Below are 108,048 nucleotides of genomic sequence, written 5' to 3'. Positions count from 1 at the left end.
TGGGCCGAGGCGGGCGCGGCGCGCGAGCTGATGGCGCGGCCCGCGCGCCTGCTGTTTCGACTCACCTCGGACATCGATGCACTGGAGTCGCTCTACCTGCGGTTGATCGTGCCGGCGCTTGCCGCGCTGGGCGCCGCATTGCTGGCGGGTGTCGTGCTCGGGTTCCTGCATGTCGGGCTCGGTCTGGTGTTCGCGTCGTGGCTTGCCCTCAGCGGTTTCGGCGCGGCCGTGGTCGTCGCGCGCCGCGCGGTGCGACCGGCCGCACAGCGCGGCCAGGCGATCGAAACACTGCGTTCGGGCGCGATCGATCTTGTCGCCGGCCAGGCCGATCTGGTGATGGCCGGGCGCATCGCTGCGCAGTGCGATGCAATGGCTGCAGCCGACAGCCGACTCGCCCGCGCCGACCTCGCATTGAACCGGCTCGAAACAGCATCCGGCGCTGCCTATGGTGTCATCGGCAGCCTGAGCCTGGCCGGCGTGTTGCTCGCCGTCGGCGCATTGGCAGGCGAGGGCGCGATCGGTGCCCCTGCCGCCGCGCTGGGACTGCTGATCGCGCTGACCGCCGTCGAGCCCTTCGCCGCCCTGCGCCGCGGCGCGCTCGACGCCGGTCGCACGTGGCTGGCGATTCGCCGCCTGGCACCGCGCATGCGCGACGACGAAGCGGTCGCGCCGAATGTGGCCCCACCCGTCGATCCCGACCTGGCATTGCAACTGCGCGATGTCGTTGCCAGTCACGGTGGCGCAGTGGCGGTGCTGCACGGCATTTCCCTGACGCTGCGCCGCGGCGAACGCGTCGCCGTGATCGGCGCCAGCGGCGCCGGCAAGTCGACGCTGCTCGCACTCGCAGCCGGCGAGCTCACCCCGATGTCCGGCGGGCTGCGCGCCGCGGCATCGTGCCTGCTCACCCAGCGCACCGAGCTGTTCCAGGACACGCTGCGCGACAACCTGCGGCTGGCCGATCCCACCGCGAGCGACGCCGCGCTCTGGCGTGCGTTGCAGCAAGCCGGGCTGGACACCGACGTCAGCGCGCTCGCAAGCGGGCTCGACACGCGGCTCAGCGAGGGCGGGCTCGGGTTGTCGGGCGGCCAGTCGCGCCGACTCGCGCTCGCGCGCTTGTTGCTGCGCCCGACCCCGCTCTGGCTGCTCGACGAGCCCACCGAATCGCTCGACGCCGCGGTCGCGCACGACGTGTTGCACCGGCTCGCCGCCGAGGCCGGCGATCGCACCGTGCTGATCGCCACCCATTTGCAGCGCGAGGCCGCGCTGGCCGACAGGCTCGTCTGTCTCGCTCACGGCCGCGTCGTCGCCGAGCTCGCGCGCGGCACCGAGCCGTTCGATGCGGCCCTGCGCGCCTTGCGCCCCGACTGATTTCAAGAAAGAAAAAGAGGAACCCCCATGGACCTGGACATCGTCGCGCTCTCCCGATTGCAGTTCGCGATCACAGCGCTCTATCACTTCCTGTTCGTGCCGCTCACGCTCGGACTGTCGATCCTGCTCGCCATCATGGAGACCGTCTACGTGATGACGGGCCGCGTGATCTGGCGCGACATGACCAAGTTCTGGGGCGTGCTCTTCGGCATCAACTTCGCGATGGGCGTCGCGACCGGCGTGGTGATGGAGTTCCAGTTCGGCATGAACTGGAGTTATTACAGCCACTACGTCGGCGACATCTTCGGCGCGCCGCTGGCGATCGAAGGGCTCATGGCCTTCTTCCTCGAAGCCACGTTCGTCGGGCTGTTCTTCTTCGGCTGGGACAAGCTCTCGAAGGTCGGTCACCTCGTCACGACCTGGGCGGTGGCGATCGGCTCGAACTTCTCGGCGCTGTGGATTTTGATCGCCAACGGCTGGATGCAGAACCCGGTGGGCTCGGCCTTCAATCCGCAGACGATGCGCATGGAGGTCACCGACTTCTTCGCAGTGCTCACCAACCCGGTGGCGCAGGCCAAGTTCGTCCACACCGTGTCGGCGGGCTATGTGTGCGCGGCGGTGTTCGTGCTCGGCGTGTCGGCCTGGTATCTGCTGAAGGGCCGCCATGTCGAACTGGCCAAGCGCTCGATGACGGTGGCGGCCTCGTTCGGACTTGCAGCGACGCTGTCGGTCGCGGTGCTCGGCGACGAGAGCGGTTATCTCTCGAGCGAGCACCAGAAGATGAAGCTCGCGGCCATCGAAGGCATGTGGGAGACCAAGCCGGCGCCCGCCGCGTTCACCGTGGTCGGCTTTCCCGACCAGGCCGCGCGCGAGACGCACTACGCGATCCACATCCCCGCGATCATGGGCCTCATCGGCACGCGCTCGCTCGACACCGTGATCCCCGGCATCGACGAACTCGTGAAGCGCGCCGAGGTGCGGATTCGCCTGGGCATCCAGGCCTATGACGCGCTGCAGCAGATCCGCGCTGCGGGCAGCACGCAGACCGTGACGCAGGGCGTGCGCGACAGCTTCGAGAACAACGGGCCCGACCTCGGCTATGCGTTGCTGCTCAAGCGCTACGTCGACGATCCGCGCCAGGCGACCGATGAACAAATTGCCAAGGCGGCGTGGGACACGGTGCCGCAGGTGGCGCCACTCTTCTGGCTGTTTCGCGTGATGGTCGGTATCGGCATGATTCTGATCCTGCTCACCGGCATCTTCTTCGTGCTGTCGGCGCGGCGCCGGCTCGACCGCCACCGCTGGCTGCTGAAGGCCGCCGTGTGGGCGATCCCGTTGCCGTGGATTGCCATCGAGGCCGGCTGGCTGGTGGCCGAGTTCGGCCGGCAGCCCTGGGTCATCGAAGGCGTGCTGCCGACGGCGGTGGCCGTGTCGGACCTCGGCGTGACGACGCTGCTCATCACGCTGGCCGGCTTCATCGCGATCTACACGGTGTTGTTCGTGATCGAGATGAAGCTGCTGCTCAAGGTGATCCGGAAGGGACCGGAACTGGAGCATTCACCCGAGGTCGGCGCGACCTCTCCACGACGTGTGCCCGCGGCACATCTCCCCCTCGCCGCAACGGAGTGACCCATGGTCCTGCATCAACTTCTCGACTACGACACCCTGCGCCTGATCTGGTGGGTGCTCATCGGCGTGCTGCTGGTGGGCTACGCCGTCACCGACGGCTTCGATCTCGGCAGCGGCATCCTGCTGCCGTTCGCGGCCCGCAACGACGTGGAGCGCCGCGTCGTCATCAACAGCGTGGGCCCGGTGTGGGAGGGCAACCAGGTGTGGCTCATCCTCGGCGGTGGTGCCATCTTCGCGGCCTGGCCGCAGCTCTACGCGGTGTCGTTCTCTGGCTTCTATCTCGCGATGTTCGTGATCCTCACCGCGCTGATCCTGCGGCCCGTCGCGTTCAAGTTCCGCAGCAAACGCGAAGAGCCTTCATGGCGCGCGCGCTGGGATTGGGTGCTGTTCTTCAGCGGACTGGTGCCGGCATTGATCTTCGGGGTGGCCATCGGCAACGTGCTGCAGGGCGTGCCGTTTCGCTTCGATGCGGACATGCACATCTTCTACGACGGCAGCTTCTTCGGCTTGCTCAACCCGTTCGCGCTGCTGTGCGGGCTGGTGTCGGTCGCGATGCTCGTGATGCACGGCGCCGCGTGGCTGGTGCTCAAGACGGCCGGGCCGGTGGCGGAGCGCGCACGTACCTTCGGCATGGTGGCCGCGGTGCTCACGATCGCGCTCTACGCGCTGGCCGGCGTGTTGCTGGCGTCGTTCATCGGCGGGTACCGCATCAGCAGCGTGGTCGATGCGATCGGACCTTCGAACCCGATGCTCAAAACCGCAGAGCTGCACGCCGGTGCCTGGATGGTCAACTACGCAGCGCATCCGTGGACGATGGCTGCGCCCGCGTGTGGATTCATCGGCGCGCTGGGTGCGCTGGCCGGGCTCGCGGCGCGGCGCGGTGGCCTCGCGCTGGTCGCCGCGGCACTCGGCATCGCCGGCATCATCCTGAGCGTGGGTGCGTCGATGTTCCCGTTCATCCTGCCGTCGTCGATCGACCCGCGCGCCAGCCTCACCGTGTGGGATTCGTCGTCGAGCCACCTCACGCTGTTCATCATGCTGGTGGTCACGGCCTTCTTCATCCCGATCATCCTGGCGTACACGACGTGGGTCTATCACGTGCTGTGGGGCAAGGTCGACGAACAAGCGATTCGCGACGAGACCTCGCACGCCTACTGATCAAGGAACAAACGCTATGTGGTACTTCTCCTGGATTCTTGGACTGCCGCTGGCAGCCGCTTTCGCCGTGCTCAACGCCATGTGGTACGAGCTGATGGACGACGACGCCGTGCGGGAAGACAAGCTGGAAAAGCCTTGATGCTCCGGTGCTTGCTGTTTGCGTCGCCACGCCCTGTCCACTCAAAGGTCGACACCGGTGAAGACCGATCTACCGGATGCCCGCCAAGGCAACCGTCCCCGTCGCACGCTGCAATATCTCCGATGCATCGGCTTCACTGAGCGCCATCTCGTCACCCGACCAGGCCACGAAGTGATCGGGCCGCACGAGCACGACTGCAGCATCGTAGCGAGCCGCCTCGCCGGCGGCCGGCTCGGCCACCACGCGCAGCGGCACTGACAACGCAGCGGCCGCACGCCTGAATGCATCGACTGCTTCCGCAGCCGCACCCATGTCCAGCAGCGTGAATTCAGCGCCCAACTCATCGAAGACGTTGCGTCCCGAATCGAGCAGTGCGGGCGCCAGGTGGTGCCCCGGTCGCGCTTCGAAGCGATGCGCACCGACCGCACTGGGCGTCGACTCGGGCACCTCGCCCTGCATCGACAGCGGCGAGCCTTCGTAGTGGGGTTCGAAGGCGAGCACCTCGCCCACCGCGCCCTTCGCACGAGCCTGCCACGAGCTTTCGAAGCCGGCCGGATCGCGCCCCGGATCATGGCTCTCGAGAAAAGCGCGATCAACTTCAATCGAACGGGCGATGAAGTCGCGCATCGTGGACGCGAACACAGGTCGTCGCTCGGCATCGTAGGAGTCGAGCAGTGCATCGCCGCCCCAACCCTGCAGCGTCGCGGCCAGCTTCCAGCCCAGGTTTCGCGCGTCTTCCAGCCCCGAGTTGACACCGTAGCCGCCGTAGGGCGGATGGCTGTGCGCCGCATCGCCCGCGATGAAGACGCGATCTTTCCGGTACGCGTCCGCCATCATGAAGCGAAGGTCCCAGAAGCCGATGTGTTCGAACTCGATGTCGAAGAGCGCGCCCACCGCATCCTGCAGATAGGCGCGAAAGTCGAAGTTGTCCTTCGTGGTCCCCGGCGGCACCGGTGCGTGGAAGAACCAGGTGCTGCCCAGGTCGACGCGCCCGAAGAACTTCCAGTAGCCCTTGAGCTCGGGATGCAGCACGTTGTAGTACGACTTGCCGGGATAGCGCGCCAGCAGGCGATGAAGCTCGTGCGAGCGGAACACCAGCAGGACCATCATGCGGTCGTGATCGGTTTTGGTCTGGGTCATGCCCACCTGCTCGCGCACGACCGAGCGGCTGCCGTCGCACCCGACGAGATAGTCCGCGCGCAGTACGCGGCGCTGGCCGCTTTCACGATCCTCGACCTCGATCGTGACGCCATCGGCGTCTTGCGTCACGGCTTGCGCGGCATAGCCGTAGAGCGTTTGCACTTCAGGCAGTTCTGCCACGCGCGCGCGCAGCACGGCCTCGGTGGCGTATTGCGGCAGGCGTTCGTTGGCGGTGAAGTAATACGGCTTCACCAGGTCGCGCTGCAGCCAGTCGTAGGTGTGCGGCCCGAGCAGCGTGCCGTAGGCCGTCAGGCCGCCGATGCCGTACTCGGGCGGAATGGTCCGCGCCGCGCGCAACTGCTTTTCCGCGCCCCAGAAATGAAAGTGCTCCATCGTCCGTTGCGTGAGGTTCTGCCCCTTGGGAATGGGCTGCGGTTCGCGGTAGCGCTCCACCACGATCGTGCGCACGCCGCGCTGTCCCAACTCGATGGCCAGGCCCATGCCGACCGGGCCACCGCCCACGACGACGACTTGCGCATCTGCCTCGCGTTCGCTGTCGCCAACCTTCGTTCGACCGTTCATTGCGCTGTGATTCCTTGTGCCTTGATCAGCTCGGCCCAACGCTTCGCGTCGGCTGCCATGAGTCGTCCGAATTCGTCAGGTGTGTCGTGGGCAGGCGTCATGCCCTGCACCTCGAAAGCCGTCTTGATGGCGGGGTCCTTGAGGATTTCATCGAGCGCCTTGTTGAGCCGATCGATGACGGGCTTCGGTGTCCCCGCAGGGGCCAGCACGCCGTACCACATGTCGACGTTCAGGTTGCCGACGTTCAGCGTGCTCAGAGGCGGCACATCCGGCAACAAGGGGTTCGCCTTGTCCGAACTGATCGCCAGTGCCTTCAGCTTGCCGGCCTTGACCTGCTGCAGCGCGACATGGATCGGCAGGAACATCACGTCGATCTGGCCGCCGAGCATGTCGGTGACGGCGGGTGCGGTGCCTCTATAGCTGATGTGCGTCAGAGAAACATGGGCGCGGTTCTTCAGCAGTTCCATGGCCAGGTGATGCGGTGTGCCGGCACCGGGGGAGCCGTAGTTGAGCGCCCCGGGTTCTTTCTTCGCGCGTGCGATCAAGCCCTGCAGCGAATCGATCTTCGACTTGAGACTGGCCACCAGAATGAGCTGGCCCCAACTGGTCAAGCTCACCGGTGCCAGGTCGGTCATCGGATTGAAGGGCAAGCCTGGATAAAGCGCGGCGTTCATCACCAGCGTGTTCACGCTGACCAGCAGCGTGCTGCCATCAGGCGTGGCGCGGGCCACTTCCTGTGTGCCGATGTTGCCGGAGGCGCCGGGCTTGTTGTCGACGAACACGGGGCGGTTCAGGCGCGACGTCAAACCCGGTCCGATCTGGCGGGCGATCATGTCGATGCCGGTTCCGGGCGTGAAGGGCACGACCAGCCTGATCGGCGCGTCGCCCTGCGCGCGTACCCACGGTGCGGCCACGGCGGCCAGGCCGCCGAGCACGATCTGGCGTCGTCGCAAGGCGGGGGAACGAGGAAGAAGAGGGATGGTCATTTTTGTCTCGGTGGTGCTTTGCATGAGAATGTCCGCCAATCCTTGACCTGAATCAAACGGAACATTCTGAACAATTCGTCAAACAAACTGATGAATATCGGCGCGCGGCAGTTGCATGCCTTTCTGGAGGTCTGCAGACTGCAAAGCTTTGCGCGAGCGGCCGAGCAAATTCATCTTTCTCCCTCCGGAATGAGCATGCTGGTGAAGGAGCTGGAGGAGCAAGTCGGCGCACGCCTGTTCGACCGCACGACGCGCACCGTGACACTGACCGATGCCGGCAAGCGGATGCAGCCGGTGGCCGAGCGCATCCTCGGCGAAGTGCACGCGCTCGGTGACGCGATCGAAGGTTCCGAAGCGGCCATTCGGCAGCGTCTGGAAATCGCCGCCACGCCGATGGTTTCCGCCAGCCTGATTCCGTCGGTGATGCATGACTTCGCCCGCTCGAGGCCCGACGTTCGCATCCGGCTGGCCGATGTCGACGTGAACCAGGTTCGCCGCAGGGTGCTCGAGGGCGAAGCGGACATCGGGTTGGGCTTCTTCGTCAAGCCGGCGGCGGGGTTGGTGCGGCGGCCGCTTTGCAACTTCCGCCTCATGTTCCTCAGCCCGCCCGGCAAGGGCAAAGCCCGCGGCGGACTTCAGGCAAGCCGAAGCTGGGCCAGCATTGCCGGGATGCCACTGGTCAGCCTGCCCGCCGACAACCCGATTCAGGCAGTGGTGGAAAAGCAGTTGGCGCAGTTCGGCCAGCGCCAGGGCGAGCGGCTGCGCGTCAACTTGATCGGGACCGTGCTGGCGATGGTGCGCGCAGGCCACGGGCACGCGGTGGTGCCGTCGTTCGTGCGCGACGCCTGCCTGCAACTCGGGCTCGGCGTCTCGATGCTGAGCAACCCGTCGACCCACATTGCGCTGTACCTCGTCTCCCAGCGCGGCAAGCGGCCGACGCCGGCCGCGCAGGAATTCGCTGCCGAACTCATCCGGGCGGCGGAGCGCCTGACGGACTAGCAGGCTTGGCCCGCTTCGGGCGGGTCGGTGAAGGGCCCGAAGCGTCCGTCGCCTCGTTCGCAAAGCGCGCCTTCAGGTCGTCGACGAGCCACCTGGCCGCGGGCCCGGGCGGCTCCGAGGCGCGACGGAACGCCGCCATCGTCAGTGAAAAGCCGGCAGGCAGCATGTCCTCGACATCGAGCGAAACCAGCGCGCCGTTCGCGAGGTCGCTCTGCACCATGTGCATCGGCATGTTGCCCCAGCCCACGCCGTCCCGGAGGAACGCGTGCTTGGTGGACAGGTCGGCCAATCGCCAGGTCGAAGCCGACTTGACGCCGAAGTCCCGGCCCGCGCTCAGCTCCGAACGGTCGGTGAGCACGAGTTGGACGTGCCGGGCCAATGCGGCCTTTGGAATTGTTCGCCTGAAGCTGGCCAGCGGGTGGTCGGGTGCGGCCACGGTGACCAAGACCACTTGGCCGATGCTCTCGCTGCTCAGCGACGGAAATTCGACCGCCAGCGGCGCCAGGATTCCCAGGCTGCAGCGTCCATCCAGCACCGGCTCGTAACCCGCCCCCAGCCCCTCCACGAACAACCTCAGCGGCGTGAGCGGAAAGCGGCTCACGAACGCCTTCGCGGCCGCGCTGACGAGCGCCGTGGGGAAGAACACGTCCACCACGACGGAGAGCTCTGCTTCCAGCCCGGCAGACATCAACCTTGCGCGGGCCTTCAGCGTGTCGACGCCCGACACGACGTTGCGTGCGTCCGCCAGCAAGAGAACGCCCTCGGGCGTCAGCTTCGGATACCGGCCCGACCTGTCGAACAGCACGACGCCGATTTGCCCCTCTAGGCTGCTGACCCACCCGCTCACCGCGGACTGAACGCGGTTCAGCCGCCGGGCCGCCGCCGAGAAGCTGCCTTCATCCACGGCGCGATGAAGGTTCGCAGTTGGTCCAGGGACACGCCATCGAGCATTTGAAACTCCTTCCATCTCCAGGGCAGATGGATTGAATCTCAATATACCGGCTTCTCAGAATGATGCCGCGTCTCCACCATTCAAGCCACGGGAAAAGACTTCCCGAGGCCCTGTGCGCCGAAGCGGGCAGGTCGGACTTCTTCATCAATCTTTCGAGGCTCTCATGCAACTCCTTCATCTCGACTCCAGTGTGCTCGGCGGCGCGTCCGTCAGCAGGCAACTTTCCGCTGAACTCGTCGCGCGCCACCGTGTCCTGCACCCCGGCATCCAGGTCGTGTCCCGCGACCTGGCGGCCGACCCGGCGCTGCACCTCTCCGGCGCCCACATGGCCGCCTTCAACGGTGCAGCCATCGAAGACGCGACCATCACAGCGGATCTGGTCAAGGGCAACGCGTACATGGACGAACTCTTCGCGTCGGACATCCTGGTCATCGGCGCGCCCATGTACAACTTGTCGATTCCGACGCCGCTCAAGGCCTGGATCGACCGCATCGCGGTCGCCGGCAAGACCTTCCGCTACACCGCCACCGGCCCCGAAGGCCTGCTGAAGGGCAAGAAGGCCTTCATCGCCTCGGCGCGGGGGGCGTGTATTCGGCTGGCAGCCCGGCGGCGGGTCTCGAACACCAGGAGAGCTACCTCATCGGCTTGCTCGCCTTTCTGGGAATCACCGACGTGACCGTCGTGCGCGCCGAAGGCATCGCCATGGGCCCCGAGGCCAAAAAGGCTGCCGTCGCAGAGGCGCTCGCCGACATCGCAGCCATCTCGGCCTGAAGGCCCCCGACGTTCAATCAATCATCAATCAATCAAGGATTCTTCATGACTTACTCCATCATCGGCTCGGGCAACGTCGGCTCGGCGCTCGCCCGTCAGTTCGCGCGCAGCGGCATCGCTGTCGGCGTCGCCAACACGCGTGGACCCGACACCCTCGAAACCCTCGAAAAGGAACTCGCTGGCTACGTCACGGCATTGACATTGCAGGACGCGGTCAAGGCAGACGTGGTCATTCTCGCGGTGCCGTTCAGCGCACACGTCGATGTCGCACGCGCGGCAGGGCAGTGGACCGACAAGATCGTGGTCGACGCCATGAACACCTACGGCGTTCCGCCGGAAGCACTCAAAGGTCAGCCGTCCACGGTCGTGGTGGCGTCCGCCTTCGCTGGTGCACGCGTGGTCAAGACGTTCAATCAACTCCCGGCCAGGCTGCTGGCAACGAATCCGGTCGAGCACGGCGGACGGCGGGTCATGTTCCTGGCCGGCGACGATGCGCAGGCCACCGCCGCCATCTCGAAGCTGGTCGGCGACCTGGGCTTCGCGCCGATCGTCCTCGGGACACTCGCGGAAGCCGGCACGTTGATGGACAAGGGTGGGGCGCTGGTTCTGCAGAACCTCATCAAGCAGGGCTAACCGTTGTTCGGTCCGGTGCGAGGTCGAGCGTTTCCCCCGACTCACTCGGCCCCATCGGCCTTCTTCCTGTCCTTGCCCGCACCCGTCAACCGGTCCTTCAGCCCGAGCACCTTGGTGACGGTGGCGCCCATGCCCATCAGCTTCATGGCGGTCTCGGGCGACAGGCGCTGCACGTCGTCGAACCACTTCATCAGGCGGTCGATCAGTTCGTGCATCTCGCGCATGCGCTCCTGCGCGTGGCGTTCGGCCTGACTGCCGGGTTTTTCGAGCAGGGCGTTGCGCAGCATCGAGAGCGTCGGTTCGATCTCGCGGCGACGCCGTTCTTCGGCCAGTACCCGGAAGATCTCCCACACATCGGACGGTGCCTCGAAATACTCGCGCCGGTCGCCGGCCTGATGCCGGAGGCGCACGAGGCGCCAGGCCTGCAGTTCCTTCAAGCCCATGCTCACGTTGGAGCGCGAGAACTGCAGCTGCTCGGCGATTTCGTCGGCGTTGAGCGCGCGCTCCGAAATGAAGATCAGCGCGTACATCTGCCCGACCGTGCGGTTGATGCCCCACTTGCTGCCCATCTCGCCGAAGTGGGCGACGAACTGGCGATTGAGGGGAGGGAGTTCGGAAAGATTCGGCATGCGCCATTGTCGCGCGGCGTGCTGTCATTTCAAGAACTTCTGAAAACTGGACAGCGTCGATACAGGCCCGCTTAAACTGAAACATGCCTTCCGCCAACGCCGCACCCGCCACGGATTTCGAGTTGCCTGCGGCGTTGCAGCCGGCCGACATCGCTGCCGCGCCACCTGCAGATCCGGCAGTGCGGGGCCGCCTGTTGCGCCAGTTGTTCGTGCTGGGGCGGAGCACGCAGGTCTCTGCTTTTCTGGCCGCCGTATTCACCGAAGGCATCTTCTATGCGCTGACCCGCAGTCCGGGCGTGCTCGTGTGGGCCGCGCTCATTCACTTGGCGCAGGGGTTGCGATGGGTCGGCATCCGGACAAACGAACGGATCTACCCGGCACCGGCGTTCGACCTCGGCCAGCCCGCCGGCGCCTGGCGCTACCTCGCGCCGCTGACGGCCGCGGCCTGTGCCTGGGGCGCCGCCGCCTGGCTGCTGTTGCCCGTCGCCGCCGCCGGCACCACCTACAACACCATCCTCGTGGTGCTGGTCTTCGGCATGCTGGCGGGATCGATCCCGGCCATTGCGCCGTCGCCGGCCGCGATAGTGCTTTGGCTCACGCCCGTCACGCTCGGGCTGGCGTCGCGCTTCGCGTGGGCCGGTGGCGTCGAAGGCTGGGTGCTCTGCGTGAGCACCATCCTGTTCGGCACGGCCATGGCGCGCTTCGGCCTGACGCAGCACCGCTTGCTGGCCGCGGGCCTGCGCTCGCAGATCGAGCGGGAGTCGATGGGCGAACAACTCCTTCTCCAGTCGCGCGATTTGCAGCGGCTGAACCGCGAACGCAGCCGCTTCTTCGCGTCGGCCAGCCACGACCTGCGGCAACCGATCCACGCCCTGGCGCTCTTCTCCCGTGCACTGCAGCGCGATCTGCAAGGCCACGCGGCGTTGCCGCTGGCCGACCGTGTGGTCGAGGCGACCGACGCGGTCAGCGCACTGCTCAACGCGATGCTCGACATCTCGAAGATCGAGGCCGGCGCGGTGCAGCCGGTCATCGCGACGGTGGCGATCGACCATGTCTTCCTCCGTCTCGCGCAGATCCACGGCGAGCGGGCCGAGGCGGCCGGTCTGTCGCTGCGCTTTCACACGGTGTCCGAAGTGGTGGCGACCGACGGCGACCTGGTGTTCCGCATCCTGTCGAACTTCACCGACAACGCGCTGAAGTACTGCCAGCGCGGCGGCATCCTCATCAGCGCGCGTCCACGTGGCGATCAGCTGCGCCTGGCCGTGTGGGACACCGGTCGCGGCATTCGTCCCGAGCACATGCCGCTGCTGTTCGACGAGTTCTATCAGGTGGACAACGCCAATCGCGATGCCAGCCAGGGGCTCGGCATCGGACTGGCCATCGTCAAGCGGCTGGCGCCATTGCTCGGCGCGCGGCTCGGCGTCCGTTCGGTTCCGGGACGCGGCAGCGTCTTCTGGATGGACCTGCCGCGGGGCGGACCGATGCTTGCTGCGGCGCCACTGTCGCCGCCGCCGCGGGATGCGGAGGCGCCGATCCGGCCGGCCGCACCCGCGCGGGCGCCCCGGGTGCTGCTGCTGGACGACGAACGCGGGGTGGGCGAGGCGATGCGCGTCTGGTTGCAACCGCACTGCGAACGCATCGACGTGACGCAAACGCTCGAAGCGGCGCTGTCACGGGTCGGCCAGGCGGATGAGGGTTTCGACGTGTTCATCGTCGACTTCCGGCTGGCCGGTGCGACCAATGGCATCGAGGCGACGCGCGCGTTGCGGGCGCGCGCCGGGCGCATGGTGCCGGCGATTCTGGTCACTGGCGACACCGACCCGGCGCGGGTGCGCAGCGCCTACGATAGCGGGCTGGTCGTGTTGTTCAAACCGGTGCAACCCGATCATCTGCTCGACACGCTGCACGCGGCGCTGAACGCCGACCGCGAGCTCACTTCCAGGGCGTAGGCGCCGGCACCTCGGCCGCGGGCTCGCAGTCGATGCTCTTGAAGTCGGCGGGCGAGACGATCTCCAGGTATTCCATGTCGGGCGAATAGTCGAACAGGAAGTGTCGGATGCCCGGCCGCTGGTGCACCACATCGCCAGCTTCCACCAGCGTGACCTGGTCCTCGTACATGAACTTGGCCCAGCCCTTGGTCATGACCACGATCTGGAAATCCGCTTCATGGCGGTGCCAGCCCGTGCCCTCTTCCGGGGGCATGTTCGCCTTGACGAGGTGCGCGATGACCGCGCCGTTGGTCGCTTCGGCCACGCCGAGGTCCTTGTAGAGAAAGAAATCGCGCAAGCCGCCCGGCTTGAACGCGAGGTCGCCGGTCTTGACGTGGGAGAACTTGGTCGCAGTGCGGTCCAGCATGGGGCGCTCCTTCGCAGGGTTGGTAGTGCTGCGCTGCAGCATGCATAAAGCATTCCCGCCCCGGCGCGATAATCCGGCCCATGAGCGGCAACACCTTCGGCACCCTTTTCGCAGTCACCAACTTCGGTGAATCCCATGGCCCGGCGATCGGTTGCGTGATCGATGGCTGCCCGCCCGGCATGGCGCTGTCGGAGGCCGACATCCAGGGCGACCTCGATCGGCGCCGCCCCGGCACCAGCCGCCATGTGACGCAGCGCAACGAGCCCGATGCGGTGCAGATCCTGAGCGGTGTGTACGAAGGCAAGACCACCGGGACCCCGATCGCGCTGTTGATCCACAACACGGATCAGCGCAGCAAAGACTACGGCCAGATCGCGCAGCAATTCCGTCCCGGCCACGCTGACTTCACGTACTGGAAGAAATACGGCATTCGCGATCCGCGCGGTGGCGGTCGCTCGTCGGCCCGGCTCACCGCGCCGATGGTCGCGGCCGGCGCGGTGGCCAAGAAGTGGCTCTTCGAAAAGTACGGCACGGTGTTCCGCGGCTGCATGGTCCAGATTGGCGACATCGTGATTCCCTTCGAGGGCTGGGACCACGTCCACAACAACCCCTTCTTCGCGCCGAAAGCCGATGTGAGCGACCTCGAGGCCTACATGGACGCTTTGCGCAAAGCCGGCGACTCGTGCGGCGCACGCATCCGGGTGACCGCATCGAACGTGCCGGTCGGCCTCGGCGAGCCGCTGTTCGACAAGATGGATTCCGACATCGCCTACGCGATGATGGGCATCAACGCGGTCAAGGGCGTGGAGATCGGCGCCGGCTTCGCGAGCGTCGCGCAGCGCGGCACCTCGCACGGCGACTCGATCACGCCGAGCGGCTTCGTCACCAACAATTCCGGTGGCACGCTCGGCGGCATCACCTCGGGCAAGACCTCGAGGTGAGCATCGCGATCAAGCCGACCAGCTCGATCATCAGTCCGCGCCAGTCGATCGACGTGAACAACCAGCCGGTCGAAGTGATCACCAAGGGCCGGCACGACCCGTGCGTCGGCATCCGCGCGACGCCGATCGCCGAAGCAATGCTGGCGTTGGTGGTGATGGAGCACGCATTGCGCGACCGCGCCCAGAACGGCGATCGCCGGCCGGCCGGCCCAGCCGACGCGTCGCCGTCGGTGCCCGAGGCCTCTTTTCTCTAACGGGATTCGCCGATGTTCCGCATGCCACCCGCCACCCAGGCGTTGATCCTCACCTGCGTGCTCGCGTTCTGCGGCCAGTACTTCCTGGACCTCGACGCCTTCGCGCTCTGGCCGGTCGGATCGGGGCAGTTCATGCCCTGGCAGATGGTGAGCTATGCGTTCCTGCACGGCGGCCTGTCGCACCTGGTCTTCAACATGTTCGGCCTCTACATGTTTGGCGCCGAACTGGAGCGCGTGTGGGGCTCGCCGCGCTTGCTGGCGTTCTATTTCGTGAGCGTGCTGTGCGCCGCGCTGGCGCAACTCGGCGTTGCGGCCTGGAGCGGCAGCGTGGTGCCGACGGTCGGCGCCTCGGGCGGTCTCTTTGGTCTGCTGGTCGGCTTCGCGATGCTTTTTCCGCACCGCAAGATCGTGCCGCTGATCCCGCCGATTCCCATGCCGGCCTGGCTCTTCGTGGTGATCTACGGCGTGATCGAACTCGGCCTCGGCGTGACCGGCAGCATGGCCGGCGTGGCGCACTTCGCGCACCTCGGCGGCCTGGTGGGCGGCTGGCTCACGCTGCGCTATTGGCGCGGGCAAGCGCCGTTCGGCTGGGGCCGGCGCTAGCCCGATACATCATCGTCCGACCCATGAGCATCTTCGAAAGCTTTCTCTCCACGCCCGAGATCCAGGACGCCTTCAGCGACCGCCACTTCGCAGACGCCATGCTGCGCTTCGAAGCCGCGCTGGCCCGCGCGCAAGCGGCCGAGGGGCTGTTCCCCGAGGCCGCGGCCCGGGTGATCGGCGCGCATTGCGAGGTCGATAAATTCGACGTCGGCGCCATCGTGCGCGCGAGTGGCCGTGCCGGCAGCGTCGCGATTCCGCTGGTGAAGGCGTTGCGCGAAGCCGTGGCGCAAGCCGACCCGAGCGCCGCGCCGTTCGTGCACTTCGGCAGCACCAGCCAGGACGTGATCGACAGCGCGATGGCACTCGTCACGCACGACGCGATGACGCTGATCCAAACCGATCTCGCCACCGCCGTCGACGCGCTGCTGCAGCTGGCGACACAGCACGCCGCCACACCGATGCTGGCGCGCACGCTGATGCAGCCGGCCTCGGTCACGAGCTTCGGGTTCAAGTGCGCAGGCTGGGTCGCGCCACTGGTGCGCAGCCGCTCGCGCCTGCATGCCGCGGCGCAGCACGCGCTGCAGTTGCAGCTCGGTGGCGCGGTCGGCACGCTGGCGCAGATGCGCGGGCAGGGCGCTGCCGTGCGCGCACGCATGGCGAAAGACCTCGGGCTCGGCGACCCCGGCGCGACCTGGCACACGCAGCGCGATGAATGGGTCGCGCTCGGCTGCGCGCTCGGCCTCCTCGCAGGCAGCCTCGGCAAGATCGCCGGCGACATCGCGCTGCTCGGCCAATACGAAGTGGCCGAGGTCGCGGAGCCGAGCGAGCCGGGCCGAGGGGGCTCGTCGGCCATGCCGCACAAGCGAAACCCCGTCGCTTCGATGGTCGCCATCGCGGCAGCGCATCGCGCGCCACAACGCGTGGCCGCTTTGCTTGCTGCCATGCCGCAACAACACGAGCGCGCGCTCGGCGCCTGGCAGGCCGAGCTGGCCGAATGGCCGCAACTCCTGAAGTCTGTTCACGGCAGCGTGCGCGCCATGGCGCAGGCGTTGCCCGGCCTGCAGGTCGACGCGACGCGCATGCGCGCCAACATCGACCGGCTGCGTGCCGAGATCCCGCAGGCCGCCGCCGACGAATGGTTCGATTTCGCGCTGGCGCACAACGCCGGCGCCATCGCGCTCGCCGAAGTCGCAGCGATGCGCACCCAACTTTCAACCGAGGATTTTCCCCGATGACCGCAAACGGCGCGACCCCCAAGTCCAGCGACGACTACGAATCCGGACTCGTCCACCGGCGCCGCGTGCTGGGCGATGCGTGGGTCGACAAATCGCTGGCCAACCGCAACGATTTCAACGCCGAGTTCCAGGAACTCATCACGCGCCATGCGTGGAACGACATCTGGGGTCGCCCGGCGCTCGGCGACAAGACGCGCCGCTACATGGTGCTGTCGATGATGCTGGGCATCCACGCGTACGAAGAGTTCGCGATGCATGTGCGCGCCGCGCTCGACGGGCCGCCCGAGTCGCGCCTGACGCCCGAGGAGATCAAGGAGGTGATCATGATGGCCGCCATCTACTGCGGCGTGCCAGTTGCCAACCACGCCTTCGGCATCGCCGCCGGCATCCTGCGCGAAAAGGGCCTGCTGCCGGCCTTGTCGTCCCCACCTGCGAATACCAAATGACCACTGCATCCCCGTCGCTCCATGTCGTTCGCGAAGGCGAAGGCCCCATCGTCGTGCTGAGCCACGCGCTCGGTTGCGACCTCCACATGTGGGATGGCGTGGCCGCGCTGCTCGCCCGCGCCCACACCGTCGTTCGTTACGACCACCGAAACCACGGCGCCTCCGAGGTCGTGCGCGGCGCTTTGCGCATCGAGATGCTGGCCGACGACGCCGCCGCACTCATCCGGCGCGAGGCCGCCGGCGAGCCGGTGCATTTCGTCGGCCTGTCGATGGGCGGCATGACGGCGCAGGCGCTCGCGGTGCGTCACCCCGAGTTGCTGCGCACCGTGGTGATCGCGAACTCGGCTGCGCACTACCCCGACCAGGCGCCTTGGCGCGCACGTGCCGAAACCGTGGCCGCCAGTGGCGTCGAAGCGATCGCGGGAGGCGCCGTGTTGCGCTGGCTCACGCCGGGCTATGTCACCACGGCCGAAGGGAAGGCCGCCGCAGCGGCGTTGCACGACACGCTGGTGTGCACCGACGCACAAGGCTACATCGAGAGCTGCAACGCCGTGGCCGCCATCGACTTTCGCGAGAGCAATCGCCGCATCGCGGTGCCCACGCTGGTGATCGGCGGCCATGCCGACGAAGCCACGCCGCTCGCCATGTCGGAAGCGATGGTCGCTGCGATCCCGAGCGCGCGCCTTGCCACGATCGACGCAGCGCACCTCAGCGCGGTCGAGCGGCCGGTCGAGTTCACCCAGCTGCTGATCGACCACTGGCGCAGCCTTTAGGCGACCGAGAGGCGGTTGCGCTCCTCGAACGAGCGCCGGTTCGGCAGACGGGTCAGCGCCTCTTCCCGGGCCGGTGACCAGGCCGTCGGCGCGCGCAGCGCGACGCCCTGCGCAGCGTCGCGCACGCCCGGCGCTGGACTTGCCACGCAAAAGGCAAGACTGCGGCTCGCCTGAGGCTGAAAGTACTCGTCGCTACAGATTTCGCTGGAAATGCCGAAACTCTGGTGTGATGCCCTGTATGTTCTCGCATGAAGGCCTTGAGATGCCTATCGTTCCCTTATTGAAATGACCACCTATCGCGACGCCGTCCAATGCCTGAAAAGGCTGCGCAGCCGTGCGGGTGTCGGAGTGCTGCCGGGGTGGGTGCTGGCGGCGTTGCTGTGCTGCGGACTGTCGGGTGTTGCGCGTGCGCAGCCGGGGCCGGAGCTGCGACTTCGGGTCGTCGGCGGGTTGGCGGGTGTCAGCCAGTTCACGCGGCACGAGGAGCGGTTCTGGTCGCACGACCTGGCGGCATTGAGCAACGGGCGCTACAGCGCGAGCATCGTGCCCTTCGACCGCGCGGGGGTGCCGGGCGCCGAAATGCTGAACCTGATCCGCCTCGGCGTCATCCCGTTCGGCACCGCCTTGCTGAGCCAGGTCGCGGTCGAGGCGCCGGAGCTGGCGGCGCCCGACCTGGCGGGGCTCAGTCCCGACATGGCGACCTTGCGCAAGGTGGTGTCGTCGTTCCGGCCGCTGCTCGAGAAAACCCTGCACGAGCGCTACGGCGTCGAGGTGCTCGCGCTCTACGTCTATCCGGCTCAGGTGGTCTTCTGCAAAAAGCCGCTCGACCAGTTGTCCGATCTCGCCGGGCGGCGGGTGCGGGTGTCGGGCGCGAGCCAGGCCGACTTCGTCCTCGCATTGAAGGGCGTGCCGGTGGTGACCGAGTTCGCGGAGCTGATGTCCAACATGAATTCGGACAACACGCAGTGCACCATCACCGGGGCGATGTCGGGCAACATGCTCGGCTTGCACAAGATCACGGGCGCGCTGTACACGATGCCGATCACCTGGGGGCTCGCGGTGTTCGGTGCCAACCAGGAGGCCTGGACCCGTCTCCCGCCCCCGTTGAAGACGCTGCTCAAGACCGAGCTGCCCAAGCTGGAAGCCGCGGTCTGGGCAGAGTCGGAGCGCGAGACGCTCGAAGGCGTGGCCTGCAATGCGGGCGCCGACAGCTGCACGCGCGGCAGCAAGGGCGCGATGAGCGTTGTGCGACCTTCCGATGCGGACGACAAGCGACGCCGCGACATCTTCGGTCGGGAAGTGCTCGGCGCCTGGGTGCAACGCTGCGGCGCCGGCTGCGTGCAGGTCTGGGATCAGAGCATCGGTCCGGCCATGGGCCTCAAGGCGCCGGCCGTCAAGTGAGCCCGCTGCTGCCTCGCCGCATCACCGCCGTTGTGTACGGCGTCGCGCTGCTTTTCGTCCTCGCGATCCTCGCCGCGGTCGCTGGCTTCAATTGGCAGACCCGCAACCAGGCGATCCTCGACAGCGAAGGGCAGGCGTCGCGCTTCGTCAGCAGTGCGGAAGGCGCGCTCAACCGCAGCCTGCTCAGCATCGACATGCTGCTGGCCGCCAGCAGCGAGCTCGTCCGTTCATCGACCGCACAAACGGTCGCGGCGAACCTGAATCAGCCCTCGACCCTGCAGCGGTTGCAGGCCGGAGTCCGGCAGAACATGCTCGTGCGCTACATCGCGTTCGTCACGCCGCAGGGCGACGTCATCGGCTCGTCGGACCGGCGCGGCGCGCAGCTCGCCGTGAAACTCCCGCCCGGTCACTTGCGCTGGGTGCTGGACGACGCAGCGCCCAGCTTCGCGGTGAGCGTGCCGTCGGCCAGCGCGCTCACCTCGCATCGGGTCGTTTACTTCACGCGGGTCGCGCGGCTGGCCGACGGCACGCGGATCGTCGCGGTGGCGGAGGTGCAGGTGTCCTTGCTGACCACGATCCTCACGCAGGGCGCGGACATCGGTGGACTCGAAGTCACGCTCGAGCAGAGCGCCGGTCCGATGCTCGCCAGCGTTCCGCCGCGCGACGACCTCTCGGGCAAGGTGATTCTTCCGGTACTGAGCGAAGGCGACGGCAACCCGCATCCCCAACGCTTGCCGGCCCGGCTGACGGCCCAGCCGGCGATCGTGGTCGCGCAACCGACGCTGCACCGCAACCTGCTGATCGTCGCGAGCATCCCCCTGCAAGCCGCGCTGGCCAAGTGGCGCTCGCAGCAGGCGCTGGTGTTCGGCGTGGCAGCCTTGTTGATCCTGATGGTCGGCGTGGTCAGCTTCATCACGCTCCTGCATTTGCGGCGGCAGTGGCGGTCCCGCGCGACGCTGAATCGCGCGCTGGCGTCGATGGTCGATGGCTTCGTGCTGCTCGATGCGCAGGACCGCGTGCTGACGTGGAACAGCCGTTTTGTGGAGATGTTCCCCTGGGCGGGCGACGTGATCGGACCGCTGGTGTCGTTCCAGCGAATCTCCGACCGCGGGGTTCCGCACATCCGGAGCGGCCTCGGGGCGCTGACGGGGCCGGGGGAGACCGAAGACGCTTCACGCTCGCCGCCGCCGGTGCCGGGCGAGACCGAGCTGAAACTTGAAAACGGGCTGGTGATCCTGGCCGTCAAGAGCCGCACGCCGGACGGCGGCATGGTGTGCATCTATCACGACGTCACCGAGAAGCGGCAACGCGTGGCGGACATCGTTTCCGGCCGCGCGCAGTTGCAGGCCACGCTCGATGCGCTGCCGGACGTGATGCTCGAATTGGGCCTCGACGGGATGTGCCACGGCTTCCACTCGCCGCGCACCCCCAGCGCCATGATCGAATGGCCCAATCCGGTCGGGCGCCCGGTGCGCGACGTGCTGGCGCCCGATGCGGCCTCCGAGATCATGGAGGCGGTGCAGGAGACCTACGTGGCAGGATTCGCCAAGGGTCGCCAGTTCCAGCGCCGCGGCGGCGCAGGCATCACCTGGTTCGAGGTGTCGGTCGCGCGCAAATCGATCGGCGAGGGCACGGAGGCGCGCTTCATCGTGCTGCTGCGCGACATCACCGAACGCAAGTCGGCCGCGCGCGAGATCGAGCACCTGGCCTTCTATGACGACCTCACGGGCTTGCCCAACCGGCGCCTCCTGCTGCACCGCCTGAAGCAGACGCTCGAAAACAACGCGCGGCACGGCCGGCTCAGCGCGTTGCTGTTCCTGGACCTTGACGATTTCAAGACGCTCAACGACGCGCGCGGCCACGAGATCGGCGACCAGTTGCTCAAGCTTGTCTCGCTGCGCCTGCTGGGGGTGATGCGCGATGGCGACACGGTCGCTCGCTTTGGCGGCGACGAGTTCGTGGTGCTGCTGGACGGTCTGAACAAGGACGAACTCATCGCGGTGCTGGAGACCAAGGCCCTGGCCGAAACCATCCTGGCCGAAGTGCAGCGGCCGTTCGCGCTGGGCGACCACGCCTACCACGGCACCTGCAGCATCGGCGCGGTGACGTTCGACGGCCATGCGGGCTCGCTCGAAGACCTGCTCAAGCAGGCCGACATCGCGATGTATTCCGTCAAGAGCGCAGGCGGCGGTGCGCTCGGCTTTTTCGAATCCGCGATGCAGACCCAGATCACCGCGCGGGCCACGCTCGAAAGCGAGCTGCATGCAGCGCTCGCCAACCACGAGTTCGTTTTGTTCTACCAGCGCCAGGTCACGTCCAGCGGCGAGGTGGTGGGTGCGGAGGTGCTGATCCGCTGGCAGCATCCGCACCGCGGCTTGCTGCCGCCCGCCGCGTTCATCGATCTCGCGGAAGACACCGGGCTGATCGTGCCGATCGGCCTGTGGGCGCTGGAGCAGGCCTGCCTTCGACTCGATCGCTGGGCGCTCGACCCCCGGCACAGCCCGCTGCAGCTCTCGGTCAACGTCAGTGCGCGACAGTTCCGCGACGATAACTTCGACGAGCAGGTGCGCGCGGTATTGATCCGCACCGGCGCCGACCCGCGCAAGCTCAAGCTCGAACTCACCGAGAGCCTGCTTCAGCACAAGGTGCCGGAAACCATCCGCAAGATGAAGTCGCTCGCCGCCATCGGCATCCAGTTCTCGATGGACGATTTCGGCACCGGCTTTTCGTCGCTGTCGTACATGGCGCAGCTGCCGTTCCACCAGGTCAAGATCGACAAGTTCTTCGTGCAGTCGATCGGTGTCAACGCCAAGGCGGAGCTGTTGATCCAGACCATCATCGGCATGGCCCGCAGCCTCGATCTGCAGGTGGTGGCCGAAGGCGTCGAGACGCCGGCGCAACTGGCGTTCCTCAAGCAGCGCGGCTGCAGGCTGTACCAGGGCTATCTGTTCGGCAAGCCGATGGCGCTCGGAGCCTTCGAAGATGGGCTCGGCGCACCGGCAACCGTGCTGGAGGCGCTGTAACCTCATTCTCGTGCTTGATGACCCGAACGCGGTGCCGGTGCCCGAGGCGGAGAAGGTCAGTGGCGCCGTTCCGCAGCCATCCGGCTGAGCGCGCCGCGGTCGAGGATCACCAGGGTGTTGTAGGTGCATCGCAGGATTCCCGCGGCTTCAAGCCGTCGAAGTTCCTTGTTCACCGTCTGTCGGGACACGGCCAGCATGTCCGCAAGGTCGTCCTGCGACAGACGCAATCGAAGCCGTGTTTCGCGGGCGGCCTGCACGCCGAACAGGTTTCCGAGCCTTTGCAGCGTCGCTGCAATGCGACAGTCTGTGCGGCCGAGGACGGCCTGATTGAGCAAGGTATCGAGGGTATCCACCTGGCGGTCAAGCGCAAAGCGCGTCACCTCTTTCCATCGCAACGGATCGGCGTCGAAGATCGCTACAAGTCCTCGGCAAGGCAGGTGCGCGACCAACGCGGGCTCGCGTGCCACAAAGCCATACGGAAGCAGCGGATCGTCGAAAAGCCGCACCAGGCCCATGAGCTCTCCCGGGCCGAAAATGCCCATCACGAAGCGCCGGCCGCTGGGAATGACCTGGCTCGACTCCAGCACACCCGAGACCGCGAGCGAGGCTTGTCGGCCTCCACCGGTGCTCGTCGGGACCGTGTCACCGCGGCGGTAACGTCGAAGACTGGCGCAAGCGGCGAGGCGATCGAGCTGCTCGCGCGGTGTTCGCGCGAAAAGGGGTGCAGCAGCAAGTGCATTGCGCACCAGGGCGCAGGGATCGGGTTTCCAGGGTGGTGTGTTCATCGTGCGCAGTCCATTCAGGTTCGACGAACACTCATTCGTAGCGCTTGCCCAGCGCCAGCATGTCGGGCGTGCCGATCACGTCGTTGAGCGCGTCGAAGGACAGCATCTGCGGCAGCCACGGCGTGGTGGTGCCGTGGTCGCGCAGGCTCTGCAGGTAGCCCTGCAACGCGAAGCTCAGCGCCCGCACCGTGCCGCCCGGAAAGATGGCGATGCGATAGCCCAGCGACTGCAGCTCGGCCGATGGCAACACCGGCGTCTTGCCACCCTCGACCATGTTGGCCAGCATCGGCGCGCGGTGCGACAGGCGCGCCAGCGCGTCCGCCATGTCCTCCGTGCTGCGCAGCGCCTCGACGAAGAGCACGTCGGCACCAGCCTCGGCATAGCGCTCGGCACGTTCCAATGCGGGTTCGAGCCCTTCGACCGCGACCGCGTCGGTGCGCGCGACGATCAGCGTGTCGGCGTTGCGGCGCGCGTCGACGGCGGCGCGGATCTTGCCGACCATTTCGGCGGCCGGCACGATCGTCTTGCCGTCGAGGTGGCCGCAGCGCTTGGGCAGCGTCTGGTCTTCCAGCTGGATGGCAGAGGCGCCGGCGCGTTCGAGCAGCTGCACCGTGCGGCGCACGTTCAGCGCATTGCCGAAGCCGGTGTCGGCGTCGACGACCAGGTGCAGGTCGGTGCGCTCGCGGATGTGACCGGTCACGGCCACCACGTCGTCCAGCGAAAGCAGGCCGATGTCGGGTCGGCCGAAGCGGGTGTAGGCGATGCTGGCGCCCGAGAGGTAGGCGGCCTCGAAGCCGGCCTGCTCGACCAGCAGGGCCGAGAACGCGTCGTACACCCCTGGGGCGGTGACGATCGCGGGCGATTGGAGGCGGATGCGAAGGGTCATGGCGTGGTGGCTTTCGTTCGTTGGGCGGCGATGTCGCCGCGCGCTAGGCGCTGCTGCAGGTGCGGCACCAGGCCACCGTCGCGCACCATCGCGATCAGATGGGCCGGCACCGCTTCGCAGTGCAGCGTGCGGCCGGATGTGGTGTCGCGCAGTTGCGCGGCGTCGAGGTCGAGCGCGAGCGACGTGCCGTCGGCCACGCTCGGTGCTTCGGCGCACACCAGCAGCGGCAGGCCGAGGTTGAAGCCGTTGCGGTAGTAGAGGCCCGAGTACGACACGGCGACCACGCAGGCCACGCCCAGAAGCCGCAGCACCTCGACCGCCTGCTCGCGCGACGAACCCGCGCCGAAATTGCGTCCGGCCACGACGATGTCGCCTGGCCGCACCGTGGCGGCGAACGCGGGCGAGATCGATTCCAGGCAGTGCTTGGCGATCTCGTCCACGCCGAACTTCATGTAGCGCCCCGGCGCCAGCAGGTCGGTGTTGAGGTCGTCGCCGAAGACCCAGGCGCGGCCACTCGATGGGGTCGTCATGCCAGCATCTCCCGTGCATCGACGATGCGCCCCGCGATGGCCGAGGCGGCCACGGTGAAGGGCGAAGCCAGGTACACCTGCGACGAATCCGCGCCCATGCGCCCCTTGAAGTTGCGCGCCGTCGTGCTGATCGCCACGGTGTTCTCGCCGAAGACGTTGGCGCCGTAGCCGGCGCAGGCGCCGCAGGCGTTGGGCAGCAGCTCGGCGCCGGCGTCCAGCAGCGCACCCAGCGTGCCTTCGGCGGCGGCCTGTGCCTGGTCGGTGGCACTGGCGGGCGCGACCATCAGTCGCACGCCCTTGGCGACGCGCTGGCCGCGCAGTACCTGCGCGGCCATGCGCAGGTCGTCGAGCTTGGCGCCGGTGCAGGCGCCGACGTAGGCGATGTCCACGGCTGTGCCCGCGAACGCGCCCACCGCCTGCGACCGCGCCGGGTTGTGCGGCGCCGCCACCTGCGGCGCGAGCGCGGACGCATCGAGGCGGTGGTCGGCCAGCAGCGGAGCGCCGTCGTCGGTCTGCCAGTGCGCGGTGTCGACGTCGTGCACGCCGACACCGGCGAGCCATTCGGCCGTGACCGCATCGGGCGCGATCAGCCCGGCCTGGCCGCCGAGCTCGGCCGTCATGTTCGACAGCGTCATGCGTTCCTGCATCGACAGCGCGCGCACGGCGGCGCCGGCGTACTCGACCGCCTGGTACTGGCCGCCGTCCATGCCGAAGCGGCCGCACAGGTGCAGCATCATGTCCTTGGCCGACACGCCCGGCGCGAGCCGACCGTCCCACCACATGCGGATCGTGTGCGGCACCTTGAGCCAGATCTCGCCGGTCACCAGCACGCCGAGCATCTCGGTCGCGCCCACGCCGAACATGTAGGCACCGAAGGCGCCGCCGGTGGGCGAATGGCTGTCGCCGCCGACCGCGAACAGGCCGGGCCGCAGATGCCCCTTCTGCGGCAGCACCACATGGCAGATGCCCTGGGTGTCGTGGAAGCGGGTGATGCCCGCGTCCTTCACCCAGTCGCGCGCGATCTGCACGATGGCGCGGCTGTCAGCGTCGTGCGCCGGCACGTAGTGGTCGGTGATGACGACCACCTTGTCCGGGTCCCACACCTTCGCGCCGAGCTTTTCGAGCATCGGCTTCACGCGGCGCGGGCCGCCCGAGTCGTGCATCATGGCCAGGTCGACTTGGCACGTGACGATGTCGCCCGGCGTCACCGCGCCGACACCGGCCGCGCGGGCGACCAGTTTTTGCGCCAGCGTGGCAGGCATCACTGCGGCTCGATCTTGGCGAGCTTGGCTTGTTCGGCCCATTGCTTCACGTCGCCGATCAGGAAGTCACGGAACTCGGTCGGCGTGGTGCCGGACGGTGCACTGCCATCCACGGCCAGTCGCGTCTTGATGCGCGGCGACTGGATGGCCTTGACCACCACTTCGTTGAGCCGCGCGGTCACCTCGGCCGGCAACCTGGCAGGGCCGAGCACACCGAACCAGCCGTAGTTGGTGGTGAACGACGGGACCACTTCCGAAACGGCCGGCACGTCGGGCATCGACGCCAGCCGCTTGGCCGAGGTCACGGCATAGGCCTTGACCTTGCCGCTGTCCAGCAGGGTCCGGGCACCGCCGATCGGCGCGAACATCAGGTCGACCTGGCCGGACATCACATCGACCAGCGCAGGCGAACTGCCTTTGTACGGAATGTCGACGCCCGGCAATTTCGACGTCGAACGAAACTCTGCGGTGTCCATTTGCAGCGAGGAACCGGTGCCGCCGATGGCGAAGCTGTAGCCGTCTTTCTGCTTGGCGGCCGCGAGCAGTTCTTTCAAATCCTTCGCGGGAAGATCGGGCCGGGCGACCAGCACGCTGGCGACCTTGCCGATCAGCGAGATCGGGGTGAAGTCCTTCACCGGGTCGTAGGGGAGCTTCTTGAACAACGCCGCATTCATCGTATGGCTGGTGAAGGCGACCAGCAGGGTGTGCCCGTCGGCCGGCGCGCGCGCCACGAAATCCGCGGCAATGTTGCCGCCAGCGCCAGGCTTGTTGTCGATGATGACCGGCTGCCCCAACGATTTCGACATGTCCTCGGCCAGTTCGCGGGCCAGCGCATCGGTGGTGCCGCCCGGCGACGCACCCACGATGAGCTTGATCGGTTGCGTCGGAAATTTCTGTGCGTGCGCTGCAGGTGCGATGCCGAGCCATGCGGCGGTCGTCATTGCCAGCGAACACAGAGCGATCGTGGTGCGCGAAGTTTTCATGGGAGCCTTCCTGGTTGTGGATCGGGTGGAGTCAGATGTTTCCGATCGCGACACGGACGCGGGTGCGCGACGGGTCGCGAGCGGTGGTGAGGTGGTATCGATAGCCTTCGGGGCGAAACAACCCCTCGAACAGCTCGACAGGCTTGCGGTCCACATCAAGGATCAACCTGCGGACCTTCAGCAGAGCGCTGGCGACCGGCACTTGCAGCGCCTGGGCAGCGTCGATGTCGGCCTGGGTCGCACTGATCACTTCATCGGCGCTGTCGATGCGAACGCCTTGCTTGGCCAGCAGCGCGAGAAGCGGTTGAGTGGCCAGATCGCGGCGATGGATCTGCAAAGCGAGTGGCCGTGGAATGAACGCGGTGGCATACGACACGGGTTGTCCGGCTTGTGATCTCACCCGGACGATCCGCATGACCTGGCTGCGCGGGTCAAGCTGCAGCGCATCGCAGATGTCTGGGGACGCCTCTACCAATCCATAGCTGAGCACCCGGGCTTTGGTCTTGAGGCCCATGTCCATCACACTTGCGAAGAGCTGTTCGAAAGCGTCGCGCGTGGGCACCGCTGCGTCCACGCCCCGTGCGCCGGCCCGCGGCAGCGAAACGGTTCCGCGCCCCTGCCGGCGTGCAACGAGACCGTCGCGCTCCAGCGCGGCCATCGCACTGCGCAGCGTGACGCGTGCAACATCGAATTCTTCGGCGAGCGCGCGTTCGCTTGGCAGCATGCCGCCCTCGCCGTAGTGGCCTTCGAGCAGGCGTTGGCGCAACACCAGGTGAACATGGTGGTAGCGATGCAAAGGCGCCGCGCGCGAGGGCGACGGGCGGGCCGCCTTGCGCGGGAGCCGGTCGGGAAACGCAGTCGGCATCGGGTGTGACATGGACCGGATGCTAAGTGGCAAATTGGTATGGTCAATAGAACCAATTGGTCTGATTGACCAGTCCACAACACGCCGGCAAAGTCTGCCGGATGTCACACATTCTTCCGGCGCATGTCCAGCAGCGCATCGAAAGCAAACGGGGATCGTGCCCGGTCCACGCGCAATTCGCCGCGCGTCACACGGCCGTGCTCGTGATCGACATGCAGTGCTATTACGCGTCGAGGATCGCCGGCATCGACGCGATCGTGCCCCGCATCCAGCAACTTTGCGACACGCTGCGCGGGCGAGGTGCGACGGTCGTCTGGCTGATGAACACGCTGGAGCGTGACGGAGTCGATCTGTGGCCGGCGTATCACGCGGGCTTTTTCGACGCGGCGGCAGCGCTCGAACACCGCCGGGGACTTGCGTCGGGCTCTGCCGGCCATGCGCTCATCGACGGCCTGCAGCGAGATGCACGCGATCCGGTGATCGAGAAAACGCGCTTTTCCGCGTTCGCGCCGGGTTCATCGGTTCTGGCCGATGTCCTCGCGGCGCGTCAGATCGACAACCTGCTCATTACCGGCGTGGCGACCAACGTGTGCTGCGAATCGACAGCCCGCGACGCCATGATGCGGGACTATCGGGTCGCCATAGTGAGCGACGCGACAGCGGCCGTCACGCCGGAAGATCACGTCAACGGACTCTCCACGCTGGCCTCCTGCTTCGCGGACGTGGTGACGTCGACCGAGGTCGTGGCGCGGCTGATCCAGGGCTGAGTCGCGCACGGCCCATTTTCAGATGCGGTCGCTTGTGCGGGCCGGCCGTTTCATGAGCGTCCGGCGCGCCGCCGCCGGCGCATTCGCGAAGCCGTCGAGGTAGCGCTTTTCGACATCGTGCTGCTCGGTACGGAAGAACAAGTGCGCCTGGCCGTGCAGGCTGCGAACGACATGGTGGGTGGTCGGCCCGTCGAGACTGCCGAGCTCGCCCGGCCGAACCCCGAGGCAAAACCCCTGACACAGCAAGGCCGGCGTGGTGGTGAAGAATCGCCCTATGACCACCCAACTCCATATTGATTTCGTTTCCGATGTTTCGTGCCCGTGGTGCGCCGTGGGACTGGGGGCGCTGGAAGCAGCCCTGAAAAACGTGGCACCCGACGTCACGGCCGCGTTGCGCTTCCAGCCTTTCGAGCTGAATCCGCAGATGCCTGCCGAAGGGCAGGACACCTTCGAACACCTCAACCAGAAGTACGGCTCTTCCCGCGAGCAGCAAGCGGAGATGCGCGACATGATTCGCGCGCGCGGCGCGGCGGTGGGCTTTGCGTTCAGCCCCGAGGGCCGGCCGCGCATTTACAACACCTTCGATGCGCATCGGCTGCTGCATTGGGCCGAAATCGAGAGTGTGGAAAAGCAGGTCGCGTTCAAGAAGTCGCTGCTCAAGGCCTACTTCACCGAAGGTCAGAATCCGTCCGACCCCGAGGTCCTGGTGCAGCTGGCAGGCGCAGTCGGTCTGGACACCGCCCGCGCCCGGGAGATTCTGGCGAGCGACGAGTACGCCACCGAAACGCGGTCTCGCGAACGCATGTACACCGAGGCCGGCATCCACTCGGTGCCCGCGATCATCATCAACAACCAGCACCTCATTTCGGGCGGCCAGCCGGTCGAAGTGTTCGAGCGTGCGCTGCGGCAGATCGCCGGCGCCGGCCAGCAACAGCCGGTCGTCGCGGCTTAGGTTTACCCGGCGTTCACGTAAAGGCGTCAACGCAGCAAGGCGCACGGGGGTTGAATGGGGCATGTTCCATTCCCGACCCTGGTGGATTGCAGCGGCCATTGGCCTCTGCCTCGCGGGCTGCGCGTCGGCGCCTGACCTGGCGCCGGCCGATACGGTGGCGCGATTGCGCTGGCTCGACCGGCTGAGCTGGGGAGCGAACCCGAGCACCGAGCGACAGCTCGCGCGCCAAGGCGCTGGCCCATGGCTGCAGGCCCAGCTGCATCCCAAGCCCGCCGTGCTCCCGCCGGCCGCGCAGGCTCAGATCGATGCGATGACGCTCTCGCACACGCCGGTCGACCAGCTCGCGATCTCGCTCGATGCGCAGCGCAAGGCCGCGGACGCACTGCCCGACGAGACGCAGAAGAAGGCCGCGCGGCAGGCGTACCAGCAAGCACTCACGCGACTGGCGCGCGAAGCGCAGCAGCGCTTCGTGTTGCGGGCGCTGTACTCGCCGAACCAGCTGCAAGAGCAGATGACCTGGTTCTGGACCAATCACTTCAACGTCAACGCGCGCAAAGGCAACCTCCGCGCGCTGGTCGGTGACTACGAGGAAACGGCGATCCGTCCGCATGCACTGGGCAAATTCCACGACCTGCTGGGCGCGACGCTGCGGCACCCGGCGATGCTGCGTTATCTGGACAACGCGCAGAACGCTTCCAACCGCATCAACGAGAACTACGCGCGCGAGCTGATGGAGCTGCACACGCTGGGCGTTGGCAGCGGCTACTCGCAGGGCGATGTGCAGGCGCTGGCGCGCGTGCTGACGGGTGTCGGCTTCACGCTTCGCGCAGCTGACGAGCCGCCGCCGCGATTGCGCGCCGAGCGCGCGGGCGACTACCTGCGCCTCGGCCTGTTCGAGTTCAATCCGCAGCGCCACGACTACGGCGCGAAAACGCTGCTCGGCCGGCCGATGACGCAGCGCGGCATGGCCGAGGTCGACGAGGCGATCGACCGCCTGGCGCGCGCGCCAGCAACTGCACGCTTCATCTCGCGCAAGCTGGCGGTGTATTTCGTCTCCGATGCGCCGCCTCCGGCGCTGGTCGACCGCATGGCGGTGACGTTCACGCAGAGCGACGGCGACATCGCCGCGACGCTCGCCACGCTGTTCGCGTCGCCCGAGTTCACCGCGTCGCTCGGCCACAAGTTTCGCGATCCGGTGCACTACGCGATCGGTAGCGTGCGCCTCGCCTACGACGATCGCGTCGTGCGCAACACGAACCCGATCCTCGACTGGATCAACCGCATGGGCGAGCCGCTGTACGGCCACGAGACGCCCGACGGCTATCCGCTCACGCAGGCCGAGTGGGCGAGCGCGGGACAGATGACGACGCGCTTCGAGATCGCGCGCGCGATCGGCGCCAACGGCGCGGTGCTGTTCCGCACCGACGATGCGGGGCCGCTCGAGAAACCCGCGTATCCGTTGCTCGCGGATTCGGCCGCCGTGCGGGTCGCGCTGCCGGGCTTCAGCGCCGACACACGCACGGCGCTCGCGGGTGCGAAGTCGCCGCAGGACTGGAACACCTTTCTGCTCGCCTCGCCCGAGTGGATGAACCGCTGAAGGACTCGCCATGCAACGTCGCGCACTCCTCAAATCCCTCGCTGCCGTGCCACTCGCCACCGGCGTCGGACAACTCATCGCCGCGCCATCGGCCGGCAACGCCAAGCTCCTGGTCGTGTTCTTGCGCGGTGCCTACGACGGCGCCAACCTCTTGGTCCCGGTCTCCGGGGCGGCGAGGGATTTCTACGACGCGTCGCGGCCGAGCCTCGCCATCGCACGTCCCGGGCAACCGGGCGGCGCGTTGCCGCTCGATGCGCAGTGGGGCTTGCATCCCGCGCTGGCCGCGAGCGTGCTGCCGCTGTTCGAGAAGAAGCAGGCCACCTTCATCCCGTTCGCCGGCACCGACGACCTGACGCGCAGCCACTTCGAGACGCAGGACTCGATCGAGCTCGGCCAGGCGCTCGATCGCAGGCGCGATTACCGCTCGGGCTTTCTGAACCGGCTCGCAGGTGTGCTGGGCGGCGGCCCGCTCCCGGCAGTGTCGCCCATCGCCTTCACCGACCAGTTGCCGATCGTGCTGCGGGGCGACGCGCGCGCCGCCAACATGGCGCTCGGCGCAGTCGGCCGGCAGGCGATCGATGCGAAGCAGAGTCAGGTGATCGAAGCGATGTACCGCAACACCGCGCTCGCGCAGTCGGTCGCCGAAGGCTTCGCGGTGCGCGACGAGGTGCAGCGCGCCGTCAAGGCCGAGATGGAAACCGCCAGTCGCAACGCGATGTCGTCCAGGGGCTTCGAGCGGGTGGCGCGCCGCATGGCGGGCCTCATGCGCGAGCGTTTTGACCTCGGTTTCGTCGACGTCGGCGGCTGGGACACGCACGTGGGGCAGGGCGCCGCCACCGGCTACCTGGCCAATCGGCTGGACGAACTGGGGCGCGGCGTCGCGGGCTTTGCCGAGGCGATGGGCGAAGACGCGTGGCGCGACACGGTGGTGGTGGTCATCAGTGAGTTCGGCCGGACCTTTCGCGAGAACGGCAACAAGGGCACCGACCACGGCCACGGCACGGTGTACTGGGTGCTCGGCGGTGGCTTGTCGGCGCGGGCCGGCGGCCGCGTTGTGGGCGAGCAGGTCGTGCTGACGCAGCCGGCCGCGCTGTTCCAGAACCGCGACCACCCCGTGCTCAACGAATACCGCGCGGTGCTCGGCGGCCTGTTCGCGCGCATGTACGGGCTGTCGCCGGCGCAGCTCGAGCACGTCTTCGGCGATGTCGCACCCAAGGACCTCGCGCTGATCTGACGCCGGCGCGCGATTGGCTTCGCGACGGCGCTACCAACTGCCCGACGCACCGCCACCGCTGCTCGACCCACCACCGCCCGAAGAACTGCTGCTGCTGGACGATGAGCTGCTGCTCGATGAACTGCTCGACGAGTCATCGTCGTCATCGTTGCTGCCGCCCCCGCCATTGCCACCCAGCGAGCCTGCGAACACGAACAGCATCGACAGCGCTGCCGCGATGGCGATCGGTATCCACTCGCCTTCGTTGGCGTAAGCGACATAGCCCGTGATGCCGAGCACGATCAGCCACTGCCCCGTGAAGACGGTCCGGCTTCTGCGATAGGCCGCCAGCATGCCGAAGCCGGTGATGCCCAGGATCAACGAACCGAAGACGGCCGCGAAGCCACCGCCAATCACCACCAGGAACGCGCTTTCCCCGTTGCCAACGAGGCGCGACACGCCCCAGATCGCCGCGGCGATGACCGCCAGGCCGGCCGTCACGAAGCGCATGGCGCGCCAGCGGTAGCTGCTGTAGCCGAGCAGGGCGGCGAACGCGGCGAAGAAGACCCAACCGAACGGCGTCACGTGCCGCTCGCGGGGCGCATCGTCCATCGGCGTTTCGGAGGAGATGACAGGCGATTCGTCACCGGCCTCGGTTTGGCCCACCACCGTGCTGCCGCCCAGCCGGTCGATCAGCGCATCGACCGCCGCGTCGATGCCGCCGTAGACATCCGATTGCCGGAAGCGCGGCGTCATCTGCTGGTCGATGATGCGGCCGGCAACGATGTCGGGCACGCGGCTCTCGAGGCCCTGGCCGACTTCGATGCGCATGCGCCGGTCCTCCAGTGCCACGAGCAGCAGCAGGCCGTCATCGTCCTTCGCATTGCCGAGTTTCCAGGCGTCGAACACGCGCGTCGCGTACTGCTCGATCGCGTCGGCGCCCGTGGTGGGCACCAGCAGCACCGCCAGTTGCGGGCCGTGTTGTGTCTGAAAGACGCCAAGCTTTTGCGCCAGGGCTTCACGCTGCGCGGCAGAGAGCGAGCCCGTGAGGTCGGTGACTTGCGCACTGAACGCGGGCACAGGCATCTGCTGGGTGCGCACCTGCGCCATCGCATCGATGGTCAGCAGCAGCCACAGACCGACGCACACCGCAACGGCAAGACGGAGCCACCCGTGGCGGGGCGACGCGAAGGTTCTCTGAGCTCTCATCTTCATGCGGCCGATCGTAGCGAGTCGGCTCCAGGCGCCGAGCGCGCCGGTGCTGCAACGCGGATCATCTTGCCGCCAGCGCCACGCCCGATATGCTGCGCCTGCATCGATGGCCTCACGTTCTTTGCTGGCTGGCGCGCCTTGCAGCGCCCGCTGGTGCGCTCCGTCATGCGGCTCGGCCAGGCGTGGGTGCTCGGGGTGGTGGCGCCGGCTGGCGATGCCGCTGCCGTTCCGGTGCGCGGCGGGCGTGCGGTGATGGACGATGAAGGGCGCTGGCTCGTGCCGGACCGTGCCACCGATCTGGCGGCGCCCCGCTGAGACTCAACCGGGCATGGCCATCACCAGCGCCCGCGCGCTTGTCGCCAGCGCCGCTCCTCGGCGAGTTCCAGCTGTGCAAATTCCACACGGGTGAGCCCGTCGGGAATGGCATTGTTGTTCAGCAGCAGGCGTCGCAGCGCGGGGTCTGCGAGGAGCCGCGCGCAGGCGCGCTGCAGGCCATCGGCAATGCCCGCCGGCGTGCCCTTGGGCGCGTAGAGCCCGCTGTAGTCGTACACCTCGAAGCCCGCGAAGGCGGCCGTGGACTGCAACAGCGGTACCGGTGCGGACGTGCCCAACCGGTCCAGCCCCGGTGACGGAAATTGCGCCCCCGACGTCACCGCGAGCGCACGCAGTTCATGCGAGCGGATGCTCCCACGGGCGGTGTGCAGCGTGGCGAACAGCAGGTCGATGCGCCCTTCGATCACCGCCTCGGCATCCGGCGTCAGGCCCGCGGCCGCGAGGCGTGTGATGTAGCTGCGCGACAGGGTCTTGAACAGCTCCGACGCCTGTTCGCTGGTGCTGCCGTCCACGCCCGACGCCATCGTGAGGCGACCGGGGTGCTGGCGTGCATAGCGCAGCAGGTCGGCCACGCTTGCGATGCCGAGCTCGGCCGCGCGCCGCTCGGCCATCAGCAGCACCATCGGCTCGCGCGCCACCACGGTGATCGGCACCAGGCTGTCGACGACGGCGTTCTCGGCATCCTGAGAAAAAACGCCGCGCCGCGGCAAGCGGACCATGGCCAGCAACAGCGTGCGTCCGTCGGGGGCCGAGTTGGCGAATTCAGCCATTCGGGCCATCACATCACCCGGGCGGTGTTCCACGGTGAGGGTCTCGCCAAGCACGCCATGCAGACCGACGGCCATGCGTCCTGCCAGCCAGCTCGAACGCCCGCCCGGTGCAAACGGTACGACGAGCGTCAACGGCTTGACGGGCGCCGCCGTGGCTGCAGGGTCTGTGGTGTTCTGTGCGACGGCGGGCAGCACGGCCATGGCGGCGAGGGCGGCGGCGCCGCGCAGGAGCGCGCGTCGATGGTGTCGATCGGAACGAGGAAAGTCCGGCGCTGCGGGCATGGCGGTCCTGAAGAGTGACGTGAGGCGCACGCGTCCCGTCGGGACGCGGATTGTTGCAGACCCGCACGGTCCCGCACGCTGCTCAGCCGGGCTCGGGAATCGGTTCGCCCAGGTTCAGCATCAGGCGATGGGCCCAGGCGAAGAGCGCCACGGAGTGCGCCAGGTCGAGCAGCTCGGTGAGGCCCGCGACCCCCTGACGGGACGACCGCGCCGCTTCAGCTGCTCAGCACGACTTCGGTGCCGCCGGCCTGGATGAGCGCGCGCATGCCGGGCCGGTCGCCACGCCGCACGCGGACGCCGACGCCGACGTCGAGCGTTTCGTAGAGCGCAGCCAGTTCGGTGGCCTTTGGATGCACGACTTCGAAGTCGAGCAGTTCGAGGCCGCCCGGCACCGTCACCGACGGATGCTTCGTGTCGAGCCAGTCGATGTAGAACGGCAGGTACAGGCCGAAGGGCGAGCCGCTCGTGTGGCTCAGCGTCCAGTGAATCTTCGTGCCGTCGGGTTGGGCGCGGCTCGAGTCGAACGGGCCCTGGAACGGCAGGTCGGCTTTGGCAGCGGCGGCGGCTAGCGCGTTCATGTCGGTGCAGTGCATCGCGAAGGTCAGGAGGCCCGGGCCCGGGCGCGCGATGATGTCCTGGACGAAGCCACCGGACACGGTGGCGAGGTCTTGCTCCGGATCTGGCCCCAGCAGTTCGATGTACTGGCCGCCGCCGAACGAGAGCAGCGCGTTGCGCGTGCCCTTGCCGGGATGCGAGCCGCCTTCGACGGGGCGCACGCCGGTGAGTTCTTCGAAGTAGTCGATGCCCGCGCGCAGGTCGGGCACGGCCCAGAGGAGGTGGTCGATTTTCAACATGTGGTCAGTCCCAGTGGTGCAGGCCGCCCAATGCGGCTTGCTGGATTTGGATGGCGTGGGTGAGCACGCTGCGTTGCCAGGCGAGCGAGGCCGGCGAGAAGGCGTCGGCCACCTGTTCGCGCATGCGTTCGCGTTCGGCGGGCGACAGGTCGGGCGAGCGCTTGAGATGTCGCTCGATCTGCAGCGCGTGCCGCATCTCGTCGTTCGGCAGCGTGCCGAATTCGATCACCGCGCCGGTGACTTCGGCCTCTGGCGCGAAGCGCTGCACGCCGTCGAACAGCAGGCCGGTGTAGGCCGGGCGATCGACGCCGCCGAAGCCGCCGCGGGTCTCGATGCGGTCCTGGCCCCACCACGCGCAGGCGCGTTGCCAGGCCGCGCCGGCCCGTTCGTTGAAGCACAGGAAGAAGGGCTCGCCGCGTTCGCCGAGGCCGGTGTGCCAGTCGATCAGCGCGATCTTGCGCACGGTCGCGAGATGGCGCTCGACGATGGCCTCGAGCGTGCGGTTCGACCATTCGCGCTGCGTGCCGCCGTAGTGAAAGCCGTCGGGGTGCGTGTACTGGCCCTTGCTGGTGGCGTCCACATAGCGGGCACGGCCGTGGCTTTCAATCCACGCGTCGCAGGCCGCGTTGGTCGCCGCGCTGCCCGCTTCGGGGCGCCAGTCGGGCGGAAACAGCAGCGCGTGCAGCTCGGGATAAAGCGGATTCGCCGGCACGCCTCTCGACCATTCGATGAAGTTCCGGTTCAGGTCGACGCCGTTCTCGGTGGTGCGTACCGTGTGCGCGAAACCCCAGGGGTTGACCGCATGGACCAGCACGACGCGCACGTCGAGCGCTGTCGATGAGGTCGCCAGATGGTCGAGCAGCGCGATCTGCGCCGCCGAACCGACGAAGCCCTCGGGTCCGTGCGTGGCGCTGATGACGAGCAGCGCGCGCGCCGCATCGGCGGGGCCGAGCACCGCGACATCGGTTGTCAGCACGCCCCCATCGGGGCCTTTTACGGCGTCGTTCGTGAAGGTGTCGAGCCGCGCGCCTGCGCGTGCCGCGGCCAGCAGGAAGCGGGCGCGTGCGGTCGCGTAGTCGGGGCTGAAGCAGTCGCCGGCGAGCGCGCCGGAAACGAGTGTTTTCGTGTGCATGAAGTCAGGCTGCCAAGGGCATGAGGGTGTCGCGTGAAGACCAGCTGCGGCCCGGGATGGCCTCGATGAGCTGGCGTGTGTAGGCGTGCTGCGGGTCGGTGAACACGCGGTCGGCCGGACCGGTCTCGACGATGCGGCCCTTGTGCATCACCGCGACCTGGTCGCAAATTTGCGCGGCCACGCGCAGGTCGTGCGTGACGAACACCATCGACAGGCCGAGCCGCACTTTCAGGTCGGCGAGCAGGTCGAGCACCTGGGCCTGCACCGACACGTCGAGCGCCGACACCGGCTCGTCGGCCACGAGGATCTCGGGGTCGAGCGCCAGCGCGCGCGCGAGGCCGATGCGTTGCCGCTGGCCGCCCGAGAACTCGTGCGGATAGCGGTCGATGGCCGCCGGGTCGAGGCCGACCAGCGCGAACAGCGACTGTGCTTTCTTGCGCGCATCGGCCCGGGAAACACCGTGTGCGATCGGCCCCTGCGCCACCAGATCGCCCGCGCGTCGGCGCGGATTCAGCGACGCATACGGGTCCTGGAAAACCATCTGCACGCGGCGCGTGGCCTGGCGCAGTTCGCGGCGCGACATGCTCGCCAGATCGACGTCGCCGATGCGGATCGTGCCGCTCTCGGGGTCGAGCAGCCGCACGATGCAGCGCGCCAGCGTCGACTTGCCCGAACCGGATTCGCCCACCACGCCGAGCGTGGCGCCTTTGGGCAGCACCAGCGAGACGTCATCGAGCGCTTTGGTCACGCGCTTGCCGCGGCCGAAGAAACCGCCGCCGGTGCGATACACCATGGTGAGCTTGTCGACCACCAGCGCGGGCTCGGTGCCGAGCGCGCGGGCCGGTGGCGGGGTGAGCGCCGGCACGGCGGCGATCAGCTTTCGGGTGTAGGGATGCTGCGGCGAATTCAGGATCTGCGCCGCGGGGCCGTGTTCGACGAGCACGCCGTTCTGCATCACCGCCACGCGGTCGGCGATCTCGGCCACCACGCCGAAGTCGTGCGTGATGAAAAGCACCGCGGTGCCCTTTCGCTTTTGCAGGTCGCGAATCAGCACGAGGATCTGCGCTTGCGTGGTCACGTCGAGCGCGGTGGTGGGCTCGTCGGCGATCAGCACGCGCGGTTCGAGCGCGAGCGCCATCGCGATCATGGCGCGCTGGCGCTGGCCGCCCGAGAGCTCGTGCGGGAACGCGCGTGCCGAGGCTTCGGGGTCGGGGATGTGCACCTCGGTGAGCAGCGCGATCACGCGTGCCTTGATCTCGCGCGCATCGAGCGTCGTGTGGACGCGGAACATTTCGCCGATCTGGTCGCCGACGGTGCGCAGCGGGTTGAGCGCGGTCATCGGCTCCTGGAACACCATGGCGATCTTCGCGCCGCGCACCTTGCGCATTTCGGCCTCGCTGAGCGCGAGCAGGTCTTGCCCGTCGAACAGCACCGAGCCGCTGTCGGCCCGCACACCGCTGGGCAGCAAACCCATGATGGCGCCCGCCGTCATCGATTTGCCGGAGCCCGACTCGCCGACCACGCAAAGGATTTCGTTGGGCGAGAGCGAGAGGTCGAGGTCGCGGATCGCATGCGTGCGATCGGCGCCGGGCGGCAGCGCGACGTTCAGCCGCTGAAGTTGGAGGATCGGTTTCATCGCGATTTCACACGGGGATTGAGGGCGTCGTTCAGGCCCTGGCCGACCAGCGAAACGGCCAGCACCACCAGCAGGATCGCCACACCGGGTATGGCCGATACGTACCACTGGGTGCGCAGCACACCGCGGCCCATGCCGATCAGGTTGCCCCACGAGGCGACGTTCGGGTCTGACAAATTGAGGAAGGCGAGGGCGCTCTCCATGAGGATGGCCAGCGCCATCACCACGCTGGCATAGACGATGAGCGGCGGCATCGCGTTGGGCAGGATCTCCCGGAAGATGATCGCGCTGTCGCGCAGCCCGAGCGTGCGGCAGGCCTGCACGAACTCGCGGTTGCGCAGCGTCATGAACTCGGCGCGCGTGAGCCGCGCCGGCGCCGGCCACGACACCACGCCGATCGCCAGCGTGACGGCGGTGAGGTTGGAGCCGAACACCGCGATCAGGATCAGCAGCAGCAGGAAGTTGGGCACCGTCTGAAAGGCCTCGGTGACGCGCATCAGGAACTCGTCCAGCTTGCCGCCGTAGAAGCCGGCGAGCGCGCCAACCACCACGCCGAGCGAGATCGCCACGAAGGTCGCGGCAAAGCCGATCAAGAGCGAGATGCGCGCACCGTGAAACAGCTGGGCCGCAATGTCGCGACCCGAGGCATCGGTCCCGAGCAGGAAGCGCGGGTTCTGCAAAGGCCACATCAGCGGCCGGCCGGCCAACTGCAGCGGATCGCCCGGGTAGAACACGTCGGCGAAGAGCGCCATGAACACCACCGCGGCGAGCAGCACCAGGCCCATCACCGCGGCCGGTCCGCGCAAATAGAGTTTGAGGAATTTCATGGCGTCAGTGGCTCGAGGCGATGCGCGGGTCCAGCTTGGCGTAGGCGATGTCGACCAGGAAATTGATGGAAATCACCACCAGTGCGAGATGAAGGCGATGCCCAGCAGGGTGTTGAGGTCGCGCTGCACCACGGATTCGTAGGCCAGCCGGCCCAAGCCGGGCAGCGCGAACACGCTCTCGACCACCACCGAGCCGCCGAGCATGCCGCCGGCCTGCAAGCCCACGAGCGTGACCATCGGCAGCAACGCGTTGCGCAGCACATGGCGGATCACCACCCAGGTTTCCGACAGGCCCTTGGCGCGCGCGGTGCGCACGAAGTCGAGCGAGAGCACTTCGAGCATCGAGGCCCGCATGATCCGCAGGTAGATCGCGAGGTAGATCATGGCCAGCGTGATGGTCGGCAGCACCAGATGGCGTGCGATGTCCAGCGCGCTGTCCAGGCCGGTGAAGCCCGCGCCGATGGTTTCGAAGCCGCCTGTCGGCAGCCAGCCGAGGTACACGCCGAACACCACGATGCCCATGAGGCCGAACCAGAACGAAGGCGTGGCGTAGAACACGAGGCCCAGCAGCGAGATCGTGGTGTCGGGCCACTTGTTCACGCGGCGCGCGGCGACCACGCCGAGCACGAGGCCGGCGACGAACGACAGCGACAGCGCGGCGCCCATCAGCAGCAGCGTGGCCGGCAGGCGCGCGAGGATCACATCGATCACCGGCTTGCCGTAGATCGCGGAGTAGCCGAGATCGAAGCGCACCAGATGCCACATGTAGCGCGCCAACTGAACGGGCACCGACGCGTCGAGCCCGTAGAAGCGGCGCAGCTGTTCCATCATGGCCGGATCGCCGCCACCCATTTGCGCGACCAGTGCATCGACGGTGTCGCCGGGCGCCAGTTGCAGCAGCAGGAAGAGCCCGGCCAGGATCAGCAGCAGCGTCGGAATGCTCGAGAGCAACCGGCGCAGCGCCAGCGAGAGGATCGCCATGTCAGGCCGTCACCCACAGGTCGGCCCAGCTGCTGGAAATCCAGCGCGGTTGGTTGTGATGGTTCTGCAGCTTGCTGCTCGTCACCGAGATCAGCAAGCGCTCGATCGCCATCCAGAGCGGCAGCTCGGTGTTGACCTGAGAGGCCAGGTCGACGTAGAGCTTGCGGCGCTTGGCCGGGTCGATCTCGAAGGCGGCGGCATCGATGAGCTGGTCGATCGAATCCGACTTCCAGCCCCACTGGTTGGTCCAGGGCGCGCCTGCGGGGCTGCCGGAGCGGTACCACACCGTGGTCGACACGGCGGGGTCGCCGCGGTACTGGTGCCAGCCGGTCGCGAGGTCGAAATTCCAGTCCTTGTAGACGTTGCTGAGGAAGCCCGCGGCGTCGTAGCGCACGATCTCCACACCAATACCCACTTGCTGCAGCGACTGCTGCATGAAGGTCGACCACAGCGTGATGTCCTCGCCCCATGGCGCAGGCACCAGACGCAGCGTGAAGCGCTTGCCGTCGGCCTTCTTCGGGTAGCCGGCGCTGTCGAGCAGCGCCTCGGCCTTCTTGCGATCGAACGGATATTGCGGCGTGTTCTTGTCGTAGAACGCCTTCGACGAGCTCGGGATCATGCCGGTCGCCGGATTGGCGAAGCCGTACAGGAAGTTCTCGCAGAAGAACTTGACGTCGAGCGAGCGGATGATCGCTTCGCGCACGCGCTTGTCGGCGAGTTCCTTGCGGCGGAAGTTGAACTCCACCGTGTTCATGACCGCGTTGCCTTCGTTGCCGCGGCTCCCCACCTCGAACTTGCCGCCCTTTTTCAGGCGCTCGAGGTCGGCCAGCGCCAGGCCGCCTTCGGGGCTGATCTGCACCTGGCCCGATTCGATGGCCGCCGCCGCGGCGGCCTGGTCCGGAATGAAGCGCCAGACGATCTGGTCGAGGTAGGGGAAGCCGGGGCGCCAGTAGGCCTCGTTGCGCACCGCGATGATGTATTGGCCGCGCTCGTATTTCGAGAACTTGAACGGTCCGGTGCCGATCGGCGCGGTGTTGACCGGGTTCTCGATGACGTTGGTGCCGGCGTACAGATGCTTGGGCGCGACATAGCCGAGGTCGGCCAGCGCGCGCAGCAGCAAGCCCATGGGCATCGGCTTGGAATACTTGAAAACCGCCGTGTTGGCGTCGGGCGTGTCGACGGCGTCGAGATAGAGCTGCAGCACGGTGCTGTAGTTCAGGTGCTTCTTCCACATCTCCATCGCCGTGTACTGCACGTCGGCCGAAGTGAAGGGCTTGCCGTCGTGCCACTTGACGTTCTGGCGCAGCTTGAAGGTGATGGTCTTGCCATCGGCACTCGACGACCACGAGGTTGCGAGCACCGGCGTGGGCTCGCCCTTGGCGTCGAGGTCGACCAGCGCTTCCATGATCTTGCCGGCCACCACGTAGACGCCGGTCGACGCGCGCAACGCCGGGTTCAGGATGCGTTGCTCGCCGCTCATGTGAACGGTGATGCTGCCGCCCCGGCGGGGTTGCGTCTGGGCCTGCAGCAGGCCCGGAACGCTGAGGGACAGCGCGAGGGCCGGGGCGGTCATGAGGGCGTTGCGACGTGTGAGTTTCATCCGGATCTCTTCAAGTGGAGGCGTTGGAAAAAGGAAAGGACAGGAAAGGAAAAATACGCTCAGCCCGCGTCGGCGGTCGCGCTCGGGAAGATCGGCTCGCCGAGGTTGAGCATCAGGCGATTGGCCCACGCGAAGAGCGCGACCGAATGCACCAGGTCGAGCACTTCGATGTCGGTCAGGCCGACGGCCTTGAGCGCATGGACGTGCGAGGCCGACAGCGCATCGGGCCGCAGCGTGAGCTCGGCCGAAAACTGCACGATGGCTTTCTCGCGGTCGGTGGTGCCGGCAGTGAGCGGGTCTTCGAAGACCTGCTCGATCACATCGCGGCGCTTGGCGAGTTGTTCGAAGCGCTGCGCGTGCACCGACGTGCAGTACACGCAGCCGTTGATACGCGACTCCACCGTGGCGCCGAGTTCGCGTTCAGCGCGCGGCATGCCGCCCGGCGCGAACATGATCGCGTTGAAGGCGATGGAGCGCTGCAGCAGGATCTCGGGCTGGTGCGCCAGCAACAGGAAGTAGGCCGACTGCTTGGCCGTCGGGCTCATCTCGTCGAGCGCGGCGATCTGCTCGGGCGTGGCGTTGTCGAGCTGCACGGTGTCGAGCCAGGAGGCCCAGTCGAGGACCGCGTTGGTGAAGCCGTTGATGTGGATGACGGCGCTCATGCGGTCACCTCCGCTGCGGCCATCGCCTTCAGGCCAGCGACGACGCGCACCTGGTACGACAGAAAGGCGATGAGCTGGCCGAGCGCGACGATGGCCGGCGTCGTGAGGCCCGCATCGACCAGCGCCTGCACGGCAGCGCGATCGCCCTCAATGGGTCGCTCGATCAGCTTGGTGGTGAAACCCAGGATGGTCGCGATGCGTTCGCTGTCGAACGTGGCGATCGCGCCGGTTTCGACAGCGTCGATGAGCGCTGGATCGGCTTTTTCGACGACGAGGCGGCTGCGGTAATGCGCGGCCAGTGCAGCGTCTTTCGACAGCACTGCGGTGTGGAAGGCGACCAACAGGCGCTCGACGACCGAGATGCCTTCGATGTCGGGCGAGAACATGCCTTCGTAGCTGGCCTGGGTGGCGGCGACCACCTTGGCGCGCTCGTGGCGCGCGGCATGGGTTGGCCTGCCGGGGACCAGCGGGACGATCTGGTCGATCACGTCGATCGGGGATGCAAGGGTTGTCATGTCTGGAGCGGGTTGAGTGAATCCGAATGGGGGTCGGCGAGGATCAAGCGGGCACCCATTCGTTGCCCAGCAACTCGGGGTCGTCGTAGGCTTCGAGCTTCGCGTAGTGGTGCTCGAAGTCTTCGCGGTAGAACGCGCTGGCCAGGCCGGTGGCGAGGCGCCGAGCGCCTTCGCTGATCGCCGGGATGTCGCCCGAGACCGAGCCGTGCGACAAGGTCGCGGGATAGCAAAAGCAATGGATGCGGTCGAGCCCGGGGCATGCGCCCGGTGTCTTTTCCTGCAGCTCGAACAACGGGCCGAGGTCGGGGGAGTCGGCGAGTTCGGTGTCTTCCTGGCCCGGTGCGGGCACGAAACGGTCTTTCCAGGCACGCACGTGCGAGGCGATCGCGGCGTACTCCGGCCGCGCATGCCAGTCGACCTTGAAGCCGGTCGAGACGATGAGGAAATCGAAGGCGAATTCCCGCTTCGGCGTGCTCACGCGCAGCGCGGCGCCGTCCTGCTCGACGGACAGGATCGGGCAGCTGAAATTGAAGCGCGCATTGGCGTGGCGCGACACGCGCAGCGTGCTGCCGTGCGGTGGCGGCACGTTGGCCACGTTGATGTAGTGACGCAATTTCCACTTGAGCGTGTCGGGCAGATCGAAATGGCCGTGGGTCAGCCCCGGCACGCCGGCACCCTTGGATTTGTTGATGCGCGGCAGGTCGTCGCGACGAATCAACAGGTCGACGCTCGCGGCGCCGGCCTCGAGCGCGGTCGCGGCGCTGTCCATCGCCGACGAGCCTGCGCCCACCACGCCCACGCGCAAACCTTTCAGCGTGCGGTAGTCCATCACGTCGGACGAATGCGCCCAGCGTGCGCGGTCGAGCGACTGCATGAAGCCGGGAACCGCCGGCCCGCCGAGGCCGTCGCGGCCGGTCGCGAGCACGACGCGGCGCGCCAGCACGCGGCTCGGGCCGGCCGGCGTGGACAGGTCGAGCTGCACCTTGCCGTCGGCTCGCGGGCGCACCGCGGTCACTGTCGTTTCGTTGCGCACGTCGACGGCCATCACGCGGCGATACCAGCGCAGGTAGTCCATCCACTGCAGGCGTGGGATCTTGTCGAGTCGTGCCCAGTCGTCGGCACCGAATTGCGCCTCGAACCAGGCGCGGAAGGTCAGTGCCGGCAGGCCCAGCGCAGGCCCGGTGAGCTCCTTGGGCGAGCGCAGCGTTTCCATGCGCGCCGTGGTGGCCCAGGGGCCTTCGAAGTCGAAGGTTGCGCGGTCGAGCACCATGGCGTGGATGCCTTGCTGCGCGAGCGCGGCGGCCGCAGCCAGGCCGGCCTGGCCACCGCCGATGACGACCACGTCGTGCTGAGGCATGCCGAGGTCGTCCGGCTGCGGCGGCATCCAGGCGCGGGCCGGCCAGCCGAGACATTCCAGGTCGCGCGCCAGTCGGTGTTCGAGGGCGGCGAGCCCGATGGGCGCGCCGCTGGAAGAGGAGGGGAGTTCCATGGTCATCTGGGGAGCTCGGAGTGCGCGGTCAGTCGAGGCTGATGTTGGCGGCCTTCGCGACCTCTGCCCACTTCATGCGGTTGTCATGCACCGTTTTCTTGAACTGCGCGGGCGACTCGACGCGTACCGTGTTGCCCTGGCTCTCGAATTTTGCGCGCAATTCGGGTTCGGCCATGACCGACTTGATGGCGGCATTGAGCTTGTCGACGATCGTCGGGTCGGTGCCTTTCGGCGCGAAGACCGCGAACCAGATCGAGCTGTCGAAACCGGCCGTGCCGGGCAGCCCGCTGGACGCGATCGTCGGCACTTCTTTCACGGCTGCCACGGGCGCCGCAGTGGTCACGCCCAGCAGGCGCACCTTGCCGGCCTTGTACTGCGGCAGCACCGTCTGCACCTGATTCATGATGCAGCAGGTCTCGCCCTTCACCACCGAACTGATGGCCTCGGGGCCACCCTTGTAGGGCACGTGTGTCATCTGCAGTCCGAGCCGCGAGTTGAACTCGGCAAAGGCCATGTGCGTGCCGGCGCCGTTGCCGGTCGACGCGTAGTTGTACTTTCCGGGATTCGCCTTCACCAGGTCGACGAACTGCTTGAGCGTCGTGACGTTGATGACGTCCGGATTGATGGTGAGCACGTTCGACACATCGAGCACCGGCGACACCGCGATGAAGTCGTTCTCGACATCGAAGGGGAGCTTCTTGTAGAGCGCCGCGTTGCTGCCGTGCGTGGCGGCCGTGCCGAAGACCAGCGTGTAGCCGTCGGGTTTGGCGCGTGCCACGTACTCACTGGCGATGTTGCCGGCGGCACCGGCCTTGTAGTCGATGATGACCGGCTGGCCCAGCTCCTTGCCCAAGGGCTCCTGGATGGCGCGGGCCACCACATCGACCCCGGAGCCGGCCGGGAATCCCATGATCATCATGATGGGCTTGGAGGGCCACTCGTCCGCCGATGCCGGCGTCGAATGCACGACGAGCGACAGGGCAACGGCGAAGAGCGCGGCTGCCGCGCGGCGGGGAAGAGTCGATGGGTCATACGGGTCACGTCGGTGAAAAGTGATCAGGAACTTAGGCAATTAAAGGCAATGTCCATGCCAAGTAGTAATTAATGAGCGATCGAATTCGCTTTGTCGAATAGAAGATTGCGCTATATGCATATAACTTGGAAAAATATTCCAATATCGTTCGTTATTGCGATTGTGCGCGAATGTGGATTTTCTTTCAGCGGCCCCCATGGGGGAAAATATTTCGACCGCTGGAATCGCACCTCGACCGGCGCGCGCGCGCCCAGCCGACCATACGCGCGCCAGGGCGCTTGAAAAGAGTGCGTTGTCGCTTTCGATGCACGTTTCGATGCGCGTGCCCAAACAAAAACGGCCCGCACAAGACGGGCCGTTGACAGGAGAAAGAGCGTTGTGCCCGTTCATGATGGCGTCGCGTGGTCAGGCGTGTCGCTGCATGCGGTCGAGTGCGGATTGCATGTCGAGCATCAGGTCGTTGCACGATTCCAGTCCGGCATGGACGCGGACCATCGGGCCTTCGAGTTTCCAGGGACGAACAGCACGCGCAGGCGCCTCCAGCATCGGCAGCACGAGGCTTTCGTAGCCGCCCCAAGAGAGGCCGATGCCGAACAACTCGAGGCTGTCGAAGAACACGGCGAGCGCGTCGCGGCTCACCGGCTTCAGCGCGATGGCGAAGAGGCCGCTCGCGCCCTTGAAGTCACGCCGCCACAGCGCGTGGCCCGGGTCGCCGGGCAGGGCAGGGTGCAGCACCTGCGCGACCATCGGGTGACGCGCCAGGCTCTCGGCCAGCAGCACGCCGTTTTCCCAATGGCGGTGCAGGCGCACCGACAGGCTGCGCAGGCCGCGCAGCGCGAGGTAGAGGTCGTCGGGACCGGCAGTTTGGCCGAAGTCGTGTGCGGTTCGCTGCAGCAGCGACCATGCGCGCTCGTTCGCCGTCGCGGCGCCGAGCAGTGCGTCGGAGTGGCCAACGATGTACTTCGTCGCGGCCTGGATCGAGATGTCGACACCGTGTTCGAAAGGCTTGAAGAACAAGGGACTGGCCCATGTGTTGTCCATCACCACGAACGCATCCACCTTGTGCGCCTCGCGCGCGATCGCCGGGATGTCCTGCACTTCGAAAGTGGCCGAGCCGGGCGACTCGACGAACACGACGCGCGTGTTGCGACGGATCTGATGCCGGATCTCGCTGCCTGCGAGTGGATCGAAGAACTCGACCTCGATGCCGAAACGCGTGAGCACGCTGAGCGCGAAGTCGCGCGTCGGGCCGTACACGCTGTCGGTCAAGAGCACATGGTCGCCCGGCTTCAACAGGGCCATGAGGCTGTGCGTGCAGGCGGCCAGACCCGAAGGAAAAACGATCGAGCGATGGCCGCCTTCCAGTTCGGCGAGTGCGGTCTCGAGCGCTCGGGTCGTGGGCGTACCGAAGCGTCCGTACGACGCGTACGGATTGCCCGGCAGCTTGCGCGATTCCCATTCGCCGAGCGAGTTCGACAAGATCGTGGAGCCGCGAAAAACCGGCGTGTTGACCATGCCCGCATGGCTCGACGGGTCGCGCCCTGCGCGCACGAGGTGGGTTTCTGATTCGAAGGAAGTCAACGGGCCGGTCTTTCGCAGATGCTGTTGTCGGTGCTCCAGTCTAGGAAGAGCGGCGGGGTTTCTTTTGCTGAAATGTTCCCTGTATTCGACGTATGGCGCAAAATATTGCTCCTGACGCGATGAATATTGGATGTGCCTACTCCCATGGACAAAATCGACAAGTTGATTCTCGAGCTGCTGCAAGTCAATGCGAGCGCGTCGCTGCAGGAAATCAGCGAGCAGGTGAGCCTCTCGGCCACGCCCTGCTGGCGGCGCATCCAGCGGCTGGAGCGTGAGGGCTACATCCGCCAGCGGGTGGCCTTGCTCGACCCCGACAAGCTCAACGTGGGCGTGACGGTGTTCGTGGCGATCCGCACCAGCCAGCACAACGAAAAGTGGTTCAAGCGCTTCAGCGCAGTGGTCGCGGCCATCCCGCAGATCGTCGAGTTCTACCGGATGAGCGGCGACAACGACTACCTGCTTCGAGTGGTCGTGCCCGACATCAAGGCCTACGACGCTGTCTACAAACGCATGATCCGCGAGGTCGAGTTGTCCGACGTGAGCTCCAGCTTCGCGATGGAGCAGATCAAGTACACGACTGCGCTGCCACTCGACTACGCCTGATGCCCGCGCCGGAGACAATCGGCTGCATGAAAGATCTTCTCGGGATTCGATGGCCGGTGATCCAGGCCCCGATGGCCGGCGTGCAGGGCAGTGCGCTCGCCATCGCGGTGAGCAACGCAGGCGGGCTGGGTTCACTGCCCGGCGCGATGCTCACGCCCGATGCGCTGCGCGGCGAGCTCGCGGCGATCCGCGCCGGCACCGACAAGCCCTTCAACGTCAACTTCTTCTGCCACACGCCGCCTGTGCCCGACGCCGCACGCGAAGCCGCCTGGCGCGGTGCGCTGGCGCCTTACTACGCCGAGTACGGCATCGACCCGACCAGCATCGGTGCCGGCCCGGGTCGCCATCCGTTCGACGAAGCCGCGGCCACGCTTCTGGCCGAATTCGCGCCGCCGGTCGTGAGCTTTCATTTCGGCTTGCCGTCGGCCGCGTCGCTGGAACGGGTGCGGGGTTGGGGCGCAAAGGTGCTGGCTTCGGCCACCACGCTCGATGAAGCGCTCTGGCTCGAGGCGCACGGGGCGGACGTGGTGATCGCGCAAGGCCTCGAAGCCGGCGGGCACCGCGGTCATTTTCTCTCGCACGATCTCACGCTGCAACTCGGCACCTTCGCCTTGCTGCCCCAGCTGGTGCGGCGGCTCCGGGTGCCGGTGATCGCAGCGGGCGGCATTGCCGATGCCGAGGGCGTGGCGGCGGCCATGGCGCTCGGCGCGGCCGGTGTGCAGGTCGGCACGGCGTATCTGCTGTGCCCCGAAGCCACGACGTCGAATTTGCATCGCGCGGCGCTGCAGAGCGATGCGGCGCGGCACACGGCGCTGACCAACGTGTTCACCGGCCGGCCGGCACGCGGCGTCGTGAACCGCGTGATGCGGGAGCTCGGGCCGATCGGAAATGCGCCGCCAGCGTTCCCGCTCGCCACGTCGGGCATCGCGCCCTTGCGCGCCAGGGCAGAGGCTCTGGGCAACACTGACTTCACGCCGCTGTGGTCGGGCCAAAATGCGACAGGGTGTCGCGCGGTTCCCGCCGCCGAAGTGACACGTGCGCTGGCCGAAGGAACAGGAAAATGAAAACGATGAATCCGATCGAGCCCCAGCCGCCCACCTTGCACTTGCCGCTCTCGTTCCTGGCGCGCCCCGTCCGCGCGGACATCGCCGAGCCCTGGTTGCTGGTGCTGTTGCACGGTGTCGGCAGCAACGAGGGCGACCTGTTCGGGTTGGCCCACCTGATGCCGCCGCAGTTCCACGTCGTCAGCCTTCGCGCACCCAACGTGATGGCGCCGGATGCCTATGCGTGGTTCGCGTTCCAGGTGGCCGCCGACGGCCGTCGCACCATCGACGAGGGGCAGGAGCGCGAGAGTCGCTTTCTGGTCGGCGAATTGGTCTCGTCGATCGGCGAGCAGCTCGGCATTCCACCGGAGCGCACGGTGGTCGGTGGCTTCAGCCAGGGCGGGATCATGTCGCTCTCGCTGTTGCTGACGCAGCCCGAAAAGTTGCGCGCTGCCATGGTCTGGCACAGCCGGCTGCTGGTGCAGGTGGAGCCGCACGTGGCACCGCGCGAGGCCTTCGAAGGCAAGGCGCTGTGGGTGAGCCACGGCACCGACGACGCCGTGATCCCGCTGGCGGCGGCGGAGCACACGCGCGCGGTGGTCGGCACCTTGCCGATCGCGCTGTCGGGCGCCGACTTTCCGGGCGGGCACGAGATCCGGCCCGGCGAGCTGCAACAGTCGATCGACTGGCTGCAGTCGCTCACCGTCGCCTGATCGGCCCGCTCACATCTCGTCGATCGGTGTGGTCCGCGTTTCGCCCTGCGCGGCGAGCGAGTACCGATCGCGGGTCTTGACATAAAAGCTCGCCCCGAAGCGCCCGACCGGAAAGTAGTGCTGCAGGCGCACGCGCCACGTTTCGGTGTCGATGAGTTCGTCGCGCGCGTGCATCCATCTCACCTGGCCGATGAAGATCTGGCGGCTCTCGGTTTCGAGCGTTTCCCACAGCGTGCACTCGAAAGCCACCGGCGCCTCGGCGATGCGCGGCGGTTTGACGAAGTTGCTCGGCAGCGCGGTGAAGCCGACCACGTCGAGTTCGCTCACATGCGGCGGATGGCGCTCGCCACAGCGATGCATCTGCTCGGCCGTGTCTTCGTCGGCCAGGTGCACCACGAACTCTTTCGTGCGAACGATGTTGGCGGCCGTGTCCTTCAGCGCGCCGTCCTGCAGCCGGTTCACGCTGATCATCACGATCGGTGGCTCCTCACCCATCATGTTGAACATGCTGAAAGGCGCGGCGTTGACCACGCCGTCTGTGCCCAGCGTGGTGACGAGCGCGATCGGCCGCGGCACGATCAGGCTGGCCATCAATTTGTAGCGCTGGTATTCGGTGAGGGTGGCGAAGTCGATGTCCATTGCTGGTGCGGGTTTGTTGCTATCATTTTTGAATGCCTTTGCGGAGCGCTCCGCATTCAGCGAGTCGGTGCAACGATCTTGCCCTTGCGCAGATAGTGCCGCGTGGTGATCGCCACACTCCCATGGCCGAGCAAGTTCGATGCCGTCTGGTCGTCGTGCTCGTCGGCCACATCATCAGCCGCCTTCGCTCTCAGGTCATAGAACCAGAACGCCTCGATTGCCTCGCGCAACTCTGGATTCGCATCTGCCGCCTTCGCGCGCGCAGTCACGAACATCTCCCGCATCGTCTTCTTCGCCAGGCGCAGCCCGCGCAGGTTCACCGTGAGGTTTGCGCTCCAGACCTTGTAGCCTTCCTTGCGCGTCTTGATGCGCTGGATCACGGTCGCCAGCTCGCCTTCGATGCGGATGCGCCGGCGCGTCTTGGTCTTGTGCTGCTTGACCTCCAGCATGCCGTCCACGATGTGCCTCTCGGTCATCTCCAGCACGTCGCCGGGGCGCTGCCCGGTCAAGTAGGCAAGATCCATCGCATCGCGCAGCGGGGCCGTAGCCTGCTCCCACACCGCGCGGAAGATCGCGTCCGTGATGTAGACCTCGCGCTTCGGTGCGGTGAAGCCCTTGATGCCGGCGCAGGGGTTGGCGTTGTTCGTGTAGTCCCACTTGCGCGCCAGGTTGAACATGACCGAGAACAAGCGCTTGAGCCTGGTGGCCGTGGTCGGGTGGTCTTTCTTCCACTGCAGTAGCGCATCGATGTGCTTCGGGCGGATGCTATCCAGCGGCGCAGGCGGATTTCCGAAGAACGCGCGCAGGTGCTTGAGGTCGGCCTTGTAGGTGATCTGGCTGCTCTTCGCCAGGTTGGGCAGGACTTCGCGCTCGTAGCGAGCAGCCAGTTCTGGGAAGGTGGTTACGGCTGCAGCCACTTCGTGCTGGGCCTTCAGCTCGGCCCACTTGCGCACCGCCGAGATGTAGTCGCTGCCGAGCGGGATTTCCTTGCGTGGTTTGCCGCCCGCGTCGAAGTAGTAGTAGACCCGTCCGGACTTCTGAGTCCGCGCGAGGAAGTGCTGCATTGAGGTTTTAGCCATGCGCAAGCCTCGGTTCCCATGACAGGATCGGCGCCGGCTGGGCGCCAGTTCCTTCGATGACGGCGCGCGCGACCACCGGACGGCCCACGGCGTTGACGTAGTGCGGGATCTTCATCTGGCGTAGCGTAGCAATCTGCCGCTCTTCGCGGCTCTTGCCATCCTTGCCGGCCCGGATGCCGGTGAGTTCCGCGATGTCTTCGGCATTGAGGAATAGGCTCATGCTGTCTCCTTCAAGATGCGCCATGCTGTTGCAGCTTCAGTCCGCTTGATGAATTGGCAGTTCATACAGAGAATTTGATAGTCGCCTGGTTGATGCGACGCCTTCGCCCTGCGATAGACGCCACGCTCTCCAAGTTCGGCGCGCTCCACGTTGCCGTTGTTCTTGATGTGATCCAAGGTCAAGGCGCGCTTGTCGGAGAACCCGCAGCGCATGCAGACATGCCCGTACATTTCGAAAAGCTGCTCCCGCTCTCTGGCTTTGGCGGCGACTGATTGCGCGTTGTATTTGTCAGGGTTCTCGGCTCGAAGCCTTTTCATCACTTCGCGCTTCTGCGCGCGGGCCGTCTCTTTGTTGGCTTCGTACCATTTTTTGTACGCTGCTGCCGCCTTTTCAGGGTTGCGGTCTTTCCATTCCTGCCAGCGGTTGGCGGCGCGTTCAGGATTTTTCTCGACCCAAGCCTTGTAGCTATCAGCACTCACTTTCGCTCTCCTGATAGAACAGTCCATGCGACCGCCGCCACTCGGCTAACCTGTCCATTGCCAAGGGCTCTAATGCGGTGTGCCCGATAGGCCAGCCCATCAACCACTCGACCCACTCCGGGTTCAGCTGGCCACCGTCTGAGGCCATGACTGCGTGATCGATCCTGTCGTTCGATCTGTCCTTCCCGCTTTTGCGGGTCAAGGCTCCAGGCGACGAACCTTTGCTCGCGCTGGCGCACGGTGTCGGCCATTTCTTCCCTGCCATCGGGGTCGGCCAAATGAGCGCTGATCCAGATTCGCTCTCGAAGGTGGGGGGCGTCCACGTCGGCAGCAGAAATGACTCCCCAGCGACAGTCATACCCCATCGCGGCCAAGTCTCCGAGAACTCGTCCAAGCCCCGAGAAGTGAGCATTGGTGAGTTTTCCACTTCGACTCGGCTGGGTTGTACTTCGCAAACGACCCGCGCCATTTCGCTCCAGAGACCGGAGCGTTCACCATCAAGTCCTTCGCCACCACCGGCTGCGCTGATGTCTTGGCAGGGGAAGCCGCCAGCCACGACATCAACACGGCCTCGCCAAGGTCGGCCGTCAAAGGTTCGCACGTCATCCCAAATCGGGAAAGGGGGGAAAGTGCCGTCGTTCTGGCGCGCGACGAGGACGGCTTGGGCGTAGGGCTCGTACTCGACGGCACAAACACATCGGCGTCCAAGTAGCTGCCCTGCAAGGATGCCGCCACCAGCGCCTGCGAATAGATGAAGCTCATTCACTGCCACCTCCTGGTGTCTGCCGAGCAGCGTCATCGATCATTTCGTCAAGATCCGAGGACACCAGCATGTCGTCCGGTGCGACGAACATCAGCACAACGCCTTTGTCGCCGAGATCGAGGCTGGCTGGATCGAAGTTAGCGGCGGTGTACGTCTCCTTAAGCCACCGATAGCGCGCAGCGTCCTTCGCCATGCGCTGCACCTGCTCAAGCGGCGTGACGCTGCCACCATCGGGCGGGTCCATGTAGTAAACGCCGGGCAGCACGGAGCACAGCACGTTGTCGATGGCAAGTTCTGCATCCACCTTGTCCGCCTCTGTCGGCAGGCTGGCGCGGTCCATTGCTTCACGCCCTGATACCCAGCCGGCCATGAAGTAGTGCAGTCCAATCTCATTGTGGTCGGCGGGCTTACCCATGCATGCGTCCATGTAGCCCGCCGTCAAGCGTGGCAGTGCGCGCTCATCCAGAGGAGCGGCTCGCCCCGTATCGTCTGGGTTGCTGGTCATGGTTTGGGCTCTTTCTCTGCTTCAACAGTCGGCACATCAACCCAAAGCTGCTTGTTGCCAGACCAAAACATCTGCTGCAGGATCAACCGCTCGGCACGAATCATTCCGCCGCCAATCGTTTGGGCGGGGGCACTTACCGCGCGCCGTTCAAAACGGAAATTGCAAGTTGGCACGAGGTTCATGGCTTGTCCTTGGGTGGCTGGGTTGCAAGGGCTGCGCGGTCAAGGCGCTCGATTTCAGCAATGATCAGCGCGCCAGCCCGAACGAGGTTGCGGCGGGGACCTTTGTCTTTCAACCATTCGGATGCCCAAGGCCAAGAGACGGAGCCATATGTATGGCTCACATCGTTGAGCGCGTAATAGGCAGCAGCCACAGCCAGCGTGCCCCCGTCATGGGCGTCATCATGCTCAGGCGTCCAGCCCTCTGACATGATCTGGCGCTGACGCTCGGCCAGCACATCGCGGGCCGCATCGCTCGGCACTGCCTGCGTCTCCCCTGTGGGTGGAGTGGCCTGAGAGCGGTACAAATGGCGGCACAGATCGACTTCAAGCCTGAGCTTTGCAGCCAATTCAGGGAGGTCGTGGTAGCCGTGCCGGTGTAGCGGCAGTTCGTCGCCTTTGAGCGCAATGGCAACGCCAGCCAGAAGCCGCGCCAGTTTGTCGATCACGGCTGCGTCTTCTTCGGCTTGCTCGCTCGGCTGTGTCGCCCCGGATGCGAGGGCGGCGGTCCAGACTGCGCGGCCATAGGCGAGCATGTCTTGACGATCCTTGCCAGTCAGGAAGTTGAAGCCGAACGGTGCGCCGAGGATGGTCAGGTGTAACTCGTCGCCCGGCACGATCTTGATGGGCTGCGCGGGGAGGGTGGGGGTGCCGCTCATTTCGTCTCTCCTTTGTTGGCTGCGGACAGGTCACCGGTTGTGTAGCGCCGCAACTCAGCCAGTACTTTGGTGCCGTCGCGCTTTTTGTCGATCGCAGAGCACGCTGCGCCAAGCAGGCCACGAGGAACCAACACATGGTCTTCATCACCAAAAATAGCCGGCTTCACCGCATCATCCAGACCTTGCGCAGTGCTCGGTGCGGGGTGGTCGTAGAGCGGCAGCACCTCACACGCGCAGTTCGTCAGTTCGTCTACCGCCTCGTCTAAGTCGTGCACAAGCTCAACGCGTCTCTCGTCGGGAATGATGATCGCGTAGGCGTAGGGTTTGGGCGCCCCCGGTTCCGCTGCTGATGGTGCTGGGTGCAGGGAGAGGACTGCGGCCACCTTGGAGGCGTGCTCGCGCATGGTCTTTCGGCCTTGCTCCGGCATGTGCGCCCACGGGTAGTCCATGCACTCGGCGATGATTTTTGCTGCGGCTTCGATCTGCGCATCGGTAGGTTGTTGGCTCATGTCTTCGACTCCTTGGGTTCAACCGCGAGGGGAGCAGCGGGGGTGGTTTTCGGTGGCGGTGGCAGAGGCATCCAGCGGTCGGGGCTTGCGAAAGCGTGATCTACCTCGTCAATGCTGGCCCAATGCATGTCATCGATCCATGCGACCACGCTGTAGCAATCTCGGTTTAGGTCCATGTGAGGGAATCGCGTCCACAAAGCAAGGATCGCAGTCCCATTCTTCGGCGCCGTTTCAATCGGCTGCCATCCCTCCGGTGGCGCTGCGATTGCCTGAAGGGCGTCAAATGCGACTCGTGCGCGGCTGGCGGCATAGGCCCTTACCTCGCTGTCTTCAGTCATGAACTCGCCCCGGCCTGCTTGAACGCTGATCGTTTGCAGGGATTTCGCGGCATCAAGCAGAGCTTTGCGCAACTCCGGCAGGCTCTGATTCGTCTCTTTGTTCATTGCGGGCTCCCGGTGGGGGTGGTAGCAGGACTCCAAGCGCCACCCCATTCCGAAATGGTCAATCGGTCCGTGTGCATCGTTTCGTCAGGTCTGCTCGCCCTCAGTCGCGCCGGCATGTAGTCCGTAGGGCGGTCTCCGTGGCCCTTTGGGAAAGCCCAGTTCACGTAGGACACGCGCATTAGGCGGCGGCCAAACTGCTGACTGTCATGCCAGTACAGCCCAGGCGTTTGCACGTCCGCAGTGCCAATGCCTTCGTCTTTGTGGGGATGGGAGTTCATGCGGGAACTTTCGAGTCAGCCGTTGCCAGGCGCTTGATAGCCGAGCGCAGCGCGGAATGCGGCTTAAGGTAGTTCCACAGGTACAGCTTTTCCTCGTTGTCCGTGATTCCCGAAACTTCCTCGTAAGCCGCGATTTCATTGCCCTCCTGGAACTTGATGATTGCCATGTCAGCAGCAGCGCGGATGATGCGTTCGCGGTCGTGGCTGGTCTGCGGCACATCGTCTTCATCGGGCGGCAGGTCTTCCCCGGCGTAGATGTAGAGGCCCAGCCCGTGCAAGGCGATGGCCTTAGCAAGACAGCGCTGCATTGCCGTGTTTACTTGGAATGCGTCGGGCTGGGGAATGGCCTTGTTCTTGTGATCCATCACCGGAAGCTGGGCGGTCATGGTCTTGCCAAAGGCCGTCACCGAGCAGAAGACCATCAGCGTCTCCTTGAAGTAGACCGGGTCCTTGTACTCCCAGGTTGCGGTGGCATCCAAGCGCAGGAGCTGGTCAACAGCCCATGCCCACGACAGATACGTGAGGTTGCCCTTGCGCTCAGTCTTCTCGCCAACGTTGATCGCGGCGACTTCGTTATAGGTTTTCATGGTGTCCTCAAAACGGAAGCCGGAGCACGGCGATTCGGTAAGCAGCAACAGCGGAGTTCTTCACGCCGTTTCGGTGGCGTCGGTAAAGCAGAAAGACGCTCAGGAAGTCGCGGGCGGTGTTCATCCCAACACCTTCCAGAGCACGAAGCCCACAGGAACCGCCAGGGCGATCAAAGCAATGACCGCCAACATCACGAAGTCCTCCATCACTGTGTTGGGCGTCCAATCGGCCTCGAGCTGGGCGAACCGGGTTTCTTCTGCGCGCTGCTTGTGCGCCATCAGGAAGCCATCAATGTCTTGATCGGTCAGGTCACGAGTGGTCATGCAAATCTCCAGATAACGATGAGGGCCAGCACGGCCACGATGTAGAGAGCCTTTTCGTGAGCAGGCATGCGCTCACGGGAAGGGCGGGTTATGGCGCATCCGTACTCGGCGCCTGAGCGAACGTGATCGCCCATGCGGTGGATGAAGCGGGTTTGCGTGGTCATAGTTCCACCCGTGTGTCCAGCGTGGCCGGCTCAAGCGTCCTGAACGACAACAGCTCAGGCTCTTCTTCCGGCTCGAGCGCTGCGATCAGGTCAAGGAACAGATCCTTGTCGTGCTCGCTGAACTGGCGCATGTCTGCACTCGCGTTCAGGGTGTAGAGCACGCCAAGGACTTCAGCTTGGGACAGTCCGCAGCCGCTGCACGCTTGCTGGATCAGGGCGCGGGCATTGCTGAGTAGGAAGGCCCGGGTGGGTTGACGGGCGCTCATGACGCTGCACCTTCCAGCGTGTCGCGCTGGTTCTGCTCGTTCAGCGCGCGGCAATCGCTCCACCGATCGAGAGAGCCCGACACCTTTGCGGCGTGGTGCGCGCGGTCGAACTCGGCCAGCTGTTCTTCGGTGAAGGGGAGGTCGTAGGCCATGGGTTCAGCCTCCGGCTTGCCAAGGCATGGGCCGGCGAGCGACCGGGGCACCGTTGAGGATTGCTTCGGCGCGATGGGCTTCTGAGCCTGGGCAAGGTTTGCCAGCTGCCTCGAATGCCTTTGCGATCTCCGGCTTCAGACACAGGCGGGCCTTCGCAGCTTCGCGCTCTCCGATCTGGCTCAGCGCAATCGCGTCATACCGAGCGTCGCAACCGGAGTCCGTCCAGGTGGTGCCGAAGGAAACGCCCATCGACACGCCTTGCGCGCCGGCGCTGCTGCTGCCCATGCATGTGCCGTTCGCAGAGGTCAACGGGGCGGCGTAGGCCGTGGACACGGGGTTTCGCGCCTGGGCTTCGTAGACGGTGCTGGAGCCTTCGACCGTGACGGCGGTGCTGTTGCCCTGCGCGTTGCCGGAGCCGTTGACACCGCTCGCCGTGGACTGCTGCTGGCCTTGCTTTGCAGAACCGTTCACACCGCTGGCGATGTTGCCGCCCGTGGTGGTCGCTGCGCCGCTGGTTGTCGTGGCCGTGCCGCCAGTGACCGAGCCATTGAGGTTGTTGGTCTGCGCACCGCCGGAAACGTTAGCGCTGCCGCCAGTCGTGTTCACCTGGTTGCCAGTGAGCGTCTGCGTCGCGTCCTTCACCGAGCCCGTGTTGCCGGTTGCCGATCCGCCGATGTTGTTGGCCGCTGCGCTGCCGCCGATGCTGGAGCTGATGTTTCCGCCGCTGGTGTTGGCTTGGCCACCGAACGCAGCGCCGCCGTTGGCCGTGCTGGTTGCGTTGCCATAGCTCGGGCCGAAGTTCGTTGCCGACGCAGAGAAGGCCGCAAGGCAGGCCAGTAGAACGATCGTGTGCTTCATGAGGATTTCCAAGGTCGCCGCGCTTGAACAGGCGCGCGGCATCGCCTGTTCAGGTGTTGGTGTTGCGCTTGTGCTCGACGTACTGGACGCAGGCAGCAGCCATTGCGCGAGTCGTCTCGCTCTTGATCCGGCCGCTGGCGCAGAAGCGCTCCCACTGGCGAGACACATGCGCGGCGAACTCGAGGAACTCGGCTTCGGTCAGAACCGCGGCTTCGGCCGGTGCGGTGCGCATCACCTTGCGGAGCGCGTCCAGCTCGGTGTCGATCGCTGTGAAGTTGTCGGTTGCCAATCTGCTTCTCCTTGCCGGGATGTTGTTTGCGGCATGGAAAGAACTTTAGCAAAAGCGATTGATTGACGCAAGCAAAAGCGAAAGTAAGTTTCGCTTTTTATGACTGGCCGGTCAGTAGCGGAAGCGGTGGCAACAAAAAACCGCCTCAGGGGCGGCTTGTCTTCAGCGCAGAAGTCTCGCTACTGTAAGACGCGGCAGTTCCCAAACTCGCAGCGAATCGAAAGCGCATCGCCATTCGTGCAGGACACCATGTAGGCCTCAAAGCCAGCGCCCTTGCCGCTCAAGATCGCCTTCGGTTGAGGAGAGCAAGAACGCTCTTTTGCAAGTCGCTCGGCCATTAGTGTGTCTTTTCCTTGCGGCACTGCTGGCGAGCTCGTGGCCGTTGCGCTGGCCGTCGTTGTTCCGTCGCTGATAAGCGTTCCCGTCATGCCGTTGTTGTCGGCAGAGTCGACTTCAAAACGGAAATTCTGAAAGCTGATTGCCTTTGATGCGGAGAGGTCGTACTTGGCGCTTTGGTAGAACGCGGGCGCGGCCATTCCGCCTCGAAACTCTCGATACCCGATTTCAATGGTGGATCCGGAAATGCCAGAGTACAAAAGCTCCTTCCGCAGAAAACTGGAATCGTTGCCGGTGGTGGTCTCCCATCCATCAGGTGAGTTCAAGATACCAACCCAACGGCGCACGGTTCGGATCGTGCCGGTTTGTGAAGAGAGGATGACCCCTCCTGGGGTTGCGTTTATCCGCTGTCCGACACGGTATGACTGAGTAGGAGTCGATTGCAGAGTTTGCGGCGCACATCCGGCGAGCACCACGAGGGAAGAGGCCAAAAGACAGATCCTCAGAGCTTTTTTCATTTTCAACCTTGATCTCAAAACTTTGTGGCGGGTGGAGTCGCTTTTGCGCAGATGCCTTTTGAAGGCAAAACCACTTGGTTCTCATATACGCTTGAAACATCAATCTCGCCAGTGTTTCGATCTATCGACGCAATCCGGGTGAATGCTCCGCTCTGATCGCTTCCTATGTATCTTTCGTTCGTCATGACAAGCGAACGGGCCGAGCCGTTGACGCGCATCATGTTGGCAGCTGGGTCTATGACTACCCACAACTCCGACTTCGTTCCGTCCTTGAGATATGTCAAGTCGCAACGCAGCGTTACCTGTTGGGCTGAAACTGTGCCGGCGACAAGCACCAAGAGACAAAGTGCCGTTGCACGCGAAAAGTTCATCGTCACAGTTTCTTTCCGTTCCAGGCCCACACAACACGCCCGCAGATCCGAGCCCCAGGGCTGTTGAGCTCGTCGACGGTCTTGACGGTCGGATTGTCGCTGCTGACCTCAAATGAACCGTTTAGCCGTTGACGCACACGCTTGATGTAGATGCGATCGTTTGCCTCGAGCACATACACGCCATCGACTCGGTGGTCTGTCACTCCAGCGTCGACAAGCAGAATGTCACCATCGGCGAAAGTGGGTTCCATTGAATCGCCGTAGCCGTGGATGAATCTCAGATTCTCAATGCCGGTGAGAGGCTTAATGGTTCGGGTGACCCACTGCGGCGACACCGTGAGGCGCCCAACCACCACTTCGTCGTGGAGCTGATCTGCGCCAGGCCCCATTGACGCAGCTTGCGCAAGCAAGGGGATGCTCAGCGGCTTGAAGCCCGGCAAGTATTCGGTCGTTGGCACCACTTGACCGCCGTCGAACCACCCAGGCGGCTTGTCGGTCACCTCTTCAAGGCGCCGAACCGCCTTGTCGCGCAATGCCCGGTAACCAGAAAACCACTGGTTCACCTGAGCCATCTTGATCCCGGTCTTTCTCTCGAACTCTGCCGGGCTCTCGTCGTAGTCGTCATCGATGAGCCGCTCCAGCCGATCTAAACGTCGCTGAACAGTTGCGTCGATCACTTTTGTTGGCTGGGGCCGCTTCATGGCCGCACTTTAGCTATTGCTTCTTTCGCTTTTGGGACATACACTTTCGCAAAAGCGAGAGCAACATGGACCTCAAAACCTACTTCGATTCTGGCCGTGGCAACGGAGTCGCCCTTGCGGCGGCTCTGAGCATTCCGGCTTCTTACCTGTCGCAGATGGCTTCTGGCAATCGCTCGGTTTCCCCAGAGCGCGCTGTGGCTATCGAGAAGGCAACCGACGGAGCGGTTTCCCGGCGCGACTTGCGTCCCGACGACTGGCAAGCGATCTGGCCCGAGTTGGTGGAAGCAAAGGTCTAAGCCATGCGCGCCCTTCCGGATGTGTCCACCAGTCTCGCCGAGCGTCGGCGGGGTGCCTCCCAAGGCGCCGGTACGGCTGGCTGGGCATATCCGAAAGGTTGTGATTTTTCGCGTCGTCATGGCCTCTATTTTTTGAGCCGAGCCAACCGGTTAGGCAACTGGTTAGACGTTGAATTCTTTCTATCAAGGCCACTGATGGATTCCCGTGAATTCCCGCTGATGGGGCGCATCGACGCCCCCAGCATTGCACCTGAACAGTGGGTGAGGTTGGCGAAGACGTACCGGCAAGCGGTGCGGATCTCCTGGCAGTTGAAGCGCGTTCATTTCATGACGCGCACCCAGCTTGCCGCTGAAGCCAATCTCTACCCGCAGCACGTCACCGACTACCTCCACGAAGACGACAAGCCCAGCCGGCGCGATCTGCCTGCTGATGCGATTGCACGCTTTGAGGCGGTGGTGGGCAACACGCTGGTTAGCCAGTGGGTCGCCGCCCGGTCACGTCTGACGGTGCTCGAGGAAATCACGGCTACACGAGCAATCGCAGCATGAGCCTCAACGCACCCAGCCTGGCCGGCATCTCGCCCTTCAACTGGCGTGATGCACCGCGTCAGACCACAAACAACCGAAATCCGCAGCGCACTGAGCTGCATGTCGGACTGGTTGACCCCTATCACTCGCGCTGCATCACTGTCGTCGGCCGCGCCAAGGGTGCAGCGAACGCGGCAAAGAACGATTCCATCAAGCGAGGCGGCATCTGATGCGCGCGATCCGCTTCATCGCCAGCGTTTTCCGCCTGCGGTCAGTGCGGCTGGCGCTTTGGATTGATCGCTACGACTCCCATACACCGGATCACAAATGAACCCGTTCCATCCCTGCCATGTGACGTGGCAAGACGACAAGGTGCTGCTGTTGGCTACGTCAGTTGAGCACGGCCTGACTGGCGACGAGATCGCCGCCATCACGAAATCGCTTTCCGCAGAGGAAGCAATCGAACTCGGCCACGCCCTGATTGAAGCCGCCAAGGCGAAAGCGAACTGATATGGCATTGATGGACCTCACACGTATCAGCATCGACGGCGGCACGCAAACACGCGCCGCGCTGAATGAAGCAGTCGTTACCGAATACGCCGACGCATTGCGCGATGGCGTGAAGTTGCCGGCTGTCGTCGTCTTCTTCGACGGCTCCGCGCATTGGCTGGCCGATGGCTTCCATCGCTACTTCGCGCACAAGGCCGCACGCAAGGCCAGCATCAATGCTGAAGTGCGCGAAGGCAGCAAGCGCGATGCCGTGCTGTTCTCTGTGGGCGCGAACTCAACGCATGGCCTGCGCCGCTCAAATGAGGATAAGCGCCGGTCGGTGAAGACGATGCTGGACGACAAGGAGTGGAGTACCTGGAGCGACCGCGACATTGCGAAGCAATGCGGAGTCTCGCAGCCATTCGTGTCGGCGTTGCGCAAGCCCGCTGAAGTCGAAAAAGTGATAACCGTTATCACCCCCACCCCTGTGGATAACTCTAAGGAAAAGGAGCCTTCGGCCGTCGAATTTCCCTCTGAGGCGAGCGAAAAACCTGGACCGGCCGACGAGCCTGATTTCGAGCAAAACGAGGAAGAAAACGCCATCGTGATCCTGTCTCAGGAGAACGATGAATTGCGCGCGCGGTTGGCTGTCGGCCTTATGGACGCGACGGAAGAAGAAAAGCAGGAAGCGGCCGACACCATCGCCGACCTGCGCCAGCAACTGAAGACACTCACGGCAGAAAACGCGGCCCTTCGTTCTTCCCGCGATCACTACCAATCCGAGGCATCGCAACTGCGCAAGCAGATCAAGATGAACGAGAAGGAATTGAAGCGGGCGAGGGCGACTGCATGAGCCTCCAGCTTTACTCGTACCAGGAAGGCATCCTCGCCCAACTACGGGCGGGTTTTGCTAGTGGCCATCGATCGCAGATTCTTGTCGCCCCGACCGGCGCAGGCAAAACCGAAATGGCGATTGCGTTGCTTGAAGCGACTCGCGTCAAAGGCAACCGCTCTGCGATGGTGCTGGACCGTATCGTGTTGTGCGACCAGACCAGCGCGCGCCTTCAGAAGTACGGCATCGATCACGGCGTCATCCAGTCGGGCCATTGGCGCTATCGCCCTTATGAGCCGATCCAGATTTGCAGCGCGCAGACGCTCGAGAAGCGCGGCCACTTCCCTGGCCTGAAGTTGCTCATCGTCGATGAAGCGCACCAGACCCGCGAAATGATGAAGCACTTCATCAAGAACAATCCCGATGTGAGGGTTGTCGGGTTGACCGCTACGCCCTTCACAAAGGGCTTGGGCGCGACGTACACCAACGTCGTGTCCAGCGTCACTACCGCTGAATTGGTCCGTCTCGGCAGGCTCGCACCGCTGCGCGTCTTCATCGCCAAAGAGATCGACATGACTGGCGCCAAGAAGGTAGCCGGCGAGTGGGCACAGGATGAGGTCACCACGCGCGGGATGAAGATCACAGGCGACATCGTTGCCGAATGGGTCAAGAAGACGCATGAGGTGTTCGGCGGGCCACGCAAGACCGTTGTCTTCTGCTCCGGCGTTGCTCACGGTGCCGACTTGGCCCAACAGTTCGCCGCGGCTGGCTACAACTTTGTCAGCCTGTCGTACAACGACGACGACCAATTCAAGGCCGACGCCATCGCCGAATTCTCGAAAGCCGAGACGACGATTCACGGCCTGATTGCGACCGACATCCTGACCAAGGGCTTCGACGTGTCGGACGTGATGATCGGCATATCCGCCCGTCCGTTCAGCAAGTCGCTGTCATCGCACATCCAGCAAATGGGCCGCGTGATGCGCTCGCATCCTGGCAAAGAGTTTGCTCTGTGGCTCGATCACTCCGGCAACTACCTGCGCTTCCAAGACGATTGGGATGACGTTTTCGATAACGGTATCAACGAGCTGGACGACGGTCGCGAAAAGACAAAGAAGGAGCTGACGCAGAACGAAAAAGAGGCCGCCAAGTGCCCAGCCTGCGCGCATGTGTGGCCGGGTGGCGCTGATACCTGCCCATGCTGCGGATTCGTTCGTGCCCGCCGCACCGACATCACGGCGGTTCCTGGCGAACTGCAAGAGCTTGCCGCCAACGCAGAGAAGCAAAAGAAGCAGGAATGGCTTTCTCAGTTCGTCGGGTTCGCCATCGAGAAGAACCGCAAGCCCGGCTGGGCTGCATACCTGTTCGAGGACAAGTTCGGCCAATTGCCGAAGGGCGGATTGCCAGACCCCGCAGAGCCATCGCCAGAAGTGCGCCGCTGGATCAAGTCCAACTTCATCCGCAAGGCCAAGGGCAAGCAGAAGGAGGCGGCATGACGTTCATCGACTTCTGCCGCGCGCATGGCGTCATCATCGACAGCCTGCCAACCGTGGGCGCATGGAAGCGCTACAAGACCACCGATAAGCCGGGTCATCGAAATGGCGCCGTGAAGTTCATGGGCGACCACGGCTTCGTGCAGAACCACGCGACCATGCAAGACGTCAGTTCGTGGCGCGCTGAAGGCGAGTCGGCTGTTGCGCACCAAGAGGTGCAGCGCATCGCAAGAGACGCAGCGCGCGAGACGGCACGCAACAACGCCAACGCAGCCGCACAGGCCGCTCAAATCCTTTCCGAATGCCAGCGAGCCACTCACGCCTACACGGCGTCCAAGGGCTTCCCTGATGAGGCCGTGAACGTCTGGAAGACAGATGCTGGCCCGCTCGCAATCATCCCTATGTTCATCGACGGCGTTTTGGTTGGGTGCCAAAAGATCACCGAGGCCGGCGAGAAGAAATTCCTGCACGGCCAGCGCTCCGGCTGCGCTGAGTTCGTCTTCGCGAACAAAGGTCCGCACATCGTCTGCGAGGGCTACGCGACCGCTCTGAGCGCGCGCCTTGCATTGAAGAACTTGAAGCGCCCTTACACGTTGCATGTGTGCTTCAGCGCTGGAAACATGAAAAAGATTGCCGCCGCTCTGCCTCGCGGAATCGTGCTGGCCGACAACGACGCAAGCGGGACAGGCGAACGAGTCGCCCGCGAAATCGGCTGGCCTTACTGGATGAGCGATCGCGTCGGCGAGGACTTCAACGACACGCACCAACGGCTCGGCGTCTTCGCCGTGTCGCAGGGACTCACACGCACGTTGCGCGAGGCAATGGCCGTGCCGTAGTAGTGAACTGCTTTTTCACTGCGCTGGTTGGATCGGATTAACAACAGCGGCGCAGGGTGAGTCCCCAACTGTTGGATAGGTGCTGAAACAGGGGAAAGGGTGGCGAAGCCAGAGCCCTTGCATCGAACGTCTGGCGGGTCATGCGGCTCCGGAACAGGAACACATGTGAAGGCTCACCCAGGAAGGGCTGGGTCGTCCCACCAGACCAGGTATCAAGGTTTTCGGGTTGATTCATACAGAGGTATCTATGAAGACAGAAGCAGAGCAGCGGGCAAGCGAGACGGCAAGAAAGGCCCGATGGGTTGCAGCAAACCCGGACAAGAAAAAGGCGTCCGACTTTCGCAACAACGCCAAGCGCAACGACACGCCGCCTGCGGTGCTGGCGTCGAACGCTCGGAGGGCTGCACTCAACGTCATCGACCCTGAGCCGCTTCGGAAGGCGAACGCCGCGTATTACGCAGCCAACAAGGAAAAGATCATGGAGAAGCGGAGACAGGATCCCGTGGCTAGACGTGCTCACGACGCAAAGCGCCGCGCGACGAAGCTTGGCGCCGGTGGTGCATACACATCGGCTGACGTTCAGTCGTTGCTTCGGCTTCAGAAATCGAAATGCCCGGTGTGCCGCGACTCTCTGCGCAATGGCTATCACGTCGATCACGTCATGGCGTTGGCCCGTGGCGGCTCTAACGACCGGCTGAATTTGCAGTTGCTTTGCCCGTCGTGCAATCAATCCAAGGGCGCTAAAGACCCGCTGGTTTTCGCAAATCAACGCGGCCAGCTCTGCTGATTCGCGTCTCTATTGATAAGGATCATCGTGAGCAACAAAGGAAATTTCCGGGCGGCGTCGAAAGCCGACAAGTTGACGCAAGGCATGGCTGAAGCCATTGAAGTGGGTGAATGCCTCGAATGGCAAGGCTTCTTCGGCTGCAAGGGCTCGATGCCGATCGTCAAGGCGCGCAACGTCAAGAAGGCGCGCACAGACAACTACGCAGTGCCTCGTTCGTTGTGGCAAGACGCCAATGGCCCAGTGCCAGAAGGCAAGTTGGTCTATCGAAAGTGCTGCAACAACGCATGCGTCCTGCTCGATCACCTGGCCGTAGGCACGCGCAAGGAGTGGGGCAAACATCGCGCAAAGGTCGGTGAAGCCAAGCACCACAACGCCACCAAGATCGCGCTCACCATGGCTGCACGCCGCCGCTCGGCTACCGTGAACAATATCGAAAAGGCCCGCCAAGTTCGCTCATTGCGGTCGGAGTCCGTTACCCGCGCTGAAATCTCGCGCATCACAGGCGTGTCTGCTTCGATGGTTGCAGACATTGTTCAAGGCCGGCGCTGGCTTGAAACCGGAAGCCCATTCGCGGGTCTGGGAGCGCGGGCATGAGTACGGATTGCTTTTCCCACGAAGCCAGAAAGTTGCGAGCCCATGTTGTGGCGCAACGCGTCATCAATGGCGAAAAGCCAATCGCTATCGCGCATGAGATCGGCGTGCACGTCACCACCGTGTATGCGTGGGTGAGAAAGGCGCGCAATGCATGACCACATCCGATCACCTGGCGCATCTATTGAAGATGCTGGCACCGCCATTCACGGCCAATGTGAAGGCATGGGCATGGGATCGAGCGAAGGAGATCGCGCAGGACCCGGAGCACGCGGAACTCCCGCAGTTGCTGCAACAAGCTATGCGCAGCAAGGCCATCTCTACGACTGGCGAGGCTGCAGAGTGATCTGCGTCGAAGGCGGTCCGCTGCCGCGTGTCTGCTACCTCGATCCGGCGTGGGATTGGTGCTCTCCGCCGTTCCATGTGAACGCCGATGAGCTTGAAGCGCAGCCGATGGTCTATTTCCACGGGCAGGTGCCGCGATGAGCAAGCGCATATTCCGCCTTGTTCACGCCGAAGCACGCCGCCGTGCTGTCGCTGCTGTGGTCGAAGCGCCAGAGGGGCAGACCGTGACCATCGCCGAGCCAAACCGCAACAGCGATCAGAACGCCAAGTTCCACGCCATCTGCTCGGACCTCGCCAAAGCAGGCATTGAATGGGCTGGCAAGCCTCGCGACGCTGCCGCCTGGAAGGTGCTGCTGGTGTCGGGCCACGCTGTAGCCACGAAAGAGGGCGGCGAAATCGTCCCGGGCATCGAGGGCGAGTTCGTCAATGTCCGCGAATCGACTGCGCTGATGAGTAAGTCGCGGGGATCCAGTCTCATCGAATACGCCGTCGCATTTATGGCGATGCATGAGGTGGAAGCATGACCGCATCGGAGTATTTCACCTTAGCCGCGACCATTTATCTCGCTCCGCACATCTCAAATCGCTCCGCATGGGTGATAGCAGTTGTGCTGCTGATTGCCGCAGCGATCTGCAAAGTGGGGGAGGCTGCATGAACGATTGGCTTGATCGATGCCACTTCGGAGACTGTCGGGAAGTCATGACCGCATGGCCGTCCGGCATCGCTGACGCATGCGTCACCGATCCGCCCTACGGAGACACGTCGCTGGAATGGGATCGCCGCTGCGAAGGCTGGATGACTGAGGTGTCCCGTGTCCTGAAGCCGGCTGCATCGGTTTGGGTGTTCGGTTCAATGCGCTACCTGTCGACCATCTTTGGGGAGATGGAGGCCGCGGGCTTCAAGTACGCCCAGGACATCGTCTGGGAAAAGCAGAACGGCACAGGCTTTCACGCCGACCGATTTCGCCGTGTCCATGAGCATGCGATCCAGTTCTACCGAGGAGCATGGGGCGAAGTTTTTCATGAGGCTCAAGTCACCATGGACGCGAATGCCAAGACGGTGCGCCGCAAGACGCGGCCGACCCATACCGGACACATAGAAGCCGGTCACTATGTCAGTCACGACGGAGGGCCGAAGCTTCAGCGCAGCGTGCTTCAAGTCTCGAATGAGCACGGCACCGCAGTTCACCCGACACAGAAGCCGCTCGGCATTTTGGCGCCGCTGATTCGCTACTCGGTTCCAGTTGGCGGCATCGTTATCGACCCATTCCTGGGCAGCGGGTCCACAGGGATTGCCGCCGAACAGCTTGGGCGCCAGTGGGCCGGCTGCGAACTCAATCCTCTATGTGAAGCCATGCAGAACACCCGCACAGCGCAGCGCGGCCTGATTTTGGAAGTTGCATGATCGCCCGCAGCACCAAGCCCAACCGCTGCAAGCACTGCCGCATCCGCATGCCGGAAGAGTTTGCGAGGCACGTAATACATGACGAGTGCATTGCGCCTTGGCTGGAGAAACAAAACGGCAAGAAGGCGATCGCCCGAAAGAAGGATGAGCTCGCCAAGGCCCGCATCGAGCGCGTCGAGATCAAGAAGCGAAGGGCTTCGCAGAAGGATCTTGCCGACTGGTACGCCGACGCACAGAAGGCTGTCAACGCCTTCATCCGCCTGCGTGACGCTGGTTTGTCGTGTGTTTCCTGCCCGGCCCCGTGGGCGCCTGACTTCCAGGCCGGCCACTACCGCAGCCGCGGCGCAGCGAAGCACCTGGCGCTCGACCCGCGAAACATCCACGGCCAGTGCATCCAGTGCAATCTGCACAAGCACAGCAACGCCGTTGAGTACCGCATCCGGCTGGTCGAGCGTTACGGGTTGGCATTCGTCGAAGCCATCGAGGCCGACAACGCGCCGCGCCACTACTCGGTCGATGACCTTAAAGCCATCCGCGCCGACTTCATCCAGCGCACTAAGCAACTTCAGAAGGAACAGCCATGAAACCGCAACGCGTCTTTCAGGTCTACAAGTCGCCCAAGCACTTCCCCGGCACGCTGAAGCCAGTAGACGGCGAGTTCTGGTGGCGCTGGCGCCTGATCGCGCCGCGCAACGGCCAAACCGTTGGCGGCAGCCAGGAGGCGTTCGACAGCCGCGGCAATGCACTGCGTGCCGCGCGCCGGGAAGCCAGCCTGTATCCGCCCGGTGTTGCCGAGGTAGTAATCGAGCAATACCACTCCAAAGGGGCGAAGGCATGACGCTTGAAGAGGCCCGTCAGGAAAAGAAGGTGGCCGAAGAAGCGATTCGGGAAATCCTTCAAACGCTTCAGCGGCGGACGGGAATCAGCCCGTTTAGCGTTTCTGTCCGCTTCGTGGACTGCTCAACGTTTTCATCGGTTCGCCGAGAACTGGCCATCGGCGAAGTGCAGATCGAAATGGAGAGCCTCTGATGCTCCGCATCCCCTACAAGATCCACGAAGGAAAGACCATGAAGAACGATTCCGCCGCGATTCTTGACGACCTCCTGAGCCGCTGGCACTCGTGGGCACGCAGCTATTCGCCTGTGCCTGTGTGTGGCGCTGACCCCATGTTCCGCAACGCCAAGAGCGGGAAGGGATGGGACAGCACCAGCGACGTAATCGAGGACGACTTGCAGGGGAAGATGATGGAGGCGGTCGACTTCCAGGTGAGCGAGATGCGCGACCCTCACCGATCGGCGCTGTACGTGCTGGCCCGGAACCTCAGCACCGGCCGCAGCGTGTGGCTCAGTCCGCGGCTGCCCCGTGATCCGCTGGAGCGTGGCGTGATCGTGCAAGAGGCGCGGAACCACCTCATTCGCCGCCTCATGAGCGCTGGCGTTATGTGACCAAACTACCGTTCGTCGGATTGATTGAAGTAGTACAAGAAACAGCTTGCGCTGCTTGTTTTCGGTATTACAATAAACACATACCAACCGAAAGCACACCATGATCGCAAACTCCACCCTGAATCAAGTCGCTGCCCTCCTGAGCACCTCCGATAAGAACACCGTGCTCACGGTTGTCATCGGCACCTTGGTTCAATCCGGAATGGATGTGCGGGACGCAATCGAATCGGTGCTGGGAGAAGGTAGCTATAAAACGATGGCCGGCCAGATCTATGACGCGCTTCGCGCCAAGGCCTAAGGGCCTTTTGTGAGCCTCCGTGAAGAAGGCTTCAGGTTCGTCCGTCGGGCGCGCCTTGGCTACACATGGATTCATCCAAACGCGGTTGAGACTGGTGACCTTGATTGCACGGACATGACCGACGAGCAATTTGAACAAACGGTGAAAGCCGAAGAGGAACGAACGCAATGAACAATGACAACATCATCTGCCCAGATTGCGGCTCCATGCTTGGCACGCATCACCATCCCGGATGCGCGAAGCTCGCTCCAAAAGACGATTGGTCGTCACCAATGGTGGATCGCAAACTTCAGGGCGTGGGAAGGACGTATGCGCGCGACGCCTGCAAGATTTGCAACGGCGACCGGGGCGGGGTCCCGGGAAATGAAAACGTGATCGACTGCGTTGTGATGTGCGACTACTGCCATGCCGATCAGATGGAATTCAAGGCTTTGGATCGGGTGCGAAAAGCCGTAAAAGCCTGGAAGCGCGGCGCCCAAACACCAGAGCGCGCCAGTCACTTCATGGCGAGCATTGCCACCATCCTGAAAATGTCATGACCCGTCAACCTGCTGACCGAGGCCAAGGCAGGAAGCCAAACGCACCCGAGGACCAAACCAAGCCGCGCAGTGTGCGCCTCACCGATGCGCGATGGGAGAAGCTCAAGCGGCTGGGTTCTGAGTGGCTGGCAAAGCAGATCGACAAGGCAAAGGAGCAACCATGATCGACCCGAAGTCACCGGAAGGCCGCTACAAGCAGCACAAGGCCGGCGCTGCCGCCCGAGGCTTGGCATTCACGCTCTCCTATGCGCAGTGGTGGGAACTGTGGGAGCCGCACTGGGAAAAGCGTGGCCGCGGATCGCGGGAGATGTGCATGTGCCGGCTCCACGATGAGGGAGGCTACACGCCCGGCAATGTCCGCATCGCTACCAACCGGGAGAACAAACACGAGCAGGCGATGGAGGCGAAGGTGCGGCATACCCCTAGGCGCTACAGCAGCCAGCGCGAGTATCGGCAGGCACCAGCGCAGGCGATGGCGTGGCAATCTCGCGGTGATGTGAATGTCGCCGATACAGATGATGCTTGACACTTCCTGATTTTTCGATACATTCGGTTCTCGGAGGGAGAAGTTGCCTCCAGAATTTATCAACCCGCTCAGTCGCAAGGCTCGGCGGGTTTTCTCGTTCGGCGGGCGTCTAACCAATCACACATGCACCAGTTGCTCGTAGTGGACGGCCCCGCCAACACATTCAGCCAGCGTAACGCCAACGCTTTCCAGGGTACGCACTGACCCAATGGCGGGGAGTGCACCCCAGTAGCCCAGCGCATGCGCGTGATGGATGGGCCTACACCAAGGAGCAGAGATGGTGATGCTGACGCAACCAGTGCCACCGCGGCCAAGACGATATTCACCGGTATGTGCCTATTGCCGTACCGAACCGGTGAAGGCCGTATGCATCAACTGTGGTGCACCCCAAGCATCCGAACCCATGGCTCGCTCGGTCGACATGATCGAGGTAACAACGCTCGGGGACAACGTGAGGCGCTACTTGCCTGCGATGCAGGACGAACGCTATCGGGCATGACCGCTCGCTACGACAACACCGATGGCCGCATACGTGGCCGGAAGCTCCAGAAACGGCGGCTTAGGGTGTGGAGTTCCAATCCTCGATGCGCAATGTGCGGGCGCCTCACCGCCTACCCATCAGGCTTTGACCTCGATCACAGAGAGGCGCTGAAGGCAGACGGCGGCAAGGGCGACGACACAGAAGAGAACACTCAGGTGCTCTGCAACGGTCCTGAAGGCTGTCATCGCAAGAAGACTGCACAGGACATGGGATGGACGGAGAGGCGCGGAGTCGGTGCCGATGGCTGGCCCCTATGAGAACCGATCTCATTTACGTCTATGCGCACCAAGACGGTGCGTTGCGCACACACAACGTTGTATAAATGATACGTTGTATATGCGAGACGTTGCGTAGAAACAACGGGGGGGGGCGGGTTGGAACTCTGGGAGCACCCCCATGGAAACCGCCGCCCATCCCTTCCTGTCCTAAAGCTAACCAAAAAAGTAAACGAGCACTAACGTAAATGGCGCAACGCGGCAGGAAATCAGCGGCTTCGATGGAAGTTGCTGGGGTTGCTGCGCCTATCAGTTTTGTCAAAAGACTAGCTCCTGCGGTCCACATCAGCGATGCCGAGCGCACCGTCTGGCTTGAAATGGTCAACGACCAGCCGGCCGAGGCATTCACTGCCACGCATGCGCCGCTGCTTGAGCTGTATTGCCGGCATGTGGTGCAGGCCCGGGTGATAGCGGACGAGCTGGCGAACTTCGACCGCGCCTGGATGGCTGATGACGAAGGGTTGAAGCGCTACGACCGATTGCTCGGGATGGCGGAGCGAGAGAGCCGGGCGGCATCGTCATTGGCTACTCGGCTTCGCATCACCCGCCAGGCCATCGATCAACAGACAGTTGCACGAACGCTGAAGGGCGGGGCGTCGAAAGAGCGCAAGCCATGGGAACTGCCGGCGTGAAGCGCGGCGACACGAACATCCAGTGGATTGAATCTTTCTGCCGCATCCCTGAAGGCAAGTTCGTAGGCAAGAAGGTTGTCCTGACCAAGCACCAGCGCAAGTGGATCAAGCGGATCTACGACACGCCGACGCGCACGTTCATCCTGTCGATGGCGCGCAAGAATGCCAAGACGGCACTCGCGTCCTTCCTCCTGCTGCTGCACTTGTGCGGCCCCGAGGCTCGGCCGAACAGCCAGCTCTACAGCGCGGCGCAATCGAGGGAGCAGGCGGCAATCCTGTTCTCGCTGGCCGCGAAGGTGGTCCGCATGTCGCCTGATCTGTCAGGTGTCGTGACGATACGGGACAGCGGGAAGCAGCTCTTCTGCCCTGACCTGGGCACGCTGTATCGCGCGCTGAGTGCTGATGCGTCGACCGCCTACGGGTTGTCGCCCGTCTTCGTGGTGCACGACGAGCTCGGCCAGGTCAAAGGCCCGCGGTCTGAGTTGTACGAAGCGCTGGAAACGGCGTCTGCAGCCCAGGAGCAACCGCTCTCCATCGTGATCAGCACGCAGGCGCCAACCGATGCCGACCTGTTGAGCCTGCTGATCGACGACGCTTTGACCGGCGCAGAGCCGAGAAACAAAGTCGAGCTGTGCACGGCACCGCTGGACATGGACCCGTTCAGCGAGAAAGCCATCCGGGCTGCGAACCCGCACTTCGATGACTTCATGAACAAGGAAGAGGTCGCAAGACAGGCCAGCGATGCGAAGCGCATGCCGAGCCGGGAGTCTTCGTACCGAAATCTGATCCTGAATCAGCGCGTCGAGGCACGAAACCCCTTCATTGCGCGTGCGATCTGGCAGCAAAACGGGGCACAGCCGGAGGATTTGGACGGCCAGGAAGTGTTCGGCGGGCTTGATTTGTCAAGCGTTTCGGACCTGACCGCACTTGTTTTGGCGACGAAAGAGGGTGATGTGCAACCCACCTTCTGGCTGCCGGAGGACGGATTGGCCGAGAAATCGCGAAATGACCGCGTGCCATATGACCTCTGGGCTTCGCAAGGGTTGCTGCAAACAACGCCAGGCGGCTCGATCGAGTACGAGTTCATCGCAGAGCACCTGCGCGGCGTCTTCGATCGCTGCAACGTCCGTGCTCTGGCCTTCGACCGCTACAACATGCGGTTCCTGAAGCCGTGGCTTGTGAAGGCCGGCTTCACCGAAGAAGAGTTGGCACGCTTCATCGACTTCGGCCAGGGCTTCGCCAGCATGTCGCCGGCCATCCGCTCGCTCGAGTCGATGCTGCTCGGCAAGAAACTGAAGCACGGGAATCACCCGGTGCTGACCATGTGCGCGGCGAATGCGACCGTGCAAACCGACCCGGCAGAGAACCGGAAGTTCATCAAAGGCAAGGAAACCGGTCGCATTGACGGCATGGTGGCCTTGGCAATGGCGATTGGCGTGATGCCGAGCGCCGCAAACGAAGAGGGCAGTCTCAGTGACTGGCTCAGTAACCCCATGATTTCAGGACGCGCATGAAGATCAACAAACCCAAAGGCGTCGTGAGCCGCGTCCGCGCAGCTATCGACGGCTGGGTGCGTTCGTTTTCGCTGCGCGATTCCGAGCTGTACGACCGCGTAAACGATGTGGAGACGGGCGTTGCCGTCACGCCGCGCACGGTGATGCAGGTGGATGCGGTCTGGTCGTGCGTGCGCCTGATCTCCGAAACCATTGCCACGCTTCCGCTGTCGATGTACGAGAAGACGACCACCGGCAAGAAGCTTGCCAGCCAGCACGCGCTTCAGTTCGTCATTCATGACCAGCCGAACGCCGACTCGACCGCTTCCGTCTTCTGGGAAGCGATGGTCGCTGCGATGCTGCTCCGCGGCGCCGGCCGTGCCGAGAAACTCTATGTTGGCTCGAAGCTTGTTGGGCTGGTTTTCTTGGACCCGGACAAGTTGGTGGTGAATCGCAACGGCAGCGGGCGGAAGGTCTACAACTACCCGCGATCAAACGGTGTGATGCGCCAGATCCCGGAGGACCGCATCTGGATGATTCCAGGGTTCACGCTCGACGGCATCAATGGCGTCTCCGTAGTGAGCTACGGCGCCAAGGTCTTCGGTAGCGCCATAGCAGCAGAGAAGGCCGCGGCTAAGACGTTCAAGAACGGGATGCTGCAGACCATCTACTACAAGATGACCGCGTTCCTGAAGCCCGAACAGCGCGCGGAGTTCAAGCGCAATCTGCTGGGCACTATCGAACGCGGTGAGGCCCCCCTGCTGGAAGGCGGGACCGATGTCGGAACGCTGGGCATCAAGCCCTCCGATGCCCAGCTGCTCGAGTCGCGCTCTTTTTCTGTGGAAGCGATCTGCCGCTGGTTTCGGGTGCCGCCTTGGATGGTCGGCCACACCGAGAAGTCCACGAGCTGGGGGACGGGTATCGAACAACAGATGATCGGCTTCCTGACGTTCACTCTTGGCCCTTGGCTCAAGCGTATCGAACAAGCCATCAGCAAGGATTTGCTGACACCTGCGGAACGGACGCGCTACTACCCGAAATTCGCGGTCGAAGGCTTGTTGCGCGCAGACAGCGCAGGCCGCGCCGCGTTCTATGGCGCGATGGTCAACAACGGCATCTTGAGCCGAGACGAAATCCGCGAACTTGAAGACAGAGAACCCATGGGCGGCAATGCAGCGGTCTTGACCGTGCAAGCCGCCATGACCACCTTGGACGCAATCGGTGCGCCCACAGAGGTGATCCAGGCCCGAGCCGCTTTGCGCGCGCTCCTGGGCTTTTCCGACGAAAAGAAGGACTGACCGATGACTATCAAATCACTTCCGGGTGCGCCGGAGGGTCGCCCCTGCGCGGGCGTCAGCAGCCAGGTTCAACCCCGCGCGCTGGACCGATGGAATTCGGGCGTTCGGGCGGCAGCGGCAGACAGCGAAGTGGATCGGTCCATCAGCGTCTATGACGTCATCGGATACGACTACTGGAGCGGCGAGGGAGTCACTGCGAAGCGCGTGGCGAGTGCCTTGCGCGCGATGGGCAAAGGCCCGGTCACCGTGAACGTGAACAGCCCAGGCGGCGACATGTTCGAAGGCCTGGCGATCTACAACCTCTTGCGCGAGCATGACGGCGAAGTCACCGTGAAGGTGCTCGGCTTGGCTGCATCGGCCGCCTCGGTCATCGCAATGGCTGGCGACAAGGTGCAGATTGCACGCGCCGGCTTTCTCATGATCCACAACGCCTGGGTGATGGCGATCGGCAACCGCAACGACCTGACCGAAGTCGCCGACACGCTCAAGCCTTTCGACGATGCCATGGCGAGCATTTATGCCGCCCGTACCGGCGCCGAATCCAAGGCAATGGCGAAGTTGATGGACTCGGAAACATGGATCGGCGGCGAGGCTGCTGTCGAAGGCGGGTTCGCCGATGAACTGCTTCCATCCGACCAGATTGAAAAGGGCTCGGGCAAAGCCACCGCGTCTGCAGCGCGCCGCATCGAAGCGGGTCTGCGTGCGAGCGGTATGCCGAAGTCCGAGGCCATGCGCCTTATCAGTGAAATCAAGTCCAGTGCGGGTGATCCGGCTGGCAGCGGTGAGGGTGATCCCACCGGACGAATCGAGCTCGCGCCCGATTCTTTCAGCAGCACCGCGGCTCTCGCCGCATCTCTCCTTTCCGCTACTTAAACACTCCAGAGGTACATCATGTCCATCGAAAAAGACGTAGAAGTCATCAACTCCAGCCTGACGAAAGTCAGCGACCAGATCAAGGCACAAGCCGAGGTCTTCGCCAAAAACTCCGAGCAAAACAAGGAAGTCGTCGCCAAGGTGGACGGCCTGCTGTTGAAGCACGGCGAACTGCAAGCTAGCCTGCAAAACGCAGAGCAAGCCCTGGCGAAGATCGAAGCCAACGGCGCAGGCGGCGATGTTCAGCACCAGTCGCTTGGCGAGCAGTTTGTCGGCACCGACCAGTGGAAGGCCTTCGCCGGCCAGACCCGCCCGCGTGGTCGCGTTGACATGACCATCAAGGCTGCGATCACGTCGCTCACCACCGACGCTGACGGCTCGGCTGGCGACAACGTCAGCCCGACGCGCATCGGTGGAGTCATCACCCCGCCTGAGCGCCGCATGACCGTTCGTGACCTCATCACGCCCGGCCGCATGGATGGCAACACGCTGGAGTACGTGAAGGAAACCGGCTTCACGAACAACGCGGCTACCGTGGCAGAGGCGGCGAAGAAGCCCGAGTCGACGCTGAAGTACGACCTGATCCAGACCGGCGCCAAGGTCATCGCTCACTTCGTGAAGGCCTCGCGCCAGATCTTGGACGATGCCTCGCAGCTGGCAAGCATGATCGACGGCCGCCTTCGCTACGGTCTTCGCTTTGCCGAAGAGCTGCAACTGCTCAACGGCAACGGCACCGGCGCAAACCTGCTGGGCATCATCCCGCAGGCAACGGCGTTCTCGGCTCCTTTCGATCCGGCTGGCACCGAAACGAACATCGACAACATCCGCCTCGCGATGTTGCAGGCGTTCCTTGCGGAGTACCCAGCCACCGGCATCGTGATGCACCCGATCGATTGGGCTCGCATTGAACTGCTGAAAGACACGACCGGTCGCTACATCATCGGCAACCCGCAGGGCAGCATCGGCGCCAGCCTGTGGAACCTGCCGGTGGTCGAGACGCAAGCAATCGCCGTGGACAAGTTTCTGACCGGTGCATTCCGCCTCGGCGCGCAAGTGTTCGACCGCTGGGAAGCGCGCGTCGAAGTTGCAACCGAAAACGAAGACGACTTCGTGAAGAACATGGTCACTATCCTCGCGGAAGAGCGTCTGGCTCTCGCGGTGTATCGCCCGGAAGCCTTCATTTACGGCGACTTCGGCAACGTGGCCTGATCGATCACGCTCCATGCAACAGGCCCGCTTCGGCGGGCCTTTTCCATCCAAGGAGAAAAACATGTTGATTAAATTCAATAAGCCAGACCCGCGCGCCGGGACGGTTGTCCTGATGGACAGCTTTCGGGGCCAGCACTTCATCGACTCCGGCGCTGCCGTGGCGGTGAAGGAAGACAGCGCAGACAGTGAGGCCGCGGCTCCTGCCGCTGCGCCTGCTCCTGCGGCGAAAACTGTGAAGAAAGCCAAGCAGTGAGCCTCATCGACTTGCCCACCGCGAAAGCGCACTTGCGTCTGGAGTCGGACTATCCCGACGACCAAGTGCAGGGCAAGCTCGACGCAGCCGAAAAGGCGGCTGCCCAATTCATCAATCGGCGCGTGTTCGTCGATGCCGCGTCGCTGAGTGCTGCGATCCTTGCCGTCCCAGCTTCGCTGACGGCTGCCGGCGCGGCTTATGCCGACGCGATCACTGCGGCCGATGCCATCGAAGACCATGGCGCGCGCTGCGCCGCCCGTGACTACGCCTGCGAGGCATATCGCCAGGCGCGAACGGCGGCTTGGGAAACCTACGCTGGCATCAGCAAGGAAGATGTTGAACGCTGGCCGCTCTTCGAAGCCGGCGCACTACTCATCCTCGGGCACCTGTTCGAAAACCGGCAGGACGTGGTGACGGGCGTCACGGCAACGCAGATGCCCAACGGCTCCGGGTACGTGCTGTTTCCGCTCCGTGCGGGCTTGGGTGTCTGATGAACATCGGTGCGCTTGACCGACGCGTGACGATAGAGAAACGCACCATCGTGGACGACCCGCTCGGCGGTGAAATCGTGACGTGGGTCTTGCTCGCCACTCTGTGGGCGAACTTCCGCAACACGACAGGTGCCGAAGCCATCCGCAATGAAGTGCAGGTCGGCACCACGAAGGCATCGATCCGCCTCCGCTACAGGGAAGACATCGACCAGACCTGCCGCCTGTTGCACCGTGGCTTGGTCTACCAGCTCGAGCAGGTGTTGCCTGACCAGCAAGGCCGCGAGTACGTCGATCTGGTTTGCGTGACGGGGCAGAACGATGGCTAAGTCGGTCACGGTTCAGGTTGACGGTCTGCGCGAACTAGGAGAACGGCTCAAGACGTTGAACCTAGATATGGTGAACCGCATTGCTCGAGCTGCGACTGCGGCCGGCGCTGTGGTGATCCGGGACGCTGCTAAAGCGAATGCGCCAGTAAAGACCGGCGCACTAAAAAAAGGCATTGTGGTAAAGCGGTTGCCAAAGGCTGAAAGCTTGGGCCTGACTAGTGAGCACATCGTCACTGTTTCCACCCGGGAAATGAAGAAATACACGAACAAGTCCAGAGCGGCGGTTGTGGAACTTCAAGGCCCAATCGCTCCAGTTACATCCGGCGGCAAAACCTACCGCGCCAAAAAGCTTTTGGGGCGCAAGGAAAACTACGTGTCAAGCGGAGACTTTTTCTACGCGAATTTCATAGAGTTCGGAACCGTGAAGATGGCTGCACAGCCGTTTCTTCGTCCGGCCTACGACCTTAATAAAGAGAGAGCCGTCGCAGCCATCAAGGATCGCATAGAGACTCGGCTTAAGAAGGCCAACGCATGACGAACAAAACGGATGTGGCCCTTGTCATTGTGAACAAGCTTAAAGCGCTTGTTACTGGTGGTGACGGTAAGGCAAGAATCTACCGCAACACCTTCCCGCAACTCCCGGCCTTGCCTGTGTGGCCGTCTATTCGCTACACCTTTGTCAGCACTTCGCCGAACCTTGACATCTGCGGGGATGGCGGTCCGGAGACGGCCGATTACCGAGTTCAGATCGATGTAGTTGATCTTGAGTCGAAAGGCCCGACCGCTTTCGCTACCTTGGGCGATTCGGTTCGCACGGCGATGCGCGATCTGCTTCCGCTTTATGTCTGGGAAGGCGAGTTTGATGACTTCGACGCAGAGACGAAGACTAACCGCTTGAGCCTCGATTACGTGGTCTATCTGTCCACCCCCTAAGTTTCCCCTCCGCCCTTTGGGCAATCACAACCAGCCGCTTTTGAGCGGCTTTTTTCATTCCCGAAAGAAAGAAGGTCCAAATGGCCGCAGGCAAACGTCTGAAGTTTCAAGGCTCATCGCTCCAAGTGAGCACCGGAGTCGGTTCCACAAAAACCATCACGGACGTCGATCAGACCGATCCGGCGCTGGTGGCATCGACTGCACACGGGCTCGCGCTCGGCACAGTCGGGCGCATCGCTGCCGTTGTTGGCATGACCGAACTCAACGACAACCTCTATGTAGTCGAAAACCCGGACACGGATGACTTCGAACTGGCTGGCGTCGACGCCACCGGGTACACGCCCTATGTCAGCGGCGGCACCTTTGCACCGCTGACCTACACAACGTTCTGCGAACTGACTGGGGTTGACCAGCAGGACGGCACGACCGACGAGATTGAAGTCACGACGATCTGCTCGACTGCCAAGGAGTTCGAGACGGGTCTGTCGGACAGCGGCACCCTTACCCTGAACTACAACTTCGCGCCGAACACTCCTGTCCAGGCTGCATTCGCAGCCGCCAAGAAGGCGGGAACCGAAGTCGCTGTTCGCATCACATTCCCGAACGGCGGCGGCACGATCGTCATGATCGGTTCCGTCCAGCAGTCCAGCTTCTCGGGTGCTGTGTCAGGCGTGTGGACCGGCTCTACGCAGCTCAAGCTGACCGGTGAAGTCTTCGTGCTGGCGGCCTAATGAACAAGGCCGACCTCAAAGCCCGCATCCTGGCGACCGCCAACCCCAAACCCTCGCCCATCGAGGTTGACGGCTGGGGCACGGTCTATGTCAAGCCGCTGACCGTAGGCGACATCGAGTCTTTCAACGACGACACCGATCCGAAGCTGAAGGCCGCGCGCTCGATCGCTCGCGTCCTCTGCGATGAAGGCGGTGAGTTGCTGTTCGATCCGCAAAGCCCAGAAGACCTGTTCGCCATCAACCGGCTGCCGCTCAGCGCGATCAGTGTCATCAATGGCGCCGTCGAAAAGTTGAACGCAACCACTGAGGCCGAGGCGATCGACCTGGGAAACGTCTCACCCCCCGCGACCGATTCAAGCTCGATCTAGCCGAGTCGATGGGGTGGCCGCTCTCGGCGGTCAATGACATGACGGAACGCGAGTTATCCCTGTGGATGGTTCGCGGCCCGCTCTGGCCTCGCAGGCTGGAGCTGCTACTGATCCAGATGACAAACCTTCTGGCGCAGGTCAACGGCAATAAAACCCGAATGAGTGACTTCGACATGTTCAACAAGCGCCTGGAACAAGAGCTCGACACCGCAGCGCATGAGATCGCGTCCTTTGCAGGTGCAGGCGTTCGCAAGCTCGGGCAGGGGCGCAAGTAATGGCAGTCGGTCAACTCGTCGTCAAGCTCGGGCTCGATGCTGCGGAGTACACGCGCGGCCTGAGTAAAGCTGAGGTCGATGCACGCCGCTTCGGTGAAGCGATTGGCGAGAACATTCGCACTGCAGCACTCGTATCCACAGGCGCCATCGTGGCGCTTGGCGGAGCCGCGATTGCTGCAAGCGCCGCCTTCAACAAGCTGCTCGAGGGTGCTGGAAAGTTCCAGGACCTGGCCGAAATGACCGGCGACACCGCGGCAAACCTGGCTTCGTTCGCCACGATCGCAGATGGCGCCGGCATTAGCGTCGAAAGCATTGCCGGCGCGATGAACAAACTGACCAAGAACCTGGTCGGAGTCGATGATGAAAGCAAGGCGGCCGGGGCTGCGCTTCAAGCCATCGGTATCAGTCTGGATGACTTCAAGAAGCTCGGCGCGGCTGACCAATTCGAGAAGGTTGGCAACTCGCTGAACGGCTTTGCTGACGGCACCGAAAAGGTCGCCATCGCAATGGCCCTCTTCGGAAAGTCTGGCGCTGAGCAGTTGCGCGTCTTCAAAGAGTTGGAAGCGGAAGGAGGGCGCACCAACATCCTGACCGCCGAGCAGATCAAGCTCGCCGATGACTACCTCGACAAGCAGGCTGTTCTTCAATCGCAACTGAAGCAGTACGCCAGCGCGATTGCCACGGACCTTTTGCCAGCGATCAATGCGTTGAGTGAAGTCCTTGTGACCGCGGCAAAGGAGTTCCTGAACGTTCAGCAGGCCGCAACAAGCCTCGGAAATAGCACGGGCGTTCAATCCTTCGCCGAAGCGACCGGCCGCGCCCTGGCCGGCATGATCGACTACGTGACGCAAAGCGCGCGTGAGTTGAAGGCGATCGTCGACTTCGTTGGCACGGCCGGCGAGATCATCGGCAAGGCTGCGAGCTTTGATCTTTCCGGTGCGCGCAAGGCAGGTGCTGACTTCCGCGAGCGCTACGGTCTGGACGAGAACGGCATGGGCAAGGCAGGCCAGGCCGCTGCCAAGACGTTTGTTCAGTCCTACAACGAAACGCTGGCCGCGTCCAAGCGCGCGGCATTCAATGCTACCGACCCGCGGCGCGTCGATCTGGTGAACGGCAAGCCACCGGAGAAGCCGAAGATCAATTTCTCCGGTGCAGTGAAGGCCGGTGGCAAAGGCAAGACCGACAACAGCGCGGCCCAAGAAGCGAAAGCGCAACTGGCTTCCGATCTCGACGCGATCAAGAACGCGCAGGAAGCAGTCACCAATCAATACGCCAATCAGGAGAAGATCCTCGAGGCGTTGCGCTCGGCTGGCCTGAAGGACGAAACGCAGTACTACGCCGAGAAGCAGCGGCTTCTTGCGCAGACCTCAACCGCCCAAGAGGACGCGCTGCAAAAGCAGATCGCTCGCCTGCAGCAGGAGAACCTGTCGGGCAAGGACGCCATCGACAACAACAAGAAGATCGCGGACGCTCAGGCGAAGCTGACCAAAGTGCAAGAGGACGCGACCACGCAGGCGCAGATTCTCGGTATCCAGCAGACGGCTGCTTACTCCAAGATCAAGGGGGCCATCCTTTCGGCCCAGCAGGCTGCTCAGGACTTCTTCGACACGACGAACCGCGGTTATGAGCGCGAGCTTGCAGGCCTGGGCAAAGGCAACAAGTCGCGCGGCCTCGACCAAGGCATCACGCAGATCGAGGACAAGTACCGGCAGCAGCGGCAGGACCTCCAGAACCAACGCGCACAGGCCGAGCTGTCTGGCACCTTCACGCCTGATGCTGCGAAGCAATTCGACGCGCAACTCGGCATCATCAACGAGTTCCAGGCTAAGGCCCTGTCGTCATACAAGGCGTACTACGCATCGCTGGACGCTGCGTCGAAAGACTGGGCAACTGGCGCCGCTGAAGCTCTTCAGAACTATGCGGATGAGTCGGCCAACACTGCGAAGCAAATGGAATCGCTGGTCGGCAGTGCCTTCAAGGGCTTGGAAGACTCTCTCGTGGAGTTTGTGACGACCGGCAAGCTCAACTTCAAAGGTCTGGTCGATTCCATCCTGAAAGACGTTGCGCGAATCGTCATCAAGCAGCAGATCACTGGGCCTCTTGCCAGCCTTCTCGGCGGCCAACTGGGAGGCGGCGGAAGCGATCCTCTTGGAGAGTTGCTGAAGAGCACCGGAAACGTCGGCAGCAGCGCGTCCAGTGGCGGCTTGCTTTCCAGCCTGTTCTCACTCTTCGGCAAAGCCTCTGGCGGAAACGTCGCGCCAGGTCAGATGGTTCGGGTCAATGAGAACGGCCCTGAGCTGCTGGACTATCAGGGGAAGCAATACCTGATGAACGGTGGGCGCAATACGCAGATCACTGCCAACCACAAGGCAGGCGGCGGAACTGTCGTCAGTATCAATCAATCCTTTGCATCGGGCACTGACCGGGGCACCACTGACCAGGCGGCCCTTGCTGCAAGCCGAGCAATTCAACGGGCGCAGAGGAACGCATGAGCATCATCGTTTACGGGGACGTAATCCTTCCGCGGAATGTGGTGCTCGCTGGAGTCTCTGGGCGGCAAACGCGCCAGAACGACCGCACTGTCAACCAGGGTGGATACGCCTCGGCCAACGTAGTGCGTGATGTGACGATGCAGGAATACACCATTGGCATCAAGGCGATGTCGATTGCCAAGTGGCAGCAGATCGAAGGCGTTTGGGAAGTGACCGACTCCGGAGCCTACGGCTTCCTGATCGAAGACCCGAAGGATTCAGTCGTAACGAACGGCGCCCTCCAAGGGTACATGTTGGCCGTGGAGTTCGGCACTCCGGGCTTCGGCAACGGTGGCCCGCTGTACGGTCTGAGGCAGGTGAAGAAGGCCGCCAGCTCCACCCGCATTCGGGCGCGCGCTGTGACTCGGCCCAAGGGCGCTCCGGCCGTGAAGCGGGGCGGCACGCCGGTCGTGGTGGGTGGAAGCGCTGGCAACATCGCCATCAGCGCTGCACCGGTCTATGTCACGTTCGTGCCGGACGCAACCCGAACGGTTACTGGCGTGACCGTCGGTGCGACAACCAGCATCAACCTCGGCACGGCAATCCCCGGCTTCGTGGTCGGCGGCCGGCTCTGGCTTCAGGGCATAACGGGCGCTGACGCGGCACTGCTCAACGCAAAGAGCCATCAAATCACCGCCATAGTGGGGTCGATCTACACACTGGCTACCAATACGGCCGGGAAGGCGATCAACATCAGCGGTGAGGGGCGCAAGTACCCGCAGCCGGACGAGGCGCTCACCTGGACCGGCGAGTTCTACACGCCGGTGCAGTTCGCCACCGATGCTATCGAGTGGGATCTGATGCGCCCGGGCGACTTCGACGATCGGCTGGTATCCGGGCCCTCCATTCCCCTGATCGAAGTCCGCGAAGCATGAAGACGCGCTCCATCGCTCTGGCCGCAGCGCAGGCGGCCGGCTCGACCACGCTCGCGCGCTGCTGGCGCTTCACCCGCACCGATGGCGAAATCGTCACCGTCACGACTTGCGCCAAGGACTTGCTTGTCAACGGCGAGCTGTACGTCTCCCGCCTCGGCGTCACGCCTACCGCGCTCGAGCAGCAAGTCGGCGCCGCGGTCCCCAACTCCGAAATCGACGGCACGCTCAACACCGACTTCGCCACCGAAGCCGACATCCTCGGCGGGCTTTGGGATGGCGCGCAGGTCTTCATCTTCGAGGTGAACTATCGCGACCTGTCGCAAGGTTGGATGATCCTGCAGACTGGCACGCTCGGCGATGTGAGCGTTGGCCGGTCGTCCTTCAAGGCGGAAGTGCGCGGGCTTGCACAAGCCCTACAGCAAGTCGTCGGGGAGGTCTACACCCAGACCTGCACAGCCAACCTCGGCGATGCGCGCTGCAAGGTCAACGTCGAAGCCATGCGTGTTGCGGGCACGGTTGCCGTGGTCACGTCACGGCAAGCGTTCACGACCACCACCACGGGCTATGCAGCCGACTACTTCGGTGCGGGCGTCATCACTTGGGTCACAGGTGCGAATGCCGGTTTCTCGATGGAGGTCAACAGCTACACCTCGCCAGCTTTTGCGCTGAATCTGCCCATGCCATTCAACGTGGCCGCGGGCGACACCTACACAGTCATTCCCGGATGCCGCAAGCGCGTGATCGAGGACTGCAAGACGAAGTTCGCGAACATCCTGAACTTCCGCGGCTTTCCATATGTGCCCGGCCCGGACAAGGTGCTCGGCCTCGGCGGCACCGAAGGGAGCAACCTGTGACCGGCGCCGAAGTGGAAGCAACCGCTCGCCAGTTGATTGGTGTCCGCTACCGCCATCAAGGCCGCAGCCGGGACGCGGTGGACTGTATCGGTCTGGTCATCGTCACGCGCGACATCCTTGGCCTGCCGAATCCGGAGCTTCCAGTGGACTACGCGCCCCTTCCGATCGACGACGCGATGCTCGTCTACTGCAAAGCGCACATGGTCAGCGTGACGGATATGCAGCCGGGTGATGTGGTCTGCCTGCAATACAAGGTCGCACGTCACATGGGCATTCTCGGCACCTACCCGCACGGCGGACTTTCCTTGCTGCACGCACGCTCGATGCACCCGCGCAAGGTGGATGAAACCGCCTTCAACGAAGCATGGCGGCGGCAGGAGCAATGCCGGGTCATCGGCTGCTTTCGATTCCGTGAGGTAGCAGCATGAGCGACAACAGAACACTCGGGACAATCGCCGGGGCGGTCCTCGGGTACTTCACGGGTGGTGCAAGTTACGTCGCACTCGGGCAACGCTGGGCGGGGTCGTCGGCGGTGCGCTGGATGGCCCCGTCAAGACCGAAGGCCCGCGGATCGATGACCAGAAGGTCACCGTCTCCACCTACGGAATCGGAATTCCGACCATCTACGGCACGGTTCGAGCTGGCGGGAACGTGGTTGATTCGACCGACAAGATCGAACTCCCGTTCACCACCTCTGCAGGTAAAGGCGGCGGCACGGAGAACACCAGCTATCGGTACTTCGTGCACATGCGGCATGTCTTGTGCGCCACGCCTGCCGATGGTTCGGAAGTCGCCATCCGCAAGATCTGGCAGGACGGCAAGCTGATCTATGACGTGTCCAACGGCGTGTCGATCGGCTCGGCTTTGGCGACAGCGGAGAGCCCGTATTCGTTCCTGATTCTGTATCAAGGGCACGAAGACCAGATGCCCGATTACATCGAAGAGACCTATCACGGCGTCGGCAACGTTCCGGCGTATCGCGGTGTGGTTTCTGTGCGCCTGAACATCATCGAATGCCAAGGCGGGAGGGTTCCGCAGTTCTCCTTTGAGCTGTGCAGGGCTTCTTCCATTCTGGGGCCGCGAAGCCTGCTGGATCGCACCATCGAGGGAACCTTCACCGACGCTGGCGTCGGACGACCGGTCATCTACGAAGTCAACAATGCATCGGTGCGCGTCGGCATGTGGACGGTCAACTCCACCACTCCGATCACGCAGACGCGCGTCTACAGCGGCGAAGGCGATTACTGGGCAACAGAAGCGCGCTCAGAGACGGATCGCTGGCCGGTTGACTTCGGTGGGCCATACGCGGCCGGCATGCTGGGCGATCTCTACATTCGAACCTATCGTGGAAATCTTGCCGACGGGACACTGAGGGGATACCTCACCGAAGCCGGCCCGGACTTCGTCACATTCGATCCGTCCGCCCCTTCGAGTGAAGTGCTTACCGGCTTGGTATTTTCTATCGATCAGAAAACCATGTTGGTCTTCACCTCGGCGTCTGCGCTGGTGGACATCACGAAGTGGTACGCCCTCGGTGTGGGCGGAGTGCTGATCGGACAAGGAACGGTCTCGCCTTCCCTGCCAGTCGGCGCTCTTGGATATGGCGTCTCGGCTGTGAACATCTCTCCAGAAGCGGTGGGCATTGCCGACAACGATTTCCAGACCGTGTGGGCTGCAAATCTTGGCGGCTTGGTGGCCGAATACAAGATGACGAGCGGCGTCTTCTCCGCGTCCGGAAGGACCGTCAGCGTCGGCGCATTGACCTCGTCCAGTCTTTCAATCGGCATGAGTGACGCGGCGATCTACATCGTCAGTGCTTCGCGCATGGTCATGGTCTACCGCCTACCAGGCATCCAACCCAATGCAGCGAGCATCGCGAGCATCCTCGACGAGCAGTGCACACGCGCCGGCCTGACGGCTGATCAGTACGACCTGGATGACATTAGCGGCAGCGTCTGGGGGTACACGCTCACGAACCCTGCAAGCGCGCGCGCCAACATCCAGCCGCTGATGACGGCGTTCGCGATCGACGCGACGGAAGAGGATGGGAAGATCAAGTTCTTCCACCGCGCCAATCTCGTTTCGGTCGCGACGATCGGCTACGACGAATTGGGGTGCGCAGAAGACGGCGGCGAGCCGGGCGACCCCATGCCGCTGACGCGCGGGCAGGAAGCAGAACTGCCGCGTAGCGTGTCGGTGAGCTACATCAACAAGGACTTCGACTACCAGACCGGCACAGAGAAGGCGATGCGCCAGGTCACCGATTCGGTGATGGACTCGACGCTTGATCTGCCCATGTCCGTCGATGCCGGCGTCGCGGCGACGCTGGCCCAAAGGGCGCTCTACGACGCATGGAACGACCGCAATCGCCGCAGCTTCAAGGTGTCGCGCAAGTTCGCCTGCCTGAGTGCTGGCGACGTGGTGACATTCGAATACCCCAAAGGGGTCCTGTCCGATTGGCGGTTGAGCAAATTGACGGACACCGGCGCGCTGATCGAGGGTGAGTGCGTACCGGCCAATGCCGCGATCTACGGACAGACCGCAGTGGGTGGGTCGGAGTACTCGGGACAGGCCGTGGCTCCCCTTGCGGCACCGACCCGCCTGCAGCTCCTCGACATCCCGCTTCTGCGCGATGCAGACAACGATGCCGGCATCTACGCTGCGCTGGACAGCTATGGCGACGTCCCGGCCTCTGCCGAGTTGCTTGTCGGTGACGACGACAACACTCTGGTGCCACGAGGCACGGTTTCAGCCTCGGCGCCGATCGGTGTTGCTGAAACTGCGTTGGGTGCGTGGTCGCGCAAATTGATCGACGAGACCAACCTGATTACGGTGGACCTTGGCGATGATGTCTTCAACAGCGTGACGCGCGACGTGCTGCTCGTCAACGGTGGCGAGTTCTGGGCGCTCGGCGCACCGGGCCGTTGGGAGATCGGCTGCTCTGCACTCGGCGCAAGCCTGGGAGGCGGGCGCTACATCCTGTCGCGTCACATGCGCGGGCTGTTCGGCACTGAGCGCTTCGCCGGAACGCACCAGGCCGGCGACACGATCGTGCTTCTTCGAATTGCCGGAATCCTGCGGCCGCCCATGCCACTCGGCGACGTGGGTTCCGTAAAAAGCTATCGCGCCGTCACCAAGGGCCGCAGTCAGGACTCGGCGCTGTCCCAGACCTACGCGAACACGGCCGAAGGTTTGATGCCGCTCAGCCCGGTCAACGCGCGCCGCGCTTTCGTCAACCGCGACATCCAGATCGACCGTCGCTCTCGTCTCACGATGAACAACGCGACCGGGTCGGTCCCTCTGGGCGAAGCCGGCGAGGCGTATCAGTGGCGCTTCTACACGTCCGGCGCGTTCACGACCTTGCTTGCGACGGTCGCAACGACCACGCCGACGATCACCGAAGCGCAGCAAACCGCCGCTGGCATTACTCCTTCCGCCACCGCATTCGTGCGCGTATCCCAGATTTCCGACAGCGTCGGCACCGGCCACGAACTCCAGGCAACCGTATGACCATCCTTCAAGACATCCTTGCCGCCTTTGGCTGGCAGGCGCGCGTGAACGAGAACTTCCGAAGCGTCGCGCCTGCAGCGCTATATGGCATCGATCCATCTAGCACAACCGGCCTGACGCTCGGCTACCTAGGCGGGGAATTCAACGGCGTGACGGTTGCCAATGGCATGGTCGCACTCACGGCCAGTGCGACGAACTACGTCGTGGCACACAAGACGACCGGTGTTGTCACGGCAGCAACGAATACGACCAACTGGCTGAACACGGGCACTTACCTGCAGCTCTATCAGCTGGTGGCTGGAGCATCAACTTTCACGATTGCCAGCACATCAGACAAGCGACAGGCCATCGGCGCAGCAGGCGGCGGGAGCGGGATGACGAACCCGATGACCACTGCGGGCGACATCATCTATGGCGGCACGAGCGGAACACCGACCCGGCTTGGAGTCGGCACGAATGGCTATGTCCTGACGCTGACGGCTGGTTTGCCAACGTGGGTGGCTTCGTCGGGCGGCGGGTTCTCAAACCCAATGACCACGAACGGGGACTTGATCCTGGGTGGGGCCTCGGGTGCACCAGGCCGCTTGGGGGTTGGTAGCAACGGGCAAGTGCTGACGGTGATCGGCGGCGCAGTTGGTTGGGCTGCTGCAGCTTCTGGGTTCGCCAATCCCATGACCACGGTCGGCGATCTCATCGTGGCCGGCGCAGCCGGAGCTGCTGGGCGTTTGGCTGCTGGAACCGCCACATACGTGCTGACGGCAAACGGCGCCGGTGTTGCCCCGACCTGGCAAGCGGTCCCGGGTGGCGGCGGTGGTCTCACGAGTTGGACGGAGGCACTGAACACTGCCAGCCCGAACGGAACAGTACCCGTATCATCCTTCACCGCGACGAACGCTGCAACCAACATCGACGCGGCCATTGTTCCTAAAGGAACGGGCGCTATTTCCGCGCAGGTTGCCGACAGTTTGACCGCAGGCGGCGGAAAGCGAGGGTCCAACTCTGTGGACTGGCAAATGTCCCGCACCGCTGCAGCGCAGGTAGCGTCTGCTTCGTTCTCCGTGATCGGCGGTGGCCGGAACAACACTGCGGCAGGCGGTGGTGGCGTCATCGCTGGCGGGAATGGGAACTCGATTGGCTCGGGCGTCACGAACTGCGTCATCAGCGGAGGCACCGTCAACGTTATCGGCAGCGACCTGTGCAGCATCGGAGGTGGCAATTCGAACCAGGCCAACGGTGTCAAATCGACGATCGGCGGTGGCGAAAGCAACCAAACGTCGGGCGGAGACTACGGAACTGTGGGGGGAGGCGACCGCAACCAAGCCACAAACTACAACGCGGCAGTGGGCGGCGGAAGTCAGAACATTGCGAGCGGGGATTCGTCGGCTATCCCTGGGGGTTCGTCCAATCTTGCGGAAGGCGCTGCCTCGGTAGCCATGGGGTCCTTCGCACGCGCCAGGGCCCGAGGCTCAGTCGCTCGCGCCGCCGGCAGCTTTTCTTCAGCGGGTGATTCGCAGTCCGAGAGCTACATCCACCGCCTCACCACCACAAGCGCCACGCCAGCGGCTGTCTCTGGCAACGGCTCCGCGCCATCGGCCACCACTTGTGTACTCCTGCCGAACAACTCGATGTTCGGCTTCGAGTGCATCGTCTCCGCAAAGGTGAGCGCTTTCGGTGACCGGGCTGTCTTCAAGATCACTGGAGCAATCTCGCGCGGCGCCAGTGCCGCCACGACTGCGATCGACGGCACGCCGACCGTGACTACGGTTGCCGCAATTGGAGGCGCTTCGGCCTGGAGTGTGGCGGCGGTGGCAAACGCCACGCTCGGCAGCCTGGAGATTCAAGTCACTGGAGCTGCAACCACGACCATCAAGTGGGTTGCGAACATCGTCACGACCGAAGTAGTCGGATAGCCGCTCCAGAAATCCAGCCTAGCCTGAAAGGCTTCCCATGACCACCATCTACACCTTCCTGCTGAACTGGCTCGTGAACAACTGGCGCAAAGTGCGCGAGTGGAAGAACAGGGTGAGCAAGTGAGCCGCGTCGTCCCAACCGATCCGGCTCAGTTCCGCCGCGACGTCGCAGCTGCTGCGGTGCCCGACGACGTCGAGCAGAACCGCATCGAGGTGCGCCTGCTGACCATCTTCGTGACGCTCAGCTTCATGAACGACCTCATCGGCCCGGTCATGTACATCCTGCAGATCCCGGCGTCGACGCTGTTCAAGGTTGCAGCACTCGGGCACTACTCATGGCTCGTCGGCGGCATGTTCGTGGTGTCGATCCTGCTGACCATCCCGCACTTCGTCTCTCTGCTGGTGCTCCCGCGTCTGCTGTCCTGCCGCACGCCGCGGCTGATGGCATGCGGTGCCGCCGTCATCAGCGCGCTGACGTGGATCTACTTGGCGGTGCTGGCGCAGCCTCTGGACTTCGCCGGGCCGATCTCTGTGCTGTACGGCCGGCAGAGCTTCGAGTCGCTCTTTCTTGCCCTGATCTACGCCGTGTCCCTCAACGCGCAGCAGCTGCGCGAGTACGCCCGCGAGATGGGTCTGATCCGATGAAAAACAAATTCACCGTCAACGTGCTGCTGTTCATGTGGGCGGTCTGCGCAACCCGTGTCGCCTACGCCGCCTCGTTCTCGCAGGACATGAAGGCGTTCGACCTCGAGTCGCTGATCTGGGGCGCCACTGCTGGCCTGCTGGCCGGCGTGCTGCGCACCATCTTCACGCTCGCCAGCGAGAACGTGGTCGTCTACAGCGTGCTCAAGGAAGCGCGCAAGGACCTGGTCGTCTCCTTCATCGTCGGCGGCATTGCCTACTTCCTGATGTGGGCGATCTCGTCGGTCTATCCGAACCTCATCACACGCGAAGTGCGCTTGGTGGTGATCCTCGCCGCGGGCTGGACGCGCGTGGCGTTCGTGAACCGACTCAGCCAGCTGGTGAACAGCAAGCTCGACCGCGCGAATGATGACCTGCGCGCCGGTGCGCCGATCAGCCCGCCCAGCTCGGGCGTCGTTCCCTTGGGCGAAAAGTAGTTACAGAAGGCACCCTTCGTGGTGCTTTCGCTTCAGCTCAACGTATGCAGCATGGGCCTCTTCAGCGGTTGCATGCGATGGGAAGACCCGAATCTTGCCTTTGATGTTGATGCGGGGCCAAAAGCGTTCACCTTGCTTAACTACACCCAAGAACCCTGAAGTGTTCTGACGGTTCGGCTTGTGCCTGTTGTGCACATTCATTGCATGCGGCACGTCTCGAAGATTGGCGATTCGATTGTTTGATTTCACACCGTCTCGATGGTCGATGCAGTGCTGCGGCCACTCGCCATGGACGTAGAGCCAAGCAAGGCGGTGCACGAGATAAGCCCGTCGATTGATACAGATCGATAGGTAGCCCTCCCGAGTTAGCGAGCCTGCAACATCGCCCGCCTTCGCTTGATTGTTCGAATCGCGGAGCCGAGTGAAAAGGCCAGTTTCGGTGTCGTAGGAAAAAAGATCCTTGAGTTGCTGCGCCGTAAGACCTAGCGGCAGCGGCTCGGTTCTTCTCTTTGCTGCAGAACTGCAGGCGTGTGAGCAGTAGCGACCTGCTCCTTTTGCGACAACAGAAGGCTTTGTAAGAAACGCTGCCGAGCATTGCTCGCAGGTACGATTGACCTTAGCCATGAAGACTCCTTAACAGTCGGATTGGTTAGAGCCCGCATCGCGTTGGTAGCGCTTTGCGGGCTCGCCTATTTTAGGCGTGGTCGTCCTCTTTTTCATAGGAGAAATGACCATGCAGACATCCAAGCGAGGCGTCGACCTCATCAAGCAATTTGAGTCTTGCAAGCTTGTCGCGTATCCGGATCCAAAGACCGGTGGCGACCCTTGGACGGTAGGGTGGGGCGCGACGGGGCGTGGCATCGGGCGCGGGACGATCTGGGAGCAGTCGCAAGCCGATCAGCGCTTAGCCGTCGACATAGCGGAGCGCGAAGCAATCGTGAGCGCGAACGTGACCGTGCCGATGACTCAGGGCCAGTTCGATGCCATGGTTTCGATCGTCTTCAACGTGGGGGCTGGGTCGGCCTCGCGCGACGGCATCATCCGCCTCAAGGATGGCCGGCCGTCGACCCTGCTGCGCAAGCTGAACGCGGGCGACTACGAAGGCGCCTCGCTGGCCTTTGACTCATGGGTGAGCCCTGGCAGCAACGTTGAAAAGGGACTGCGCCGGCGCCGTGCTGCCGAGCGCGCAGTCTTCGAATCATGATGGCGCTCATGTCGCCCAAGGTCTGGGTGGCGCTGGTGATCGCCTTCCTGCTGGCCATGGTCGGCGCCCAACAAGTGCGCGTCAGCAACGCGAAAGCCGCGCAGTCGCGCACCGCGGCCGAGTTCTCCGCATACCAAGCCACGCAGGCCGAGTCCGCGCGCCTGGCCGAGCGCTCGCGCCGCGACACCGAACAACGATGGGCCGCTACGGTCGAAGGAGTGAGCAATGAAGGACAGCAGAAGATCGATGTGGCCCGTGCTGACGCTGAGCGCGCTGGTGCTGCTGAGCAGCGGGTGCAGCAGCGTGTTGCCGCCTTCCTATCCGCCATCCGTAGAGCCGCCGAGGACTCCGGCGTTGCCACCACAGGCGCGACAGCCAGCGCTCGATCAGATCCCCTCGATCTGCTCAGCTACCTGTTCGCAAGGGCTGACAGCACGGCGGGAGAGCTGGCAGAAGCTCTTGATCGAAGCCGAATCTCAGGTCAAACCTGCGAGAAAGCCTACGACTCCTTGATCGCTAAATAGTGCAGGTGGAGTGGAGCTCCCGCTTCTTCGTAAGGTACGCCTCATGGGCGGCTTCTTTTGATCTGAAGGACCCGATGTAGAGCGACTCGCCATTCGTGCAAATCTTCGCCATCCATACTTTGTCCCGAGCATGCCAGTGCACCCCGAGCAATCCGGAAGCGCTGCCTACTTTCGCTCTGCGCTGGTTGTGCAGATTTTCGGTCTGAGGGATGTCCGCAAGTTGTCCCAGCGGTTGTCGTCCTTGATGCCGTTCCGGTGGTCAATCGTGCTCACAGGCCATGACCCTGTCATGTACAGCCAAGCCAATCGGTGCGCAAGAAATCGCTCGCTGCCCATGCGGATCAGGCGATAGCCTCGATTGTGTGCAGCGCCCACTACATCTCCAGCGCGGCGCCGCGCACCGGGGCCAGATGCATCTACTTTAGCTGTGAAGACGCCAGTGTCTGGGTCGTAGTGCAGGAGCGACCGCAGGATGCCGGCCGTTAAGATTGGGGTAGCCATGATGACCTCTCCTACAGGTTGATTGGTTAGAGCCTTCATCGCCTTGCCGGGCGGTGAGGGCTCGCCTATTTTAGGCCAGTCCCTAGACCCTGAGCCGCTATGCTGGCGGCATGGACCACCTACGCCGCCTCACCGTCTTCGTAGACGAGCCCGATCCGGGCGTCTTTCACTGGGTCATCATCGAGAGCAAAGAGGACGCCACCGTCTGGGAAGACGTCGAGGCTTCGATGGGCTCGTTCACGTCGTGGGCGGATGCGTGGGCTGCTGGCGTCAAGGCTTTGCACGGCCATGTCGCCGATCCGGCCGTCGGGCCGCGCGCTGAAGGTGAAGACGAGAACGCCGACCCTGTGGGGTAGGTCAGCCTGGCCCGTGCTTGCGCCCGTAGAGCTCGTCCTTTGCCGCCGTGACGCCGGTCGTAGCGCGCGTTCTCACCTCGCGTGAGCCTTGGATCGGCTGGGCACCCGGGAAGCGCCGCGCAGCTTCGTCCATCGTCATCTTGAACGTGGATGGGTAGGGCTTCTTGCTCCAGGCGTTCGGTGGCAGGGTGAAGGTATAGAAGTCGTCGGTCGGCATGCGAACACTGTACATCCGAACAGTGCTTTTCAGCCTTTCACCGCAGCAACAAGTACCCGATCACCAGCACAACGTCCAAGCCCATCATCCAGACAGTGCCCCAGATGAAGGCGCGTAGGAGCTGGGTTAGGCGGCTCATTCAGTGGGCGGAGCGCAGTCAGGCAAACATGCAAAGCGAATCAAGCTCGCTGTCGTACCTGATGCCACAACGTTGCAGGTCACGGATCTGTTCGTCGGTAGCCTTCTCCGCGAAGGCATCGCAGTCGATGTCCAGATAGAACTCGTCATGCTCGCTTGCAGAGATCAGATCCCGCTCTCCAGGCTGGATCTCGTCCAGCATCAAAAAAGCATGAAGGTCAGGGCGCTTCGACTTCGGGTTGTCGATGCGGTCAAATTTGAGAAACTCGTCTTCGTACTGTTCAAAGCGATCGTGCAGGTTCATTTCAAGCTCCTAAAAATGGGAACGGCTCAACACCGCTCCTTGTGGAACGGCAGCCCAGAATCGGGTGTCGTTGGGGTGGGGGAATGGCCGGAAACTGGGTGCGATTCCGCTCCGCAATCGACCCCCTACGAACGACGCAATGCGGGTCGGAATGCTGGGAAAGCAACCAGTGATGCGGAGCGCGAACCGTGCGCTATGCCGCGTGGTTGTTGACTTCTTACGCGAGCTTGTAGCGCTGGTATTCGGTGAGGGTGGCGAAGTCGATGTCCATCGTGTTTCCGGGGTGTTCACAGGCCGTTACCTGGGAGGGCGGCCGGGGGTTTGTAATGGGCGATGTCCGAAAGAACACCTGCAGATTTCAGGCCAGCCCGCGAATCGTCGGCCGGCGTCATTGTCGTCATCCTGCTCCTGGTCGCTGCTGTCGGCAGCGGCTGGTGGTATTGGGCACATCGGGAGAGGGCGACCCCGTCGCCATCGCCTGCCGTCAGTGCGCCGCCGCCGCCGGACATGCCCGCGCCAGCGCCGGCGATGGCCGCATCGGGACCCTTGAATCCCATCGACGCGGTGGCCGAGCCGGAAGCCGTGTTGCCGAGGCTTCCCGAGTCGGACGCCTTTATTGCCAAGGCGATCACCGAGCTGCTGGGGCGAAAGTCGGTGGCTTCGTTTCTGCAGCTCGATGGCTTCGTGCGCCGCTTCGTCGCCACCGTGGACAACCTGCCGCGCGGCCAGGCGCCTTCGCGCATGTGGCCGGTGCAGCCGACGCCGCAACGTTTCGCGGTGACCGGTTCCAGCGGCAACCAGGCCATCAGCCCGACAACGCGGCGCGGTATGCGGGCTTCGTCGGCCTCGTCGAGTCGGTCGACGCGGGGGCGGCGGCGATCCTTTACGCGCGGCTCTACCCGCTCTTCCAGCAGGCGTACGAAGAGCTCGGCTATCCGGGTCGCTATTTCAACGACCGGCTCATCGCGGTGATCGACCATCTGTTGCAGGCGCCGGAGTCCGACGCCATGCCGAAGGTGGTGCTGACCGAAGTGAAGGGCGAGGAGACCTCTTCTCGGCCCTGGGTGCGCTACGAGTTCGCCGATCCGAAGCTGGAGGCGATGTCGAGCGGACAGAAGCTGCTGGTTCGCATGGGCCCTGCGAACGAACGCCGGCTCAAGGCCAAGCTTGCGGAGTTCCGACGCCAGATCGCGACAGGCAGCGTGGCGAAAAAGCAGTGATTTGCACGAACTGGCCGATAGATTTCGCTCGCAGACACGGCTGCCGATCTTGTCCTACGGTCGCTTGGGGCAGCCTGTCGATACTCGGAAAGACCCATTCAATTCGCCGCGCGCGCCCGGGTCGACGATCTAGAAGCGGCTTTCCGAAAGGACTGGTTTGTCGCTGCCCACGTTCATCGCGATGGAAGCTCGCGATCGTCACCGAAAGCATGCGCACTCGCTGCATTGAGCAGTTCGATGCAGATGCGGTGTTCGACAAATCGACCGAAATCGACGCCTTGCTCGGCTACTGCCTGCAGCTTCAAGGCCCGACCTGAGGGCGCCAGCGCCCTGCAATGAGCGAGCTGCGGTGGTCGAGTCGCCGCAGGGGCTTTTCAGCGCTTGAGTTCGCTGCCCCCGATGTAGATGCGATTGAACACCGGTGTGATGACGAGCTCGTTGATGCACACGTGAGGCGGCATGTCGGCGATGAAGCGAATGGTGCGGCCGAGATCGTCTTCCTGCAGCATCAACGCCTTGTCCTCGGCACTCGGTTCGACCGGACGCTGCTTCAGGATCGGCGTCGCCACTTCGCCCGGGCAGAGCGCCGTCGCACGCAGGCCGTTCACGCATTCCTCGATGTTGAACGAATGCGTGAGCGCCATCAGCCCTGCCTTGCTCGCGATGTACGCCGGGCCGGTGAGGTAGCTGAAATGCCAGCCCGCGAACGACGCCACGTTGATGACGGTGCCGCGGCGCCGCGCCTGCATGCCCTTGAGCACCGCGAGCGTGCAGAAGGTGGCGCCGTTCAGGTTGATGGCCATCACCTTCTCGAAGGTGGCGGCGTCGGTTTCTTTCCAGAAGCGCTTGGGGAAGTTCACGCCCGCGCTGTTGACGAGGATGTCGACGCCGCCGTGCGCAGCTTCGATGGCCTGCGCCACGCGTTCGACGGCGACGCGGTCCGACACGTCCAGCGCCATCGCGGTGAGGCTGCCGGCCGGCGCGCCGCGTGCGGTGGCGTCGGCCAGCGCAGCGTCGAGCTTGCCCGCATCGCGGCCCGAGATCACGACGCGGCAACCCGCGCGCGCGAGCTCGATTGCGCCGGCGAGCCCGATGCCGCTGCCACCGCCGGTGATCCAGGCGGTTTGTCCTTCAATGGTCGTGGCGTTCATGGCGTGGGGTCCCGGGTGGATTCGTACAGTCCGACGGGCACGCAACTGCAGAACAGGTTGCGGTCGCCATAGACGTTGTCGACGCGGCCGATCGGCGGCCAGTACTTGGATTGCGTGAGCGAGGTGAGCGAGGTGAGCGGAAAGGCGCCGAGCTCGCGTGAATAGGGCCGCGTCCACTCGCTGCCGAGCAGGCTGGCGGCCGTGTGCGGCGCGTGGCGCAGCGGGTTGTCGTCCTGCGGCCAGACACCTTCCTCGATGCGACGGATCTCTCCGCGGATGGCGATCATCGCGTCGATGAAACGATCGAGTTCGGCCAGCGGCTCGCTCTCTGTCGGCTCGACCATCAGCGTGCCGGGCACCGGGAAGCTGAGCGTCGGCGCATGGAAGCCATAGTCGATCAGCCGCTTGGCCACGTCTTCGGCCGACACGCCGCTGGTGTCCTTGAGCGGGCGCAGGTCGAGGATGCACTCGTGCGCGACATGGCCGTTCGGGCTGGCATAAAGCGTCGTGTAGTGGTCCTTCAGGCGTGCGCTGATGTAGTTGGCGCTGAGGATCGCCGTTTCGGTCGCGGCCTGCAGGCCGTCGGCGCCCATCATGCGGCAGTACATCCAGCTGATCGGCAGCACGGCGGCGTTGCCGAGCGGCGCAGCCGATACGGCACCGACCACCGAACTTTCGCCTTGCGCGGTCACGTGCCCCGGCAGGAAGGGCACGAGGTCTTCGACCACGCACACCGGACCCACGCCGGGTCCGCCGCCGCCGTGCGGAATGCAGAAGGTCTTGTGCAGGTTCAGGTGACTCACGTCGCCCCCGAACTCGCCGGGCGCAGCGACGCCGACCAGCGCGTTCATGTTGGCGCCGTCGACGTACACGCGGCCACCGTGCGCGTGCACGAGTTCGCAGAGTTCCTTCACGCGCGTCTCGAACACGCCGTGCGTGCTGGGGTAGGTGATCATCACCGCGGCCAGCTGGGCGCTGTGCTTTTCGCAGGCGCGCTGCAGGTCGTCCATGTCGACGTTGCCCTGCGTGTCGCAGGCGGTGACGACCACCTGCAGCCCGGCCATCTGCGCGCTCGCCGGATTGGTGCCGTGCGCCGACGACGGGATCAGGCAGATGTCGCGCTGGCCGTCGCCGCGTGATTCGTGGAAGGCCTTGATCGCAAGCAGGCCGGCGTACTCGCCTTGCGAGCCGGCGTTGGGTTGCAGGCTGATGCCGGCGTAGCCGGTCGCTTCGCAGAGCCAGTCGCGCAGTTGCTGGTCGAGCTCAGCGTAGCCCGCGAGCTGATCGGCCGGCGCGAAGGGGTGAATGTCGGCGAACTCGGGCCAGGTGATCGGGATCATCTCGCTCGTGGCATTGAGCTTCATGGTGCAGCTGCCGAGCGGGATCATGCTGCGGTCGAGGGCGAGGTCCTTGTCGGAGAGGCTGCGGATGTAGCGCAGCATCGCGGTCTCGCTCTTGTGCGTGTTGAACACCGGGTGCGTGAGGAACGCGCTGGTGCGGCGCAGGTCTGCCGGGATGCGCGTCGTCGCAACTTCGGCCAGCAGTTCAAAGCGCGGCATGGCCACGCCCTGCGGCACGAACAGCGCCCACAGCGTTTCGATGTCGGTCCGCGTCGTCGTCTCGTCGAGCGAAATGCCGAGGTGCTGCTGTAGCCGATGGCGCAGGTTGAAGCTGGCGGCGGCCGCGCGTTCGAGCACCTGGGCGGTATCGTCGCCGCTCTTCACAGTGAGTGAGTCGAACGCCGTGCGGTTGACCAGCTCGCGGCCCATCTGCTCCAGCCCCTGCGCCAGGATCGACGTGAGGGCCGCCACGCGTTGCGCGATGCGGGTGAGCCCGGCAGGGCCGTGATAAACGGCATACATGCTCGCCACCACGGCCGGCAACACCTGTGCCGTGCAGATGTTCGACGTGGCCTTCTCGCGGCGGATGTGTTGCTCGCGCGTTTGCAGCGCGAGCCGGTAGGCCGGGGCACCGTGCGCGTCGACGCTGACGCCGACCAGCCGGCCCGGCAGCGAGCGCTTGAATGCATCGCGACACGCCAGGTAGGCCGCGTGCGGGCCGCCATTGCACAGCGGCATGCCGAAGCGCTGGGTGGTGCCGCACACGATGTCGGCGTCCCACTCGCCGGGCGGCGCGAGCAGGGTGAGCGCGAGCAGGTCCGCGGCCACGCAGAACGCGGCGCCGACCTGGTGCGCATGGCCGGCCAGTGGTCGGAGGTCGTGCACCTGGCCGGTGGTGCCGGGGTATTGCGCGAGCGCACCGAAGAATTCGCCGCTCGCCATCAGGTGCGGCAATGTTTCGGCGGCGGTGCTGATCTTCAGTTCGATGCCCAGCGGCCCGGCGCGCGTGCGCAGCACTTCGATGGTTTGCGGGTGGCAGTCGCCGGCCACGAGGAACACGTTGCTCTTGCTTTTCACGCTGCGTTTGGCCAGCGTCATGGCTTCGGCCGGCGGTGGCCTCGTCGAGCATCGACGCGTTGGCGATCGCCATGCCGGTGAGGTCGCACACCATCGTCTGGAAGTTGAGCAGCGCTTCCATGCGGCCTTGCGAAATTTCGGCCTGGTAGGGCGTGTAGGCCGTGTACCAGGCGGGGTTCTCCAGGATGTTGCGCAGGATGACGCCGGGCGTGTGCGTGCCGTAGTAGCCCTGCCCAATGAAGTTGCGCGCCACCTTGTTCTTCGACGCGATGGTCTTCAGTTCTGCGAGCGCTGCCGCTTCGCTCACGGGCGCCGGCAGGTCCATCGGCTTCGACCGCCGGATGGCGGGCGGCACGATGCCGTCGATCAGTGCCTTGCGGGTCTTCGCGCCGATGACGGGCAGCATGCGCGCTTCGTCCGCGGCTTCGATGCCGATGTGGCGCGCGATGAATTCGTCGGCGTTTTCGAGGTCGCGCAGTGAGGGCAGGGGGGTCATCGGCAGGGCCATGGGATCGGGTCAGTTGTCTTCGGCGAACTTGTCGTAGGTGGGTGCGTCCATGAGCGCATCGACTTGGGCCGGTTCGCTCAGCTTGACCTTGAAGAACCAGCCGGCCGCCAGCGGATCGCTGTTGGCGAGCGACGGGTCGGCGCGCAGCGCCTCGTTCACTTCGGTGATCTCGCCCGACACGGGCATGAAGACATCGGCCGCGGCCTTGACCGATTCGACGACGCCGGCCACTTCGCCCTGCGCGAAGGTCTTGCCGATTTCGGGCAGGTCGACGAACACCACGTCGCCCAGCGCATCCTGCGCGTGCACGGTGATGCCGACGGTGGCGGCATCGCTGCCGGTGGACTGGACCCACTCGTGGTCCTTGGTGTATTTGACGGTCATGAGAAATGCTCCTGGAAAAAATGGTCAGCCGCGGTAGTAGCGCGTCGGGACGAAGGGAAGGGTGGTCACTTCCATCGGCACGGGCTTGCCGCGGACGATGGCCTGCAGCCGGGTGCCGGGCTCGGCATAGGCCAGCGCGACATAGGCCATGGCGATCGGCCGATCCGCCGTGGGGCCGAGCAGCCCGCTGGTCACCTGGCCCACGGCCAGGCCGCCCTCGAAGGATTCGAGCAGCGTGCCGTCGCGCACCGGAATGCGTTCGAGCGCGACCAGCCCCACGCGTTTGCGTTTCAGCGTGTGATGGTCCGAATGGCCGGCCGCGCCGGTCGATGCGGTGAGCTGCGCGAGCACCTTGGCCGCACCGGGAAAGCCGCCTTCGCGCGCACCGCCGGCGCGCCGCACCTTGTGCATCGCCCAGTTGAGCGAGGCCTCGACCGGCGTGGTGGTGGTGTCGATGTCGTTGCCGTAGAGGCAGAGGCCCGCTTCGAGCCGCAGCGAGTTGCGCGCACCAAGGCCGACGGGTTTGACTTCCGGCTGCGCAAGCAGCAGGCGGGCCAGTGTGTCGGCCTGGTCACCGGCAACGGAGATCTCGAACCCGTCTTCGCCGGTGTAGCCGCTGCGGGTGACGCAAGCCGGAATCCCGCCGATCTGCACGGCAGCGCCCGTCATGAAGACGAAGCGGTCGATGCCGGGCGACAGGCGCGCCAGCGTCGCTGCGGCCTGCGGGCCCTGCAGCGCGAGCAGCGCGTGGTCCGGCAAGGTCTGCACGTCGCAGCGCGCGCCGATCTTGTCGCGCAGGTGCGCGATGTCGTCGACCTTGCAGGCACCGTTGACGATCACGAAGAGCGAGTCGTGCCCTTCGTTGAAGAACATCAGGTCGTCGAGGATGCCGCCGTCGTCGTTGAGCAAGAGGCCGTAGCGCTGCTTGCCGGGCGCAAGGCCGATCACGTCGACCGGCATCAGCGTCTCGAGGGCGGCTGCGGCTTCGGGGCCGATGAGGCGCAACTGGCCCATGTGCGAAATGTCGAAAAGGCCCGCCGCGGTGCGTGTGTGCCGGTGCTCGGCTATCAGGCCGGCCGGGTACTGCACCGGCATCGAGTAGCCCGCGAAAGGCACCATCCGCGCGCCGAGTTCGACGTGCAGGTCGTGCAGCGGGGTTGTGAGCAAGGTGTCAGAGGGAGCAGCCATGGGACAGGTTCCAGCGCAAAGGGGCAGTCTAAATCGGCGGCTCGCGCCATGCGACGCCGCGAATTTTCGCCGCACCCGGATGAATGGCCGCCAAGTATCGGTGGGTGCGAAGAAAAGCATCACGGCGCGCGTCGCCGCGTGGACTCGATCAGCGATTTCCGAAGCCAGGCCACACCCGGGTCTCGATGAACACGCGCATGCCAGATTTGACGGTAGGAGAAGGTGGGCGCAGTCGCAGGGAGCGCCATGACGGCAAGCGCACCGCTTGACGACAAATACATCGCCGCGCGACGCGGAAGCAGCATGACCCGGTCGGAGTCGCCAATCAGCGCGGCGGCGCTGGTGAAGTAAGGCACTTGCATGGCGATGCGGTGACTGCGCGCGCCCATGCGTTCGAGCACGTCGTCGGGCAGGTATTGCCGCCCGGCTGGGTAGCTTGCGGCAATGTGCGGGTAGCTTGCCAATTGCTCAATCAACTTGCGCCCGGTGGGGAGTGGGCGCTGTTGGGTCAAGGGGTGATCTGCGCGCAGCAACGCGGCGTAGCGCTCCTTGAACAGTTCGCGCGCGTGGAAGTCCGGGGGGAGCGGATCGTCTGCATACAGCGCAAGGTCGATGTGCCCTTGTTCCATTTCGGCAAGTGTTCCGTCGGTCCAAGGCTCAAAAACAAGTCGAAGCGCGGGCGCTGCCTTTCCGATTTGTAGCGACGCGGGGCCAGCCACTGCGAGCAGCCCGTAGTCTGTGGTCGCGATGCGAAGGGCTCGTGTGCTCGACGCCGGGTCAAACCCGGTGCGTTCAAACACCGCACGAACGGCATCGAGCGCCGTGCGCGCAAGCGGCGCCAGTGCCTCGGCGCGCGGCGTTGGAACGTACCCCTTTGCGGTTCGCACCAGCAAAGGGTCCCCAAGCGACTGGCGAAGGCGCGCAACCTGTCGACTGGTCGCGGGCTGGCTCAGGCCCAGGCGTTCGCCGGCCCGCGTGACGCTGCGGGTTTGCAGTAGCGCATCGAGCACGCGCAACAGGTTGAGATCCAGCGTTTCCAAGCCTCCATCGCCATCCGGTTCTTGCATGTTCATCATGCAAATTATGGGCTTTTCCGGATGGCGATATGTTTGGAAAATTGCGCGCTTCCAGTTCCACAACACCTGATCATGAATCGCAGAAGCGCCATGAAGCCCCTCGTTATCGCCGCCATGTCGCCAGCGGTCTTGCAAGCCCGTGCCGAAGAGTCGGGCGCCGCCAGCACGCCCGCGCATTTGCAGAACGCCAGCGCGGGCCCGTTCGCGACGCAGCCGTGGGGCGAGCATTCACGCATCGACGCGGGCAGCTACGCGGTGGAGCGGGTGCGCTACCCAAGTCAGGGCGTAGAGCTGGTGGGCAATGCCTTCGTGCCGCCTATCGCCGGGCGCAAGCCAGCCGTCGTTGTCATCGGGCCGGTGGCCTATGTCAAGGAGCAAGCGCCGCTTCAGTACGCAGCGCGTCTGGCGCGTGAGCGTTATGTCGCACTCGTCTTCGATCCACGCTTTCGCGGCGAGAGCGGCGGTGCCCCGAGAAACTTCGAATCCCGTCGGGCGAAGGTCGAGGATCTGCGAGCGAGCATCGACTATCTGGCGGCCCGCCCGATGTCGACCCGGAACGCATCTACGTGCTGGGCATTTGCCAAGGCGCCAACTGGGCCATCGAAGCGACCACACTGGACACGCGTGTGCGGGCGCTCGGCGTTGTGGCGGGCCATTACCTCGTGCCCGAAACGGCGGCGCTGTACCTGGGGTCTCAAGAGGAAATTGCCGATCGCTTGAGGCGTGCGGCTACCGCACGTGCCGCCTTCGAAAAAAGCGGTGAAGTGCGCTACATCCCGATCGTGAGCGCGACCGATGCACAGGCGCTGCTCAAGGCCCCTGTGATCCGGCAGTTCTACGAGCGCTGGGCCGATCGCGGCGCTTTCTGGAACTTCCATGGGCTGTGGGAGAACCGCATCACGGCCATGAGCGAAGCAGACATCTGGGGCCACCACGTCGATGAAGTGATCCGCAAACTTGAAACGCCGACGCTCATGGTGCACGCCAACCTTGCGGCGAGTGGGCCCGTCATTCCCCGAAAGATGTTCGAGCAGATTCCCGCCGCCAAAAAAGAACTGCTCTGGATGGGCGACAAGAACCAGATGCAGTTCTACGAAGACCCGATCACCATCGATCGGGTGGTGCCGCAGCTGGCACGCTTTTTCCGTTCTACATAAAAAGGGCTCCCGCATGATCCAAAAAAATGTGTACGCCGTGGTTGGCGCATCCGGCCAAACCGGCTCGGTTGTTGCGCGGACTTTGTTGGCGGGCGGGCACGCTGTGCGTGTCGTGCTTCGGCAAGAAAGCACCGTCGAGAGTTGGCGCGACCTAGGTGCCGACATCGCCTTGGCAGACGTCGGTGACGTGGCGGCCATCACCGAGGCCTTTCAAGGCTGCGCCGGCGCCTATTTACTGAACCCGCCTGCCTACCAGGACGCCGATCTTTTCGCGCGCGCCCACCATGCGCATGCAGCCATGGTTGCCGCCGTGCGGTCCGCGAAGGTGCACCGCATCGTTGCGCTCTCATCGGTGGGCGGCCAGCATGCTCAGGGCACAGGCAACATCCAGACCACCTACGACTTTGAGCAGCAATTGAAAGCACTCGACGGCGAGTTTGATGTGGCCGTGTTGCGGGCCGCGAACTTCATGGAGAACTGGATGTGGTTTGTTGCGCCAGTGAAGGCGCACGGGGTGCTGCCCTCCCTGTTCCAGCCGGCTTCCATGGCGTTTCCGAGCGTCAGCGTTTTGGACATCGGCCGCACGGCTGCATCCTTGTTGACCGACGGTGTGCCGGGTCGCCGCGTTGTCGAGCTGCATGGTCCTGCCGACAGCTCGCCGGTCGATGCCGCCCAAGTGCTGGCAGCGCTTCTGGGCCGTCCGGTGGAAGTCAGCGAGCCAGCGCGCGACACTTGGGCAGACAGCTTTGTCGCCAACGGGTTTTCTGCGCGGTCGAGCCAGGCGTTTTGCGAGATGTTTGACGGCTTCAACTCCGGCCACATCGCCTTCGAGGGCACGCATGAAACGCGACGCGGCACGGTGGGTCTGAGCGATGCGCTGGCGGCAAGCCTGCCGAGCCTGGCCAGTTCGGGCAATACGGACAAGCGCCATTGAGCATGTCCGGTAGGTTGCACCCTCTGACAGAGCCACGGCGCGCTGGCCACGAAGGCGGCCGACCGGGCGAATGGTCGCGCATCCAGGCATTGCACGCGGTCAGCGAACGCCACCGCCGTTCGCACGGTTGCGAGGCCTACACCTATTCCGACGGCGCCAGCCTGGTGGTGTTGTCTGCCGCCATGCACGCGCTGCGTGTTCTGGAGTTTGGAACCGCGTTGGGCTACACCGCCTGTTGTCTGGCGCACGGCAGCGCACGGGGCCACGTCGACACGGTGGAATTCGATGCAGCACACGTGGCGCTGGCCCGCGAGAACATCAAAAACCTGGGGTTTCAAAATCGCATCACGGTGCATGAAGGCGAGTTTGTGGCGGTGGCACAAACCTTCAGCGCAGACTACGACCTTGCCTTTTTCGACGGGTTTGCACCGACGCTTCCGCAGTTTCAATGCATGGAGCGGCTGCTCCGTCCCGGCGGCATGCTGATCACGACCAATCTGCAGCTCGGCGGCGATGCCGCGCTGTGGCGCCAGCTGCTCTCGGATGAACGCCGCTGGATGACCAGTGACATGGCAGAAGGTGGACGTACGGCCGTGAGCATCAAAACCGGGTGAAGCCGCGCGATCACCTCGCGCGGCGTTCCGAAGGTTGTGCGATCTACTTGGCGTACACCAAATCGCGCAGTGCCAGCGAAATCCACGGCACGTAGGTGATCACCATCAGGCAGGCCAGGATGACGAGCACGAACGGGATCAGGTGCTTGACGATGCGGTCGAGCGAGATGCGCGCCACCGTGCACGCCGCGAACAGGTTCACGCCGAAGGGCGGCGTGATCATGCCGAGCGCGAGGTTCACCACCATGACCAGGCCGAAATGCACCGGGTCGATGCCGAAATGCATCGCCACCGGCGCGAGGATCGGCGCCAGCACGATGATGGCTGCGCTGGTCTCGATGAACATGCCGATGAAGAACAGCGCCGCGTTCACGCCGAGCAGGAAGTAGGCGGGCGTCTTGAGCACGTCCTGCAGCCACACGCCGATCGCCTCCGGCACGCCCGCCCGCGTGAGCAGGAATGCGAACAGGCCCGCATTGGCGATGATGAACATGATCACGGCCGACGACAGCACCGACTTGCGCAGGATCAGGTACAGATCGGCCAGCCTGATCTCGCGGTAGATCACCACGCCGACGATGAGCGCATAGAACACCGCCACCGCCGACGCTTCGGTCGGCGTGAACACGCCGCCGTAGATGCCGCCCAGGATGATCACCGGCATCAGCAGTGCCCAGCCAGCCTGCCAGAGCGCCTTGCCGAAGGGCAGCCGCCCTTCGCCGTCGGTTTTGCCCCAGCCCTTCCACTTGCAGTACGCCCACACGAACAGCATGAGCGCGCCACTGATCAGGAGGCCGGGTCCGAAACCGGCAATGAACAGTTCGCCGATCGACACTTCGGCACTGACGCCGTACAGGATCAGCGGAATCGACGGCGGGATGATCACGCCGAGTTCCGCGCTGGTCGCCTGCAGTGCCGCCGCATAGCTGGTCGGGTAGCCGTGCTTGACCAGCGCAGGGATCAGGATGGCACCGATCGCGAACGTGGTGGCCACCGAAGAGCCCGACACGGCCGCGAAGATCATGCAGGTCAGCACGCAGGTCATCGGCAAGCCGCCCTGAACGCCGCCCACGATGCTCTTGGCGAATTCGACCAGCCGACGCGAGATGCCGCCGGTTTCCATCAGGTTGCCGGCCAGGATGAAGAAGGGGATGGCCGCCAGCGGAAACTTGTTGATCGAATTGAACATCTCCTTGGCGGAAATGAGCATGTTGGCGTTCGACACCTGCAGGCCGACGATGGAGGCGAGCCCGATCGAGACGGCCACGGAAACCGACAGTGCGAAGCACAACACCATCGTGACGATCATCGTCGGCGTCATTGCGCGGTCTCCAGTTCGAGCCGCTTGGGGTCGAGAAAATTGGCGGCGATGGCGATGAGGCTGAACACAGCGCCCACCGGCAGGGCCAGGTAGGCCCAGACCATCGAGATGCTCTCGAGCCCGGCCATGGACTGGACCCGGCCACGCATCGCGTAGTCCCATCCGTACCAGAGGATCACGAGCATCAAGGTGAGTGCGGCGATGCTGACCACCGCGTCGAGAACCCGCTTGATGCGCGGCGGACTCCAGCGGTGGAGCACGTCGACGCTGACCATGGCGCCCTGGCGGAAGGCCATCGGGATGCCGAGAAACACCATCCAGATCAGGCTCAACCTGATCAGGATTTCGCTCCACTCGGCGGGTTGCTCAAGGATGAAGCGCGTGACGATCTGGAACACGCCGAGGGCCGAGGCGATGACGAGCATCGCGCATGCTGAAACCATCGAGAAGCCGGTGGTCCAGCGCTCGATGCCAAGGAATTTTTCTTTCACTTGTAGTTGCGAATCTTGTCCAGGTTGGCCTTGCCGAACTGCTTCTCGAACTCTGCGTTGACAGGGGCCAGCACCGAGACGAAGCGGGGCTTGTCGACATTCTCGATCACCGTCACGCCCTGCTCCCGCAACATCTTCACGCCATTGGCATCGTCCTGGTCGACGCGGTCACGGTTGGCCTTCACGGCCACCTTGGCGGCTTCGAGGAAGGCCGTCTTGTCGGCTGCGCCGAGCTTGTCGAACATCTCCTTGTTCATGACGAAGATGCAGGGAGAGTAGACATGGCCGGTCAGGGACAGGTGCTTCTGCACCTGCGCGAACTTGGCAGACAGGATCACGGACAACGGATTCTCCTGACCGTCGACCGTGCCCTGCTGGAGCGCGGTGAACACTTCGGGGAATGCCATTGGCGTCGTGATGATGCCAAGCCCCTTGTAAGCGGCGATATGCACCGGATTTTCCATGGTGCGCATCTTCAGGCCCTTCAGATCCTCCGGTTCCTTCACGTCGCGCTTGCTGTTGGTCATGTGGCGGAAGCCGTTCTCGCCCCATGCCAGCGCCTTGAAGCCCTTGGCGTCGAACTTGCCAAGCAGGTCCTGGCCGATCGGGCCGTCGAGCACCGCGCGGGCGTGGGCCTTGTCGCGGAACAGGAAGGGGACGTCGAGGATCTTGGTTTCGGGCACGAAGTTGGGCACCGGGCCCGTCGACGAGAAAGCCAGCGCCTGCGTACCCAGCTGGACCGCTTCGATGGATTCGCGCTCACCGCCGAGCGAGCCGTTGTAGAAGGTCTCGATCTTGTAGCGGCCGCCGGTGCGGGCTGCGACTTCCTTGGCGAAGGTGTCGATGGCAACGCCCTGGTGGGAGTTCTGGGCGGTCGAGATGCTGATCTTCATCGCGGTTTGCGCGAAGGCGCCTGCACTCAGTGCGAGTGAAAGGCAGGCGGCGGCGATGTGGCCGATTTTCATGGTGTCTCCGGGAGTTGTTCGTCGGCGCGGAGTGCGCAACGGTCTGCCGCCGACTATGCCGCAACACCCCGTCTCGCCGCGTCGGGATTTTCACGGACATTCGCCAGCGCATGCCCGTGATCGGCCGGCATCACATGCCCACGTAGTTCGGCCCGCCGCCGCCTTCGGGCGTGACCCACACGATGTTCTGGGTCGGGTCCTTGATGTCGCAGGTCTTGCAATGCACGCAGTTCTGCGCATTGATCTGCAGGCGCTGCTTGCCCTCGGCGGCTTCGACGAATTCGTACACGCCGGCCGGGCAGTAGCGACTCTCGGGTCCGGCGAACTTCGCGAGGTTGATGTCGACCGGCACCGACGGATCTTTTAGCGTCAGGTGCGCCGGTTGCTGCTCTTCATGGTTCGTGTTGCTGATGAACACGCTGGAGAGCCGGTCGAAAGTGAGCTTGCCGTCGGGCTTGGGATAGACGATCGGTTTGCATTCAGAAGCCGGCTTCAGGTAAAGATGGTCCGGCTTGTTGCGATGCAGCGTCCAGGGGATGTTGCCCTTGAGCAGCCACTGCTCGATGCCGTTCATGAGCGTCGCGACAGTCAGGCCCTTCTTGAACCACGCCTTGAAGTTGCGCGCCTTCTTGAGCTCGGTGTACAACCAGCTCTTTTCGAACGCCGCCGGATAGGCGCTCAGTTCATCGTGCTGACGGCCTGCGCCGATGGCTTCGAAGGCTGCGTCGGCTGCCAGCATGCCGGTCTTGATCGCGGCATGGCTGCCCTTGATGCGGCTGACGTTGAGATAACCCGCCTCACAGCCGACCAGCGCGCCACCCGGGAACACTGTCTTGGGAAGCGACATCAGCCCGCCCGCCGTGATCGCGCGTGCGCCGTAGCCGATGCGCTTGGCCGGCTTGATGCCGTGCGCCTCGTCGCCTTCGAGGTACCAGCGGATGTTCGGGTGCAGCTTCCAGCGCTGCATTTCCTCGAACGGGCTCAGGTACGG

General features: G+C 64.3%; 129 protein-coding genes and 6 pseudogenes (2 of these 135 only partly in view). 73 read left to right on the top strand and 62 right to left on the bottom strand.

The window, feature by feature from the left end:
- The 4 genes in view from cydC to cydX are tightly spaced (at most 27 nt apart) and all read left to right on the top strand, a layout consistent with a single transcriptional unit that may run on beyond the window.
- Positions 1-1,368: the 3' portion of a thiol reductant ABC exporter subunit CydC gene (cydC, locus tag AX767_RS01805; protein ID WP_068628110.1), read on the top strand. Its footprint begins 327 nt before the window's first position; the window shows 1,368 of its 1,695 coding nt (coding positions 328-1,695); its start codon lies off the left edge, out of view; its stop codon occupies positions 1,366-1,368.
- A 27-nt stretch (positions 1,369-1,395) separates the two neighbouring features.
- Entirely contained in the window at positions 1,396-2,997 is a 1,602-nt protein-coding gene (locus tag AX767_RS01800; RefSeq protein WP_068628108.1) for a cytochrome ubiquinol oxidase subunit I, read from the top strand.
- A gap of 3 nt (positions 2,998-3,000) precedes the next feature.
- On the top strand, positions 3,001-4,155 hold the full coding sequence (gene cydB, locus AX767_RS01795) for a cytochrome d ubiquinol oxidase subunit II (RefSeq protein WP_068628106.1): 1,155 nt from the start codon (positions 3,001-3,003) through the stop codon (positions 4,153-4,155).
- A 16-nt stretch (positions 4,156-4,171) separates the two neighbouring features.
- A complete protein-coding gene (gene cydX / locus AX767_RS01790) occupies positions 4,172-4,294 on the top strand; it encodes a cytochrome bd-I oxidase subunit CydX (protein ID WP_068628104.1) in 123 nt (40 codons plus the stop codon).
- A gap of 69 nt (positions 4,295-4,363) precedes the next feature.
- Here cydX and AX767_RS01785 read toward each other — a convergent pair whose 3' ends face one another.
- Both AX767_RS01785 and AX767_RS01780 read right to left on the bottom strand, forming a co-directional pair.
- Positions 4,364-6,016, bottom strand: coding sequence for an FAD-dependent monooxygenase (locus AX767_RS01785; RefSeq protein ID WP_068628102.1), 1,653 nt, complete (start codon positions 6,014-6,016; stop codon positions 4,364-4,366).
- On the bottom strand, positions 6,013-7,002 hold the full coding sequence (locus AX767_RS01780; protein ID WP_068633242.1) for a Bug family tripartite tricarboxylate transporter substrate binding protein: 990 nt from the start codon (positions 7,000-7,002) through the stop codon (positions 6,013-6,015). The genes AX767_RS01785 and AX767_RS01780 overlap by 4 nt, the downstream gene beginning before the upstream one ends.
- A 138-nt stretch (positions 7,003-7,140) precedes the next feature.
- On the opposite strand from AX767_RS01780, the gene AX767_RS01775 reads away from it, so the two are divergent.
- Complete coding sequence (locus AX767_RS01775) at positions 7,141-8,001, top strand: LysR family transcriptional regulator (RefSeq protein ID WP_237288618.1); 861 nt, start codon at positions 7,141-7,143, stop codon at positions 7,999-8,001.
- Here AX767_RS01775 and AX767_RS01770 read toward each other — a convergent pair.
- The gene (locus tag AX767_RS01770; protein WP_335338843.1) at positions 7,970-8,905 is read right to left on the bottom strand and encodes a LysR family transcriptional regulator; all 936 of its coding nucleotides are present in this window, start codon (positions 8,903-8,905) and stop codon (positions 7,970-7,972) included. The genes AX767_RS01775 and AX767_RS01770 overlap by 32 nt on opposite strands.
- A 211-nt stretch (positions 8,906-9,116) precedes the next feature.
- Between AX767_RS01770 and AX767_RS01765 the strand changes: the two are divergent.
- Together AX767_RS01765 and AX767_RS01760 are read left to right on the top strand one after the other, a co-directional pair.
- Positions 9,117-9,724 (top strand): annotated as a pseudogene (locus tag AX767_RS01765) (FMN-dependent NADH-azoreductase).
- A 45-nt stretch (positions 9,725-9,769) separates the two neighbouring features.
- The gene (locus tag AX767_RS01760; protein WP_068628099.1) at positions 9,770-10,357 is read left to right on the top strand and encodes an NADPH-dependent F420 reductase; all 588 of its coding nucleotides are present in this window, start codon (positions 9,770-9,772) and stop codon (positions 10,355-10,357) included.
- A gap of 41 nt (positions 10,358-10,398) precedes the next feature.
- On the opposite strand, the gene AX767_RS01755 is transcribed toward AX767_RS01760, so the two are convergent.
- Positions 10,399-10,986 (bottom strand): GbsR/MarR family transcriptional regulator, encoded by a 588-nt coding sequence (locus AX767_RS01755; RefSeq protein WP_068628096.1) that lies wholly within the window; start codon positions 10,984-10,986, stop codon positions 10,399-10,401.
- An 83-nt stretch (positions 10,987-11,069) separates the two neighbouring features.
- On the opposite strand from AX767_RS01755, the gene AX767_RS01750 reads away from it, so the two are divergent.
- Positions 11,070-12,935 (top strand): ATP-binding response regulator, encoded by a 1,866-nt coding sequence (locus tag AX767_RS01750; protein WP_068628095.1) that lies wholly within the window; start codon positions 11,070-11,072, stop codon positions 12,933-12,935.
- On the opposite strand, the gene AX767_RS01745 is transcribed toward AX767_RS01750, so the two are convergent.
- On the bottom strand, positions 12,919-13,341 hold the full coding sequence (locus tag AX767_RS01745; RefSeq protein WP_068633240.1) for a cupin domain-containing protein: 423 nt from the start codon (positions 13,339-13,341) through the stop codon (positions 12,919-12,921). The two genes, AX767_RS01750 and AX767_RS01745, sit on opposite strands and share 17 nt — an antisense overlap.
- Positions 13,342-13,421: 80 nt before the next feature.
- Here AX767_RS01745 and aroC point away from each other — a divergent pair.
- The 5 genes and pseudogenes from aroC (at position 13,422) to AX767_RS01720 (ending at position 17,593) form a co-directional block, all read left to right on the top strand.
- A pseudogene (gene aroC, locus AX767_RS01740) lies at positions 13,422-14,536 on the top strand (chorismate synthase).
- Positions 14,537-14,548: 12 nt separating this feature from the next.
- Positions 14,549-15,139, top strand: a complete 591-nt coding sequence (locus tag AX767_RS01735; RefSeq protein WP_068628092.1) for a rhomboid family intramembrane serine protease — start codon at positions 14,549-14,551, stop codon at positions 15,137-15,139.
- A 23-nt stretch (positions 15,140-15,162) separates the two neighbouring features.
- The gene (pcaB, locus tag AX767_RS01730; RefSeq protein ID WP_068628091.1) at positions 15,163-16,374 is read left to right on the top strand and encodes a 3-carboxy-cis,cis-muconate cycloisomerase; all 1,212 of its coding nucleotides are present in this window, start codon (positions 15,163-15,165) and stop codon (positions 16,372-16,374) included.
- Entirely contained in the window at positions 16,371-16,820 is a 450-nt protein-coding gene (locus AX767_RS01725) for a carboxymuconolactone decarboxylase family protein (RefSeq protein WP_068628090.1), read from the top strand. Before pcaB ends, AX767_RS01725 begins: the two co-directional genes overlap by 4 nt.
- A complete protein-coding gene (locus AX767_RS01720) occupies positions 16,817-17,593 on the top strand; it encodes an alpha/beta fold hydrolase (protein WP_068628089.1) in 777 nt (258 codons plus the stop codon). The genes AX767_RS01725 and AX767_RS01720 overlap by 4 nt, the downstream gene beginning before the upstream one ends.
- Here AX767_RS01720 and AX767_RS21225 read toward each other — a convergent pair.
- The gene (locus tag AX767_RS21225) at positions 17,590-17,739 is read right to left on the bottom strand and encodes a hypothetical protein (protein WP_156480932.1); all 150 of its coding nucleotides are present in this window, start codon (positions 17,737-17,739) and stop codon (positions 17,590-17,592) included. The genes AX767_RS01720 and AX767_RS21225 overlap by 4 nt on opposite strands.
- A gap of 139 nt (positions 17,740-17,878) precedes the next feature.
- Between AX767_RS21225 and AX767_RS01715 the strand changes: the two genes are divergently transcribed.
- Together AX767_RS01715 and AX767_RS01710 are read left to right on the top strand one after the other, a co-directional pair.
- Positions 17,879-18,994, top strand: a complete 1,116-nt coding sequence (locus AX767_RS01715) for a TRAP transporter substrate-binding protein (RefSeq protein WP_068628088.1) — start codon at positions 17,879-17,881, stop codon at positions 18,992-18,994.
- Entirely contained in the window at positions 18,991-22,017 is a 3,027-nt protein-coding gene (locus AX767_RS01710) for a putative bifunctional diguanylate cyclase/phosphodiesterase (RefSeq protein ID WP_068628087.1), read from the top strand. Before AX767_RS01715 ends, AX767_RS01710 begins: the two co-directional genes overlap by 4 nt.
- Before the next feature lie 56 nt (positions 22,018-22,073).
- Here the strand turns inward: AX767_RS01710 and AX767_RS01705 are convergent, their stop codons facing one another.
- The 6 genes from AX767_RS01705 to AX767_RS01680 are packed head-to-tail and all read right to left on the bottom strand — an operon-like array spanning position 22,074 to position 27,328.
- The gene (locus tag AX767_RS01705; RefSeq protein ID WP_082754755.1) at positions 22,074-22,802 is read right to left on the bottom strand and encodes a Crp/Fnr family transcriptional regulator; all 729 of its coding nucleotides are present in this window, start codon (positions 22,800-22,802) and stop codon (positions 22,074-22,076) included.
- Between the two features lie 31 nt (positions 22,803-22,833).
- A complete protein-coding gene (locus AX767_RS01700) occupies positions 22,834-23,688 on the bottom strand; it encodes an isocitrate lyase/PEP mutase family protein (protein WP_068628085.1) in 855 nt (284 codons plus the stop codon).
- Positions 23,685-24,218, bottom strand: a complete 534-nt coding sequence (locus AX767_RS01695) for a LeuD/DmdB family oxidoreductase small subunit (protein WP_068628084.1) — start codon at positions 24,216-24,218, stop codon at positions 23,685-23,687. The genes AX767_RS01700 and AX767_RS01695 overlap by 4 nt, the downstream gene beginning before the upstream one ends.
- Entirely contained in the window at positions 24,215-25,480 is a 1,266-nt protein-coding gene (locus AX767_RS01690) for a 3-isopropylmalate dehydratase large subunit (protein ID WP_237288521.1), read from the bottom strand. The genes AX767_RS01695 and AX767_RS01690 overlap by 4 nt, the downstream gene beginning before the upstream one ends.
- A complete protein-coding gene (locus tag AX767_RS01685; protein ID WP_068628082.1) occupies positions 25,480-26,463 on the bottom strand; it encodes a Bug family tripartite tricarboxylate transporter substrate binding protein in 984 nt (327 codons plus the stop codon). Before AX767_RS01685 ends, AX767_RS01690 begins: the two co-directional genes overlap by 1 nt.
- 31 nt (positions 26,464-26,494) lie before the next feature.
- The gene (locus tag AX767_RS01680) at positions 26,495-27,328 is read right to left on the bottom strand and encodes a GntR family transcriptional regulator (protein WP_068628081.1); all 834 of its coding nucleotides are present in this window, start codon (positions 27,326-27,328) and stop codon (positions 26,495-26,497) included.
- Positions 27,329-27,525: 197 nt separating this feature from the next.
- Between AX767_RS01680 and AX767_RS01675 the strand changes: the two genes are divergently transcribed.
- Entirely contained in the window at positions 27,526-28,095 is a 570-nt protein-coding gene (locus AX767_RS01675; protein WP_168164795.1) for an isochorismatase family cysteine hydrolase, read from the top strand.
- An 18-nt stretch (positions 28,096-28,113) separates the two neighbouring features.
- On the opposite strand, the gene AX767_RS21220 is transcribed toward AX767_RS01675, so the two are convergent.
- A complete protein-coding gene (locus AX767_RS21220; protein WP_156480930.1) occupies positions 28,114-28,377 on the bottom strand; it encodes a hypothetical protein in 264 nt (87 codons plus the stop codon).
- Here AX767_RS21220 and AX767_RS01665 point away from each other — a divergent pair.
- The 3 genes from AX767_RS01665 to AX767_RS01655 all read left to right on the top strand — a co-directional run bounded on the left by AX767_RS01665 (position 28,370) and on the right by AX767_RS01655 (position 31,878).
- Positions 28,370-29,047: a DsbA family oxidoreductase gene (locus AX767_RS01665; protein ID WP_068628078.1), complete on the top strand. Its 678-nt coding sequence runs from the start codon at positions 28,370-28,372 to the stop codon at positions 29,045-29,047. The two genes, AX767_RS21220 and AX767_RS01665, sit on opposite strands and share 8 nt — an antisense overlap.
- A gap of 61 nt (positions 29,048-29,108) precedes the next feature.
- Positions 29,109-30,644: a DUF1800 domain-containing protein gene (locus AX767_RS01660; RefSeq protein ID WP_068628077.1), complete on the top strand. Its 1,536-nt coding sequence runs from the start codon at positions 29,109-29,111 to the stop codon at positions 30,642-30,644.
- 10 nt (positions 30,645-30,654) lie between these two features.
- Positions 30,655-31,878, top strand: coding sequence for a DUF1501 domain-containing protein (locus AX767_RS01655; protein ID WP_068628076.1), 1,224 nt, complete (start codon positions 30,655-30,657; stop codon positions 31,876-31,878).
- Between the two features lie 30 nt (positions 31,879-31,908).
- Here the strand turns inward: AX767_RS01655 and AX767_RS01650 are convergent, their stop codons facing one another.
- Positions 31,909-33,072, bottom strand: coding sequence for a TPM domain-containing protein (locus AX767_RS01650; RefSeq protein ID WP_082754747.1), 1,164 nt, complete (start codon positions 33,070-33,072; stop codon positions 31,909-31,911).
- A gap of 63 nt (positions 33,073-33,135) precedes the next feature.
- Here AX767_RS01650 and AX767_RS21215 point away from each other — a divergent pair, with 63 nt between their 5' ends.
- Complete coding sequence (locus AX767_RS21215) at positions 33,136-33,384, top strand: hypothetical protein (RefSeq protein WP_156480929.1); 249 nt, start codon at positions 33,136-33,138, stop codon at positions 33,382-33,384.
- A 20-nt stretch (positions 33,385-33,404) separates the two neighbouring features.
- Here AX767_RS21215 and AX767_RS01645 read toward each other — a convergent pair whose 3' ends face one another.
- The 14 genes and pseudogenes from AX767_RS01645 to metC form a co-directional block, all read right to left on the bottom strand.
- Positions 33,405-34,454, bottom strand: a complete 1,050-nt coding sequence (locus tag AX767_RS01645; RefSeq protein ID WP_068628074.1) for a Bug family tripartite tricarboxylate transporter substrate binding protein — start codon at positions 34,452-34,454, stop codon at positions 33,405-33,407.
- A gap of 82 nt (positions 34,455-34,536) precedes the next feature.
- A pseudogene (locus tag AX767_RS21750) lies at positions 34,537-34,641 on the bottom strand (peroxidase-related enzyme); the annotation flags it as partial.
- Between the two features lie 28 nt (positions 34,642-34,669).
- Positions 34,670-35,308, bottom strand: a complete 639-nt coding sequence (locus AX767_RS01640) for a VOC family protein (RefSeq protein WP_068628073.1) — start codon at positions 35,306-35,308, stop codon at positions 34,670-34,672.
- 4 nt (positions 35,309-35,312) lie between these two features.
- A complete protein-coding gene (locus AX767_RS01635) occupies positions 35,313-36,440 on the bottom strand; it encodes a DUF2817 domain-containing protein (protein WP_068628072.1) in 1,128 nt (375 codons plus the stop codon).
- Between the two features lie 4 nt (positions 36,441-36,444).
- The gene (locus tag AX767_RS01630; protein ID WP_068628071.1) at positions 36,445-38,076 is read right to left on the bottom strand and encodes an ABC transporter ATP-binding protein; all 1,632 of its coding nucleotides are present in this window, start codon (positions 38,074-38,076) and stop codon (positions 36,445-36,447) included.
- Positions 38,073-38,903, bottom strand: coding sequence for an ABC transporter permease (locus AX767_RS01625; protein ID WP_068628070.1), 831 nt, complete (start codon positions 38,901-38,903; stop codon positions 38,073-38,075). The genes AX767_RS01630 and AX767_RS01625 overlap by 4 nt, the downstream gene beginning before the upstream one ends.
- Before the next feature lie 72 nt (positions 38,904-38,975).
- Positions 38,976-39,884 carry an ABC transporter permease gene (locus AX767_RS01620; RefSeq protein WP_237288520.1) on the bottom strand — a complete coding sequence of 303 codons (909 nt, stop codon included), beginning with the start codon at positions 39,882-39,884 and terminating at the stop codon, positions 38,976-38,978.
- Position 39,885: 1 nt separating this feature from the next.
- Positions 39,886-41,484 carry an ABC transporter substrate-binding protein gene (locus tag AX767_RS01615; RefSeq protein ID WP_068628069.1) on the bottom strand — a complete coding sequence of 533 codons (1,599 nt, stop codon included), beginning with the start codon at positions 41,482-41,484 and terminating at the stop codon, positions 39,886-39,888.
- A gap of 59 nt (positions 41,485-41,543) precedes the next feature.
- Positions 41,544-42,146, bottom strand: a complete 603-nt coding sequence (locus tag AX767_RS21660) for a peroxidase-related enzyme (protein WP_068628068.1) — start codon at positions 42,144-42,146, stop codon at positions 41,544-41,546.
- A complete protein-coding gene (locus AX767_RS21655; protein ID WP_068628067.1) occupies positions 42,143-42,661 on the bottom strand; it encodes a CMD domain-containing protein in 519 nt (172 codons plus the stop codon). Before AX767_RS21655 ends, AX767_RS21660 begins: the two co-directional genes overlap by 4 nt.
- 43 nt (positions 42,662-42,704) lie before the next feature.
- On the bottom strand, positions 42,705-44,156 hold the full coding sequence (locus AX767_RS01600; protein WP_068628066.1) for a flavin-containing monooxygenase: 1,452 nt from the start codon (positions 44,154-44,156) through the stop codon (positions 42,705-42,707).
- A 22-nt stretch (positions 44,157-44,178) separates the two neighbouring features.
- On the bottom strand, positions 44,179-45,207 hold the full coding sequence (locus AX767_RS01595; RefSeq protein WP_068633238.1) for a Bug family tripartite tricarboxylate transporter substrate binding protein: 1,029 nt from the start codon (positions 45,205-45,207) through the stop codon (positions 44,179-44,181).
- Positions 45,208-45,222: 15 nt separating this feature from the next.
- Positions 45,223-45,573, bottom strand: a complete 351-nt coding sequence (locus AX767_RS21195) for a hypothetical protein (RefSeq protein WP_156480928.1) — start codon at positions 45,571-45,573, stop codon at positions 45,223-45,225.
- A gap of 15 nt (positions 45,574-45,588) precedes the next feature.
- Positions 45,589-46,698, bottom strand: a complete 1,110-nt coding sequence (gene metC / locus AX767_RS01590; protein ID WP_068633236.1) for a cystathionine beta-lyase — start codon at positions 46,696-46,698, stop codon at positions 45,589-45,591.
- A gap of 210 nt (positions 46,699-46,908) precedes the next feature.
- On the opposite strand from metC, the gene AX767_RS01585 reads away from it, so the two are divergent.
- The 3 genes from AX767_RS01585 to AX767_RS01575 are packed head-to-tail and all read left to right on the top strand — an operon-like array spanning position 46,909 to position 49,123.
- Positions 46,909-47,367: an Lrp/AsnC family transcriptional regulator gene (locus tag AX767_RS01585; protein WP_068628065.1), complete on the top strand. Its 459-nt coding sequence runs from the start codon at positions 46,909-46,911 to the stop codon at positions 47,365-47,367.
- 26 nt (positions 47,368-47,393) lie between these two features.
- Positions 47,394-48,431, top strand: a complete 1,038-nt coding sequence (locus AX767_RS01580; RefSeq protein ID WP_156480927.1) for an NAD(P)H-dependent flavin oxidoreductase — start codon at positions 47,394-47,396, stop codon at positions 48,429-48,431.
- Entirely contained in the window at positions 48,428-49,123 is a 696-nt protein-coding gene (locus tag AX767_RS01575) for an alpha/beta hydrolase (protein WP_237288519.1), read from the top strand. Before AX767_RS01580 ends, AX767_RS01575 begins: the two co-directional genes overlap by 4 nt.
- 9 nt (positions 49,124-49,132) lie before the next feature.
- Here AX767_RS01575 and AX767_RS01570 read toward each other — a convergent pair whose 3' ends face one another.
- From AX767_RS01570 to AX767_RS01490, 21 genes and pseudogenes are all read right to left on the bottom strand, one after another.
- Complete coding sequence (locus tag AX767_RS01570; RefSeq protein WP_068628063.1) at positions 49,133-49,762, bottom strand: flavin reductase family protein; 630 nt, start codon at positions 49,760-49,762, stop codon at positions 49,133-49,135.
- A gap of 56 nt (positions 49,763-49,818) precedes the next feature.
- Positions 49,819-50,841, bottom strand: coding sequence for a tyrosine-type recombinase/integrase (locus AX767_RS01565; RefSeq protein ID WP_237288518.1), 1,023 nt, complete (start codon positions 50,839-50,841; stop codon positions 49,819-49,821).
- Positions 50,834-51,061, bottom strand: coding sequence for a DUF4224 domain-containing protein (locus AX767_RS01560; protein ID WP_068628061.1), 228 nt, complete (start codon positions 51,059-51,061; stop codon positions 50,834-50,836). The genes AX767_RS01565 and AX767_RS01560 overlap by 8 nt, the downstream gene beginning before the upstream one ends.
- Complete coding sequence (locus AX767_RS01555; RefSeq protein ID WP_068628060.1) at positions 51,058-51,540, bottom strand: hypothetical protein; 483 nt, start codon at positions 51,538-51,540, stop codon at positions 51,058-51,060. The genes AX767_RS01560 and AX767_RS01555 overlap by 4 nt, the downstream gene beginning before the upstream one ends.
- On the bottom strand, positions 51,537-51,905 hold the full coding sequence (locus AX767_RS22205) for a hypothetical protein (RefSeq protein ID WP_210392609.1): 369 nt from the start codon (positions 51,903-51,905) through the stop codon (positions 51,537-51,539). The genes AX767_RS01555 and AX767_RS22205 overlap by 4 nt, the downstream gene beginning before the upstream one ends.
- Positions 51,906-51,997: 92 nt before the next feature.
- A pseudogene (locus AX767_RS21645) lies at positions 51,998-52,339 on the bottom strand (DNA cytosine methyltransferase); the annotation flags it as partial.
- The gene (locus tag AX767_RS01540) at positions 52,299-52,808 is read right to left on the bottom strand and encodes a hypothetical protein (protein ID WP_068628057.1); all 510 of its coding nucleotides are present in this window, start codon (positions 52,806-52,808) and stop codon (positions 52,299-52,301) included. The pseudogene AX767_RS21645 and the gene AX767_RS01540, both read right to left, overlap by 41 nt.
- Positions 52,805-52,990, bottom strand: coding sequence for a hypothetical protein (locus AX767_RS21190; RefSeq protein WP_156480926.1), 186 nt, complete (start codon positions 52,988-52,990; stop codon positions 52,805-52,807). Before AX767_RS21190 ends, AX767_RS01540 begins: the two co-directional genes overlap by 4 nt.
- A complete protein-coding gene (locus tag AX767_RS01535; protein WP_068628056.1) occupies positions 52,987-53,685 on the bottom strand; it encodes a hypothetical protein in 699 nt (232 codons plus the stop codon). Before AX767_RS01535 ends, AX767_RS21190 begins: the two co-directional genes overlap by 4 nt.
- Positions 53,682-54,194: a hypothetical protein gene (locus tag AX767_RS01530; RefSeq protein WP_068628055.1), complete on the bottom strand. Its 513-nt coding sequence runs from the start codon at positions 54,192-54,194 to the stop codon at positions 53,682-53,684. The genes AX767_RS01535 and AX767_RS01530 overlap by 4 nt, the downstream gene beginning before the upstream one ends.
- Positions 54,191-54,637, bottom strand: a complete 447-nt coding sequence (locus AX767_RS01525; RefSeq protein WP_156480925.1) for a hypothetical protein — start codon at positions 54,635-54,637, stop codon at positions 54,191-54,193. Before AX767_RS01525 ends, AX767_RS01530 begins: the two co-directional genes overlap by 4 nt.
- Before the next feature lie 274 nt (positions 54,638-54,911).
- Positions 54,912-55,502 (bottom strand): Sak single strand annealing protein, encoded by a 591-nt coding sequence (locus AX767_RS01520; protein ID WP_068628053.1) that lies wholly within the window; start codon positions 55,500-55,502, stop codon positions 54,912-54,914.
- A gap of 120 nt (positions 55,503-55,622) precedes the next feature.
- A complete protein-coding gene (locus AX767_RS01515; RefSeq protein ID WP_068628052.1) occupies positions 55,623-55,826 on the bottom strand; it encodes a hypothetical protein in 204 nt (67 codons plus the stop codon).
- Positions 55,823-55,990, bottom strand: coding sequence for a hypothetical protein (locus tag AX767_RS21185; protein ID WP_156480924.1), 168 nt, complete (start codon positions 55,988-55,990; stop codon positions 55,823-55,825). Before AX767_RS21185 ends, AX767_RS01515 begins: the two co-directional genes overlap by 4 nt.
- The gene (locus tag AX767_RS01510; RefSeq protein ID WP_068628051.1) at positions 55,987-56,256 is read right to left on the bottom strand and encodes a hypothetical protein; all 270 of its coding nucleotides are present in this window, start codon (positions 56,254-56,256) and stop codon (positions 55,987-55,989) included. The genes AX767_RS21185 and AX767_RS01510 overlap by 4 nt, the downstream gene beginning before the upstream one ends.
- The gene (locus tag AX767_RS21180; protein ID WP_156480923.1) at positions 56,253-56,408 is read right to left on the bottom strand and encodes a hypothetical protein; all 156 of its coding nucleotides are present in this window, start codon (positions 56,406-56,408) and stop codon (positions 56,253-56,255) included. Before AX767_RS21180 ends, AX767_RS01510 begins: the two co-directional genes overlap by 4 nt.
- A gap of 4 nt (positions 56,409-56,412) precedes the next feature.
- Positions 56,413-57,267: a hypothetical protein gene (locus tag AX767_RS01505; RefSeq protein WP_068628050.1), complete on the bottom strand. Its 855-nt coding sequence runs from the start codon at positions 57,265-57,267 to the stop codon at positions 56,413-56,415.
- Positions 57,268-57,316: 49 nt separating this feature from the next.
- Positions 57,317-57,556 (bottom strand): hypothetical protein, encoded by a 240-nt coding sequence (locus AX767_RS01500; protein WP_068628049.1) that lies wholly within the window; start codon positions 57,554-57,556, stop codon positions 57,317-57,319.
- A gap of 179 nt (positions 57,557-57,735) precedes the next feature.
- Positions 57,736-58,410, bottom strand: a complete 675-nt coding sequence (locus tag AX767_RS21640) for a hypothetical protein (RefSeq protein ID WP_210392536.1) — start codon at positions 58,408-58,410, stop codon at positions 57,736-57,738.
- A gap of 14 nt (positions 58,411-58,424) precedes the next feature.
- Positions 58,425-58,781, bottom strand: coding sequence for a hypothetical protein (locus tag AX767_RS21175; RefSeq protein ID WP_156480922.1), 357 nt, complete (start codon positions 58,779-58,781; stop codon positions 58,425-58,427).
- Between the two features lie 2 nt (positions 58,782-58,783).
- The gene (locus AX767_RS01490) at positions 58,784-59,482 is read right to left on the bottom strand and encodes a S24 family peptidase (protein ID WP_068628048.1); all 699 of its coding nucleotides are present in this window, start codon (positions 59,480-59,482) and stop codon (positions 58,784-58,786) included.
- Between the two features lie 65 nt (positions 59,483-59,547).
- Here AX767_RS01490 and AX767_RS01485 point away from each other — a divergent pair, with 65 nt between their 5' ends.
- From AX767_RS01485 to AX767_RS01290, 42 genes are all read left to right on the top strand, one after another.
- Complete coding sequence (locus tag AX767_RS01485; protein WP_068628047.1) at positions 59,548-59,778, top strand: transcriptional regulator; 231 nt, start codon at positions 59,548-59,550, stop codon at positions 59,776-59,778.
- A gap of 3 nt (positions 59,779-59,781) precedes the next feature.
- Entirely contained in the window at positions 59,782-60,327 is a 546-nt protein-coding gene (locus AX767_RS21170; RefSeq protein WP_156480921.1) for a hypothetical protein, read from the top strand.
- Positions 60,324-60,536 carry a hypothetical protein gene (locus tag AX767_RS01475; protein WP_068628045.1) on the top strand — a complete coding sequence of 71 codons (213 nt, stop codon included), beginning with the start codon at positions 60,324-60,326 and terminating at the stop codon, positions 60,534-60,536. The genes AX767_RS21170 and AX767_RS01475 overlap by 4 nt, the downstream gene beginning before the upstream one ends.
- Before the next feature lie 97 nt (positions 60,537-60,633).
- Entirely contained in the window at positions 60,634-60,816 is a 183-nt protein-coding gene (locus AX767_RS01470) for a hypothetical protein (RefSeq protein WP_068628044.1), read from the top strand.
- 10 nt (positions 60,817-60,826) lie between these two features.
- Entirely contained in the window at positions 60,827-61,648 is an 822-nt protein-coding gene (locus tag AX767_RS01465) for a hypothetical protein (protein WP_156480920.1), read from the top strand.
- Positions 61,645-63,123 carry a DEAD/DEAH box helicase gene (locus AX767_RS01460; RefSeq protein ID WP_082754743.1) on the top strand — a complete coding sequence of 493 codons (1,479 nt, stop codon included), beginning with the start codon at positions 61,645-61,647 and terminating at the stop codon, positions 63,121-63,123. Before AX767_RS01465 ends, AX767_RS01460 begins: the two co-directional genes overlap by 4 nt.
- A complete protein-coding gene (locus AX767_RS01455) occupies positions 63,120-63,956 on the top strand; it encodes a toprim domain-containing protein (protein ID WP_068628041.1) in 837 nt (278 codons plus the stop codon). Before AX767_RS01460 ends, AX767_RS01455 begins: the two co-directional genes overlap by 4 nt.
- A gap of 247 nt (positions 63,957-64,203) precedes the next feature.
- Positions 64,204-64,743, top strand: a complete 540-nt coding sequence (locus tag AX767_RS21635) for an HNH endonuclease (RefSeq protein ID WP_068628040.1) — start codon at positions 64,204-64,206, stop codon at positions 64,741-64,743.
- Between the two features lie 27 nt (positions 64,744-64,770).
- A complete protein-coding gene (locus AX767_RS01445; RefSeq protein ID WP_068628039.1) occupies positions 64,771-65,337 on the top strand; it encodes an HNH endonuclease in 567 nt (188 codons plus the stop codon).
- A gap of 151 nt (positions 65,338-65,488) precedes the next feature.
- Entirely contained in the window at positions 65,489-65,680 is a 192-nt protein-coding gene (locus tag AX767_RS01440; RefSeq protein ID WP_068628038.1) for a hypothetical protein, read from the top strand.
- 136 nt (positions 65,681-65,816) lie between these two features.
- Positions 65,817-66,203: a recombination protein NinB gene (locus AX767_RS01435; RefSeq protein ID WP_068628037.1), complete on the top strand. Its 387-nt coding sequence runs from the start codon at positions 65,817-65,819 to the stop codon at positions 66,201-66,203.
- Positions 66,200-66,334, top strand: a complete 135-nt coding sequence (locus AX767_RS22055; RefSeq protein ID WP_257721705.1) for a hypothetical protein — start codon at positions 66,200-66,202, stop codon at positions 66,332-66,334. The genes AX767_RS01435 and AX767_RS22055 overlap by 4 nt, the downstream gene beginning before the upstream one ends.
- Positions 66,331-67,083: a DNA-methyltransferase gene (locus AX767_RS01430; protein ID WP_068628036.1), complete on the top strand. Its 753-nt coding sequence runs from the start codon at positions 66,331-66,333 to the stop codon at positions 67,081-67,083. The genes AX767_RS22055 and AX767_RS01430 overlap by 4 nt, the downstream gene beginning before the upstream one ends.
- On the top strand, positions 67,080-67,667 hold the full coding sequence (locus AX767_RS01425; protein WP_068628035.1) for a recombination protein NinG: 588 nt from the start codon (positions 67,080-67,082) through the stop codon (positions 67,665-67,667). Before AX767_RS01430 ends, AX767_RS01425 begins: the two co-directional genes overlap by 4 nt.
- Entirely contained in the window at positions 67,664-67,921 is a 258-nt protein-coding gene (locus tag AX767_RS01420; RefSeq protein ID WP_068628034.1) for a hypothetical protein, read from the top strand. The genes AX767_RS01425 and AX767_RS01420 overlap by 4 nt, the downstream gene beginning before the upstream one ends.
- Positions 67,918-68,112, top strand: coding sequence for a hypothetical protein (locus AX767_RS01415; protein ID WP_068628033.1), 195 nt, complete (start codon positions 67,918-67,920; stop codon positions 68,110-68,112). Before AX767_RS01420 ends, AX767_RS01415 begins: the two co-directional genes overlap by 4 nt.
- Positions 68,112-68,528 carry a hypothetical protein gene (locus AX767_RS01410; protein WP_068628032.1) on the top strand — a complete coding sequence of 139 codons (417 nt, stop codon included), beginning with the start codon at positions 68,112-68,114 and terminating at the stop codon, positions 68,526-68,528. Before AX767_RS01415 ends, AX767_RS01410 begins: the two co-directional genes overlap by 1 nt.
- Before the next feature lie 100 nt (positions 68,529-68,628).
- A complete protein-coding gene (locus AX767_RS01405) occupies positions 68,629-68,826 on the top strand; it encodes a hypothetical protein (RefSeq protein ID WP_068628031.1) in 198 nt (65 codons plus the stop codon).
- A gap of 167 nt (positions 68,827-68,993) precedes the next feature.
- Positions 68,994-69,365, top strand: a complete 372-nt coding sequence (locus AX767_RS21160; protein WP_156480918.1) for a hypothetical protein — start codon at positions 68,994-68,996, stop codon at positions 69,363-69,365.
- Positions 69,362-69,529 (top strand): hypothetical protein, encoded by a 168-nt coding sequence (locus AX767_RS21490; RefSeq protein WP_168164794.1) that lies wholly within the window; start codon positions 69,362-69,364, stop codon positions 69,527-69,529. Before AX767_RS21160 ends, AX767_RS21490 begins: the two co-directional genes overlap by 4 nt.
- Positions 69,526-69,891, top strand: a complete 366-nt coding sequence (locus tag AX767_RS01395) for a hypothetical protein (protein ID WP_068628029.1) — start codon at positions 69,526-69,528, stop codon at positions 69,889-69,891. Before AX767_RS21490 ends, AX767_RS01395 begins: the two co-directional genes overlap by 4 nt.
- 1,004 nt (positions 69,892-70,895) lie before the next feature.
- Positions 70,896-71,339, top strand: a complete 444-nt coding sequence (locus AX767_RS01390; RefSeq protein ID WP_068628028.1) for a hypothetical protein — start codon at positions 70,896-70,898, stop codon at positions 71,337-71,339.
- Positions 71,321-72,853: a terminase large subunit gene (locus tag AX767_RS01385; protein ID WP_068628027.1), complete on the top strand. Its 1,533-nt coding sequence runs from the start codon at positions 71,321-71,323 to the stop codon at positions 72,851-72,853. The genes AX767_RS01390 and AX767_RS01385 overlap by 19 nt, the downstream gene beginning before the upstream one ends.
- Positions 72,850-74,130, top strand: coding sequence for a phage portal protein (locus tag AX767_RS01380; protein WP_068628026.1), 1,281 nt, complete (start codon positions 72,850-72,852; stop codon positions 74,128-74,130). Before AX767_RS01385 ends, AX767_RS01380 begins: the two co-directional genes overlap by 4 nt.
- Positions 74,131-74,133: 3 nt before the next feature.
- Complete coding sequence (locus tag AX767_RS01375) at positions 74,134-75,003, top strand: head maturation protease, ClpP-related (protein ID WP_068628025.1); 870 nt, start codon at positions 74,134-74,136, stop codon at positions 75,001-75,003.
- A gap of 18 nt (positions 75,004-75,021) precedes the next feature.
- Positions 75,022-76,212: a phage major capsid protein gene (locus AX767_RS01370; RefSeq protein ID WP_068628024.1), complete on the top strand. Its 1,191-nt coding sequence runs from the start codon at positions 75,022-75,024 to the stop codon at positions 76,210-76,212.
- Positions 76,213-76,225: 13 nt separating this feature from the next.
- The gene (locus AX767_RS01365; protein ID WP_068628023.1) at positions 76,226-76,465 is read left to right on the top strand and encodes a hypothetical protein; all 240 of its coding nucleotides are present in this window, start codon (positions 76,226-76,228) and stop codon (positions 76,463-76,465) included.
- The gene (locus tag AX767_RS01360; RefSeq protein WP_068628022.1) at positions 76,462-76,956 is read left to right on the top strand and encodes a head-tail connector protein; all 495 of its coding nucleotides are present in this window, start codon (positions 76,462-76,464) and stop codon (positions 76,954-76,956) included. The genes AX767_RS01365 and AX767_RS01360 overlap by 4 nt, the downstream gene beginning before the upstream one ends.
- A gap of 26 nt (positions 76,957-76,982) precedes the next feature.
- On the top strand, positions 76,983-77,282 hold the full coding sequence (locus AX767_RS01355) for a phage head closure protein (RefSeq protein ID WP_168164793.1): 300 nt from the start codon (positions 76,983-76,985) through the stop codon (positions 77,280-77,282).
- Positions 77,275-77,817, top strand: a complete 543-nt coding sequence (locus AX767_RS01350) for an HK97-gp10 family putative phage morphogenesis protein (RefSeq protein ID WP_068628020.1) — start codon at positions 77,275-77,277, stop codon at positions 77,815-77,817. The genes AX767_RS01355 and AX767_RS01350 overlap by 8 nt, the downstream gene beginning before the upstream one ends.
- Positions 77,814-78,215, top strand: coding sequence for a DUF3168 domain-containing protein (locus tag AX767_RS01345; RefSeq protein ID WP_068628019.1), 402 nt, complete (start codon positions 77,814-77,816; stop codon positions 78,213-78,215). Before AX767_RS01350 ends, AX767_RS01345 begins: the two co-directional genes overlap by 4 nt.
- A gap of 80 nt (positions 78,216-78,295) precedes the next feature.
- Complete coding sequence (locus AX767_RS01340; RefSeq protein ID WP_068628018.1) at positions 78,296-78,946, top strand: phage tail tube protein; 651 nt, start codon at positions 78,296-78,298, stop codon at positions 78,944-78,946.
- A complete protein-coding gene (locus AX767_RS01335; RefSeq protein WP_068628017.1) occupies positions 78,946-79,314 on the top strand; it encodes a hypothetical protein in 369 nt (122 codons plus the stop codon). Before AX767_RS01340 ends, AX767_RS01335 begins: the two co-directional genes overlap by 1 nt.
- An 8-nt stretch (positions 79,315-79,322) precedes the next feature.
- Positions 79,323-79,589 (top strand): hypothetical protein, encoded by a 267-nt coding sequence (locus AX767_RS01330; protein ID WP_068628016.1) that lies wholly within the window; start codon positions 79,323-79,325, stop codon positions 79,587-79,589.
- On the top strand, positions 79,589-82,081 hold the full coding sequence (locus AX767_RS01325) for a phage tail tape measure protein (protein ID WP_068628015.1): 2,493 nt from the start codon (positions 79,589-79,591) through the stop codon (positions 82,079-82,081). The genes AX767_RS01330 and AX767_RS01325 overlap by 1 nt, the downstream gene beginning before the upstream one ends.
- A complete protein-coding gene (locus tag AX767_RS01320) occupies positions 82,078-82,995 on the top strand; it encodes a hypothetical protein (RefSeq protein ID WP_068628014.1) in 918 nt (305 codons plus the stop codon). Before AX767_RS01325 ends, AX767_RS01320 begins: the two co-directional genes overlap by 4 nt.
- Positions 82,992-83,849, top strand: a complete 858-nt coding sequence (locus AX767_RS01315) for a DUF2163 domain-containing protein (RefSeq protein WP_068628013.1) — start codon at positions 82,992-82,994, stop codon at positions 83,847-83,849. Before AX767_RS01320 ends, AX767_RS01315 begins: the two co-directional genes overlap by 4 nt.
- Positions 83,846-84,277, top strand: a complete 432-nt coding sequence (locus tag AX767_RS01310; RefSeq protein ID WP_068628012.1) for an NlpC/P60 family protein — start codon at positions 83,846-83,848, stop codon at positions 84,275-84,277. Before AX767_RS01315 ends, AX767_RS01310 begins: the two co-directional genes overlap by 4 nt.
- Positions 84,278-84,500: 223 nt before the next feature.
- Positions 84,501-87,359, top strand: a complete 2,859-nt coding sequence (locus AX767_RS01305) for a phage tail protein (RefSeq protein WP_068628011.1) — start codon at positions 84,501-84,503, stop codon at positions 87,357-87,359.
- Positions 87,356-89,269, top strand: coding sequence for a hypothetical protein (locus AX767_RS01300; protein ID WP_068628010.1), 1,914 nt, complete (start codon positions 87,356-87,358; stop codon positions 89,267-89,269). The genes AX767_RS01305 and AX767_RS01300 overlap by 4 nt, the downstream gene beginning before the upstream one ends.
- A 120-nt stretch (positions 89,270-89,389) precedes the next feature.
- The gene (locus AX767_RS01295; RefSeq protein WP_068628009.1) at positions 89,390-89,914 is read left to right on the top strand and encodes a hypothetical protein; all 525 of its coding nucleotides are present in this window, start codon (positions 89,390-89,392) and stop codon (positions 89,912-89,914) included.
- Positions 89,911-90,387: a hypothetical protein gene (locus AX767_RS01290; RefSeq protein WP_068628008.1), complete on the top strand. Its 477-nt coding sequence runs from the start codon at positions 89,911-89,913 to the stop codon at positions 90,385-90,387. Before AX767_RS01295 ends, AX767_RS01290 begins: the two co-directional genes overlap by 4 nt.
- Here AX767_RS01290 and AX767_RS20840 read toward each other — a convergent pair whose 3' ends face one another.
- Positions 90,388-91,011 (bottom strand): HNH endonuclease signature motif containing protein, encoded by a 624-nt coding sequence (locus tag AX767_RS20840; protein WP_082754737.1) that lies wholly within the window; start codon positions 91,009-91,011, stop codon positions 90,388-90,390. It lies immediately after the preceding gene.
- A 109-nt stretch (positions 91,012-91,120) separates the two neighbouring features.
- Here AX767_RS20840 and AX767_RS01285 point away from each other — a divergent pair, with 109 nt between their 5' ends.
- Together AX767_RS01285 and AX767_RS01280 are read left to right on the top strand one after the other, a co-directional pair.
- A complete protein-coding gene (locus tag AX767_RS01285) occupies positions 91,121-91,591 on the top strand; it encodes a lysozyme (protein ID WP_082755106.1) in 471 nt (156 codons plus the stop codon).
- Positions 91,588-92,115: a DUF2514 family protein gene (locus AX767_RS01280; RefSeq protein ID WP_068628006.1), complete on the top strand. Its 528-nt coding sequence runs from the start codon at positions 91,588-91,590 to the stop codon at positions 92,113-92,115. Before AX767_RS01285 ends, AX767_RS01280 begins: the two co-directional genes overlap by 4 nt.
- Positions 92,116-92,280: 165 nt before the next feature.
- Here the strand turns inward: AX767_RS01280 and AX767_RS22200 are convergent, their stop codons facing one another.
- On the bottom strand, positions 92,281-92,406 hold the full coding sequence (locus AX767_RS22200) for an HNH endonuclease (protein ID WP_443082772.1): 126 nt from the start codon (positions 92,404-92,406) through the stop codon (positions 92,281-92,283).
- 320 nt (positions 92,407-92,726) lie between these two features.
- On the opposite strand from AX767_RS22200, the gene AX767_RS01275 reads away from it, so the two are divergent.
- Positions 92,727-92,972 (top strand): hypothetical protein, encoded by a 246-nt coding sequence (locus tag AX767_RS01275; RefSeq protein ID WP_068628005.1) that lies wholly within the window; start codon positions 92,727-92,729, stop codon positions 92,970-92,972.
- 1 nt (position 92,973) lies between these two features.
- Here AX767_RS01275 and AX767_RS01270 read toward each other — a convergent pair whose 3' ends face one another.
- Positions 92,974-93,204 carry a hypothetical protein gene (locus AX767_RS01270; RefSeq protein WP_068628004.1) on the bottom strand — a complete coding sequence of 77 codons (231 nt, stop codon included), beginning with the start codon at positions 93,202-93,204 and terminating at the stop codon, positions 92,974-92,976.
- 142 nt (positions 93,205-93,346) lie between these two features.
- On the bottom strand, positions 93,347-93,631 hold the full coding sequence (locus tag AX767_RS01265; RefSeq protein WP_068628003.1) for a hypothetical protein: 285 nt from the start codon (positions 93,629-93,631) through the stop codon (positions 93,347-93,349).
- Positions 93,632-93,964: 333 nt separating this feature from the next.
- Between AX767_RS01265 and AX767_RS01260 the strand changes: the two are divergent.
- Positions 93,965-94,851 (top strand): annotated as a pseudogene (locus AX767_RS01260) (DUF3014 domain-containing protein).
- 374 nt (positions 94,852-95,225) lie between these two features.
- Here AX767_RS01260 and AX767_RS01255 read toward each other — a convergent pair.
- From AX767_RS01255 to AX767_RS01235, 5 genes and pseudogenes are all read right to left on the bottom strand, one after another.
- Complete coding sequence (locus tag AX767_RS01255; RefSeq protein WP_068628002.1) at positions 95,226-96,002, bottom strand: SDR family oxidoreductase; 777 nt, start codon at positions 96,000-96,002, stop codon at positions 95,226-95,228.
- Positions 95,999-98,927 (bottom strand): annotated as a pseudogene (gcvP, locus tag AX767_RS01250) (aminomethyl-transferring glycine dehydrogenase). The gene AX767_RS01255 and the pseudogene gcvP overlap by 4 nt, the downstream one beginning before the upstream one ends.
- A 9-nt stretch (positions 98,928-98,936) precedes the next feature.
- Entirely contained in the window at positions 98,937-99,311 is a 375-nt protein-coding gene (gcvH, locus tag AX767_RS01245; protein WP_068628001.1) for a glycine cleavage system protein GcvH, read from the bottom strand.
- A gap of 24 nt (positions 99,312-99,335) precedes the next feature.
- Positions 99,336-100,499 (bottom strand): glycine cleavage system aminomethyltransferase GcvT, encoded by a 1,164-nt coding sequence (gene gcvT, locus AX767_RS01240; RefSeq protein ID WP_068628000.1) that lies wholly within the window; start codon positions 100,497-100,499, stop codon positions 99,336-99,338.
- Between the two features lie 119 nt (positions 100,500-100,618).
- Positions 100,619-101,710, bottom strand: a complete 1,092-nt coding sequence (locus AX767_RS01235; protein WP_210392532.1) for a LysR family transcriptional regulator — start codon at positions 101,708-101,710, stop codon at positions 100,619-100,621.
- Between AX767_RS01235 and AX767_RS21485 the strand changes: the two genes are divergently transcribed.
- Genes AX767_RS21485 through AX767_RS01220 form a run of 4 tightly spaced genes read left to right on the top strand, consistent with a single transcriptional unit; the run spans position 101,666 to position 104,280 of the window.
- Entirely contained in the window at positions 101,666-102,295 is a 630-nt protein-coding gene (locus AX767_RS21485) for an alpha/beta hydrolase (RefSeq protein ID WP_168164790.1), read from the top strand. The genes AX767_RS01235 and AX767_RS21485 overlap by 45 nt on opposite strands.
- A gap of 44 nt (positions 102,296-102,339) precedes the next feature.
- On the top strand, positions 102,340-102,732 hold the full coding sequence (locus AX767_RS01230) for a hypothetical protein (RefSeq protein ID WP_168164789.1): 393 nt from the start codon (positions 102,340-102,342) through the stop codon (positions 102,730-102,732).
- A 13-nt stretch (positions 102,733-102,745) separates the two neighbouring features.
- Complete coding sequence (locus AX767_RS01225; RefSeq protein ID WP_068627997.1) at positions 102,746-103,666, top strand: NmrA family NAD(P)-binding protein; 921 nt, start codon at positions 102,746-102,748, stop codon at positions 103,664-103,666.
- Between the two features lie 2 nt (positions 103,667-103,668).
- A complete protein-coding gene (locus AX767_RS01220) occupies positions 103,669-104,280 on the top strand; it encodes an O-methyltransferase (protein WP_082754728.1) in 612 nt (203 codons plus the stop codon).
- 43 nt (positions 104,281-104,323) lie between these two features.
- Here AX767_RS01220 and AX767_RS01215 read toward each other — a convergent pair whose 3' ends face one another.
- The 4 genes from AX767_RS01215 to AX767_RS01200 form a co-directional block, all read right to left on the bottom strand.
- On the bottom strand, positions 104,324-105,601 hold the full coding sequence (locus AX767_RS01215) for a TRAP transporter large permease (RefSeq protein ID WP_068627995.1): 1,278 nt from the start codon (positions 105,599-105,601) through the stop codon (positions 104,324-104,326).
- Positions 105,598-106,092 carry a TRAP transporter small permease gene (locus tag AX767_RS01210; RefSeq protein WP_068627994.1) on the bottom strand — a complete coding sequence of 165 codons (495 nt, stop codon included), beginning with the start codon at positions 106,090-106,092 and terminating at the stop codon, positions 105,598-105,600. The genes AX767_RS01215 and AX767_RS01210 overlap by 4 nt, the downstream gene beginning before the upstream one ends.
- Positions 106,089-107,057: a TRAP transporter substrate-binding protein gene (locus AX767_RS01205; RefSeq protein ID WP_068627993.1), complete on the bottom strand. Its 969-nt coding sequence runs from the start codon at positions 107,055-107,057 to the stop codon at positions 106,089-106,091. Before AX767_RS01205 ends, AX767_RS01210 begins: the two co-directional genes overlap by 4 nt.
- A 130-nt stretch (positions 107,058-107,187) precedes the next feature.
- Positions 107,188-108,048: the 3' portion of an electron transfer flavoprotein-ubiquinone oxidoreductase gene (locus AX767_RS01200; protein WP_068627992.1), read on the bottom strand. 837 nt of this gene lie beyond the right edge of the window; only the last 861 of its 1,698 coding nucleotides appear in the window; its start codon lies beyond the right edge, outside the window; it ends in the stop codon at positions 107,188-107,190.

The sequence above is a fragment of the Variovorax sp. PAMC 28711 genome (assembly GCF_001577265.1).
Lineage (GTDB): Bacteria > Pseudomonadota > Gammaproteobacteria > Burkholderiales > Burkholderiaceae_C > Variovorax.
Note: the sequence above shows the minus strand (reverse complement) of the source record. Positions and strands in the feature narration are given on the sequence as shown.

Coding starts and splice junctions, on each gene's coding strand:
- AX767_RS01800 (WP_068628108.1), top strand. CDS start 1,396: ATGGACCTGGACATCGTCGCGCTCTCCCGATTGCAGTTCGCGATCACA.
- cydB (WP_068628106.1), top strand. CDS start 3,001: ATGGTCCTGCATCAACTTCTCGACTACGACACCCTGCGCCTGATCTGG.
- cydX (WP_068628104.1), top strand. CDS start 4,172: ATGTGGTACTTCTCCTGGATTCTTGGACTGCCGCTGGCAGCCGCTTTC.
- AX767_RS01785 (WP_068628102.1), bottom strand. CDS start 6,016: ATGAACGGTCGAACGAAGGTTGGCGACAGCGAACGCGAGGCAGATGCG.
- AX767_RS01780 (WP_068633242.1), bottom strand. CDS start 7,002: ATGACCATCCCTCTTCTTCCTCGTTCCCCCGCCTTGCGACGACGCCAG.
- AX767_RS01760 (WP_068628099.1), top strand. CDS start 9,770: ATGACTTACTCCATCATCGGCTCGGGCAACGTCGGCTCGGCGCTCGCC.
- AX767_RS01755 (WP_068628096.1), bottom strand. CDS start 10,986: ATGCCGAATCTTTCCGAACTCCCTCCCCTCAATCGCCAGTTCGTCGCC.
- AX767_RS01750 (WP_068628095.1), top strand. CDS start 11,070: ATGCCTTCCGCCAACGCCGCACCCGCCACGGATTTCGAGTTGCCTGCG.
- AX767_RS01745 (WP_068633240.1), bottom strand. CDS start 13,341: ATGCTGGACCGCACTGCGACCAAGTTCTCCCACGTCAAGACCGGCGAC.
- AX767_RS01735 (WP_068628092.1), top strand. CDS start 14,549: ATGTTCCGCATGCCACCCGCCACCCAGGCGTTGATCCTCACCTGCGTG.
- pcaB (WP_068628091.1), top strand. CDS start 15,163: ATGAGCATCTTCGAAAGCTTTCTCTCCACGCCCGAGATCCAGGACGCC.
- AX767_RS01725 (WP_068628090.1), top strand. CDS start 16,371: ATGACCGCAAACGGCGCGACCCCCAAGTCCAGCGACGACTACGAATCC.
- AX767_RS01720 (WP_068628089.1), top strand. CDS start 16,817: ATGACCACTGCATCCCCGTCGCTCCATGTCGTTCGCGAAGGCGAAGGC.
- AX767_RS01715 (WP_068628088.1), top strand. CDS start 17,879: ATGACCACCTATCGCGACGCCGTCCAATGCCTGAAAAGGCTGCGCAGC.
- AX767_RS01705 (WP_082754755.1), bottom strand. CDS start 22,802: ATGAACACACCACCCTGGAAACCCGATCCCTGCGCCCTGGTGCGCAAT.
- AX767_RS01700 (WP_068628085.1), bottom strand. CDS start 23,688: ATGACCCTTCGCATCCGCCTCCAATCGCCCGCGATCGTCACCGCCCCA.
- AX767_RS01695 (WP_068628084.1), bottom strand. CDS start 24,218: ATGACGACCCCATCGAGTGGCCGCGCCTGGGTCTTCGGCGACGACCTC.
- AX767_RS01690 (WP_237288521.1), bottom strand. CDS start 25,480: ATGCCTGCCACGCTGGCGCAAAAACTGGTCGCCCGCGCGGCCGGTGTC.
- AX767_RS01685 (WP_068628082.1), bottom strand. CDS start 26,463: ATGAAAACTTCGCGCACCACGATCGCTCTGTGTTCGCTGGCAATGACG.
- AX767_RS01680 (WP_068628081.1), bottom strand. CDS start 27,328: ATGCCGACTGCGTTTCCCGACCGGCTCCCGCGCAAGGCGGCCCGCCCG.
- AX767_RS01665 (WP_068628078.1), top strand. CDS start 28,370: ATGACCACCCAACTCCATATTGATTTCGTTTCCGATGTTTCGTGCCCG.
- AX767_RS01660 (WP_068628077.1), top strand. CDS start 29,109: ATGTTCCATTCCCGACCCTGGTGGATTGCAGCGGCCATTGGCCTCTGC.
- AX767_RS01655 (WP_068628076.1), top strand. CDS start 30,655: ATGCAACGTCGCGCACTCCTCAAATCCCTCGCTGCCGTGCCACTCGCC.
- AX767_RS01650 (WP_082754747.1), bottom strand. CDS start 33,072: ATGAAGATGAGAGCTCAGAGAACCTTCGCGTCGCCCCGCCACGGGTGG.
- AX767_RS01645 (WP_068628074.1), bottom strand. CDS start 34,454: ATGCCCGCAGCGCCGGACTTTCCTCGTTCCGATCGACACCATCGACGC.
- AX767_RS01640 (WP_068628073.1), bottom strand. CDS start 35,308: ATGTTGAAAATCGACCACCTCCTCTGGGCCGTGCCCGACCTGCGCGCG.
- AX767_RS01635 (WP_068628072.1), bottom strand. CDS start 36,440: ATGCACACGAAAACACTCGTTTCCGGCGCGCTCGCCGGCGACTGCTTC.
- AX767_RS01630 (WP_068628071.1), bottom strand. CDS start 38,076: ATGAAACCGATCCTCCAACTTCAGCGGCTGAACGTCGCGCTGCCGCCC.
- AX767_RS01625 (WP_068628070.1), bottom strand. CDS start 38,903: ATGAAATTCCTCAAACTCTATTTGCGCGGACCGGCCGCGGTGATGGGC.
- AX767_RS01620 (WP_237288520.1), bottom strand. CDS start 39,884: ATGGCGATCCTCTCGCTGGCGCTGCGCCGGTTGCTCTCGAGCATTCCG.
- AX767_RS01615 (WP_068628069.1), bottom strand. CDS start 41,484: ATGAAACTCACACGTCGCAACGCCCTCATGACCGCCCCGGCCCTCGCG.
- AX767_RS21660 (WP_068628068.1), bottom strand. CDS start 42,146: ATGAGCGCCGTCATCCACATCAACGGCTTCACCAACGCGGTCCTCGAC.
- AX767_RS21655 (WP_068628067.1), bottom strand. CDS start 42,661: ATGACAACCCTTGCATCCCCGATCGACGTGATCGACCAGATCGTCCCG.
- AX767_RS01600 (WP_068628066.1), bottom strand. CDS start 44,156: ATGACCATGGAACTCCCCTCCTCTTCCAGCGGCGCGCCCATCGGGCTC.
- AX767_RS21195 (WP_156480928.1), bottom strand. CDS start 45,573: ATGAACGGGCACAACGCTCTTTCTCCTGTCAACGGCCCGTCTTGTGCG.
- metC (WP_068633236.1), bottom strand. CDS start 46,698: ATGGTCAACACGCCGGTTTTTCGCGGCTCCACGATCTTGTCGAACTCG.
- AX767_RS01585 (WP_068628065.1), top strand. CDS start 46,909: ATGGACAAAATCGACAAGTTGATTCTCGAGCTGCTGCAAGTCAATGCG.
- AX767_RS01580 (WP_156480927.1), top strand. CDS start 47,394: ATGAAAGATCTTCTCGGGATTCGATGGCCGGTGATCCAGGCCCCGATG.
- AX767_RS01575 (WP_237288519.1), top strand. CDS start 48,428: ATGAAAACGATGAATCCGATCGAGCCCCAGCCGCCCACCTTGCACTTG.
- AX767_RS01570 (WP_068628063.1), bottom strand. CDS start 49,762: ATGGACATCGACTTCGCCACCCTCACCGAATACCAGCGCTACAAATTG.
- AX767_RS01565 (WP_237288518.1), bottom strand. CDS start 50,841: ATGGCTAAAACCTCAATGCAGCACTTCCTCGCGCGGACTCAGAAGTCC.
- AX767_RS01560 (WP_068628061.1), bottom strand. CDS start 51,061: ATGAGCCTATTCCTCAATGCCGAAGACATCGCGGAACTCACCGGCATC.
- AX767_RS22205 (WP_210392609.1), bottom strand. CDS start 51,905: ATGGGGTATGACTGTCGCTGGGGAGTCATTTCTGCTGCCGACGTGGAC.
- AX767_RS01540 (WP_068628057.1), bottom strand. CDS start 52,808: ATGACCAGCAACCCAGACGATACGGGGCGAGCCGCTCCTCTGGATGAG.
- AX767_RS21190 (WP_156480926.1), bottom strand. CDS start 52,990: ATGAACCTCGTGCCAACTTGCAATTTCCGTTTTGAACGGCGCGCGGTA.
- AX767_RS01535 (WP_068628056.1), bottom strand. CDS start 53,685: ATGAGCGGCACCCCCACCCTCCCCGCGCAGCCCATCAAGATCGTGCCG.
- AX767_RS01530 (WP_068628055.1), bottom strand. CDS start 54,194: ATGAGCCAACAACCTACCGATGCGCAGATCGAAGCCGCAGCAAAAATC.
- AX767_RS01525 (WP_156480925.1), bottom strand. CDS start 54,637: ATGAACAAAGAGACGAATCAGAGCCTGCCGGAGTTGCGCAAAGCTCTG.
- AX767_RS01520 (WP_068628053.1), bottom strand. CDS start 55,502: ATGAAAACCTATAACGAAGTCGCCGCGATCAACGTTGGCGAGAAGACT.
- AX767_RS01515 (WP_068628052.1), bottom strand. CDS start 55,826: ATGACCACTCGTGACCTGACCGATCAAGACATTGATGGCTTCCTGATG.
- AX767_RS21185 (WP_156480924.1), bottom strand. CDS start 55,990: ATGACCACGCAAACCCGCTTCATCCACCGCATGGGCGATCACGTTCGC.
- AX767_RS01510 (WP_068628051.1), bottom strand. CDS start 56,256: ATGAGCGCCCGTCAACCCACCCGGGCCTTCCTACTCAGCAATGCCCGC.
- AX767_RS21180 (WP_156480923.1), bottom strand. CDS start 56,408: ATGGCCTACGACCTCCCCTTCACCGAAGAACAGCTGGCCGAGTTCGAC.
- AX767_RS01505 (WP_068628050.1), bottom strand. CDS start 57,267: ATGAAGCACACGATCGTTCTACTGGCCTGCCTTGCGGCCTTCTCTGCG.
- AX767_RS21640 (WP_210392536.1), bottom strand. CDS start 58,410: ATGAAAAAAGCTCTGAGGATCTGTCTTTTGGCCTCTTCCCTCGTGGTG.
- AX767_RS21175 (WP_156480922.1), bottom strand. CDS start 58,781: ATGAACTTTTCGCGTGCAACGGCACTTTGTCTCTTGGTGCTTGTCGCC.
- AX767_RS01490 (WP_068628048.1), bottom strand. CDS start 59,482: ATGAAGCGGCCCCAGCCAACAAAAGTGATCGACGCAACTGTTCAGCGA.
- AX767_RS01485 (WP_068628047.1), top strand. CDS start 59,548: ATGGACCTCAAAACCTACTTCGATTCTGGCCGTGGCAACGGAGTCGCC.
- AX767_RS21170 (WP_156480921.1), top strand. CDS start 59,782: ATGCGCGCCCTTCCGGATGTGTCCACCAGTCTCGCCGAGCGTCGGCGG.
- AX767_RS01475 (WP_068628045.1), top strand. CDS start 60,324: ATGAGCCTCAACGCACCCAGCCTGGCCGGCATCTCGCCCTTCAACTGG.
- AX767_RS01470 (WP_068628044.1), top strand. CDS start 60,634: ATGAACCCGTTCCATCCCTGCCATGTGACGTGGCAAGACGACAAGGTG.
- AX767_RS01465 (WP_156480920.1), top strand. CDS start 60,827: ATGGACCTCACACGTATCAGCATCGACGGCGGCACGCAAACACGCGCC.
- AX767_RS01460 (WP_082754743.1), top strand. CDS start 61,645: ATGAGCCTCCAGCTTTACTCGTACCAGGAAGGCATCCTCGCCCAACTA.
- AX767_RS01455 (WP_068628041.1), top strand. CDS start 63,120: ATGACGTTCATCGACTTCTGCCGCGCGCATGGCGTCATCATCGACAGC.
- AX767_RS21635 (WP_068628040.1), top strand. CDS start 64,204: ATGAAGACAGAAGCAGAGCAGCGGGCAAGCGAGACGGCAAGAAAGGCC.
- AX767_RS01440 (WP_068628038.1), top strand. CDS start 65,489: ATGACCACATCCGATCACCTGGCGCATCTATTGAAGATGCTGGCACCG.
- AX767_RS01435 (WP_068628037.1), top strand. CDS start 65,817: ATGAGCAAGCGCATATTCCGCCTTGTTCACGCCGAAGCACGCCGCCGT.
- AX767_RS22055 (WP_257721705.1), top strand. CDS start 66,200: ATGACCGCATCGGAGTATTTCACCTTAGCCGCGACCATTTATCTCGCT.
- AX767_RS01430 (WP_068628036.1), top strand. CDS start 66,331: ATGAACGATTGGCTTGATCGATGCCACTTCGGAGACTGTCGGGAAGTC.
- AX767_RS01425 (WP_068628035.1), top strand. CDS start 67,080: ATGATCGCCCGCAGCACCAAGCCCAACCGCTGCAAGCACTGCCGCATC.
- AX767_RS01420 (WP_068628034.1), top strand. CDS start 67,664: ATGAAACCGCAACGCGTCTTTCAGGTCTACAAGTCGCCCAAGCACTTC.
- AX767_RS01415 (WP_068628033.1), top strand. CDS start 67,918: ATGACGCTTGAAGAGGCCCGTCAGGAAAAGAAGGTGGCCGAAGAAGCG.
- AX767_RS01410 (WP_068628032.1), top strand. CDS start 68,112: ATGCTCCGCATCCCCTACAAGATCCACGAAGGAAAGACCATGAAGAAC.
- AX767_RS01405 (WP_068628031.1), top strand. CDS start 68,629: ATGATCGCAAACTCCACCCTGAATCAAGTCGCTGCCCTCCTGAGCACC.
- AX767_RS21160 (WP_156480918.1), top strand. CDS start 68,994: ATGAACAATGACAACATCATCTGCCCAGATTGCGGCTCCATGCTTGGC.
- AX767_RS21490 (WP_168164794.1), top strand. CDS start 69,362: ATGACCCGTCAACCTGCTGACCGAGGCCAAGGCAGGAAGCCAAACGCA.
- AX767_RS01395 (WP_068628029.1), top strand. CDS start 69,526: ATGATCGACCCGAAGTCACCGGAAGGCCGCTACAAGCAGCACAAGGCC.
- AX767_RS01390 (WP_068628028.1), top strand. CDS start 70,896: ATGGCGCAACGCGGCAGGAAATCAGCGGCTTCGATGGAAGTTGCTGGG.
- AX767_RS01385 (WP_068628027.1), top strand. CDS start 71,321: ATGGGAACTGCCGGCGTGAAGCGCGGCGACACGAACATCCAGTGGATT.
- AX767_RS01380 (WP_068628026.1), top strand. CDS start 72,850: ATGAAGATCAACAAACCCAAAGGCGTCGTGAGCCGCGTCCGCGCAGCT.
- AX767_RS01375 (WP_068628025.1), top strand. CDS start 74,134: ATGACTATCAAATCACTTCCGGGTGCGCCGGAGGGTCGCCCCTGCGCG.
- AX767_RS01370 (WP_068628024.1), top strand. CDS start 75,022: ATGTCCATCGAAAAAGACGTAGAAGTCATCAACTCCAGCCTGACGAAA.
- AX767_RS01365 (WP_068628023.1), top strand. CDS start 76,226: ATGCAACAGGCCCGCTTCGGCGGGCCTTTTCCATCCAAGGAGAAAAAC.
- AX767_RS01350 (WP_068628020.1), top strand. CDS start 77,275: ATGGCTAAGTCGGTCACGGTTCAGGTTGACGGTCTGCGCGAACTAGGA.
- AX767_RS01345 (WP_068628019.1), top strand. CDS start 77,814: ATGACGAACAAAACGGATGTGGCCCTTGTCATTGTGAACAAGCTTAAA.
- AX767_RS01340 (WP_068628018.1), top strand. CDS start 78,296: ATGGCCGCAGGCAAACGTCTGAAGTTTCAAGGCTCATCGCTCCAAGTG.
- AX767_RS01335 (WP_068628017.1), top strand. CDS start 78,946: ATGAACAAGGCCGACCTCAAAGCCCGCATCCTGGCGACCGCCAACCCC.
- AX767_RS01330 (WP_068628016.1), top strand. CDS start 79,323: ATGGGGTGGCCGCTCTCGGCGGTCAATGACATGACGGAACGCGAGTTA.
- AX767_RS01325 (WP_068628015.1), top strand. CDS start 79,589: ATGGCAGTCGGTCAACTCGTCGTCAAGCTCGGGCTCGATGCTGCGGAG.
- AX767_RS01320 (WP_068628014.1), top strand. CDS start 82,078: ATGAGCATCATCGTTTACGGGGACGTAATCCTTCCGCGGAATGTGGTG.
- AX767_RS01315 (WP_068628013.1), top strand. CDS start 82,992: ATGAAGACGCGCTCCATCGCTCTGGCCGCAGCGCAGGCGGCCGGCTCG.
- AX767_RS01300 (WP_068628010.1), top strand. CDS start 87,356: ATGACCATCCTTCAAGACATCCTTGCCGCCTTTGGCTGGCAGGCGCGC.
- AX767_RS01290 (WP_068628008.1), top strand. CDS start 89,911: ATGAAAAACAAATTCACCGTCAACGTGCTGCTGTTCATGTGGGCGGTC.
- AX767_RS20840 (WP_082754737.1), bottom strand. CDS start 91,011: ATGGCTAAGGTCAATCGTACCTGCGAGCAATGCTCGGCAGCGTTTCTT.
- AX767_RS01285 (WP_082755106.1), top strand. CDS start 91,121: ATGCAGACATCCAAGCGAGGCGTCGACCTCATCAAGCAATTTGAGTCT.
- AX767_RS01280 (WP_068628006.1), top strand. CDS start 91,588: ATGATGGCGCTCATGTCGCCCAAGGTCTGGGTGGCGCTGGTGATCGCC.
- AX767_RS22200 (WP_443082772.1), bottom strand. CDS start 92,406: ATGACAGGGTCATGGCCTGTGAGCACGATTGACCACCGGAACGGCATC.
- AX767_RS01275 (WP_068628005.1), top strand. CDS start 92,727: ATGGACCACCTACGCCGCCTCACCGTCTTCGTAGACGAGCCCGATCCG.
- AX767_RS01270 (WP_068628004.1), bottom strand. CDS start 93,204: ATGTACAGTGTTCGCATGCCGACCGACGACTTCTATACCTTCACCCTG.
- AX767_RS01265 (WP_068628003.1), bottom strand. CDS start 93,631: ATGAACCTGCACGATCGCTTTGAACAGTACGAAGACGAGTTTCTCAAA.
- AX767_RS01255 (WP_068628002.1), bottom strand. CDS start 96,002: ATGAACGCCACGACCATTGAAGGACAAACCGCCTGGATCACCGGCGGT.
- gcvH (WP_068628001.1), bottom strand. CDS start 99,311: ATGACCGTCAAATACACCAAGGACCACGAGTGGGTCCAGTCCACCGGC.
- gcvT (WP_068628000.1), bottom strand. CDS start 100,499: ATGGCTGCTCCCTCTGACACCTTGCTCACAACCCCGCTGCACGACCTG.
- AX767_RS21485 (WP_168164790.1), top strand. CDS start 101,666: ATGAAGCCCCTCGTTATCGCCGCCATGTCGCCAGCGGTCTTGCAAGCC.
- AX767_RS01225 (WP_068627997.1), top strand. CDS start 102,746: ATGATCCAAAAAAATGTGTACGCCGTGGTTGGCGCATCCGGCCAAACC.
- AX767_RS01220 (WP_082754728.1), top strand. CDS start 103,669: ATGTCCGGTAGGTTGCACCCTCTGACAGAGCCACGGCGCGCTGGCCAC.
- AX767_RS01215 (WP_068627995.1), bottom strand. CDS start 105,601: ATGACGCCGACGATGATCGTCACGATGGTGTTGTGCTTCGCACTGTCG.
- AX767_RS01205 (WP_068627993.1), bottom strand. CDS start 107,057: ATGAAAATCGGCCACATCGCCGCCGCCTGCCTTTCACTCGCACTGAGT.